The sequence below is a fragment of the Paenibacillus sp. Marseille-Q4541 genome, from assembly GCF_018310695.1.
Classification (GTDB): domain Bacteria; phylum Bacillota; class Bacilli; order Paenibacillales; family Paenibacillaceae; genus Paenibacillus.
The window spans coordinates 1-94,642 of the sequence record NZ_JAGXCY010000019.1; the positions used below are offsets into that span (position 1 = coordinate 1).

The following is a 94,642-nucleotide window of genomic DNA, read 5'->3' on the forward strand; positions in this document are numbered from 1 at the left end:
CTCCTAAATTGTTTAATACTAGTTAACACTAACTTCAAACTAGTAGAACATTCAACTATCCTGCCCGTTAGCTAAATAAGCTAAATAAATCAAAGTAATCATCGATATGTTTATTTGTCATCCTTATATATTACTAATGACTCAAAATACAATTTATCGTACCAATAACTGAATTCATCTGCTGATAAATTAGAAAACTTTGTATCTTTCAGATCTTTTTCATAGAAATCATCGTTTCTCCACAATCGAATTCCAAGTTCAGTGTAATCATATTGACAACCTTCCACATATAATTCGTTTTGAGCGTAAGAACATATTGGGTTTAAACGAGGTATTAATTCTTCAACTTTCGTTTGAAATAAATATATATCATACTCCTCTAGCATAGGTCTTATGAATCTATCATTAGCTACTTCGAGTTCATTTAGTTTCCCGTCATCATCATAGTTCAAATGAATAAAGGAATCTGAATAAGGTAGATACTTAAAAATTTTACTGACCTCTTCAAATGTCATACCTAAATTAATGGGACCGAAGGATTCTCCTGGCTTAACTACTACTGTATACATTAACTCTCGCTCCTATTAGCATTCTAATATTTGGTCTTATCCATATTAACTACCTTATTTACAGTAATCAATGCTTAATGAAAAAAGCAGCCGATCGCATTGACCAGCTGCTCTTGTGTTATTCAACTAATGTTTCCCGATTTGTTTTTCCAAACAATAGATCAAGGATTTTTTCATCCGCTTTTCGATTTATCCCTTTATAGGGGTAACAGTGAATATGAATTGCAGGGTTAAAGTTAATTTCAATAATACTGTAATTGACATCCGTAGCTTCTTCCCTAATATCGTTAATCATCATATCAACACCGCAAATGGTTGCCCCTGCAGCCTTAGCAGAACGAATAGCAAGTGTTTTATAGCTATCTGGAATAACATCTGTGAAGTCAATACTGTCTCCACCTGTACTAATATTTGAATTTTCCCGTAGATAAATGGTCTCACCTGATTGAGGAATATCACTCCAGTCATTGGAATGATTTTTCAAAAACATCTCTTCTGCTTCACCTAGCTCAATTTTTTCAAGAGGAGTCCTATAACCATGACCTCTAAGAGGATCCTTATTTTTTTCATGAACTAACTGTTCTATTGTATGGACCCCATCTCCTACTACGTTAGCAGGAACTCGATGTAGTATCCCTACGACATCATCTCCCATAATAAGAAAACGATATTCTTTACCGGTAATGAATTCTTCCAATAGTACCGTCTGATCATATTCAAATGCTATTTCAAATGCCTTTTGATAATCCTCTTTAGAAAATTTGTTATTAAAGATGGTGATGCCCAAACCGAAATTTGTTGATTTAGGTTTTATTACAATGGGTTTATCATAGTAGATTTCATATCTAGACATCGCTTCATCAAGGCTTTGAAAGGCTTCACCCGTTGGAACTCGTATGCCTTGTTGCTTAAGAACTTCTTTCGTAACGATTTTATTTTCCATGATCAATACTGTACTGTAGGAATCTAATGATGTTTTCGTTGCCTGCTTAACATATTCTTTATGATCACCTTGTGAAAGTAATACAAAATTCTCTTGTCGATCGATCAATTGAAATCTTACTCCACGTTTAACCGCTGCCTTCAAAAGTAATTGTGTTGATAACTCTAGGTCCTCATATCCAGCAAATCGGTATCCATTATGAACACTATCCAGGGCATATTGTTTGGATTTATCCAAATGGTAATTTAGAAATGATGATTTTTGTATTTCAGACTTAACTATAGAGGCAAAGGTCAAATCTGAGTGCAGAATCTTTTGTTTTTCTCCATCCAGAATACGTAAGAAAACCTCATCGCTCGGGATCAAGAGTTGTACCATTTCTTGCATTTGATCAAGACAAGATAATGCAATCTCCTTCATCGTCATAGAGCCTTCTTCAAGAGTGTGTAAGTTTCCGTTTATGCCCTCCATGATCAATTGATCATGGTTTATGTCAGCCATCTTTTGATCCTCGATCCCTAGAGATTCATCCTCCTTAAGCAACATAAAAATGATAAACAAATGAATGAATTGCATCGTATCTTTGCTGATTCCAATTTTATAGAGCGGATTTAAATCAATAAAACGAAGCTCCAAATAGGCTATTCCATCATGTTTCATTTCCTCTAATGAATTTGCACTTTTAGCAGTTTTCACTCTAATAGGACTGTAAAATTCCTTTGCACTTAGTAATTCACCAGCCTCAATTAAATCATTTAAATCATGAATATATTCATCCATCGAATTAAAAGACACATATAAAGGTTTTTCATTTCGATAACCGCACTCACTATTTCGAAGTGAATTCATATTGCGGAAAGAATAGCCTCTATTATCATTTGAGTTTCCTAAAGCGACACATTCACCCATATAAGTCTTATCATACACGGGACTTGCACCAGTTAAATAGATGAGGAGCCAGCGATATCTCAATAAGTTGCGAGCCACCTTAAAATAGATAGCATCTTTAAAATCCTTATAGTTTTCATGATGATTTACTGCATCGTATAGTCTTCTTAAAAATCCTTCATCAAAGGAAAAATTATAATGGATTCCACTCAGTAATTGTCTTTTTCGACCATATTTTTCTGCTAATTGCATTCTATACTTGTCTTCGATTGGATCATTCATATTCGCAATGGGAATATCCCGGTCATCGGGCAAAATCGGGGGATTGCTGCTCGGCCACAAGTATTCCTCATTCAATTCTAGTGAAACAATATCTTGCAATGCCTCCATGAAACGATAAGTCTCATCAATTGATTTGAATGGTGGAGTTATCAATTCAATTTGGCTCTCTGAGAAGTCAGTTTGAATATATGGATTCTCCATTTTCGTACCAAAAGCTTGCGGATGTGGTGTCAACGCAAGTTTCCCCTCTTGATCTACCCTAACATTTTCTTTTTCTAAACCAAATTGACCTCGTAGAACAACTCTATTTAACTTATTGTCGTTCAGAAGTTGTATGAGTTGGCGATTCAACAAAACCATTCCTAAAACCATCCTTTGTTTACATGTTAACTTGCGGTTCATTCATTCTGCGTAAAGACCTCTTAAACCAGAAAACCAGAATAACGCCCTTAAAAACACTAGATAGGGCAATCGACATCCACACACCGTTTAAGCCGAATGGTTCTGATAATAGCAAGGCGAGTGGTATCCTAAGCGCGGTAAATAAAATACTAAATATCGGCGGAATGTGAGTCTTACCCATTCCATTAAAAGCACCTACCGTCATCAGTTCCATACACATGAACAATTGAGAATAACCGATGATACGCATATAGTTCGTACCTAGCTCTAAACTTGTCTCGTCAGATAGGAACAAAGAAAAGAGCTGCTGTGGGAATAATATAAATACAATTGATATGATAAAACCGAAGATTGCTGTTAACAGCAATGCATAATTATAGCCGTGTTTAATTCGATCTAACTGACGAGCTCCATAATTTTGACCAAAGAAGGCAGCGATTGCCCCTTGAAGACCACCGATCGTCATATAAGAAATGGACTCAATTTGAATCCCAACTTTTTGAACGGCAATTGCATCAGCCCCGAAGCGTACAATGATCTTTGCCATTATGATTGATATAATCGTAAATGTGACCCTTTGAATCGTAATAGGGAATCCCATTTGGATAACTTCTTTCATCTCACGTGTATCACGTAGGGTCAAACCAGACATGAATTCTGAATTTCTTGTTTGTAATATAAATAAACTTGTCACTACTATATTGGCAGCTAAGGTAGCAATTGCCGCTCCGGCTACTCCCCAACCGTCAAAGTTGCCCACGCCAAAGATTAAGAAAGGATCAAGGATAATATTAAAAATAAGACCAACTGAGAAAATGTAAAATGGCTTCTTACTATTTCCCATCGAGTTGATAATAGTAGCGAATAAGGTGTTGATAATTGAAAAAACAATCCCGATGATGGAAATCAATAAAAATTGTTTTGCCATCTGTTCAACATCTTCATTTCCAAGATCAAAGAAACCAATGAGCTTGTCCTTACTCAAAATAATAAAAACCATATACAGTAAACCCAATAAGATAGACATTGTAAATCCATTTTGTATATAGGATTTCGCCTTATCTTTCTGTCCTGCTCCCATACAATGTGAAACCTTGATCCCAGTTCCGATAGTAACCATTGTTGATAAAGCAATCGCTAAATTAATGAAGAAACTTGCCGTGCCAATCGCTGCAACAGGACCACTTCCTAACCTTCCAACCCAAATCATATCGACGAGACCATATGTTGTTGATATAAAATTGGTTGCGATAATGGGAAGCGTTAGTTTCATTAAGCTAGGCATAATGGGACCACGGGTCAAATCATTCGTGCCTTTCATATCTAGTTACTCCTCATAGCTTTTATATAAAAACCGACCACATGGGTTGGTTTAAATTACTTTTTTTCCTGAAAATAATAAGACTACAACCTAAAACTCCTTGAAATATTATACATTTCGGAATTAAGCCCATAACTTCTACTATAAAGCGCCGAGTTCTTGAGAGAGATTGTATCTGGTAATGTTTCAATCAATGTCATAAGATCTACTCTCTACTAATAAAGAAACCGAGAACTTTTTCTTCTCTGCATGGTATTAAAAACTTACTCGCCCGTTTTCGCAAACGTTTCGATTCGTTTCCCAATTTCATCACGGACATGTTGGAATACAGACCATTTTTCTTTGTCTGTTCCTCGTGCTTTTGCTGGATCATCAAATCCCCAATGTTCACGACGAACACTTGGAGGAGTAATCGGACATTTATCTGCTGCATCTCCACAAAGTGTAACCACCAGATCAGCAGAATTTAAAATGGCTGGATCAATAATATCCGATGTTTGATTCGAAATATCGATGTCCACCTCATTCATTGCCTTCACTGCATTCGGATTTAAGCCATGCGCTTCAATTCCTGCACTGTAAACGTTCCATTCTTCTCCAAGATACTTTTTAGCCCACCCTTCGGCCATTTGACTACGGCAAGAGTTTCCCGTGCACAAGAAATAGATCGTTTTTTTACTCATGTTAATTCTCTCCTTAAATATGTTCAGATTTTTATTTTTTATAAAATGAGGAGCCACAGGTACAATCCAAGCAGTGTTATAAACAGGGTCGGAATGGTGATAATAATCCCCGTTTTAAAGTAAGTTCCCCAAGGTATTTTGATACCTTTAGTCGAAAGTACATGCAGCCATAACAACGTTGCTAATGAACCGATTGGTGTAATTTTAGGTCCTAAATCGGATCCGATGACGTTGGCATAGATTAATGCCTCTTTGATCACCCCAGTAGCTTGAGTTCCATCAATAGCAAGAGCATTAATCATGACAGTTGGCATGTTATTCATTATGGATGAAAGAATAGCTGCAATAAATCCCATACCCATCGTTGCGATAAATAGTCCCTGCTCTGCCAAAGAGCCTATCGCATCTGCTAAGAGATCTGTCATACCTGCATTTCGGAGTCCATACACAACAACGTACATTCCGATCGAAAAGAATACGATGTTCCAAGGTGCACCTTTCACCACTTCTTTGGTCTTTACGACTGAACTCTTTCTTGCCAGCAGCAAGAAGGTAAGTGCAATGATCCCTGCAACAATAGATACCGGAATACCTACAAACTCACTTACAAAGTAGCCAATAACAAGTATGGCTAGGACGTACCATGACACTCTAAACATCGAAGGGTCTTTAATTGCTTCAGACGGAGCCTTAAGCTCAGAATCATCAAACCTTTTAGGGATGCTTCGCCGGAAAAACACATAGAGAACCAGGATACTTGCCACTAAAGCAAAGATATTCGGAATAATCATCCGACTAGCGTATTCGTTAAAACTAATGCCAAAGAAATCAGCGGTTACGATGTTTACCAGGTTACTTACAACCAGCGGAAGTGACGTCGTATCTGCAATAAAACCACTGGCAATAATGAATGGGAACACTTTTTTCTCGTCAAAATTCAGTGCACGAACCATGGCAAGAACGATAGGGGTAAGAATGAGTGCAGCACCGTCATTTGCAAAGAAGGCAGCAACTACAGCACCAAGTACACTAATGTACACAAACATTCGGATCCCATTTCCTTTTGCTGCTCGGGCCATATGTAGTGCAGCCCATTCAAATAATCCGATACGATCTAAAATCAGTGAAATTAAGATAATGGCCACAAACGCTAATGTCGCATTCCATACGATTTGAGTAACGTCCCAAACATCCTGGATACTAACGACCCCCGCTATTAAAGCAATAATTGCGCCAACACATGCGGACCATCCAATGGAAAGATTTTTAGGCTGCCAAATGACGAAAAGTACCGTAACTAAAAAGATGATACATGCTAAAATTGTCGAAACCACAACAATACCTCCAAGTTGTCTATCTACTAAATCTTGAGGATAAACTCAGTATGCTCTGAACTTATCCGTAAATCCTGACAGTGCATAGCTATAAGATTTATCATTTTTCATGAATCGACTTCTTTATTTCGAGATCTATATATAAGCATTCACTTATATATTGAGCCTACTATTTAAGGTCTCGGTCACGAACTCCTTCCTTTCCAGCTTTATTTATTTTTATAATACATAACATGATTTAATTAATCAAATTTTTTTGATGTATTGATAATACTCAGGTTTACATGTAAACTTTAATTATTCAAAAACAATTGATTTATTATTAAGGAGGATAGCTCATGATTAGAATAGAGGATTCCTTGATCGGTTACGAGGCCAAATTTAAAGCTTTAGCTGATCAGAAAAGACTTCTCATTATTAATGAGCTCTGCAATTATGATGAAGTTTGTGTTTGTGATCTGGTAGAAAAAATGGATATACCACAATCGAAACTTTCCTATCATCTTAAGATACTTCATGATGCCGAATTTATTATCAAAGAAACACGAGGTACATGGAGCTATTATCGCCTAAATGAAAGTGAGATCAACAAAATTTTGTCTCCGGATTTGTGTTGCATTTTCACAAAACCAAACACTCAATCTAAATGTTAGCCTAAGGAATCATGGAGATCTATTTTTGCTAGAATACATTCGTTCGTATATAAAAGAGATAATAAAAACAAAAAGCAGCCTTGAGTTTAATAATATACTCACTCAAAGCTGCTAAAACATATCTATTCATCTTTCCGTTATCTATTACCCTTATTATTCATATAAAGTTATTCAATTCCTATGTATCTCGTTATAAAGTAATTCCGTTTAGCAGAAGATGTGCCTTATACATATCAGTTGTACTTGGCATTTCTTCTTTTTGCGCCCAGCTTTCTGGAGACCATACTCCCCCTTGGATAAATGCTTTCGGACAGTGAATAAAACATTCTTCCACTTCCACAACAACGGAAAGTCCAGTCGTAGCCCCTTCCCATCCTTGACTCCGAATAAACTCTTCATTCTGAGTAATCACTGCTTTTCCATTAATTCGAAGCACTTCACTTAGACCAGGAATAATAAAGACCATGCCTACCTGAGGGTTCTGAATGATATTCAGCAGAGAATCTACTCTTTTATTCCCAGGACGATCCGGAAAAGCAAGGTGTTTGTCATCTAGCACTTTAACAAATCCAGCCTTCCCTCCTCGCGGGGATACATCCGTCAGTCTATCCGCATTCGAAGTGCCTAGAAAAAATAGGGAGGACATCTGTAAATACCTCTCAATATGTTCATCCACCACATTTACCGTTTTCTTAAGGATCGCTTCACGAGGTTCTTCAATCGTCACACGGAGTTGCTCTGATGAAGTAATCCTGTCTTTCATCCACATGTAATCTGTCATTACAATGCCCCTTTCATACTCTACATCTATTTTCAGTGTTTAATAATATTTTCATTATAGTGCTTCCTCTTCTCCCCTAGCAAACCAGCACCCGCTACTTCATCAAGTAATTGACAACTCATGGAATACTCTACTATATTATTCAGAATACATAAATTTCAATTCTCATTACTCGAAAGGAAGAAATCTGTCATGAGTTTACCTCTACCTCAGCTAACTTCGCCCCCTAGAGAGGATACCTTTATGCAGGGAGTCAAAGATTGCATCCCCACTTTACTCGGATATATGAGTATTGGATTTGCTTTTGGAATCGTAGGCATATCGTCTACTCTCAGTATTCTTGAAGTGGCTCTCCTATCCATTCTCGTCTATGCAGGATCAGCTCAATTTATTATATGTGCACTGCTCGTGACCAGCACGCCCGTTTCAGCTATTATATTCACCACTTTTATTGTCAACCTGAGGCACTTTCTACTGAGCCTCAGCGTCGCTCCTTACTTAACCCAATATTCGCTTTCACAAAATATAGGTTTTGGATCATTATTAACGGATGAGACATTTGGTGTAGCTGCGAGCCGCATTGCAAGTCAAGGCAAACTCAATAATCGTTGGATGAACGGGCTAAATATTACAGCGTATCTTTGCTGGATTGCAGCTTGCACTCTCGGAGCGGTGCTAGGTAAGTGGATTCAGAATCCGGAAGCGCTGGGACTTGATTTTGCCCTTGTGGCCATGTTTGCTGCCCTTCTCGTACTGCAGTTACAATCGGTAGAAAAGACGAAACTTACCCATCACCTGTCACTTGTTCTATACATGGTCATCGCGATGATTACTCTCACTTCCATACTTCCTTCTCATGTGGCCGTACTTGTCTCTACTATTGTAGTAGCTACCATTGGGGTGGTGACAGATCGATGACAACAAGCATGACGATGATTTGGCTTTTTCTAGGATGCATGCTCGTTACCTTGCTTCCACGCATCATTCCTTTTATTTTTGTTCGCAGTGTACGAATACCAGCGGTTGTTCTAAAATGGCTCTCCTACATTCCCGTCTGTATTCTGACAGCACTTGTCACCGAAAGTATGCTGGTTGAATCAGATCATGGCATTCGCTTGGATTGGACTGTGATGATCGTCCTCATTCCGACTGTACTTATTGCCATTCGAACCAAAAGTCTGTCTCTTACAGTCATTGTCGGTATTGCGGGTATGGCCATACTCCGATTATTTATGTAATACATAGTAAACGACCAGAGTCACTCGATTTAGACTCTGGTCGTTTTCCTTTCACAAGTCGTTAATAATCTAAAAAAACGATTTTCACGTTCTAATTATGTTCCTTCGCAGCCCATAATCCCGCTCTGCGGATAAGTTCTTGGTACGGCCCCACTTGAAAAGAAGGAAGATGATGCCCTGGCATCAAATAAACGATTCTTCCTTGTCCATGGGTATGCGCCCAGGCCGCGGGCCACTTTTGGCCATCATGTTCATATTCCGCCAAAATCACTGTTTCCAGGTGGAGAGCCAATTCAAATCGGTATGGTTCTTCTTCCATGCTAAAGGAGCTTAATCCATCTACGATGGGATGAGTTCCTTCATTGATCACAATCGGTAATGTAGTGTACTCCGGATGCCCCGTAAATTTACCGCCGATCAGACGGGCCAGTTTATCGTTTCGCTGCATGGAAATTCCATTGTGGATGACGAGGAACCCGCCACCATTTTTCACGTAGTCTTCAACAGCTGAAGCCTTTTCATCTGATATTTCTTCTTCACCGAACTCTGTATAAGAAATAAATAAGTTGTACTCTGCAAGGATGTTATTGTCCATTACTTCATATTGTTCCGTACACTCCATACTACCGTGATCCTTAAAAATAGTTTGAAGCTCTGTATCTACATGAGTAAAAGGGTGATATTTTGCATCTTTATAATTACCCAATGCAAGTGCTCGCATATTTTTTCACTCCAGTCCTTATTTTGATAGAAAAACGGAGTTTAAAAAAGTTACCAAGGCCATTCTACTCCATCTAAATCCAGAAAAACCGGCTGATTTCTATCGTAGGATTTATGATTCTTTATCAAATTCATCAATTTGGAAGCAGACTCATCCGGTGACACCAATGCCTCTTCACTTAGCGTACCGCTCATGTAGGACTTCAGCCATCCCGGATAATAAACCATAACCTGTCCACCTTCTTTACGAAGCTGCTGGTGAAGAATCGAAGATTGCATGTTCAGTGCAGATTTTGACATACAGTATCCGTACATATTCACTCTCTGATTTCGCGCAATGCTCCCCGCTTCGGAAGATACATTTACGATAAGCTTGTCTTGGCCTTGCAACAATAATTCCATAAAAGCATGACTTACGCGCAGTGGCCCAAGCGTGTTCACAGTATAAATACGGGACATGACTTCGAAGTCCATTTCATCTAGCACTGTTGCCTGATCTTTCGCATCTGTTATCCCAGCGTTATTAATAAGCAGATCCAGATGCGAGGTCATGGAAGTAACGACTGCAAGTGCAGCTGTTACGCTTTCGTCACTGCCAATATCCAAAGGGACAATCGTGATTTTCTCACCATATTCTTTTTTAGCCTCATCCAGGCTGCCCCAGTCTTCCATATATCGTCCTGCAAAAACCGAATATCCTTCTTGCAAAAGGGTTATCGTCATACTATAACCAAGACCGCGATCGGCACCAGTAACAAACGCTACTTTCCCCATATTTCAGCTCCTCACTTTACGTAGTCAATGTATAAATAGAAAATAAAACCACCTAATATGTATACGTTTTCATTTGAATTAAATTATACTTCCGTTTATAGGAAATGCCAATTGGTTATTGCAAACGCAAAAAAACCGCTTATTTGCGGTTCAAGGATTTTTAGAAATTGTGAAATTGAGATATCTGCTATTTCTTGTCACTTACATGCGTATCAATTCTCTCCAACACCTCTGGATCGTTCCATCCCCATTCCATGGCGAGAATTTTGATCTCACGAGGAAGAGTAGTAATATGAAATGCAAGTTGTTCTTTCCCTACACATTTACCATGTGCTTGTAGACAATCATCCATGATCCAAAATGGATTATTCGCTATTCCATTCATCGACCTCATCCTTCCCTGTAAGACAATGTTCTTAGATTCAGTATACGGTCCTATTGTTCTCACAGTGTTAAAAATTATGCCTAGATTCAAATTCTGAAATAAAAAATGTCTTGTTACAATTGTGGAAACCATGTGTAAAATAAAAATAACGTTTTTATCAGGAGGTTAATGAAATGTTGCATAAAATAGAGATGAACACATCAAAAAGAGATGAAATGAGAGATATTACGCGGGACGTACAATCGTATGTGCGTCAAAGCGGGGTCTCAAACGGACTTGCTGTCATTTATACTCCGCATACAACAGCTGGAATCACGATCAATGAGAATGCTGATCCAGATGTAAAACACGATGTACTGATGAGACTTGATGAAGTATACCCTTGGGAACATCCGAAGTATCGACATGCCGAAGGGAATACAGCCTCTCATCTAAAAGCAATCACAACCGGTACATCACAAAATGTAATTATCCAAGAAGGTAAGCTTCTTCTAGGAAGGTGGCAAGGTATATACTTTTGTGAGTTTGACGGACCTCGAACTCGGGAGTGTTATATCAAGATCATCGAAGGTTAATATAAGTAACGGCTATAAGACAATCTTATAGCCGTTATGCATGTTAATTTTGATCTTTTCTGCCGCCGATATGAACACATGCTTACTTTGCTCCCCAGGAAAAATTCCAGCAAGCTAGTAAGACTTGTTCCGGGCTACATATATGAAAAAAAGCCTGGTTTCTTTCGAAACCAAACTTTTTTCAAGCCCAATTCGGGTTACATTATTATCAATCTGAGTATAGCTGCCCATTAAATGTCTCTGGCCCTACACGGATCGTTCCGAGTAAGTTGGACGATACAAAAGCAGAGTATGTCAGCTGTGGTGTGATAGGAGGATTAAAGTCAGTTGCTGTAAAATTAATGATTTGTGCTGCTAGTAAACTTAAATCAAATGTAGAAGTTGCGGAATATACAACAGGATCTGTCGATGCTGTTCCTCTCACAATTCTGATCGTAATGCCTGCAAGGGCAAGCGGAATTTGTACAGCGATCGTTCCACTAAATACAACTCTAGGATTTGCACCTACCCCCGCCGTTTGCAGTCCGATTTGTCCAAACAACTGGGGGGTATTAATGAAAAGAATAGGAATCGCTATGGAGTTCGATGTCGATGCGTTCTGTGATGTTCTGGAATCTATAAATTCACTCACAATCAATCTACCTCCTGTCGACTTGTGATAGATTATTATATGCGTGGATTCCTATATTGGTAATAAACGGATACACTAATAATCTAGTACATTCGCATAGCCGATTCTATTTCCGTACCACTCGTCTTTCGTAAAGAAATTTGAAGATAACGTTTTACTATTCGCACTGAACACTACGGATTCAGCGATCATCTCCATTAAAATATCAATTAACGTCTCTGACATTTCGCCAAGCAATTGTAAAACCATTGGATACAGTTCATCATGGTCACTTCTGAACCTTGCCATCAATTCTGTATATTCAGTACAAGCTACGTAAGGAATTTCTGATATGTATCTGCCCATCGTAACAAAAGGAATGCCTTGATTCCGCAATAGTTTTATCAAGTCCTTGTTCGTTCCTATGGGCGCATGTCCCATAATGATGCCGTCTACCTTTCTTTCCTGAAACAAGTGCAAAATTCGTTCCTGCTTTGATTCCTCTTCTTTATCCGATCCGATAAATAGAGTGTAGCCTTGCTCCATTAGGGAGTCTTGGATGAAATCAGCTAGTGTCCCCCAGCCTTTCATTCCAAGCTGCGGAACGATCAGACCAATGGTTCTGGATTGTTTAATGATCATGGATCTTGCAGCCATATCAGGTTTAAATTGCAACCTCTCAACAGCCTGCTCGATTTTCAGTCTCGTTTCATATTTGACTTTGTCTTTGCCGTTGATAACTCTTGATACGGTAGCAATCGAAACATCCGCTGCCTTCGCAACATCTTTTATCGTTATTTTCATACCTTCTCCTCATTATCTATACTGCTATTCTCCATTCCATGACTGCCGTGTCCTTCTGCCGGACTTTCTTACGATTTGGATTATACTGACATCATATATTCCATCACTAAATATGGCAATTGAAGCATTTCGCCAATTCGATATCCCTTAATCTAGAGATACTGCTACATGAAAGACTATCAAATATAAACACTCCGAATGATTGTGTATGATTATAAAATAGACATTCCTTATTAATCCTACTTTTCATTGACAACAAAGAAAATGTTGTTAATAATAAAGAAAAAACAACAAGAAAGGCTATACAACCTCTATGATAAAAGCCATCATTTTTGATTTGGATAATACCCTTTATTGGGACGAGCGATCGAACGATGAAGCTTTGGAAGCCACTTGCCACGTTGCATCGAATAACGTGTCGACGATCTCTGCCCATAAACTTAAACATGACGTCATCCGTGAAGCTGAACAGCAATTCAAGGCTTCTCTTTTCTTTGATTTCGCTCACTCACTTGAAATTACTGCACTAGAAACGCTTTGGGCCCGATTCGACGTAGAAAATAATTCAATGTTTGACATGATGCGGACACAGGCTCCGATTTATCGATTTAACGTATGGAATGCAGCATTACAAAGCTCTGGTCATGTTGATCCCGATTTAGCTTCACTTCTTGCCACACGGTACCTCCAAGAGCGCAGAGAACGGGCTTTCATTTATGAGGATCTGTTTGAGACGCTGACCCTCCTTCGGTCTAAGTACCGACTTCTTCTTCTAACGAATGGGACTCCGGATCTTCAGCAAGAGAAAATCGACAGTGTTCCGGAACTTGCCTCCTTCTTTGAACATATCGTCATTTCCGGCGATTTTGGCGTAGGTAAGCCCTCCGAAGCTATATTCCACCATGCCATCGATCTACTAGCACTAGAATTAAGTGAAGTTGTGATGGTTGGAGATAACCTTTACACTGATATATTGGGGGCAAATCGTTCGGGTATTCCGAGTATTTGGATCAACCGCTCTAATAGCTCTAAACCCGAACATATCTTTCCAACACATGAAGTTATGTCATTAACTGAACTTTATCCTCTTATACTTTCATTGTCATAAAATCGAAAATGCAACAAAAACAAAGATTATGAACGTTCTTACATATAAAAATGCCGTTCCTCCATCCAAAGATGAAGGAACGGCATTTTTAGTAGCTTCTGTATTTTGCAAAATGCTCACGTACCTCTTATTTCATTCGTTGTTCCAGCTTAGACCTATTTTCATTAACTCGCTTGCCCAATCTTCTGGACAGCTGACATCCGACACAATAATATCGACTTCTTGGATCGGCATGATTTTGGAGAAGGCTTGAACCCCAATTTTCGAATGATCGGCAAGAACAATCGTTTGGCTTGCAGCCTTCGAAAACATTTTTGAAATATGGGATTCGTTTACATCATAGTCCGTTATCCCTGTTTTCAAAGAAACCCCACCTACTGACAGAAAAGCTTTATCCAGGTGGAATTGCTGTAGCATATTCTCGCACAGAGGTCCTGTAATGGAATTCTGGTCAGGGTTCAATTCACCACCTAGAAAAATAACTTTCCCAGAAAATCTCCCACTGCTTAACGCTTCCGACAAATGTACACCAACAGCCAATGAATTCGTTAATACGGTAATATTCTTTTTCCCCCGCATCAACTTCACCATTTCAATCATGGTTGTACCTACGTCTAATGCGATCGTATCCCCGTCTTGAATAAGAGAAGCAGCGAGTTCCCCGATTTTTTGTTTACCCTCAACATTAATCGTTTCCCTCTGTTCGAATGTAGGCTCACCGTTCTCGTAGGCAGAGCGGATAGCGCCACCGTACACTCTACGCAAATGGCCTTCGGTTTCCAAAAAGTCTAAATCACGTCGAATCGTCTCTCTCGTAACACCAAGTTCATCGGCAAGTGGGATCACTTTGACCTTACCATGTTGAATTAGGTATTGAAGGATCTGATCCTGTCGTTCTTTAGCTAATAATGACATCCATATTCCACCTGTCTTCATAAATAATAAACATTGATACATTTAAGTATATCTAGTTACTACAAGGTTTCAAGTAGGTTGTGGATAGCTTGGGCCGCTTCTGCTCGGGTAACCAATCCTTTTGGCGAGAAGTTCCCATTCGTCTGCCCTTTCAGCAAATGAAGTGCGGTTGCCTGGCCAACAGAAGCTTGAACCCAAGAACTTATCTTATGGCTGTCCTTATACTCTGTTGTTCCCATTACGATATTGTCCTTGTGGGTAAGTTTCCAAGCACGTACAAGCATGACAGCCAATTGTTCACGTGTAACATTTCCATCCGGCATAAATGCATCAGGCGATTCGCCTTCATTTTCATCTTTTCTTTTCGTTTGGAACGATGTTTAGTGACAAACGCAACGATTGCCTCCGGAAAAATGTTTTGTAAAAAGAGACGTTCATGGAATCTGCTGCTTGCTCCATCTCTTTATCCAGCTGCCTGAGTGCCGTCGTTGCCGACAAGAAGCTAACCGAAAAGAAATGAACGATATTAGCCAATACCAGAATCGTCATTGTATTATAGATAAAGTGGAGCGGATTACTCTGTAAATTAAAGAAGAAGATGAATGCCAAACCGACTACAATACCAGGCAACGCCAGTGGAATCATAGACAAGAAGTAGAGGAGCTGCCGAAGTGGTGCGAACAGTCTGATTTTCTCCGTCATATAGGCGATAAAGAAAATGACCGCCGTGCCAATAATGGCTGTGAAGAATGACATAGTTACACTGCTCAGGAAAGGATTCAGTCCCGCACCTGCAACGTTGCAACGCAAGAATAGAGACTAATAGCGTATTAGCCCATTTTTTCATTTCGATCTCCCTCTCTTATGTACGTATTATTCTTTATCACTTTACCGCCTAATTGTTAACTCATATCAAATTTTAATGAGTTTTTCTTGCTTTATGTTAAATGTTCTTTGTTTTTCTTTTCTTCTCTTTTTTAACGATTTTGATAACTGTTGTCTGATGTAATAGCTTTTTCCCTCACTAGGGAAGTATTCTGCAAGTATTTCAACTAAAGAAGAAAAGTCCAAGCGATAGATCCGCTTGGACTCTGAAGATAAAAATTTTTAGACAAACATCACACCAATAGAATGTGAAGATAATATGTAGAAATCTAAAACTCTAGCTCGATCTATCTAGAGTTTTAATATTTGTTTACTTACGTGAACTAAAAAAAACGGTTGCCGATAGAATTCAGCAACCGTTTTTTTGTTAGGAGATCCCTTTTACCTTGTGCTTGGACTTAAGAAGCTCTGCTAGCAGCCCTTCCATCTCCTTATCAGGTAGTGTCTCCGCAAGCACATTTTGAAACGTGAATGAAGCTTTATCCACTTTTTCTTGCCCAATAGCTGTTAGTGCCGTATAGACACTTCTGCGATCTTCCTCACATGCATGCCTAGCTAGTGCACCGCAACCCTTTGCCTCAAAACGTGCTACGAGTCTCGACATAGCCGATTGACTAAGCCCTACCATCGATTCAAGTTGTTGCAATCGCAGCTTCTTCATTGGCGCTTCCGAAAGAAACAAGAGCATATAGTATTCGTTTAAAGACAAAGCATGTTTTTCCTGCAAATGTTGCTCAATTGTGTTTTCTATATTCGTGATGATGTGAGTCAAAGACAGCCAGTTAGATATCAGGTCATTCATACGATTTGATTCCATATAGTAAATTCCCTTCAGGATAATAAATGAATCAAGAAACGATGACAATAATCACTAACCGTATTATAACAAACATCTCGAATTAACACGAATTGTAATGAGACGATATACACTAAGCATCGTTTATCATGGTGAAATTAATTCATTCCTTATTTCAGTTGAAAACCTCTGCTGTATTGTTCTGGAATTTTCGTTTCTTTTCTTAATTGTTCTGCTGCCGTCAGAGTCCAGTATGGGTTTTTAAGCATGCCGCGTCCAACTGCAACAAGGTCTGCATCTTCGTTACCAACGACTGCATTGGCTAGTGCAGCATCATCTAGTCTACCTACCGCAATAACGGGTACACCCACATTTTGTTTAATGGCTCGTGCTAAAGGAACCTGATAAGCAACGTGCGTTCCTGGACGTCCAGCAGCTGCTATTTGGCCTTCCCCGCCAGCACTTACATGGATAACATCAACCCCAGCTTCTTTGTACGCTTTGCTGAATTCAATGCTATCTTCGATACCATAGCCACCTTCTACAAATTCGGTAGCGGAAATGCGCATAAGGAGCGGCATGTTTTCTGGCATTTCGCTTTTCGCAGCACGAATAACTTCGATAGCGAATTTCGTCCGGTCCTGTCCATATTCATCCGTTCTTTTATTCGTAAGAGGAGACTGGAATTGGTGAATAAGGTATCCGTGAGCTCCATGAAGTTCAATAGTATCAAATCCAGCTTGAACTGCACGTCTTACCGCAAGACGGAATTTTTCTACCATCCCTTTCACTTCTTCCGTGGTCAGCTCTCTTGGTGTCTTAGAGTTCTCGTCGAAAGCAATGGGAGAAGGAGCTACAGGAACATCTGCATCTTCGGCTTTACGTCCTGCATGAGCGATTTGGATTCCGATCTTGGAACCATGGCGATGTACATCCTCCACGATTTTGGCAAGTGCAGGAACCTGATCGTCTGACCATAGTCCAAGGTCGTAATCTGTAATTCTTCCATCTGGCTCTACATCCGTCATTTCTACAATAATCAGTCCAGTACCTCCAACAGCACGACTCACATAGTGAGTGTGATGCCAATCGTTAGCGATTCCATCTTTTTTAGTAACCGAATATTGACACATCGGCGGCATAACCACACGATTTTTAAGATCCAAGCCTTTAATCTGATAAGTACTAAACAAATCCAACATGATCTTCTCTCCTTTTTATCTGCATATAGATTAAGTTGCGTATGAACATAAATATTCATTCATTTATTTAATGCATGCACATGCATGTATATTACAATATCTCTTTTTTTCTGTCAACTACTTTAGCCATCTCACTCTTCCTAAATAAACGAATAGCCTCCACAAGAATCAGGGATATAAAAAAAGCTGCTAACTTTTCACCTCTTAGGTTTCGTTAGCAACTTTTGGTACTACCCAGGTTCTACTTCTCTTTACAAAATCGACAGCCAAAGATATAAGCCAAGCAAAGTAATGAATAAGGTAGGAATCGTAATGAGAATTCCCGTTTTAAAATAGGTTCCCCATGTGATACGAATCCCTTTCGCAGAAAGAACGTGCAGCCACAGTAACGTTGCAAGGGAACCAATCGGCGTTATTTTGGGACCAAGATCCGATCCGATGACATTGGCATAGATCAGGGCTTCTTTTACAGAACCCGTCACTTCTGCCGCATCGATAGCAAGTGCGTTAATCATAACGGTGGGTAAATTATTCATAATAGAAGAAAGGATTGCGGCGATAAATCCCATTCCCATCGTTGCTGCAAAAAGCCCTTTTTCGGCAATCACTTCTATCGACTCTGCTAAAAGATGAGTTAGTCCTGCGTTTCTCAGTCCGTAAACGACGACATACATACCGATGGAGAAGAACACGATATTCCACGGAGCGCCTTTAACAACCTCTTTCGTAGGAACTGCCTCGCTTTTTCTTGCAGCGATTAGGAACAGAAGGGCAATCACAATGGCGATAAACGAGACCGGAACACCAATAAACTCACTCGCGAAATAACCGACAAAAAGAAGAGCCAGCACATACCATGAGATTCGAAACAGTTTATGATCTGCGATGGCTTCAGATGGATTTCTAAGATGCGAGGAATCATAGTGCTTTGGAAAGCTTTTACGGAAAAATAAATACAGGATCCCGATACTTGCGCCAAGCGAGAAAAGATTGGGTATGATCATTCGACTCGCATATTCGGCAAAACCTATTCCAAAGTAATCAGCAGATACAATATTAACGAGGTTGCTAACAACAAGTGGAAGTGACGTAGTGTCCGCAATAAAACCGCTCGCGATAATAAAAGGAAAGATCTTTTTCTCATCGAAATGTAATGCACGAACCATAGCAAGAACGATAGGGGTCAGTATAAGGGCCGCTCCATCGTTCGCAAAAAAAGCAGCGACCATCGCACCGAGCAAACTGATGTAAATAAACATTCGAATTCCGTTACCACCTGCGGCTCGTGCCATATGTAAGGCAGCCCATTCAAAGAATCCGACTCGGTCCAGAACTAGAGAAATCAAGATAATGGCAATAAAAGCTAACGTCGCATTCCATACGATCTGTGTTACTTCCCAAACATCATGAAAATCGACCGCCCCTACGAGTAAAGCGAGTACCGCCCCACCGCATGCAGACCAACCAATTGATAAATTTCGTGGTTGCCATATGACAAATATAAGCGTCACAATAAAAATAATACAAGGTAAAATTATCGAATCCACTTCAATACCTCCACTTACGAATCCTGCTGCATTATATGCACAGGGTACCTCGGAACGAACATCATCACATAATCATATACTTATATAAAAGTGAAAAATATACTTACTTTGGGCTACAGTCAGAAGTCATGCTTCCCTTACCCGACTCACGAAGCAATGATCTTCCACTCGGAAGTTGCGCAAGCACAGCAGAAATATAAGGCTTATCCTCGATGAATAGCGAATAATAAATCCACTGACCACGTCTTTCCTCCCTTACAATTTCGAGCGATTTCAACTTCCGCAGATGCTGACTTATGGCTGGTTGTGACATCTCAAAAATATCAACGAATTCACATACACACCATTCCCGTTCTTGCATCAGCAATAACATCAATAATCTAGTTTTATCACCCAGCAATTTCATCCGATCAGCAACCAGAGCTAATTCCTGCATGTCCATATTTTCATCTCCTTCTTTCATTACTCATTTCTTAACGTCAATAAACATAACTAGGGTCGCAATAATGAACCCATCATATACAATTATTTCTATGAAGACAACTGAACAAGGAATAGCAAATTAAATTAAATTACGCATTACTCTCAATTCAAAATTCCCTTCTTCTTCTCATCTACATATTCGAATGGATCGCCCAAGTTGAAAATATACTTACAGTAAGTGAACCTGTCAGTTAATATTCGAATACTTATACAAAAAGAAATGTACTCTACGTTACTTCTTCGGGATCAGAATCGGAAAATCATTTATGACTTGAGGAGGTTTCATGGCTATGGCAAATTCCAAAATTCCTGTATCCATCCTGACGGTACCGTTTGATCTTGGAGCCAGTCAGCGGGGAACGAAACAAGGACCGAAAGCCATTCTGGATGCCGGACTTGTAAACAAATTAAATGCACTTCATATACATCACACTGTGAATGAGCTTCAAATCCCCCCATCTATGCAGGAAAAAACAGACTTTCCCAAATTAAAGAATCTGAATGAGAACATGTCAGTCCACTCTAAACTTGCTGATGAAGTGTATCATCTTACGACTAACGGAGGATTCCCACTAATTCTCGGCGGTGACCACAGTATAGCCATCGGAACCGTTAGTGGACTTAGAAAACAACACAGCAATCTGGGTATCATCTGGATGGACGCTCATTCCGACCTAAATACGCCAGATACCACACCTTCCGGAAATATTCATGGAATGTCTCTAGCCGTCAGTTTAGGTATGGGTGACCCGAGACTTACTTCTATTGGGGGGAAGAAATCGACGATTAACCCCAAAAATGTCGTCATTGTCGGGGCCAGATCACTTGATCAAGGAGAACGAGACCTCATTCGCAAAGAAGGAATTACTTGTTATACAATGCATGACATTGACAGGCTTGGTATGGCGCGAGTGATGGAGGAAGCGATTCGTATCTCTTCATCAGGTACCGACGGCGTACATCTTTCCTTTGATATTGATAGTATTGAACCACAGATTGCCCCAGGAACAGGTACTCCCGTACCGGGCGGGCTCAGCTATCGTGAAGCACACCTAGCTATGGAAATGCTGCATGAGTCAAACATTCTTACCTCCGCCGAAATGGTGGAAAACAACCCCCTCTTTGACGAGGACAATAAATCTTCTCATCTTATCGTTGGACTTATTGGATCATTACTTGGAGAACGCATCCTCTAAAAAAAAGAACAGCCCTCTTAGAATTACTGGGAGGACTGTTCTTACTGTATTACTATATTATGCTGGATTTGTACCTTTCGTTTTCTTCGACTTCGGATTAGGAAGCGAAGACATCGAGACATCTTCTTTAACATTGTCAATCGGATACATCTTACGGAACAACAGCGTCTGGAAGATAAGGAAGGTTCCTCCCGCCATCCAGTATAGTGGAATGGCTGCTGGTGCACTCATAGAGAAGAATGCCATCATAATCGGTGAAATATAACCCATGATAGCCATTTGCTTCCTCTGCTCGACAGGCAACCCTTGCATAGAAATCCGAGATTGAAGCAAGTAGATCGCAGCTACGAGAAGTGCGAGTACGATGTCGGGTTCCCCAAGTTTAAACCATAGAAAAGAGTGGCTACTCATGTCCGGCATCAGACGAATTGCTGTATATACTCCCGATAAAATCGGAAGTTGAATTAATATGGGCAGACAGCCGATATTAAGTGGATTAAACTTATGCTTTTTGTAAAGTTCCATCATTTCTTGCTGCATTTTTTGCTGACTAGCTGAATCTTTCTTATTCTCATAACGCTTCTTCAGCTCATCAAGCTCTGGCTGCATCACCTTCATCACACGTTTCATGTTCTGCTGTGATTTGGTTTGACGCATCATCAGCGGGAACAACAAGAGTCTAACGATGAGTGTAAGTGCAATGATGGCCAGGCCATAACTACCGTTAAACCACCCAGCCAGATGCTGCGTTACAAATGAAATTGGAAATACAACATAGTGATTAAAGAACCCAGGTGTCGTACTACTAATCTCATGAACATTGGAACTGCATCCTGAGAGTAGAAACACCACAAGTATACTTGCTAGTAAACCATAAATCCGTACCGTCCGTTTTTGAATAGAAAGGAATCCTTTTGAATGTCCCATATATATCCTCCTCGTTGATTGTGTTTAGCGTTCTTCAATAACGAGGAATGATAATCATCAGAATCATCATCAGGTGATATTTTGTATCTTCGCAGCATAAGGATAACCGATCTCACATGAAGTTCGGTAACAGAACGCATCGGTTCAGGTACATACTCTGGCCAGACCGGTTCCCCTTGCACGCCCAATTTAGTGAGCTCAAATGACAAATGCAATAAAGAAACATAAGTAACAGCAAAAATTAAGCCTATAGATACTAAATAGGGGATAAAATCATGAAGCTCCTGAAGCTCGAACCATATCAAAAGGATTCACCTCCTTCAACTACTATCATTATATCCTTTTTGAAGAACAATAGTGGTGTCAATTTCGCTAATTTTGTAATAATTGATATATAAATTTTGGAATATAAAATAAAAAGCACAGAATCTCTGCTCCTTCGTCAGGAATTCTCTGCTTTTTTTGTATTTATATCTTTATTATTGTTGTCTCTATCTATTTTCCAACTACACTCGAAAGATCAAATAGAAAATCTCTATCTTAGTCATTCTATGTCCGTATCTAAATGCTATTGAATTCTCTCTGACTCTAGACGTGCATCATGCGAAGGAATTGTTGTGTTTCTTCTGTTCCTTGATTCTCTTCATTGTCAAGAAGTCCTTGTTCAGCCCAGCATGCTTTGCAAGCTTCTTCTGTCGTACAGAATGCTGCATCTTCACAGGTGTAACAGTACATGAGCAAATTACGAGTTGTTTGATCTGTTTCGATAACTTTCATGTCTCTCATCTCCTTGTTTTATCTCTTGAGTTCACTTTAACACAGGACTTCACATAAGTTTGTGATTATTTTCACATATGAAAATAATACCTTGTCCCCTCTCGTTTTATCATGGAAAACAGACCTTCAACAGGATAAACGTTGCTGAAAGTCTGTGGCTATTTTAACCTTATTAATTCGGTGATATCTGTATTGTTTTACTAAAAGCAGCCCCTGTCATTGGCGCAACATCGAAAGTGAGCGTATTTCCTTTCCGCTCTCTGAACCTGATTTGGTCGCCATAATAAGGAACATCATTCATTTCAGCATATTCCTGATCAGCTTCACTTAGTAACTTTTTATAGAGAAGCGTACGCTCCCCTGTCTTGCGATCTATATAGGTTAACAAACCTGTTTGATTCGGACGAATGAGTAAGTACTCTTTATCAACCACTTCAACGGAGTAGGTTTCATCTTCGCCTCCAAGTTTTTTTAAATCGTAAGTCTCCCGTATTTTACCTGTACCATCTTCAAGTATGCGTAGCATTTCCCCATCCGTAAGGACAATCTCTTTCTTGTCCACAGAGAGTACTGCATTATCTTCAAAACGTTTGAAATAACTTACATGTGATTGCCGAATGACTGCTCCATTTTTAATGACAACCGTAAAATTTTTCTTATTCACCATAGGTTCCCCGTAAATATCAGAGATATTCAGAATAATGAGACCTTGATCTGTTTTCGAAAATTGATAAACAGGTTGACTATAGGTCTTTTCTTTAAAATCATATAGCTGCTTTTTCGTTCCTTTCGCATTGGTTACAAAAAGCTGGCCTTCTTGATCTAGTTCGTATTTTAGCCCGCTATAGACACTTGGATCGTTCCCAGAATAAATCCCAGTTGCTGATAGCTTCTTTGTCGAAACATCATATTTTAGTCCATCTCCATGTAAGGCAGTAATGAGAAAAGAGGCTGGCACGTAAATTTCTTCCCCGTTTTTAAAAGGGGCTGCAGTCAATACCGTACCCTTACCGTTAAGAGTTGCCTGTTTACTGTTTAATCTGACTGCAAATCTCATTATTGGGCTTACGAGAGTTATTTTCTTGCCCGATTTATCCCAGGTTGTTGCTATTTTCAGCTCCTTACTAATTTTTTGAAGTGGTAAATAGGATATCCCCTTCTTGATCACTGCTTTTCCCTCTATGGCACCACCTGAATCCAATATAAGCTCATAAGACGGACTTGATGCAGCTTCTCCATGCAGTGGCTGGGATGTCAGCAACAATGCCGCTACGATAACTGCAGCACCTATTTTCAGATTGTATACTCTTTTCATCTCATGCTTGTCTCCCTTCGTTTATCCATATTCACCTTGAATCACGTTATATATAAACGTTGTTATATGAACAAATGTTGCTAATTTTTGTATATTAATCTGCTATATAACAAACAAATCTGTATCAAAATGATACAGATTAAATTTGAACCTTTGCTATGAATGTAGCTCTATTCGTTTATATCGATATGAAATTCGAACAAGGAATCACACTTTTCCTTCCCATTCTTCGAAAAACTGATCCAAGTATTGTTCCATAAACAAGTGTCTTTTTTCTGCAAGCTTCATCCCATACCTTGTGTTCATTAAGTCTTTGAGCTTTAACAGTTTTTCATAGAAATGATTAATGGCCGTGTTTTTACCTGTACGGTATTGTTCCTTCGTCATTTCCTCTCTTGGCTTCACTTCTGGATCGTAGATAAGGTGACCTTTGGAACCTGCATAGACAAAAGCTCGAGCAACAGAAATGGCACCAATGGCATCTAGCCGATCTGCGTCTTGGACCACTTTACCTTCAAGAGTGCGCATAGGCGGATTATGGCCGCCGTTATATGACATATTTCCGATAATCTCAAGTACATGAGCTTTATTTTCTTCCGAAACATCATGTTCCGTAAGCCAGGACTCTACCTTGGACATCCCTGCTTCTTTGGAAGTATTCAGTTTCTCATCAGCTATATCATGCAGGTATGCGGCAATCTTGCAAATAAAAAGATCCGCGCCTTCAGCAATAGCAATCTTCTCAGCAGTCTGAACGACTCGGTAAATATGCCAATAATCATGACCGGTTCCTTCTCCGCCAAGCTCTTGCTTTACATAATCTTCCGCCGAATCTAGCGTAACTTGTTCCTGCTCGGTAAGCATTCTATCATTCATATTTAAAAATCTCCTGCTCTAATTTATTGGGCTGCTGATATGCCTGAAATATGATGGGAAAGCGCTTTTTCGGCCTTATACTCGCTATAATTAAACGATGGCCATGCCCTTTCCTGCTGTGTAAGTTCCAGGTATCTGTCTTTCAAATGATGATTCATTCGGGGATACTCTTCACTGAATTCAATAAGAACAGGAATTGCATCTACCGATAGTGAAGTTATAAAATTTTCATCCAGTTCCCCCGTGAGATGATACCTCTCCATATTTTTTTCGGCAATATAGGAGTCCATCCCTGCATAGTTAACCATTACATAAGCAACAAGCCCAAGTATAATATAACATTTTGCAAGTGGTATACGCTTAACCTGAATCCAGATTCCAGCGATGACCATCAGCACGCCCAAGAAGATCATAAAGGCATGAACTAGAAAACGAATGTAGGTAAAACCGTAAGCTTCTTCATACAAATTCAGTCTGGAGTATGCAGAGTAAAGGATGATCAGTGAGCATAACACCAGAATATATAACATGAGATGATTGATTCTTCTTAATAAACGACTGCTATCTCCCGTATGCAACAGAACGGTCATCAGTATGGTGAAATTCAGCAAGGCAACAATCATCAGTTCGGCAAACCCTTTTCGTGCATAATCTGCATAGGTCATTCCCTCAGGCAATGCTCCTTCCCATGCTCCGAACAGATAGGAAAACTGTAATACAACAAAGATGACGTATACGATATTAATGAGTATAAGAACAGTAGCTGCAATCACTGGATCAAGTTTTAAACTCAGCACACCAAAATTGTCATCTTCGGATTTCTTCTCATTTGGTTGTTCAGAAGCCCCTATCATTGGGAGCTTACTCTCGTCTTCTTTCTTCTCTGCTACCGGATGCACAAAGCCAGATACATAACCGAAGAACAACAATGTAAATATAAATATCCACGTCAGTCGAAAAAATCCTTCACTGTACGTAATCTGATCCAACCAATTGGGAATCGCATTCAGAAAAGATTCAAACATGCCGTCAGCAGAAGAAAGTAGCGTAATCACAAAAACAAGCAGCGGAGCAGCAATTGCAATTCCTATGAATACTTTGCGAACCGTTTTCCTTGTTCCCTCATTCATTTTTTCAGAGACAGAAGAAGTCGCACTTGCAAAAGCGGTTGGAAAATGTCTGAACGTTCTCGGAATGAGATGGAGCAGTGTGTCCCCAATAATTCCGGTCTGAAACCAGCCCCTTGTATGATGGCCCATCCATACCGTTAGATGAACAGCAATCAGAATGGGTAGAATGATAAAGTTAAGTAAATGGAAAAAGATATTATCAAAAAGAACATACGTAAAGGATAACATGACAATGACAAGGGATAGTAAACCATTAAATTTGGTATAACTTGCAAGACGATCTCCTGCAAACATTAACATAAAGCCATAAAAGAACATCACAAAAATCGGTACTGAAATACCTGGTATATGTCCAAAAAATAAATACTGATGCAAGATTGCCAGCATACTAGCCGCAAAAAGCGTCACCAAACTTCTTGCAGGTGACTTCCAGATGGGTAAAACAAGATTCATACCTAACAACCTCCGGGTGAAATGGTTTCTATTCCTAATATTAGATGTTAAAATAAGAAAATAAATAGAAAAATTAACTTTAATAATTTCGTATTTTAACAAGGAGTTGTTTTGATATTGAAATTGCATTCCCAATTTTTACGACTGCACGGGTATTACGGAGCTGAACCTTCCGTGCAGATTACACTAGATGAACTCGCCCTAACACTAGAATGTACTCACAGGAATGCGTTAAATATTATTCGTAAAATGGAAGCCCATGGATGGATAGAATGGCACGCCCAAAGGGGCAGAGGCAAACGATCAGAGTTATTTTTCCGGGTCGATCCCGAAGAAATTGCTGCACTTACCATGATTAAAGCGATCGATCGCCATGAGATGAAGAAGGTCATGGACGATATTAAGAATTATACGAACTCAACTCGATTGCCTGAACGTTTGCAGGGATGGCTCATGGGTTATTTTGGACATCACTCGAAACTGGATGGAGACAATGAACCGTGGGATATTCTGCGCCTTCCATTGCGTCAGCAAATTCACCAGCTTGACCCGCTTCGGATTAATCTACTCGCCGAATCGTTTGTATCAAGTCATGTATTTGATAGTCTACTCACTTTGAATGTAGAGACAGGTGAAATTTCACCGCATTTGGCACATGAATATGAAGTTAGCGAGGATCGTAAAGTGTGGACCTTCTATTTACGTAAAGACGTGAAATTCCACCATGGAAAAACACTTCATGCACAGGATGTTATTTATACGTTTGAACGACTGAAGAGTTATAATCAGCCTTTGCTTTATCATTTTGTCATTCAGTCTATTGCTTCGGTGACAGCGAGATCCAGTACTTGTATCCAATTCACTTTGCATCAAGCAAATGAGTATTTCCCTTCATTTTTGTGTACTACGCGCGCAGCGATTGTTCCTTCAGATTTGGATCTGGATCATCAGGACCAATTAGGTGGTACTGGGCAGATCAGTGGGACGGGGCCGTTTCGTGTAACAGAGCACAATGAAAGCATGTGCATCCTTGAAGCCTTCCCAGACTATTTCAAAACAAGACCACACCTTGATGTGGTAGAAATCATCCAGATTCCTTGGAATTTACCGGATCAGGATTCGTCCTCTCCTGAAGGTTCAGATCCACTGTTCCCCATTCTGCTTGGTGGGAGTTCCGCTAGTAAACAAGGTCGTACACAAGCTATGAGCCGTACTCTTGTACGCAAGCTAGTTACTTGCAATACTGAAAAAGAAGGACCTCTGCAAGATTTGAAGATCCGCAAGAAAATACTTTCGAGCATAAAATTATCTGAACCTGACTATGTAACAAAATCAATACCTATTGAGCAGGCACCTTTGGTTGAGAACCACATTCACCTTGTATTAGCCACCATACCTCAGTATCGCAAGGATGCAGCTGTAATAGCTGCTCAGCTTGAAGCAGACGGATATCGCTGCAGGGTAAAAATCGTACCTGTGGAACAGTTTAAAGGACCTGTACGGATGGAAGCCGATCTTATCCTCTTCTCTCTTCTACTCGATCAAGATGAATCACTTAGAAGACATGATTTATATTTGACTCTGTCTTCTCATGTAGAACCTGCACTTCAGGTTATGATTCGCAAGCAATTAACAGAAATAGAATACACGAAGGAACGCAGTGAACGTTTAACCAAATTAATAGAACTGGAACATCTGCTGATGGAAGAAAGTATTCTTCATGTTCTATATGACAAGCCGTTCGAAACAACTGTTCTACCCAGTGTTCGCGGAGTACGTCTAGGGAGTCAAGGATGGATCGATCTTCGGCATATCTGGTTTCCTAGTTCTGTCCTCTAACAAAAAAACTTCCCCCTCACAGACAGATCTAACGTCTTAGGATGGGGGGAAGTTTTTTTTATCTATTCTAATGATGATAGCAGCGAACGGGATTGTGAAATTGAATCACTTCACTGAGATATAGATATCAACTTGGCCATTCGTCATGTCAATCGCCCGGGCGTCGTACAGTTCAAAATCGGATTGGAAAGCTCGCTCATTATGTTTAGACCACTCCCATATCTCTTGCCATGCTTCAACTACAACTTCATGAACCGGTCCCTTACGAGTGGTGAACACAATATAATTAGACTCAGGGATAATAAACTCCCCTAACTCAGAAGGAGCTCCACTGTCTTCCGTTATTTCTGTACCCAGGGCAATCGTATAGGTTCCGGTCTCATCCGATTCATACTGTGTATATAAAGCAAGCACCGAAGAATTTTTCTTGCCAGGTATGAGTTCCAATATTTGATTCTCATAAAAGTTCGACCACAGTGATGGAATCACTCCTTCTCCTTTCAGTTCGAGTTGATTGTTTGTTCTAGCTGGAGTACCTACAAAACGAAATTGTTGATGACGAATTACTTCACTCTTACTAATGAATGTAGACATTTACCCTAGCGCCTCCTAGACCTTGATTACGTATGTAATTTCTTTGTTTGGAAAATACAACCTCGCATCTTTCTAGTATAGAACAAATGTTCGCTTTATTCAATTAGTAATTGATCAATTCACCTCTTCTAGAAGAGGGATTTACCTTCCAAATAATCTCCGGTACTCGGAAGGAGTAACTCCTTCATGTTCTAGAAACCTTCGATTAAAATAACTCGCACTTGGATAACCCGTTTCGGCTGCTATTTGTCCGATTGTTCGTTCCGTATGTTCAAGCAATGCCTGCTTGGCCATTTGGATTCGGCACTGGGTTACAAAGTCCATAGGCGTCATTTGCATCGCTTTTTTAAACAATTTGCAAAAATAATGGACGCTGACTCCTGCCTCCTCAGCCCAGTGTTCCAGAATGAAGGGACTTGCTGCTTCTTTCTGGATTTTAGGCAGCAACTTTGTTATCCGATCTGCGGATCGCCCTGTTCTACTCCCTGTATGTGCCTCTGCCTGATGGACAAATTCTGTAATTACGGCATAGGTTAAAGTGGACAACACCGTAGGATTTAACATTTTATTATTTTCCGCTTCGCTGAGAAGTTCAAGGTGTGCTTTCTTCCATGCTTCCGGCTGACGCAGTGTCCAAATCCGGTGATCTTGAAACCCGCGTTCCAGCATATATTCCGTTAGGCTGCTGCCATAAAAATGAACCCATCTAATATCCCAAGGTTCACTCGTACTACTATAATATCGCTGTTCTTGAAGAGGGAAATATAAAAAAGCGTCCCCCTCTTCGAGTTCGTATACAGCGCCCTCCATCTCCACATAACCTTTCCCAGCGGCAACAAAGTGAATGTTAAAGTTATTAAGGGCTCCTTTTTCCCGCTCAACGGAATGTTTCGGCGTATTACTGAACATGCCGACAGACTCTGGATAACAAAAAAAACGCTGATCCGTTATCGTAACGAGGTGGCTTTGACGTTGCATCCACGCGTCCTCCTATGATGACAATATTGTGTTAACAAACCACAAAATATTATCATTTTAAATTTGAATGGAATTCAATACAATGACAATATCATGATAATATCATATCAGAAGGTAGGGAAGAACATGAGTCAATCTTTACGTTGGGGCGTTCTTGGAACAGCCAGCATTGCAAAGAGGTCTGTTATTCCGGGAATCCGGGGATCTAAGCGAAATGAGGTTGTAGCCATAGCAAGCCGTGATCAGCAAAAAGCGGATCAAGCAGCCAAAGAATTACATATTGATTCTGCCTATGGAAGTTATGAATCACTGCTTGCAAGCAGTGAAATTGATGCAATCTATATTCCACTGCCCAATCATCTTCACCTGGAATGGACTCTACGCGCGGCGGAAGCCGGTAAACATATTTTGTGCGAAAAACCGATTGCACTGACTGCAGCAGAAACGGAAAAAATGGTGGAGGCGTGTCAAAAAGCAGGCGTTCATCTTGCCGAAGCATTCATGTATCGTCATCATCCAAGATATCAAATGATTCAAGATGTTATCGAGTCGGGTGAGATCGGTGAACTGCGCGGAATACATGCTAACTTCACCTTTAATAGCGCAGGCAGCACCGAAAACATTCGCTACCATAAAGATTGGGGTGGTGGTTCTCTTTACGATGTGGGATGTTATCCGATCAGCGTGGCAAGGCTCCTCACAGGTCTAGAACCGGAAGCGGTTACAACGCAGGCTATCTTCTCAGAGAAGCACGGCGGAGTCGATATGATGACCTCTGGATTTATTGAATTTCCAAATTCCATCTCTCTCATCTTTGACTGCGGCATGTGGGCTGCCTTCCGTAATCAAATGGAAGTACTCGGCACGGATGGGGTACTGAAAGTCCCTTCTGCTTTTGTTAGTGACCCGGACGGAGATTCTTCCTTCTATGTGGAAGGCAAACTGGGGAATAGAAGAGTAGAAGTACCTAATGTAAATCATTATTCACTCATGGCTGATGATTTTGCAGCTGTCGTGCTGGATGGTGAAAAACCTAAATTTGCTCCACAAGATGCTATTCAGAATATGAAAGTACTTGAGTCTGCCCTTCGCTCTGCCCGTAATCGGGAACGAATCGAACTATAAGGAGGAAAATGAAAATGGAAAAAATAACGATTGAAGGATCAAGTAAACCCGTATCTCGTCTCATTAAAGGTACTGATTATTTCCGCCATGATAACTATGATCAAGTCGTGACCAACTTGAACGCCTTTCTTGCGATCGGTGGAAACACCATCGATACAGCTCATATTTATTGCGGAGGACAAAGCGAGGAAGTCATTGGGAAATACCTGAAAGAAATGAATAATCGCGATCAGATCGTTATTTTCACCAAAGGCGCTCATCCCGATCATACAGGAGCAAGAGTTAATAAAGCCGCAATTGATCATGACTTGTCCGTAAGTCTAGAACGACTTGGTACAGATCATATCGAGCTATACGGCCTTCACCGTGATGACCCTTCCGTGCCCGTCGAACATATTATCGATGCACTCAATGAACATATCGAAGCTGGCCGAATCGGAGCAGCTGGCGCTTCGAACTGGACTTGGGAACGGATTCAAGAAGCGAATAACTATGCAAAGTCGAATGGGCTGAGAGGGTTTACCTTCAGCAGTCCTAATCTTAGTCTCGCCAAAGCGAAGGAAGCCTTCTGGCCAGGATGTATTTCTGTTGATGAAGCGACAAGTGAGTTTCATGAACAAAGCCAGATTCCGATTCTATCCTGGTCTTCTCAGGCTCGCGGATTTTTCACAGGTCGCTTCACACCTGAAATTACCGATAACGAAGATTTGGTTCGGGTGTTCTATAGTGACGAAAACTGGGAACGTCTGCACCGGGCAGAAGAACTTGCTAAGACCAAAGGTGTGACTACGATCCAGATTGCACTAGCCTATGTGCTTAATCAAGCTTACCCTACATGTGCGCTTATCGGTGCTCAGAATCCTGCTGAACTCAAGTCTTGCGAAGAAGGGGCTGAGATTAAGCTAACCCGGGATGAAGTGCAGTGGCTTGATCTTTCAGCAAAGTCTATTCACAAATAAAAGAAATGACAGAAGATCCTTCACTGGGGTGAAGGGTCTTCTGTCATTTCGCTAGTATTTTTAGTGAGCAAGGCTTCCCCTCTTCGCTGCAGAATACGAACAATACGTGCCCGGTTATATCGGAGTGACAGAATACAAGGCGCATTCGCTGCGATTGCATATCCCATCATAACCCAAGCAACGACGGGCAAATTCCATAGAAAAAATAAAGGGACTGGCCATATGGATACGTAATGACACCATTCCCCTCTCCACGCCTCCAGCTGGTATTTCCGAAGATAATCGGTGTCATTTTGCTGTATATGACTTTTCCTGAAATCCTGTCCTAGAAAAGCAGCTCCATCTGGTAAGTGGTTTTTCCAGCGTTTAATATGCAGGATACGATCATAAAATATAAGCTCTCTTTTGGAAGCTGTATATTGGAGACCTTCAAACCACCGATCAGGTAATCTACTAAAAAAGTAAGAAATGCTCAGATGGATCAATAACCACATCATAATATTAACACTGACGGTAACGAATATAGACCATTCCCAGATAGGCATTCGCCTACTCCTCTCTCATTCTTATATTTATCGATGAATCGAATAAATGTTAAATCTATTACATTTCATCTTCCGTTTGACGATGCAGCTCAATCTCTCTGCCCTTCCACTTCACCTTTTTGTTCACGAACGTCATGAGTAATGACCCTGCAAACAAGAAAAGAAAAAACAGCAAAGGTAGCGGATAAAAGGCCCAGCTCCACCACCGAAAATTACCTACTCTACGTAGTAAAACGGCTAGCTGCAGAGAATAAAGAACGTAAATGACGGCTCCAGCTACCAACGTTCCTGCACTCAAAGAATGTATGAAATAAGTACACACCGTAGTCAGTCCCATAATCCAGATAATCACAGGTAATAGTCTAGTAAGGCGAGTAGCGGCGGCTCCTGATGCCATACTTTTACTCCACCCTTTCCACAACGAGTTCCACCCGGAAGGATACATTCGGAAAAATACGGCTGATGTCCCGATATAATTACGAACCAGGTATCCCGACTTCGCAAAGCAAATCCCTAATGCATGATGGTCCAGAATTTCACCTTTTACCCGTTCGTGTCCCCCGCTCTCTTTATATGATTCTCTGCTGCAAACGATGCAAGGACCAAATGCTCCTGTCCCATCGATGCCACTACCCACGGATGCCGAAACGATTACATTAAAGAATGCAGACCATTGCTCGTATGAGCATCTCATCAGATGGTAAGGCTGCACGGAGAGCAGTCCATCGGTATAACGAGACATTACGATTTCAAGTCCCTTCGGACTAAGAGTTATATCCGCGTCTAAAAAAACGAAAACATCCCCTTTAGCCAATTCCGCTCCTTTGGCACAGGCATGACTTTTACCGAGCCATCCTGAAGGTAATGCCCCCGGATCTACTACTTTTGCCTGAAACGATGCAGCCACTTCGGCTGTGCGATCCGTTGATCCATCATTTACGACGATGATCTCAACAGGTTGAAAAGTTTGTTGCTTTAACGAACGGAGTAAAGCAGCAATGTTATGTTCCTCGTTTCGAGCTGGAATGATGATACTAACCGAAGTCAATATCTTCGAATCTTCTTTCCTTGGACTACTACGCTTTAACGAGTATGACAAAGGCTTCATTCCACTCAGTAATATCCATCCGGAAATCCATCCAGCAATGATCCACACGTATGTCATTCTAATGTCCTCTATTCTAAGGAAAAGCCCTGAAATTAGTTTAATCTCTGAAAAATTCGGCAAGGCTGAGACTTGATATCGGGTAATAGCAACATTATGAACCTGAGCCGATGTGATTTATACAAAAAAACATACAAATCAAGTCTCACGTATAGCCAATAATCAATCAGTTACTTGATATTTTAGAAAGGGTGCAATCGTTTATGAGCAAAAAAGTAATCGTCATTGGAGGCGGTCTTGGCGGATTATCATGTGCCATGCGTCTTGCTGCAGATGGTCACGATGTAGAAGTCCTTGAAAAAAATGAACGTGCCGGCGGGAAACTGAATATACGTTCGGGACAAGGTTATTCTTTTGACACGGGGCCTTCCATCCTCACCATGCCTTGGGTACTTGAACAACTGTTTGAAAGTACGGGGAGACGACTCGAAGATTATATGACACTTGTTCGTGTGGAACCCCAATGGAGAACTTTTTTTGAAGATGGTGTGTCCATTGATGTGACCAGTGATCTTCCAAAAATGATATCCATCATTCGTGAAATTTCAGAGGAAGATGCAAAAGGATTTTTAAAATACTTGCAATACTGTCAGAAGCTCTATGACCTAAACCGAAACAGCATTTACAGTAAAAGTTTATCTGGACTCGATGAGCTTCGCGCAATGCATACAATTAAAGAACTGCTGGCTATGGATCCGCTTCGTACGATGTCGCAGAGCACATCAAAATACTTAAAAGACAAACACTTGCGCCAGCTGTTCAACTTTTTCATCATGTATATTGGTTCCTCTCCCTATCATGCACCGGCCGTTCTTTCACAGCTTGTCTATGTACAGCTCGGACTCGGCATTTATTATGTAAAAGGCGGAATGTACAACATTGCAAAAGGGATGCTGCGCGCACTCGAAGAACAAGGAGTCCGTGTGCGGACCAATGCGAAGGTCTCACGTATTAACACCAAAGGTCAAACAGCCACAGGCGTAACACTGGAAGACGGTACAATCATTGAAGCAGATCTTGTTGTATCTAATCTGGAAGCGATTCCTACCTACCATTCGTTACTTAAGGATCAGAATGGAGCCGTAGGTACAGCCAAAAAACTGAACAAATATGCTCCAACGGTTTCAGGACTTGTCCTCCTGCTGGGAGTAGATAAGACCTATGAACAACTGCTACATCACAATTTCTTCTTCTCTCGTGACCCGGAAAAAGAATTCCATGATATGTTTAACAAAGGGATTCCGTCAGATGATCCGACCGTATATATCGGTGTATCCAGTAAGTCGGACGAAACACAGGCTCCGCAAGGTAAGGAGAATCTATTCGTGCTTACCCATGTGCCGCCACTCAAGCCGGGCAAGAGCTGGGAGTCCTATAAAGACGATTACCGTGAACTTGTGCTTGGCAAGCTGGAACGGATGGGGCTTACCGATATTCGTGAGCATATCGAATATGAATACACGTTTATTCCTGACGATCTTCAGCAACTATACGGCGCAAACGGGGGTTCCATCTATGGAGTCACGACAGACCGCAAAATGAATGGCGGCTTTAAAATCCCGAGTAAAAGCGAGCTTATAAACAATCTTTATTTTGTGGGAGGATCGACGCATCCAGGAGGTGGTGTTCCAATGGTTACATTGTCCGGGCAGCTCACCGCCGATCTCATCAAAGAAAACAGCAAGAAAGCTGTGAAATCTAGCAAAGTAAAAAAATCAGTATAAGCTTATCTCCTTAGCATGTAGCAATAATGGCATGGTTCCTCTCAAAATAGGACTGTGCCTTTTTTTATGATGAAATCCACAGGTGGTTCCTATAAATAAAAAAATGGGGATGTGCGGAGCAATCTATACCCGCCCAGCATATGGTGAGAAATAACAACACCCCGAAGTGGAGGACAACAGCATGAAAAAAGACCCCGTTTTGCAGTCACCGAATCTAAATTTGAGCGCTGATTCAAATAAAAAGGTCAATTATAAACGTGATGCTCATAATTATATCACTCAGGTTTTTGAAGAGCAGTTGCCCGCTATCAAAACCGGATTATTCAATGTTCATATGAACAAAGGTTTTATTATCCAGCCACACTGGCATACCAATGTAAATGAACTTGTGTTTGTCATCAGCGGAGAGGTCGTCACTTCCGTCTTTGACCCGTTTACCCAGAAACTCATGTCCTACCGCTTAAAACCAGGGCAAGTATCCATGTTACCACTCGGGTGGTTTCACTGGATTGTAGCCATGAAAGAAGATACTCATGTTCTTACCATCTTTGATGAAGCAACTCCAGATATCGTGTATGGTTCTGATTTCCTTCGTTTTACGCCAAAAGAGATTATGAACCTCGCTTATTGCGTGGATGAGGAGAAATATGCTGCCGCAGTAGCACCCATTCAGGAATCTATTATTCTAGGTCCTCCTCCAGGATGTAAGAAACGGAATGAATCCGCTACTGTTTCGTCAGAAACGCTTTCTTCTACCATTCCTGCACAGCAATTCTACGTACCTCAAGGAGTCAGTCCATCTCCTCAAGGATATTCTACGGATGGATATGAGTGGAACCAAGCCCATCCGTTTAACTACTATTATTCGCAACGATCCTTTGATCCTAACAAATCGTATTAATAAGTAAATAAAAAACTGCCCCGTTGTCATATCTCGTTTGATATGCAGAAACGGGGCTTTTTTATGAATTACATATCTACTTCAAAGGGGAATATTTAATTATAATCGTGTTATCTATAGAACTAATGGTGGATCCTAATGTTTAATAGGGTTTAGATCTGGTATGATCAGGACAAGAATTACACCTAAGGAGCTGACAAATGATATGAAACAAAACAAATATGATGATCCTTCCTTTTTTGAACAATACAGCCAAATGTCTCGCTCAAAGCATGGATTAGATGCAGCAGGAGAATGGTCCATTTTGAAAGCAATGTTGCCGAACTTACAAGATGCTGATGTCCTTGACCTTGGATGCGGGTATGGTTGGCACTGCCGGTATGCAAGAGAACATGGAGCCAAATCTGTGATAGGGATCGATATTTCGGATCGAATGCTGGATAAGGCAAAAGAGATGACGAAAGATTCTGCAATTCGTTACGAACGTGTCGCGATTGAGGATGCAACCTTTGATGCAGGACAGTTTGACGTTGTTCTGAGTTCCCTTGCACTTCACTACATAGAAGACTTCAGCAGTGCTGCGCAAAAAATAAACGAGTTCCTCGCACCAAATGGACACTTTGTTTTTTCTGTAGAGCATCCTATGTTCACCTCCTTGCCTGCTCAAGATTGGCATTATAATACGGAAGGTGAAAAACTGCACTGGCCGATTGATCGATATCATGAAGAAGGATTACGCGAAGCAAATTTTCTAGGTCATGAGGTTGAGAAATATCACCGGACTCTATCCACCTATGTGAATACACTCATTGCCTCAGGTTTTGAAATTACTAATATGTCTGAGCTTAAACCTACAGAACAAATGCTTCAGGATAATCCGGCTTATTATGAAGAAATAAGACGCCCTATGTTTCTGCTCATGTCTGCTGTGAAAAAATCATAATTCGTTATTCAAAAATTGTATAAAAAGAAAGCAGGTGTTGTGATCACCTGCTTTCTTTTTTAAGTTAGAGAAAAACGCCAGTTAAGAATTTTTTTAGTTAAATCCAGAAGATGCCGAAGGATCATACTTTAGCGATACGGAATGTGAACGCCCTGCAGTTCCTTTCGTATCCACACGCACTTTTAAAAACGGCGCGGTTTGGAGCACTGTAACGGAAGGATCTCTTTGTATTTCACCTGTTATTTTTCTGTCGATACTCATAATAACCGCATCTTGCTGCTGTGTTGGATCCGATACTGCAAGTGTCAGCTCCCCATTTTTCTCTTCCCACATCACAGATGCTGGCTGTTCCGTACGAATCATCGCGGAAGCTCCTGCTTGCCAGAATTGGTAAGCCCGGATCCCCAGTTTTTTCTCGTACACAGCATGAACGATGTTATTGTGCGCTATAATTTCGACATCCGGTTGTCTGCTATAGTCGGCAGTTTCCTCTGAGCTTTTGTTAGGCAGCAATACATAAGAATAACTCGCCCCACTTGGCATATTTCCATGGTCAAAAGCTAGACTTACGTAATTACGAGTAATTGATGATGTACTCCCCCCAGCATTCACCTGACTCCACGAACCTGTTCTCGCTTCACGTTTGCCAACAATAGTAGATGTATCTGGAAAGTAAAAACCGGTATCATTGCCTGTTATATTTCCTTGAAGGTGAGCCCAGCTTACCTTATTCAAAGATTCACTCCAACCTAATGCAGATGATTTCTTCACTCCATTGACAATAAGGGTACCCGCTCCTGCTTCACTGATCTGACGATTTTCCACAATCGTTTCTACTTTTCGGTTATCTGTACTCTTAATATCACTGCCTAGTGCTACAATCTCATCATCAAACATAAACCATGATTTTCTTCCCTCAAGGGTGCTGCCTGTACTTTTCGATAGTGAAAATTCCATGCCGTTAGATCCGTACAAATTATTCAGGGAAGTTCCTCCAACCCAGGTTTTTGTATTATAATAGGAAGCCCAGTCCTTAGGTGCAGGAGCATATCCGTCCGTAGTTGTGCCAGGAAGTCTATACATATCTACAGTTGGCCAGTACATATTACTGTACTGCGTAAGATCCTCATTATACAAGCTGGTCATACCGATCCCGGTATACCATCCCTTTTTATTTTCCCCATTTCCATATTCAAAGGCAGAAATTCGATTCGAAAACAGAGAGAGTCCAAAAGCAAAAGTTGGCCTAATCAGGACAGCTCTATCCATTCCAGCAAAGTTCTGGTGTTTCGTTATTGCTCCGCGTGGAACTACCGTAGAATCGCTCATCACATTCTTAATCAAGTTCATTTCGTATAATGGCATATTGGCATAATAATTAGAAAAGGAAAGATCTGTCTGTACCCATTCTTTCACCATACTTCGCATCTTCGACGCTTCTTGTACAGGTGCTCCTTCAGCAAGTCTTGCGATCGTCCGAATAATCGCTCGTCCCGTCAGATGGTCTGAGTCGTTTTCCCGAGAAATACTCCTTCCCTTCACCATGTCCATCATGGCCCCTTTATAGATAAGAGGTTCAAAGGAGTCACTCACCCAGCGATACACGTTACTTACATTCGGATCGTCTATGTCCCACTTCGAATCTTTAAGGAGGTATAACAAGTCAGCCATTCTACCAAGGAGGACAGAACCATAAGCCCCCGTATACGCGATATTTGCGTGCTGAACGAGCGAACCATCTTCGTAGATGCCGTCTCCTTTCGTAACATATTGAAATTCACCTGACATCGAGTTGCGCCCTTGTAATACTTTGAATTCATCTTTGCCAACCGCACCCCGAAGGACTACGACTAGCGCTTTATCCAGTAAATTAGCACCTGTCTCTGTCACACTTGCATTTTGGACTCTTTTCTTCGGATCAGGAACAAAGGTATCAATCACATTCAAGTAAGTGCTTCGCTGCTCTATAGAAAGTTCATCATATAGAAGCACTAAGATATCCATATAAGCTTGCGGTGAACCAATTTCGAAATCCCACCAGTTTCCGGTGATCGGTTTGCCCTCATTGTATTGGTACTTATGCATCCATGCCATTCCAGCTATCACTGCATCTTTCAGTCTCGGATCTTTATGAAGCGTGCTCGTCTCCATTTCATATACCAAGGACATTTCTCTCAGCCTGCCATAAGCGGTCGAAATGGTGGCTGAATTCGTGTTTGTCTGATTGATCAAGCCATCCCACAAACTGTTTGCCTGAATATCTGTATGAATGGTATCCAAATACCCCGTCCCTTGAGAATTCGAGACACGTTCGGACAATTGCTGGATATAAGCCGTTATGTCAGGGTCCGCTGTATTCATTCCGCTTCCACCCATTAATTTTTGATACCAGTGATTTCTTATTTCATCATAAGCTGCATTATTCTCGGGAGATTCTGGTAGTTGTACTAAGTTCAGCATGTCAAACCAAGCCGTCCCGGTTCCTGTTTCGAAAAATGGTTCTATCCGAACATACTTCGCATCTCCAGGGACGTTTAACAAGATTTCACGTAAACTCCATTCATTCGTTCCTTGCATTTTCACTGTAGCGGGTCCATCGCCTACCTTGATATCCTGAGTACTTCCGTTCACTCCTTTCAACTGTTTATAGTATTGTGTTCTCACGAAAACACCGCCCCCAGAGACAACATCCTTCGTCTTAATCCAGGCGCTTAATTGATACTTCCCCCCTCCGTTAACAGCTACATTTGTGGTCAGTCCAGTCCGTGCTGAAGCCTGATGATGAATTTGGACAGCTTTGTTTCCTGAATAATAGACATCCGTTGTCACAGATGCAAGCCCTTGTCCGCTCGCAAGCCAAACGCCCCAACCTTCTGGTTGAATGCCATTTTGCCATGTTCCTCCTGAAGAATTCACCTTTTCAAAATCTCCATTGGGAAGCAAATTCCCTTCTGCATTCACTTTCATTTTGTCGCCATTTGAATCCTGGAAAGGCTCCGTTTGAGGAAATTCAGCTGTTTCCGCCCTGACAGTAAGCGGTTCCAAATAAGGGGGTAACGACAACAACATACTCGTTGTTACGACAATCACCATGTTTCTGCGCAGCGTCTTGATCATGGACTCCTCCTTCATATGAAAGACAAAATGATTCACACATAGAATATAGTCGCCCCTTCCGCATGAACAGGCATATTTTTGACATATTGATGCATAATTTTGACCATTTGTAGCGTAAGCAGGGATGGATTGGTCTCCTATACAAAAACAGCAGATCAAGGATATCTTGATCTGCTGTTACCTTTGTATAACTATCTTTCGTTGCTATAGTTCTCTACCGTACACTTCCACTTCAAATAGTGAGAATCCATATTGCGTCGCACGTTTCTCACCGGTGATACGAACGTATCTACCCGTTCCATCAACTGCTAATTCCTCTGATCTGCCTTCACTGGCTTCCGTTCGATACACTTATGTAATTGGCGGTTCATTGCCTCCTCCAGTACCGAATACTTCAAATTCTATGATAGAGTAACCATAATTAGAGAGTGCTCTTTCCGTCCCCAACACCCGAACATAGCGCCCTATACCGTCCACGGTAAGCTCGTTAGTTCCACCGGTCGCATTATTCGTATGATAAATATCTGTCCAGTTCACTTCATCTTGTGAGACCTGGACCTGAAAAGCTTTGGCGTAAGCTCCCTCCCTAGAGTTGAAGGCACAACTGCTGCATGATAGAAAAAAACAGACTAACCTTGGGTGCAAGATTAGTCTGTTCTTCCTTCTGTCACAAATACATAAAAAGCAGGTCATGATCAGCCTGTTGTTGCTCCGTTCTCCGCAGGTTTGAATGAGTAACCGTTGATAGGTCTTGTGAGACCTAAATTATCACGCAATGTGTTACCTTCGTATTCCGTACGGAACAAGCCCCGCCGTTGTAACTCGGGTACCACCAGATCAACGAAGTCCTCAAGACCTCCTGGTAAATACGGTGGCATAATATTAAAACCATCCGCTGCTCCGTTCTCAAACCATTCCTGCAACTGATCAGCAATAGACTCTGGTGTCCCGAGAATTTCGCGATGTCCGCGTGCTCCGGCAATATGTTGATACAATTTCCGAATACTCAGTCCCTCACGATCTGCCAAACTTTTCAGCAGCTGGAACCGGCTTTTGCCCCCATTAATTTGTGCAAGTTCAGGCAGCTCCGGCAGCGGACCGTCCACCGGATACGGACTTAGATCGAAGCTAATAAGCCCAGATAACAGGGCAACACCGGCCTCCACAGGAATAAGTTCCTCAAAACGTGCTTTTTTCTCCTGTGCTTCTTCTTCCGTTCTTCCAATGATAGGGAAAACACCCGGCATTATTTTGAGATCAGCAGGTCTTCTACCGTATTTTGCAAGACGGCTCTTCACATCACTATAAAAAGTCTGTGCCTCTTCTAACGTTTGCCAAGCAGTGAAAATGACTTCGGCTGTACGTGCAGCTAGTTCCTTACCCGGTTCGGAAGCCCCCGCTTGGATGATCACAGGATATCCTTGCGGAGGACGCGCCACATTTAGGGGTCCCTGAACCGAGAACCATTTACCCTCATGATTCACCCTGTGAATCTTAGAGCGATCAGCAAACCTTGCCTCTTCCTTATTCGCAACCAGTGCATCATCTTCCCAGCTATCCCATAGCTGCTTGACCACGTCAACAAATTCCTCGGCACGCTCATAACGCAGTTCATGTAGAAGGTGCTTCTCACTACTAAAGTTGCGAGCTTCATCCTCTGTGTTAGAGGTAACTACGTTCCATGCCGACCGTCCCCCGCTTATATAATCCAGTGAAGCAAATTTACGGGCAACATGAAAGGGTTCATTATAGGTGGTTGAAACTGTGGCCGCCAGACCAATGTTCTCCGTATCTGCTGCAAGTGCAGACAACAGCGTCAATGGCTCGAGCCGCACCTGAACCGTTTGCTCTAGCGCCAGCGGGAATCGTTCATGCACTGCATATCCATCAGCGAGGAAAACCATATCAAATTTTCCTCGCTCCGCCGTTTTTGCCACTTGTCTGTAAAATCCATAATCCAATACTCCACTCGCGTTGCTATCTTCGTATCTCCAGGATGCCACATGATGTCCGGGAATCATCATAAATGCGCCAAGGCGCAGTTTGTCTGTACGTGCCATTAATCCTTCCTCCTCTTCATAATAACGTGCAATCGTATTAATTGGTCTTCCAACCTGAGAAACGTCTTTCAATCATCACTAGCCCCTGATTAATAGCAAGTCCAAGTGCTGATATTGTTAAAATACCGGCATACATCTCAGGAATTTGAAAATTGTACTGGGTATAATTAATGAAATAACCAAGCCCTGCTTTTGCCCCCACCATTTCAGCTGCAATGAGTACGAGAATTGAAGAAGCTCCTGCGAGTCGAATACCGGTAAAGATCGAAGGTAGTGAAGCTGGAAGAATAACTTTAAGGAATAACTTCAAGGAACCAAGTCCGAGCGAGCGCGCCGATTTCACAAGTAACGGATCGACATTTCGCACCCCGTTCACAGTGTTCAGAAGAATGGGCCAGGTACAAGCGAATAACACAATTGAGATCTTCGATGTTTCTCCAATGCCAAGGATCAGAATAAAAACAGGTAACAAAGCAAGCGCCGCTGTATTACGGAACAACTCTAGCACTGGACTTAGAATAACGGCAATCGGCTTGTAATAACCGATCGCGAGTCCAAGAGGAATGGACAAGCAGATCGCTAGCAACAGCCCGCTGACACTGCGTATAATGCTCGCCTGAAAGTTCTCAAGCAGCGCACCAGATAGAACGAGTTCCCACCACGCCGCAAGGACTTTAGATAATGGCGGTAAGAAGGTCGCATCTACTAAAGAAAGCCTTGGGGCGAGTTCCCATACGAAAGCGAGTACAACGATGGCAGCTGAGCCTCTGATACCGCTGAATACTACCGTCTTTACTCGGGTTAATGTCCCTTGCATCTTAACTTCCCTACTCATGATTTCTGGCCCCAACGTATCTTTGTCGGTAACAGTAACTCCTTCCGCAGGTGCAGAAGGATGTGCTACAGGTACAACAATCGATTTGTTCATGCTCATACACTGCAACTCCTTTCATATATTTGTTTTATAGTAAATTGACTGCTACTTACTTTTTGCCTTAGTGTTCTCTCCTGGAGCTCCCTTACTAAGGTCAAAAGCTTGTGATCGCTGTACTTCTTCTCTAAGCTCACTCCAAATCTCGTGCCTGAGCTTGCCGAATTCGGCCCCTGAGCGAATGTCCTCTTCCACGGTACGAGAACCGAGCGGTATATCAATAACTCGCTTGATGGTTCCGGGTCTAGCTGTCATCACCGCTACTCGTTGTCCCAGATATACTGCTTCGTCAATGCCATGCGTGATAAACACAATGGTCTTTCTTGTCTGTTCCCATATTCGAAGCAATTCGTCTTGCAGGGATTCCCTAGTCTGAGCATCCAGTGCTGCAAAAGGTTCATCCATTAGTAGTACCTCAGGATCAAAGGCAAGACTACGGGCAATGGCTACCCGCTGCTTCATCCCTCCAGAAAGTTCATGCGGATAACGATTTTCAAATCCGTTTAAGCCAACCAGCGACAGATAATGACGAGCTCGTTCCTTCCTTTCCTTCGAGCGGATCCCTTTCGCCTCGAGTCCAAACTCAATATTGTCTTGTGCGGTGCGCCAAGGGAATAATGCATACTGCTGAAATACAATACCTCGGTCTAGTCCAGGACCTGTAATTGGCTTCCCATCCAATAAAATCTGACCAGAGGTAGGCTTAGACAATCCAGCAAGCAAATCAAGCAAAGTCGACTTCCCGCAACCACTGGGACCAACAATTGCCATAAATTCTCCTGAACGTACCGCCAAATTTACGTGATCCACTGCAGTGAATTCCGACACTCTCTTCCCTTCCCGAATGGAGAAACGTTTGGTTACATCCTGAAAACTAATCTTGGAATCTACATTCGATTTTACGTTGTTAGGCGTAATGTATAGATTATTTTCACTCATAGCAGATACGCTCCTCTCTTTTATGACTTCCGTCTTACTTTTTATCTTCGTCCTTAAAAGGATTAAACTCATTCGTGTACAAATCTTCAATTTTTACGTTGCTTGCCTTCTCATCCCCACTCGTTTCCAGCCACTTCCTCCATATCTCGAATTCCTCTTCACGGATGGTTCCACCCTTACCAGCAATACTCGTGGACTTCCAGTACTTCAGATTGGATCCATCCTCCTGACGACCCCGTTTCTTTATAATCTCCTCATAGCGTTTAATGACGGTCTCTTTCGGCTGAGTACGAGCCCATTCAATCGCCTTGGCAGTCGCTTCCACAAATTTATTTACAGTGTTCGGATTTTCTTTAATGAATTGATTCGTAAAAACAATGGTGCCTGCGCTCTGAGCTCCGAACAGCTCGTAATCACTGAACAGCTGACGAACGCCGCCCCGATCTAGAGCTCGGTCTCTTAGAATTCCGCCTAAGACTGCCACATCTATTTGATTAGCACGTAGTGATTGTTCTGTATTTACTGGAGGCAAAGCGACAAGAGTCACCTGTTTGATTTCCTCCTCCGTCAATCCTCCCCTCTGCAAATATTCTTTCAGCACAAATTCCGCATGCGCGCCGAGTGTATTCATTCCGACTTTTTTGCCAATTAGATCCTTAGCACTTTTAATTGGACTTTCTTCCAGCACGTAATATCCGCTATAAGATAGCTCATCCATACCGTAATAGCTAATTACCGACTTAATCGGTGCACCGGCTGAGATAAGTTTAATGATTGCGCCATTAAAAGCTCCCCCAAAATCGGACTGTCCTGTAGCTGCTGTTTGTATATCCTGTGGTCCACTGGTCGTATTGCCAATCCATTTGAGCTTAATAGGAGCCAAGTATCCGAGATCCTCTGCAAGCTCGGGATAGGTAACTGCTCCCGTTGATCCTTGATAACGTAGCTCTAGAGTTTCTATTCCTCCTTCTTTATCTGAAGAGGCAGAAGCAGCTTTACTATCATGGCTGCAACCCGCTGTCAGCAGTGCTGCCGACATCACCGCAATGAGGACATGAAGCGCCCGGCCCCTCATATGCTTTCTCTTCCCTGCCGTTCGAGCGTTTATATACCCTTTGCTCTCAAACTGGACCATCTCTTTGTCCTCCCTTGTTATTCTATCTTTACATGTTGCTCTAACCTTTTTCCCACCGCATACAACAAAAAAAGACGCAAGCGGCAGAGGATATTTACCCTTTCTGCTGCAGTGCGTCTCCGGTTACTCCGGTCAACCTTACAATTCCCATATACTTACTATGATTTGTGATTTGAATCATAACAGAGTCTTCTTGTTTCGTCAATATAGTTTTTTTATTTTTTATCAGAACAATCTCTTGCCGGGAAACGTACAGCTTCTCGTTATTTCCATGCTGTATATCTGAAAAGGTCTCATGAATAAATTGGTATTCTCTGGCTCAACCTAATGCCATGTGTTTCTTACTCCAAATCCCTATCTTGTTAGGAGGTGCATTCATATAGACTGGATCTGGAAATCTATTCTCCTTGTTCTCATTGGCATGGTGCTGTTAAGAATCGCTGGACGCAAATCTATTTCCCAAATGAGTTTTGCCACGACCGTCATTATGATTTCGATCGGAACAACGATTGTACAGCCCATTGCGAACCATGAACTAGGAAAAGCGATAGGTTCAGCAACCTTATTCATCTTGACGCTGTTATTCGTAGAATGGATTCAAGTCAAATCCAATTTCTTAGAGAAGTTAATGAGTGGAAAGTCAGTCGTCATCATAGAAGATGGTCAAGTCATCGTTCAAAGTCTCAAAAAAATGAGATTCAGCGTGGACCAGTTAGAGATGCAGCTCAGAGAAAAAGGAATTGCAAACCTTTCCGATATTGAAACCGCAACAATAGAGGCAACCGGTCAGATCGGTTATGTACTCAAACGGAGGGCTCGTCCCCTTACCGTAGGCGATTTTGAAGATATGCTATTAGGAAAGCAGATTGTTTCCGAGCCGCATTCAAGTCCGTTATTTCAAGAAGTTAAAGAGAAAGAACATCAGGAACCTGTTCATACGGATCTCAAGTGAGATTTGTTTACAGCAGAAAGAAGCATCCTAACCACGTCCGCCGCAGTTATGATGCTCCTCAAATAAAATAATCTCAACTCCTTCATAGTTTACTGTAGTTCTTCTCTCAAACGAGTAATAAAACTTTGAATCGGTCCTGTAAAATGTTTAGATTCCGCTCGGACCCAGCCAAGCGATACGGGTTTCTGCTTCACATCAGCAAGCCCCAGAGTTACAATTCTCGAATTGGCATTTGTATATGACGCACGAAACGTAAAATCCACTCCGACAGTAATCGCTTGATGATGTTGAACTGCTGCTCGAATCGCATCCGTATTGTTGGACACAAATACGACATGCACCTTCCCGTAATTTTTTTGGAATTCCTCAATAAACCACTCCACATAATCATCTTGATATATGACTAACATCTCTGTCTTCAGCTGCTCAGCTGTAATAGAAGAAGCTGAAGCATAGGGAGAATTCACATCGACACCAGCAACAATTCTCCCTTCCAGTAAAGGTTCAAATACCAGGCCCTCCATCTTCGATTTCAGCTGTTCTGATTCAATGACTAGACCAATATCTAGCTTATCTTGTCTGATATCATTCAATATTTGAAGAGAGCCTTTCTCGGCAATCATCGTTTGTACTGCTGGATAATCTTGTTTAAAACGAATAAACGCAGAAGTCCACAACGCCATAGGTCCTGGAATCGAAGCGATTCGAATTTCCCCTTTAATATCACTAGTAAAATGAAATGCTTCGCTTTTTAGATCCTGTACTTTCCCCAGAATTTCATAGATACGCTGAAGCAACACTTTACCTTCTGCCGTTGGCACCGCTCCTGCCCTTGAACGATGAAACAAGGGAACACCAAGTTCCGCTTCCAAATGAGAAATCGCCTGACTAATTGTCGATAAAGTTACATGTTGATTTTGAGCAGCTTGGGTAAGCGAGCCCGTTTTGGTTACCTCCGCCACATAATTTAACTGTTCTATATTCAATTTTGGCGAGCTCCCTTTTAGTTCATTTTTTTTAAAGTTACCTTTATTATGATTAATTATTCTTAAATATACTATCGTGCTATCATGTGGATATGACATAAGTCACAACTTATAAGATATAACTTCCCTTCTTGTGACGAATATAAGGATATCATTATAGAAACAAATGACAACTTAGAAAAATGGAGGTAATTAGAATGAAACTTACAAATAAAGTCGCAGTTGTAACGGGCGGAGCAAGTGGTATTGGAGCTGCAACAGTAAAACTATTCGTAGAAGAAGGCGCTAGGGTCGTGATCGCGGATTTCTCTGATCAAGGTCAGTCTTTATCCGATGAACTAAACGCAAATGGATTTGATACACTTTTCGTAAAAACAGACGTAACGAATGAAGAGCAAGTCAAACATATGGTTGCAGCTACCGTCCAAAAATACGGTAAATTGGATGTGCTATTTGCGAATGCTGGTATTGCTCGCGATGGCAAAGCTCATACATTAACCGTAGAAGATTGGAAACATACGATTGATATCAACCTCTCCGGCGTATTCTTATCTGATAAATATGCCATCGAACAAATGCTCGCACAAGGAACGGGCGGTAGTATTGTTAACTGTGGTTCCATTCATAGTCACGTTGGTAAAGACTCTGTTACTGCGTATGCAGCTGCGAAAGGCGGAGTAAAACTGCTTACCCAAACACTGGGTATCACTTATGCCAAAGATGGTATCCGTGCGAACGCTGTATGCCCTGGATACATTGATACTCCGCTCATCAAAGGCCGTACACAAGAAATTACGGATCATCTCGTTTCTTTACATCCCATGGGCAGACTGGGTAAACCAGAAGAGGTTGCGAAAGCTGTTCTTTTCCTAGCTAGTGATGATGCTTCATTCGTAACAGGAACAAGTTTGCTTGTAGATGGCGGTTATACTGCACAGTAATAACATTCCTATCAAAAGCCCCAAAGTAAGGTTTCTGGAGCTTTCCTTCCGGGCTCCTAACTTGGGGGCTTTTGTTATTCCTTTGATTTCTGCCTATAAGTAGCAAGTAGAGCAATTCCGGGAACGATCCATATCGAAACAGCCGTCGTTACTATAGCCAGTAAAACTCCATAAAGCCCTGTCTGGACACTGAGACCAAAGGCTGAGGATAACAGAAACGCAGGCAAACTATATAATGTACGAACCGCCAGAATAGCTGCTGACTGATGCTGAACTTCCGTATATGGCAGTACTTTCAGATAATCAGAATTCGAAAAAATGTTCCATCTCGTAAATAACCAGTAAGCAATCATAAATAGAATAAGCACAAACATAATGCTTTTTATGTAAATAGGAGGAAGCCAGATCGCCGGTATCCCAATGAACGAAATCTGCGTGTACATAAGTAGTGTTTCTTTTTTTCTTAAAAATGCCTTAATCCCGGCATTGGCTAGTCTTTTTTCCGGTTTCCCCTTATATAACCGCTGTGATTTGGTGAACAGCCACGTTTTGCTGGTGCTTTTTGTAGGTTTCTCCGTCGCTTGCGACAACAATTTCTCCGTAAGCACCATCTTGGTTTTGTTATCTTCATGGACATCTCTCATAAAGGTCCCTGTCATACGAATTCTTTTTCCTATGAGCCATAGAAGAAAAATCATCAGCAAGAGAGTAAGCGGTATTCCAACTACAGATAAAAGAAAGGCACGGTTTCGTATCGTGATCATGATAAGAACGATTGCTAAAACTGTAGGTAGGAGTGATAGAAGCTTTCCTTTCCATCCACTATAGTTCACACCTATCATTCTTTCAGCCAATCCACTTACACAAGACAACACAGCAATAAAAATAAAAAATGTAACCCAAAAAGTAAAATCAAATTCAAAATTTCTCACCATAAATGGAAGGACGATCATGGATAATAAACATCCTTTACCCATGTTCGTAAGAAAACTTACGAGTACTCCCCGCAGCATAATTTGCTTCATCCATGTCTTTTGTTGCCTAAGAAACAACACATCCGCGTCCTCTAGAAAAAGTAGTAGTTTACCTGAGAACAAGATCCAGATCACAACAGCAAATACGGGAAGCGGAATCCACGCTGACCAATCGGGAAGGGGATCTGTCCAGAAGTCAATATATATCCCTCCTCCGATCAACAAGCCTGGAATGAGAATATATAGCATGACAATCCAGTCTACAACTGTAGCGAGTGCCTTTCTTTGCTGTTCGATATAAGTACGAAATCTACGCCAAAATATAATTCGCGGAGCTTTCTGCAGCATGACCTCTCTCCTTCCTCTTCCTACTTATGCCAAAAGAGTGAAACAGTCAAATAATGATGCATTCGGCTGTCTGGCAGCCAACCTTATCTCTTCAAGGGTACCTCTGGACGCAATTTCCCCCTTTGACATCAGTATAAAGGAATCACATATCCGCTCTGCGGTATCCAGCACATGGGTACACATAAGAATACCTGCACCACGTTTTCTTTCCATATCAAGCAGCTCAAGAAAATCCCTCGTCGCCCTTGGATCCAGCCCGATAAAAGGTTCATCTACGATATACACATCGGGTTTCGATAGAAATCCAATCATCAGCATCATCTTCTGTTTCATCCCTTTAGAAAAACCGCCTGGTAGTTTGTCTCTCACTGCAGTCATGTCGAACTGTTCCAGCAGCAAATGAGCCTGTTGCTCAAATGGCTGCTCTTCCATACCAAAAGCAGCAGCGGCTAGATCTAAATGTTCCCATAGTGTTAAATCTTCATAGTAAACCGGACTCTCAGGTACATAAGCATACCTTGGCGGGTCACCTGAAATCGTTACACTCGCTTTGCATTCTTTGAGCAAACCTAGAATGGCTTTGATGGTTGTACTTTTACCAGCTCCATTCGGACCAATTAGACCCAGTAGTTGTCCTGGCATAATTTCAAAAACAACATCCCGAATGGTAGCTGATCCCGATTCGTATCCCGCTTCCTCAATATGTACTTTAAGAACAGCCTCTTGATGTTCTAAATGGATGGGCATCGACATATTCCACTGCTCCTTTACGGATTCACTTTTAAAAAATATACGTATGAGCAGGCATGTCGTTGCAACGGATGCACTACATAGGGTCCGATACGGAGTCAGGCTCCTTTGTTAGGAAGGCACCGCCCATTAGAACAACTCCACTAACTACAAATACAGATAAGAGACCTGCTGAACTGCCAATGAGCCCAAAAACCACCGGAGCGATAAGTTGCGACAGCCGATTGGAAGCAAGCCGAAGACCAAGTATTTCTCCGGTCCGATTTTTAGGTGAAGCATTGTAAGTCGTTGTCATGGATAAGGGCTGCCCGCAGCCAAGTCCAAGTCCCATAGCAGCACTCAGAAGACAGTAAGCAAAAAAATGATCAACTACCGGCATCAGGGCAAATGAAATACCTGCCAGTATGATTGAACCAAACAGAACCTGTCCTCGTCCCATCCGGCGCGTGAGACTGGTGAGAAAAAGCCTTACTGCTGCCATTGAGAGTCCCTGTATCGCAATAATCCATCCAATTTCGGAAATCGTAAGCCCTACTTCTTCGCCAAGCAAAGGAAAGTAAGCGACAAAGATATCTCTGGAATAAAGAACTAACGCACTGGAAAGAAGTGCTTTGCGAAGTGAAACTTTTTTGAGCAATGACAAGGATGCGCCCAATTTCATCTCCTGTTTACCTTGAGATTGTTTACGAACATTAGGTATAAAAAAAGAAAATAGGATAGGCAAAACACCAATAAAAGAGGCATATCGAAATGCAGTAGAAAAAGATGCATGGTCTGCCAGATATCCACCGAGGACAGGACCAATAAATCCGCCAATGGCGACAAACATACTAAACATGCTGAAATAATGATCCCTGTTCTCACGAGTAGCGACATGTCCAAGCACGTTCTGTAGCGAGATGACGAGAAAGACATGTGACAGACCTACAATGATTTGGGACGCGTATAGTGCAGGTATCGAAGGAAAAAGTGCAGGAATGAGTACACCAACCGCCGTACCAAAAGACCCAAGAATAACAGGAATTCGATCTCCGATTCGGTCAGCGATTTTTCCTGCATGGATGGAGAAAATTAGCGGCAAAACAGCATAGACTGCCACCAAAAACCCTACTTGCTGCGTGTCTGCTCCCATGTTGGTTGAATAAAGGGTGATTAACGGTCTTGTCATATTGAGGACGACCTGGAATCCAAGAATGACGAATAGGATGATTCGGAGTATCATTGAGCGCACCTCTTTACGTTTTTAGCTTGATTTTTACATTCTGAAAACTACAATGAGAAAGAAAGCGTTTTTATTCAACTGCTGAAGGGGGCTTGTTGCTTTGCTTACACGTAGAAATCATGCACGCAAGGGACAGCCGATGAAGCTGAGGTCCAAAATTAACTTACTCGTTATTCTAAACATGCTGCTCGTTCTGTTGTTGTTGCTATCGGCCCTTTCCTATCTCATCATCGAACGTAAATTTGATGAGGCAAGTGACCATGCACTCTTTGTAGCAAGAACCGTAGCGGCACTCCCTGAGACAAAAGAAGCTCTGGAAAATAAGAACAGTGCAGTGATTGATCCACTTGCCAATCAAATGAAAGAAGCTTCTGGTGCCGAATTTGTTGTCGTTGCGGATACCCAGCTCATTCGATTAAGTCATCCGGACCCAGCAAAAATCGGCTACACATTAAAAGCAGACGATCTTCCTCTAGACAAGCTTGTGCTTCAGGGCCAAGAAATCGAAACTACCTCTAAAGGAAGTCTAGGACTATCTGTCCGTGGAAAAACTCCGGTTTGGGGGGACAAAGGAACCCCCATCGGTCTCGTCTCCGTCGGATTTCTCGTAAGCAGTATTTGGCAAGACATCCTCCCCGTTCTCATTGCAATGGGACTACTTGGTCTCCTTGCTTTATTTCTAGGTCTTGGAGGTGCCCATCTTCTGTCAGGTCATATCAAGAAACAAATATACGATATGGAACCTGGAGAAATCGCATTTCTTACAGAACAACAAGCGTCCATCCTAGACTCGACGAAAGAAGGAATTATCGCGATCAATAAAGAAGGCAGTATTATTACCTGTAACCGTGAAGCAAAAAAACTGATGGGTACACCGGATCATGTTCAGTTAAGCGGACAAAAGATTCAAGACACGCTTCCCGAATCAAGACTGATGGATGTCATTCATGACGGAGCCATTCACCGAGATGAGCCTATGATTATTGGTAATCATCTCATTATTACAAATCGGGTTCCTGTTGTGAGCGGTGGCCATATCATCGGGGCTGTAGCTACTTTTCGCGATAAGGTTGAGCTGGATCGCATCTCTAAAAATCTGGCTGATATCGACCAGTACATTGATGCCCTTCGAAGCCAAAGGCACGAATTTATGAATCAGCTGCATCTTATCTCAGGTCTTATTAAACTAAGAGAATACGATATGGTTGCCGAAATTATTGATGAAGTCAATGAAGAACAACAACATCTCATGGATTTTTTCCTGTCTAAAATCCCCGATGCTGCCGTAGTCGGCGTACTCATTGGGAAATTGCACCGCACTAAAGAAAAAGGAATCATGTTGATGGTCGATAATGGATCATCTATACCAGACCCTGTACCGTACCGTGATCTCGTGATCACGTTCCTCGGTAACGCAATTGAGAATGCACTCGAAGCCATCTCTTCCACCACTACAACAGATACCGGAATTATCACCGTGTCATTTACAGATCAACAGGGTGGGCTGATCATTGAAGTTCAAGATAATGGACCAGGCATTCCTCCGGATCTGCAGGACCACATATTTGAAGATGGTATAACAACAAAAGGCATGGGACGAGGTTTTGGTCTTGCTTTATTAGAAAGAAAAATGACTGATATATCAGGCAAGTTGGTCGTAGAAACCTCTCCAGCGGGTACAAAACTGACTGCATATTTGCCGTATGAAGGAGACGAATCATCATGAGTTCAGGTTGGAATCAGACACAGCTTTCGGTCCTTATCGTAGAAGATGATTTTCGAATTGCCCAGATGCATGGTAAATATGTGGAATTACATTCAGGATATACACTGGCAGGTATTGCTCATAACTATAAGGAAGCTGTTAACTTTCTCGAAAATAACACGCCTGATCTGCTCTTATTAGATGTGTATTTACCGGATCATTCCGGTATCGAACTACTGCGTACCATTCGCAGTAAGGGATTAAAAGCAGACACCATATTCATAACTGCATCGAAAGAGAGCGATATGATAGAAGAAGGTCTCAGGCTCGGTATTTTTGATTACTTAATTAAGCCGTTTGATCTTGACCACCTGCAAAATACACTTTCTAAATATGCGAAGTATAAATCAAGGTTGACCTCTTCAGCAGAGCTAAGTCAAGATATGGTTAATGATCTCATGAAACTTCGGGCACCCAAAGAGACGGCTTCTCCTGTCTTCCAAAAGGGAATTGGTGAGAAAACATTGGAACTGATACTGGATTGCATTCGGAGCAGCAACGATTTGAAAACGGCCGAAGATATATCTCTTCTCGCAGGTGTCAGCCTTTCTACCGTACGTAACTATTTAAAATACATGGTACAAGAAAACAAAATTGAAGAGTTTCAGCAGTATGGTACGATCGGACGTCCTCAGAAATTGTACCGGATCAAAAGTTAGCAAAGAAACGGCATCCATGAATATTCATCATGGCATGCCGTTTCTTTTATTTTAGCGGAATTCTCTTGGAGTACGGCGGGCTACCCCAGTTAAAATGGCCGTTTCAATGACGGCTTTCCGCACCTGTTTTACGACTTGTTCATTGAAGGTACTCGGAATAATGTATTGATCATTAAGTTCCGAATCCGAGATTACAGATGCGATCGCTCTTGCAGCAGCAAGCTTCATAGGTTCATTAATGACTCGGGCCCGGCAATCCAGTGCTCCTCGAAAGATGCCCGGGAATACGAGCACGTTATTGATTTGGTTAGGAAGATCACTTCTGCCCGTAGCAAATACTTTGACATGAGGCAAAGCCTCCACAGGATCGATCTCAGGAACTGGATTTGCCATGGCAAAGACAATGCTGTCTGGCGCCATTTTTTGTACATCTTCCGCATGAAGAATTCCTCCTCTGGAAACACCGATGAATACGTCTGCGTCTGGGAGTACATCTTTAAGAGTTCCTTCAACACCGCCTAGTTGAGGCTGGTCCGCAAGCCACTGCCACATCGGATATTCATAAGTCCCTCCCCTAACAATAGCTCCATGAATGTCCACCGGTACCAGGTGACGCACGCCGGCTCCAAGAAGCATTTTACATATGGATACCCCTGCTGCACCAATACCGTTTACGACGACTTTGATTCTATCCATTCGTTTCCCTACGACTTTTAGGGCATTTAGCAGCCCAGCGATTACAACGACAGCCGTACCGTGCTGATCATCATGAAAGATCGGAATATCCAGCTCTTCTGTTAATCTTCGTTCAATTTCAAAGCAACGGGGGGAACTAATATCTTCCAAATTAATACCACCAAACATCGGACTGATCACTTTAATCGTCCGAATGATCTCATCCGTATCCTTGGTATCAAGACATATCGGAAAAGCATCTACATCGGCAAGCTGTTTAAATAACATCGCTTTCCCTTCCATAACAGGTGCAGCCGCGTGAGGTCCAATATCCCCGAGCCCAAGGACAGCAGAGCCGTCCGTGACAACAGCTACCGTATTTCTTTTGATCGTGAGCGAATAAGCTTTCTGCTGATCTTCATGAATCGCAGTACATACTTTCGCAACGCCAGGCGTATAGACATGAGATAGATCATCCCTTGTTTTAATCGGTAGTTTCGGTGTAACCCCTATTTTCCCACCCAGATGCAGTAAAAACGTTCGGTCTGAGACATTGATAAGGCGGATCCCATCTACACTTTTCAAAGAATCTACAATTTGTTTTTCACCCGTTTCCGTTGCATCCACTGTAATATCACGAACAGATGTATCTTTACCTGGACGAATTACATCAATGGAAGTAATATCTCCTCCCGCTTTACTGATCGCTCCCGCCACCTCACCAAATGAAATTTTGGTATGGTCAAGTTCAACACGCACAATAATACTAGTGTGAGCCATGGTTACAAAACACTCCTTGTTTCTCTATTTTTATATTAGATTCAGCTATTCATTACCAGCCGATCACCCCGATAATGAGTGCAGTGATGAGCATAACAAGCGTTGATCCAATTGCCCATTTCAGTGTAAAACGCTGATGATCTCCGAAGTTTACGCCGGCAAGCCCTACGAGCAAATAAGTTGATGGTACGAGCGGGCTTAGCAAGTGGACTGGTTGTCCAAGTAAAGATGCGCGTCCCATCTCGACTGCATCGACTCCGTATGTGGCAGCTGCTTCTGTTACCAAAGGAAGAATCCCGAAATAATAAGCGTCATTGGACATAAAAAAGGTGAACGGCATACTTGCAATTGCGGTAATAACCGGCATATGTGGACCCATGGCGTCTGGGATAATAGCGACCAAAGTTTGTGCCATTGCATCGACCATTTGAGTGCCAGATAGTATACCTGTAAAAATCCCCGCTGCGAATACCATAGCCGCAACACTCAGTGCGTTCCCTGCATGGGAAGCAATTCGTTCTTGCTGTTCTTCAAGTGAGCGATAGTTAATAAGAAGCGCCAGTGAAAACGCTATCATGAATAGAATAGCCAACGGCATAAATCCAGAGACTAGACCTACTAATAACCCTACGGTAAGTGCTAAGTTAATCCAGATCAAACGAGGACGCTTATAACTCATTTCTTCTGTTGCGGCAGTTTCGCTTTCAAAAACGTCAAACGAACCCCCCTCACGATAAACATAAGTGCCATTTGCTGCGAGGCGTTTACGCTCTTTACGCCCAAGAATAAAAGCAACGAAAACGACCCAAGCTGAACCAACTACCATTCCTGGAATCATCGGGTTAAATAACTCGGCAGAATCCAAATGAAGGGCACTCATTGCTCTAGCAGTCGGACCTCCCCAAGGGGTAATATTCATAATTCCACCTGCCAGCATGGTCACTGCCGTTAGAATAAGTGGATTCATATTCAGCTTCTTATAGAGAGGGAGCATGGCTGCTATGACAATCATGTAGGTGGTCGAACCATCGCCATCAAGTGAAACGAGCAGAGCAAGAATCGCGCTTCCAATGACAATTTTGAGTGGATCCCCTTTTACTATTTTCAGGGTTTTATTCACCAGAGGGTCAAATAATCCGGCGTCGATCATAATTCCAAAATACAAAATTCCGAAAATCAGCATGACACCGGTCGGAGCAATATTTTTGACCCCATCCATCATCATCGTCCCTAGTTCAGGACCGAATCCACCAACCAAAGCAAAAAGAACAGGAATCAAAATGAGGGCAACTAAAGCAGATAGACGCTTTGACATAATTAGAAACATAAAGGTTGCAATCATAAGAAAACCAAGTAATGATAGCATCGTAGTCCTCCACTCTTCACTCAGGATGTAATTTTGGTAGCGCTTTTATTTCCAGATTATATGTGATATTGCTCACACCGGATATGATAAAAAGGTAAACATCTTATTTTACGTTTAAATCATTATTCACAATAAACACAACCAATCGAAAAAGGCGCATAAAAAAAGGACGATCACCACAACCGTGGCAACCATCCCTTAAATTCAAATTAAAATCATAATTTAGTTCAAATGTACGCGAATTACCGTTTCAGACAAAGCTGTAACAGAACCAGCAGTTTCCAAAGATTCTACACTCTTAATTGCATCTACTCCGTCTGGAATTAGAACCGGAGTAATTACCGGATATCCTGCAGCCTGAATAGCTGCGATATCAAATTCGATCAGAAGTTGACCTGCTTTAACTGTATCTCCTGTACTTACATGTGCCTTGAACCCTTCTCCTTTGAGAGAAACCGTGTTGACACCAATATGAATCAAGACTTGTGCTCCTGATGCATGTTCTAAAATGACCGCATGTTTACTTTTATCAATCAAATGAGCTACTTTTCCGTCAAAAGGAGCTACTACTTTACCCTCAGTCGGTTCGATCGCAACACCTTCGCCCATTGCTTTTTGTGCAAATGCAGGGTCTGGAACCTGATCTAGAGGAACGACTTTCCCTGTCAAAGGTGCAGTCACCTCAAGAACTTCTAGCTTCGGTTCTGTCTTGCCTTTTAGCCATTTAAACATAAAATCTCCTCCAGTGTTTCTATCCAAGTCTTTTTATATTGTGCAGTTCTATTATATATTACTCTAAACGTTAGCGCATCAATCGCTTTACTTAGAGAATATGTAACTTTACCATGATATCACATTTGTAATGGGATGTATTTTATAGAATCCGCTTGGTATCTTTGATCTTTATATTGATAAGTTATGACCAGGTCCCCTACTGGAATTCCAAAATCATAGGTTGCAGCCACAGTTGTCATGAGCTTTCCGTCTTTTAATTCATATCTCTGCACAGAGCCAAAACCAATTTTTTTATTAAACTCATCTTTGTTATATCCTGGATTTTCGATCGTTTGTGTGATTGGTTTTTGATTTCCTTTAATCTGAATTTGAATGTGCATCTGATCCTTATCCAATGTCATTTCCGATTTTATATTTTCATCCACGATCCTTTCAAGTGAATCCACCCTCACTTCTTTCCTTGAGGAAGGGTCAATCACTTTAACCTCTTGCATAAACAATCCCGTTCCATACCCCAATGTGTTGATGACAACCATTTCATTTTTGCCATCACCGGAGATGTCTTCTACATGGATTTCAGGTTTATAACGCCAATTCCACAATCCTTCCCATTCCGGATATGTACTCCACGTTCCTGCCAAGCGCAGCTTCATTCCTTTAACATAACCTGATTCTTCTACTTTTACGGGAACCAGTACGGTATCTGGTTCTCCCTTTGGACTCATTTTATAGTAATTTGTTGTTTTAAATTCTGCTGTGTTTTTATCTTCAGATAAAGTAAACGTTGCTCCCGATATTTCTTCCAGTAAAGATGCTGGGATAAGCATATTCCCATCCTTAAGCTGAGCTGGTACTTTAAGCTCAATCGTATCTTTATTGGTTAACACTTGATTACTTCCAGCGGAAACTAAATATTTATTCCCATTCTTGTTAACCGAAGCTCTCTTGTGAACATTATCCCAAGCGAGCTCAACGCTAGCTAGCTCATGGATTACTTTTAAAGGCAGTATGAATACTCCTTTCTCAATCTTGACGTTAGAAGAGACCCTCGTCTCTTGATCATCGATAAACACGACGGGGTTATATTTTTTAGCCACAGCTTTAGATAGCGGTATTACCGAGCCAGCAACAACGATTGAGATTAGCAAGACAGATGCGATGCGATTCCACAATTTCTTCATAAAAAAGAGACCCTCTTTCTGATTCCATTGTACTTTCTCTATATATTAAACACTTTTTGGTAAAAATAGTTACAAAATCCTATCTTTTTTTGGGGACTACGCTCATAAATGTAACCAATTTCATACTACTGGATAGCAAATTTTTAATATAATAGGTGCTAAATGGATTCTTTATCTTATCTTTGTGTGTGAATGGGGGGATATACTTATGGAACTTGCTCAACTCGCCTATTTTATTAAAGTTGCTGAACTGGAACATGTAACCCGGGCAGCAGAAGAATTACATATGGCACAACCAGCACTAACCAAAGCGATTCGACAGTTAGAAAGAGAACTGAATACGCCGTTATTTGATCGATTGGGGAAGTATATACGGTTAAATGAAAACGGAAGAGTCTTTTTGAAATATGCTACGGAAGCTTTACAGCTATTAGAGGATGGAAAAAAGCAGCTGCAAGATACCATGGAAGGAAAAAAAGGTACTGTGCAGCTGGCTTTGGATGTTCATGCTCAAGATGTGCCCGAGCTAATTATGGAATATAATAAAAAGTTCCCTGAGTTTAATGTATCTATCGTGCCCTATGTGGAATTAAATTTCCATTATGATTTATGTATGACGAGTATGCCAACATTACCACCTACTATGGAGCGTATTTCCTTATACAAAGAAGAACTTCTTCTAGCCCTGCCGGCTTCTCATCCACTGGCTGGCCATGAAGCTATTCAGCTACATGATGTGAGACACGAACCTTTTATTATGGCACCTGCTTCAGGCAGTTTGCGATTCGTTACAGACCGTTGTTTGACTATGGCCGGAATACAGGTCCCCGTCGTACTAGAAAGCGAAGATCCAACCCTGATTCTGGGTATGGTTGCTGCTGGACAGGCTCTTGCAATAGTTCCCTCCAGATCATGGGATCATCCATCTCCATATCCGGGAATTACTTTGCGCAGAATTGTGAATGCAGGAAGCACAAGAACCGTCACACTATGCTGGATGAAAGGTCACTATTTATCCTGCGCTGCAGAGAAGTTCAAAGAACTAGCAATCAACTATTATCAGTCCAAATGTGAATTAAATGATGGTATGAGACAGCCCGAGTATGCACATTAACACATGATACCGACTGTCAAAATGCTTATTCAAAGTCTTTCAATCTTATCTCCATACGCCTACTTCTCGTTTGCATTCCCATGGACTCATAGAATCGAATCGCTTCTGTATTAAATTCCAATACGCCTAGTTCTACAGATTCCGAGCCATTTTCCTTAGCATAATGAAAAATATATTCCAGCAGATGTCGGCCTGTTCCTAGTCCACGAAAGGCTTCATCTACACACAGATCGTCAACGGAGATGAATTTACGATTCCGATAAATGGAACGCTGCGGAGCAACATGGATTCGAATAATGGCATAAGCGATAATAGTACCCTCATGTTCGGCCACGAAGACTTTAGATTGAGGGTCCTGTAACAGCTTTTGATAATAATCAGACTTCAAAGGACAAGGATCGATGTTAAAAATATCCGGTCTTGTCTCCGCATGAATGGCCTGAATTTGGGCTACGAGCCGGGATATTTGATGATAATCCCCACTGGAAGCAATACGAATGGTGGATTCCATCATATTATATCCCCTTTATAATTCCATATTTGGTATGGATATTATAACAGATATCTTAGTCACCGCTATGTTTTGGATACACCAAGCAATACAGCAGAGATAATGATGAGTACGATGCCGATGGTAATAAATACGAGCTGTCGTTTTGACTTATGCTCTTTGAGAATAAAAATACCTCCAAGTGTAGCTACTACAACGCTCATTTGAGAAAGAGTAAAGCTTGTAGCTACCCCGACAGATGCTTGCGATATAAACAAAAACATATTCCCCGTTGCCCAGATTAAACCTGGCAATATATTTTTGAGTGCATACGTATTGAACGGTTTATGTTTTGCTGTAAGGACAAGACCACCGATCATCATACCAAAACCTTGCGGCAATAACACATCCCAACCATCAATTCCAAACAAACGAACAATAACGACATACACTAGATAACCGAACGTGGAAACAAGCAACGTAATGATTCCTTTTTTGAGGTTTCCTCCCCCGTCATCTTTGTCGTTCTTATCTTTAACAGAAGTGAAAATAACTCCGGTTACAATTAGCACTAATGCAATAATCCCTAAAGTAACAGATTTTCCTGAATCCCACTCTTTAAATATCAACGCCCCAAAGAGCGTAGTTGCTACTAGCTGCATTCCCGTAGAAATAGGTAACGCTTTGGAAACTCCCATTAAATCGACTGTTTTGAGCTGCCCACCTTGTCCCACAACCCAGAAAAATCCAGAAATAAGACCTATAATGATCGTTTTCATATCCAATTGAACCGGATCATACAAGTATATTCCTATAGAGAACAGGAGAGCTCCCATTGTAGTACCCAGCGTTTGGCTGTATGGCCCTCCGCCAATTTTGACATTAAACAAAACAAGACTTCCCCAAAAAATCGCGGGGAGTATAGCGTAAAAAATATCCACTTTCGTTATCCTTCTCTCTATATGATGTAAATGATGTCGATTATGTCCATGTGATGTAAGAGGAATAACGAGACATACTACGTAATATGTAAACCGAAATATTAATTTTGAATTATATATGATATTTATTTTGCTTTTTATCATTAATTATCCGTATTGCGAAGCAAAACAACTCCGTTTTCAACTTCATGAAGGACTGGATTCTCTCTTATTCAAAGAAAAGGCAGTCCCCCTCAACTACTCAAGATAATTTCATCCAATCCATGCTTAAAATGACGACACACATTACTAATAAAATGGCGGATGTCGAAACCCCAGACATCGATCCTTTTCCAAGTTTGAATTGCATAATGATCGCGGAAGCCATAATAATCGCTAGAAAAAAAGCACCCACGGCTCCAAGTAAAAAATTCCATGTCCCAATAAAGAGTAATACGGCTCCCAAAATCTCAATAATACCGAGCACATGACGAAACCATTCGGGTAATCCAAAGGATTTATATCTTGCATCGATTTCTTTGGAAGTAAACTTGCTAATTCCTAGCATAATAAATGCTACCCCTACCACAATTTGCAGTACCGTTGCCAACATATATACTATCCCCTCTAAAAGAATTGATTAGGACTAGTATCCATTGGCTCCGGTCATGTTATACGAAAAATGGCTTCAAAGTAAAACATCCCAGCGATGCTGGTTCTTTTCTAGCTTAGGATGAAGCGACACCGGTTGATCCACAAGGATTAATCTAATCTTGGTGATCCATTCGTCAAAAAACGGATAAGAAGCAAAGCAGTTCGCATATTCGCTTGGCAGCAAAAGAAAAAAGGGACCTTTGTACTTTTCCGTCAAATGCCGGAGTGCTGCTTCCATAGGTGTATATTTCTTTCGTTTTCCTTCCCAATTTTCAACCACGACGATACCTTCATTTTGCTCTCTTTTCCATTCATGTAAGCGATCTTCCCTTTTATAAAACGGAAGAACCGAATGATTCGCCATTCGTTTTACTGTCGCTTCATGCAAAGGATAGAGAACCAGCTTCGTGAATTTACGCGATTCTACAGTTGTTAATACCTGTGACAATTGTTTATCTGTTACTTTTTCAAAATCATCGTAATAAATCAGTGTCCCCTTATATGTTTCCTTAGGAGGTTCATAACCATAGGGCACAGCGTGTACTTCTCTCGCCATTAATGTCTTCCTCCAGTTATCCCGATTATTTATAGTCCGTTTTATAAGTAACCATATTACAAGTATCTATAATATATGTGAATCCTACTCACATTTCTGATGATTGGTTTTGTTCATGGTATAACCGGTACGTATTTGCCAAGCGAAACAGGATTCGAACAAACAGAAACATCAAGAATACTTGTATGATCGCGAGCACAAAGATACCAATCGCCCAATCTTCATTCATATTCATGATAAAGGGATACCAAAATAGCTGAAGAACCGATATTCCGATCAATGCTTTTCGTCTAGTCTTGAATGTAACTACAAGTGCTTCATCTTCGATTTGATGCCATATGGATAATTGGCCAAGTGCCCTGAACAGTAGAACGATCATAAGCAAATTCAGAATGGAGTACAATTGTCCGTAAATAAGGTAATGAAGAGGTACAACAGGAGACCACTGCATCATGCTGACATCGGGTATCCACACCGATATTATTGAACCAATGAATAATACAATAGTTATCCATTTCACTTTTTTGAACAATGAATGCTCCCATTCCAGTGCGGAGAGCGCAAAAAGAATAAGCAAATACCCAATCAGATCATTAAAAACATCAAAATTCATAATGTTAAAATCAAAAATAAGGAGTACAAATCCCCAGGCCATCCGTCGCAGCGCATTTTCACTGATTGTTGTTTTGGAGAGGTCTGTCATTGAGTTACACCTCCATTACGAACAAGGGTCTTGATGTCTTTCTCCGAATAATAAAGATTGTTATTGGTAGAAATAAACTGATTCACTTTGGTCCCATCCGATTTTCTAAATTGAATCATAACTGCTGCTTCCATATTAATAAATCCATCTTTCAGAATGTCTGGCTGAAAATATTCATACTTAAAACTTAATAAGTTCCCTTTCTTCTCATACCTTGGATACGTAAGACTGTCATAGGATTTACCATATAGTTTTAGCTCGAATAAGTGATCCAGTTTGTCTGGCAAAGATGATTCTACTTTTTCCATTGCTGCATTCTGCATCATTTCAACCTGGTATAATCCAGTACCGTCAGTAGAAGCACCAGACTGGCGCATATCAATCACCACATTGTTCGGAGCGGAATCATCTGCGCGAAATATTAGCTCTCCAATATTAACAAGCTCCGATGTACCATCATCATAATACACCTTAATATTACGGACTATCAGCTCCCTTTCCGGGTCCTTTAGTATTTTTTTATCCTGTTCCGTTATTTCGAAATATGTAGAATACATCGTTTGGTATTTGTATGAATCCCTTTCTTTTTTACCAGATCCGATTTTATTCAGTTGTTCAATCTCAATCTCATTCACTTTCTTACCTGGACCTTTGTTCTCTAGCCACGTAATTTCAAAAAAATTCGTTCCATTATAGATCGTTGTTGTCATATAATGTGCGGGAAATACAGGCTTTGCAAGCTGCATACTATTGTAATATAGAAGGTTCCCAGCCCAAAAAATCAGCAAGATCAGGAAAAGACCTGACCACATTAGTGTAGTTTTGTGCTTCTTAGATGTTTGGATCAGATTGTTTTTCTTTTTCAATTCGTACTTCCTTCCTAACTTTATGATGATTGGGGTTACATTATCCTCTGACATACTCCGCCGCCTTTGCCATCCGGTACAATACGCGAATAAATAAAATAAAGAGAATAGCCGAGATCAACAGAGGAAACATGATATAAACAATCGTATCTTCCCTGCTATTAAGAAAGAATGGATATAACAGCATCTCAAGCATCAGAGCACCAATAAGCCATATACTCCTTTTCCGCATGGACTGTTTAAGTAAACCCGAACGTATATAATACCATAAAGGGAGATCCCAAAGCCCGCGGTAAACGAAATACACCAGAATAATCAGAAAGAGATGTAATGCTTGATCATAAAGGTGTGTTCCAATAGGTATGGATTGAAAAGATTCAGCCGTGTTTGTTGAAGGCATGAATGATTTGGGTAGAGAAATGACACTTAGTAACAATGCAAGCCATGAACCTCTCCGAAAAGCGGATGAACTTGAGCTTAGTGCTACAGCCGCCCTGTAAATCAAAAAATAACCTATAAAATCTGCCAAAATATCAAAAGAATAGATCCCAATAACGATACGAAAATTAATCAATACAAAAATAAAGCCTAATCCCATTCGCCGCAGCGGTGTAGTGATCTTTGTGCGCAGTAGATACTTCAAATCATTCCCCACCTTCCCTGCGTACCAGTGTTCTTATCTGTTCTTCTGAGAACTGAACTTCCATCATGTATAAGTTTACTTTTTGTACTACGGTGGAATGATCCTCTAGCTTAAAATAAAGTAATACCTCCGGATTGAATACGGCCATAGATCCTATGCCTATCTCTGAAATGTCCAACTGATAAGTATCCGTAGCGGATCATCTGTACTCAGCTCCATTTCACGTAGATCCGTATAATTCACTTCATTTACCATCAAATGGAGAACCCGCCCCACCTCTTCGGACTGACCCAGTACTACGCGTTCAAGGATGGCAGGTTGAAGCATTCGCAAGGCCGTCTTTCCATCCCCACTCGTGGACCCACCGCTAAAAGTTTGTTTAACTAACGAACCTTTTACCGATTCATCCTCCTGATACAAGCGAATTTCCCCAATTGAAATCTTTTCAGATGTACCATGATGAGAAGCAGCCCAAAACCAATGGAAACTCTAAGTGGAGTGAACGCTTTTAGCCATTTCATAATATATATCGCCCCATTTCCAGTCCTTATTTTAACATTTTTTAGCAAATTAGGGTGAGAATGATTATTAACATTTTAATAAAATTCTGTTCAAACAAAAAAAGCTTGGCGAATAGCCAAGCTTTTGTATTTCCTGAATATGCATAGGTTAGTATAGAAAGTTCATCTATTCTCAAGAGGTACATGTTTCGTCCTTAAAAATGAGTTCTTTGTACATGTTTACTTGTTCAATCATATGCCCAATATTCCCTTCCCCTGCATACAGAGACATATCAAAAAAATCTTGATTCAAATCAGACCAGTATAACTCATTTTCTTCCCCTGAAATCATCACATCATGCTTCAATTGTCCAGCGTAAACTTCAACATAGCAATGTTGCAAATAATAGGTAAAATCCATCACATGATGTAAATTAATATCCTCTTTAGAGATGCTCGTTTCTTCGAACAATTCTCTATAAGCAGCTTCCATCCCATTTTCTCCAGTCTCAATTTTCCCGCCGACAAAATTACTTAATCCTATGTAAGGGTTCTTTACTCGTTTGCACATTAATAATTGGTCTCTATCTTTGTTATAAATCATAAGAACGTTATACCCTTGCATCCGATAGCCTCCTATTTTGTATTCTGACTTTCTTTACTAGTTAATTTAGCTTCTTCAAGAATCATGATATAACAACAAAATGACGTGTCAAATTGATGATCAATTTGCACGCCATTTTATAAATTTGTATACTTCACACCGCACCACGACCAGCGTATTAATATTACTTTCCTTTCACGGTTGCAGGCTTGCGAGCAAGTTCTATATTCTGTTCCGTGCTGTCAGCACCGCTTGCCGTGTGTCCAGCTACTCTTTTCACAAACAAAGCAACAACGAATCCGAGACAAGCAAGGATAAGGCCTACTGTAAATGCATCCATTACGCCTGCCGTCATAGCCGCATTCGTATCCGCAAGCTGAGGATTAGTAATTCCCGCAAGTGCCTTTTTCTCCCCGTTCTGCATTATGGAAATGAAGATAGCTGCACCAAGAGCACCCAACGTTTGCTGTAGGGTAGTGAGAACCGCTGTTCCATGAGGATATAGCTCTGCAGGAAGTGCATTAAGGCCATTGGTTTGTGCTGGCATCATAATCATGGCAATGGAGATCATCAAAAAGGTCTGTAGAATCATCACGAGCCAAGGAGACTCCAAAGACAGCTGCATGAAACCGAAGATCGTTATAATTAACATGATCATACCGGGAAGAAGAAGAATCCGGGGACCAAATTTATCAAACACTTTTCCCATCACGGGTGACATAAGCCCATTAAGTAGTCCTCCAGGTAGCATGACCATTCCCGTCATCAAAGCGCTATAAAGTAATACTTCCTGCAAATATAGCGGCAGTACCAACATCATGGCAAACATCGTCATCATCACAATGATGGATAGCACGACGGCTACAGAAAACATAGGGTAAATAAATACTTTCATATCCATGACAGGTGAAGAGAGCTTGATCTGCCTCCACACAAACAAAGCGAGAGATATCGCACTGATGGCAATAATGAAGGTAACGTAGTTCTGGATTGCTCCGCCGCCTCCTTCGCCCATACTCCCGAACCCAAATACCAGTCCGCCAAACCCCAAAGTGGAAAGAACAATAGAAAATACATCGAGCTTGGGTCTACTCGTACTTGTCACATTGCGTAATTTGATTATTCCGAAAATAAGGGTCACAGCAACAATCGGAGCGACCAGGATAAATAGCCAGCGCCAAGATAAATGTTGCAAAATAAATCCGGACAATGTCGGACCAATCGCTGGCGCAAACATGAGAACGAGTCCAATGAGTCCCATCGCGGCCCCTCTTCGTTCAATTGGAATGACGGCCAAAATAATATTCATCATCAGCGGTATTAATATTGCAGTACCCACCGCCTGGATTACTCTTCCTAGAAGAAGAATACCAAAACTTGAACTGATAGCCGCGAGAACGGTACCGATCAGAAATAGGGTCATCGCAGACAAATATAGTTGTCTTGTTGTAAATCGCTGAACAAGGAATGCGGAAACAGGGATAAGCACACCAATGACCAGCATGTAGCTTGTAGATAGCCACTGCGCTAGATGAGGTTCAATGTTTAGATCACCCATGATCTGAAACAGAGCTACATTCAGAAGGGTCTCATTCAGAATTGCAACGAAGGCACCTGATAATAGAACAGCAAGAAGTTGACCGGTTTTAGGAAAGGAAATACTCTTCTGCCCGTTGTTATCTGCTGATTCGTTAACTCCAGTAGTATTCAATTTCTCTCCTCCATCCTATCTATAAATATATGTAAATCCGGCGTTATCTCCTTCTGATTCCACCACAATCGTAAAGGAATAAAATGAACTTAAAAGAATTAGATCTGCGGACAATGAAGGGAATTCCAGTACATCACGTTATGAGGAACACCGAAGTTTGACTAGCGGATAGTTTATTATTTTCGCTTGAAAACACTTGTGATTTATCACACTTTTACAACATACCACAACCCTGTTTCATCCGCATCGGTCTTTCTTTCCTATATTTGTTTTTTACCTCTTTTATGTGTTGGCGATGATCTTTAATTTTTTGTGAACACCTTAATTTGTGACAAATGCTTTTCTCTCAATATGAACAAGGGATTCCGCTGTTAAGCCACCTCTAAACCTTGATCTTCATCATTCGGGATTGTGATTTTTGTCATACTCACATTACATATCTTGTAGGTATGATACACAAATAGATCTATATATAGTGTGCATTTCACTACTAAAACGTTAAAAACATACAAATACAAACAACACATAACAGAAAACGGAAATCGTGAAGGAGACAATCCATATGGCAAAATTAGAAGCATTCATTCCCACTCCAAAAAAACCGGACGAACTCACTTATATGATGGAGCAAATTATAGGCAGCAAAGATACTGACCTGCTAAGAGAAAATGCAAATATGAACGGAGACTCTTTCAGCGGTAAAATGAGTAAAATCGGTTCAGAAACAGCCAAGAAACACGTCATGAGCCATGTTCTACCTAAACAAGTTGCGCGGGCAATTGAGCAGGGAGAACTGTATGTACATGATCTAGATCAATACGCACTCGGGACAACCAACTGTATTTTTATTCCTTTTGATCGGCTCCTTGAACGCGGCTTTAATACGGGCAATGGATCTGTGCGAACACCCCAGTCCATTATGTCTGCAATGTCTCTCGTAGCGATCATTTTCCAATCCCAGCAGAACAGTCAATTTGGGGGCGTTTCTGCCAATAAAATCGATTGGGACCTTGCTCCATACGTGACTCGTTCTTTTAGAAAGCATTTTCGAAAAGGTCTGCAGTTGTTTGAGGAAACGTCGTCACTTGCTCAAGATCGTATTCATATGAGTAGTGAGGTGGCAAAAACGACTTGTCCCAAAGCTTTTGCCTTTGCAACTAATGAAACCATTCAAGAGACACATCAAGCTGCTGAATCCTTAATTCATAACCTGAATACGATGAGCAGCCGAGCCGGAGGTCAAATACCGTTCACTTCTCTCAACTATGGACTATGTACTTCTGTGGAAGGAAGACTTGTATCACATGCACTTCTTGATGCAACGATTGCAGGGCTTGGACATGGTGAAACCCCTGTTTTTCCACAGCATATTTTCCAGTGTAAACAAGGGATTAACCAGACTCCAGGTGAACCTAACTATGATCTATTTGAAAAAGCGTTGGAATGTTCTAGCCGTAGATTATATCCAAATTTCGTGAATGTCGATGCTACTTTTAATTTGCCATTTTATCGTGAAAATGACCCGGATACGATTATTGCTACCATGGGCTGCCGGACACGTACGATAGCAGATCGTTATGGCCGTAACCGCCAAAGCGGAAAAGGGAATTTATCATTTAATACAGTGAATCTCGTGAAACTAGGTATTGAACATGGAACGGTGTACAGAAAACGGACAGAACCTGATTTGCATGGATTTTATAAAAATTTACACCGGGTTATGGAGATTGCCCTTGAAGGTTTGCTGCATAGATATGCTATTCAGTCCATCCAACCAGCTAAGGCCTCGGACTTTATGATGCGGGAAGGCGTCTGGGAAGGGGGAGAACATCTTCAGCCCGATGAGCCGGTAGCTTCACTCCTGAAGCATGGAACACTCTCTATTGGATTTATAGGACTTGCTGAATGTATGAAAGCTTTGTATGGCAAACATCACGCTGAAGACGAGATTTCATATCAAGAAGCAGTTAAAATCATTGAAATGATGCGTGATTTCTGTGATGTAAAAAGTGACGAGTATGGGCTGAACATCACGCTGTTTGCAACACCTGCCGAAGGACTTTCCGGTAAATTTACAGCTATTGATCGGGAGCATTATGGAATGATTCCGGAAATAAATGATCGTGATTATTATACGAACTCTTTTCATGTTCCTGTCTACTATTCTCTTTCTGCTGCAAAAAAAATACAGCTGGAAGCACCTTTTCATAAGCTATGTAACGCCGGAGCGATCTCTTATGTAGAACTTGATGGGAATGCGAGAAACAATCAAGACGCATTCCGCCGTATCGTACAATATGCCTTGTCTCAAAATATCGGATATTTTTCTGTTAACCATCCCTTAGATCGTTGTCCGTCATGCGGCTATGAAGGTGTCATTGGTACGGAATGCCCAAGCTGTGGAATTAGCGAAAATGACATCCATTTTAGTCGTCTTCGTCGAGTAACTGGTTATTTAACTGGTGATTACACGGTACGATTCAATTCAGCTAAACAAGCCGAAGTAAGAGATCGGGTTAAGCATCTATGACGCCCTTCTCCATTTGCGGATATATTCCAGAATCGATTAATGAGGGTGCGGGTCTACGTGCGGTTGTTTTTATCAGCGGTTGTAAGCATGCCTGCCCCGGATGTTTTAACCCATCTTCTTGGAGTTTCAGAGCAGGGAAGCCATTCACTGATGAGGAGCAACAACGCATTATTCAGGAGATTGCAGATAACCCGTTACTGGACGGACTTACTCTTTGCGGGGGAGATCCTTTTTTCTCTGCTCGTGAATGCACTGCTTTCGTTCATAAGTACAAACAACGTTGTCCCGAAAAAACGCTATGGGCCTATACAGGGTTTGTCTATGAAGAGTTGATGGAGGATCAAGAGATGCGTACGCTTGCCGAACAATGTGATGTCATCATTGATGGCCCATTCAAACTGGATTTAAAAGATACAACGCTTCCCTATCGGGGAAGCCGTAATCAACGGATTATTGATGTAAAAGCGTCCTTAATCAACGATTCTGTCGTTACTTTATAAAAAAATAAAAACATCCGGTGAACATCTAGTCTCTTGCATGTCCCGGATGTTTTTTCTTTTTGTACCCACATTGAAAAGATAGATAAAAATTGATTGTCTTATGTGAATTTTTCATATGTTGTGATTTTTAGATAAGTAGTCATTTACCTCTTCGTTGCTCATTGTATTGTAGATTCCATCCAGAATCGTTCGCCATATGAAGTGGTTGTCTTGAAACATCTGAGGGACTTCCGGAATAAGAAGGGTACAAACATTCCGTAGATGATAATCTAGCGGCGTAATGTCAGACACCGGTGCGTGATTCACAACAAGTAGTCTATACTCACCCACTACAAGGTCATTTAAGACACTTACAAGTTCTTCGGTTTCATATGGCGTTGTTTCTGTGCGTAGAAAAAAGATTCGCTTACCGCTCTGCACCAGTTGCAAGAATCTGCGCGCTCTATAATCCAATTTTTCTCTCAATTTTGAATAGCTTTGTAAAATTTCCGGATCATTTTCTTCCAGTGGGAAGTCATGAACGGAATACAAATCATAGGCTGAATCCCGGATCACATAACATCCTGAATCGGAACTTGCTCCGTAATACTGAAGATTCTCTCTTTTCATCAGGTAACTGAATCGATCGCGAAGCATCGCACTTATACCCGATAAATGAGGGGAGATCATCCAGTCAATCACACCGGCTATGTTACGAATTCGACTATGATTAAGCTGACTCGCAGGCAAGCAGTTATGTCCGAGGCTAAACAGTACGTCATATCCCCCTTTTAATTCATCGAGTTCCATCACCTACTCCTCCTTGTAGCCAATATTTATCCTTATTAGATTAGAGTAAGCATAGTTACGCCTGTGCGATTGAACTTATATTATGAAAAATAGAAAAATAGGCCCCTCAATCTTAGAAACCGAGGGATGAATCCTTTGACTACCGTTTTGCTTTATTTATGGACCGGAGAAAGAATGGCTACAATTATTCCAGCGGTAAAGGTGACAAACTAAGCGACCTTTCGATTTGTTGATTCATTGTTCTATCGAAGCGGTAATGATACATAATTACGGAAATTAGGGTTCATACTAGCCAAATGGAAAGGGTGAATTGACATGAGTGAAGACAAAACAAATCGCGGAGCCGGTTTTGATTCCATACCTGAGCCGGATCCAAAGCATGTCCCCTTCGATTGGACCAACCAATCAGGATCCATGACGATTACCAACTTGACAGAAGATGTACTGGAGACAGACGATAAGAATGAGGATGAAGAAAAAAAGCGATAACCAGGAAGCGCAAAATATGTGGCTTTCATCAACTTATCGCCGCAGTTATTCTGCGCTTCAGAATCCACAAAAAAGAGAGAAGCCTACGAATGAATAGGTTTCTCTCTTTTTTGAGTTATGCAAATAGGATGCTTACCAAAAAACCATCAGGAAAGATCCCAAACTTCGTGGATTTTAGGAACGTCAGAGATGAGTTGTCTAGTATAGTCGTGTTGTGGATGAAGGATCACTTCTTCTGCCGGTCCCCGTTCCACCACTTTTCCTTGTTCCATAATGTACAGTGTATCACTCACATAATAGGCGAGCCCTACATCATGCGTTATGAAAATAATCGTCATTTTGTTCTCATCTCGCAGTTTTAAGAGCATGTCAAGTATTGTGGAACGTGAGCAAGCATCTACCATCGATGTTGGCTCATCTGCAATCAAAAGTTTGGGATGAAGCATAAAAATTCTTGCAATCATCAGCCGCTGCATCTGTCCCCCCGACAGCTCAAACGGATATTTATTGTATAGTTCTTCAAATTTTAAGTTTACGAAAGAACAAGCTTCTTTCATTCGCTCATTTTCCTCCGCTTTAGATAAGGTAACGCCTTGCAGTTTAAGACAATCTTGAAGCAATTTCTCTACTTTATAAAACTGATTAAAGGAAGAGAACGGATCTTGGAATATAGCTTGGATATCCTTCCAGTAGTTTTTACGATCTTTATGGCGGCGTAAAGTTCTCGGTTTTCCTCTGTATTCAATCTGTCCGCTCGTTTCTTTTAACAACCCCATCATCATTTTGGCAAGCGTCGTTTTCCCACTACCGCTTTCCCCTACAATTGATATAATTTCTCCTTCATGAAAGGTAAAATCCACCTGATCCACTGCTACAGTCTTCTGTTTGCCGTACCCAAAAACTTTAGTGACCTGCTCTCCGCGGAGCAGTACATTTCCTTTATTCATTTTTGTACCACTCCTTTAGTGTGTGGGAGTCAATGATACATCGGTAAACACGGTCCTCTTCTTCCCGAATGTTGATTTTGCCTTGCAGACACTCTTCATGTGCATATTCACATCGAGGTGCAAAACGGCAACCGACAGGAACTTTTTTGAGATTAGGCGGTGTTCCAGGGATCGCGGTCAACTTGTGCTCCTTCATCCCCGCTTCTGGTACAATAATAGAACCCATCAGCTTTTTCGTATAGGGATGTACGGGATTAAAAATCATCTCCTCTGCCGTTCCACGTTCCACAATCTCCCCTGCATACATGATCATGATGTCATCCGTCACATGATAAAGGAGCGGAAGTTCATGCGTGATAAAGACCAGGGATTCGATATACCCTTTCTCCAGCAAATGCTTCATCAGCCGTATGACCGCTTTTTGTGAGGTAACGTCAAGCGCTGACGTCGGTTCATCTGCAATGAGCACTTTGGGATTAAGAATGGTGGAAATCGCAATAACTGTCCGCTGCTTCATACCACCCGATAATTCACTAGGAAAAGAGTCTAGCACTTTCGGAGGTAAGCCAAGCGTATGGAATCGCTCTTCTGCCATTTTCCGTACTGATTCCCGCTTCAGTTCCGGTCTATGCTCCTTCATAATATCTTCAATAAATCGGATGATCTTAAGTGTCGGATTTAGAGCATTCATAGCTGCCTGTGGAATATAGGCAATCTCCCTGCCGAGCACTTGTTTACGAAGCTGTTCTTGGTTCAATTTCATAATATCGGTTCCATCTATCATAATTGACCCGCCTCCAAAATGAAGCGGAGCAAAGTAAAACCCCATCAGGCTAAGGGCCAAGGTAGATTTACCACAACCCGATTCGCCCGCAATACCTAGCGTTTTTCCTTTTTCTAGCTCAAAACTGACCCCGTCCACAGCATATACATGTTCTTTCAATCGGGTCCGGTAATAGGTTTTCAGGTTGTTTACCGTTAGGATCGGACTTGTCACCTCTACATCAGCTCCTGATCTTCGGATTAAATATTTCATCCATCCCCGTATTCATTAGATACAAGGAAAAAGTAATGACCGCGATGGCGACAGCCGCAGGAATAAACGCCCACCAAGCTCCTGCTACCGGGGCTTCAAATACAAGTGCCCAGTTCATAATTATGCCAAGCGAAATAGTGTTATAAGGTCCTAGTCCGAGCATCGATATCGATGCCTCTGATAGAATGCCAGATGCCGTCTGCAATACAAAGGCCATCACCACATAAGAAGCGATATATGGCAATATTTCAGAAATAATAATACGTGGTGTACTGTATCCTGAAATTTTTGCAATCCCTACATGATCCCGGTTACGAAGCGATGTCGTTTGGGCCCTAACGGCCCTTGCCGTCCAAGGCCAGCTCGTCATTCCGATAATGATCGCCGTTACCATCGAACTGCGTGAATCAATACTGACAGAAATAAGAATCAGAATGATAAATGACGGGATTACAATAAATATGTTCGTGAAAGAAGTGAGGATATTGTCCAGTACACCGCCAACGTAACCCGAGATCAGCCCCACAGCGAGACCAATGATGGTGGCAAACACACCTGCGATAAAACCAACAAGAAGTGAAGTTCGGATACCATAAATGAGCTCAAGGAACAAATCCCTGCCGAAATTATCGGAACCCAGCCATAGTTTTCCGTCCGGCGGCTGATAAGCCATTGCGATCATTTCAAGCGGATCGTTTTGATTAATGAGCGGATAGATCATGACAACAAGCAGCATGAGAATAAGCGTCCCTGCTCCAATCATAAATTTCGGTGATCTGAGCAATATTTGTACCGATGTGTTCATATTATTGGTCCTCCATTTGCGAGGCTTTAATTCTTGGATCAATGAATCCATAGACGAGATCAATCGTAAAATTGGCAAGCAGCACAGCAACTGCTATCAGCAGTGTACAGCCGGAGATGAGCGGATAATCAAGCTGACGAATAGCTGTAAACATCCACGTGCCGATCCCTGGATAGCTAAACACAATTTCACAGATCAGCGATCCCCCAACCATCGTGCCTATCGATAAGGCGAGCCCCGTAATTTGCGGTAACATTGCATTTCGGAAGACGTAACCTGCAATTTTGGAATCCCGAATACCAAGCAATTTTCCATATAAAACATAGTCCGAATTCAGTTCATAGATGGACATTTCCCGCATCCCAATTGCCTGACCGCCGATGGTTACCAGAACGATAGATAAAAACGGGAGAGTGTGATGCCGTATAACAGACCATATAAATTCAAAGCTCATTGTAGGAACGAGTTGATAATCATATCCCCCATGAAGCGGGAACCAGTTCAATGTCAAAGCAAAAACGTAGAGCATAATAATGGCAAGTGTGAAAAAAGGAATCGAGTTTACAAACAGTGCAACTGGAAAAATGACCTTATCAAAAACACCTTTGCGGTATGCGGCTACAGCGCCGAGTACATTCCCAACGATCCATCCAACAAGAATAGCTGGCAGCTGGAGACCCACGGTCCACGGAACCGCTGAAGCCAGAATATCCGTTACCGGCTTAGGATACATACCAAAAGAAGTTCCGAGGTTTCCTGTAAATAAGTTTTTCAGGTAGATAATGAACTGCTCCCCTAGCGGCTTGTCAATCCCGAATTCGATAGCAAACGTTTCGTATACTCGCTTTATGGTATCGCTATCTGTCATCCCCTGTGTCATCTCCGAAACAATCATACTCACCGGGTTTCCCTCGATTAAACGGGGCAGTAAAAAGTTGAGTCCAATAGCAATTACCAGGGTCAGTAAATACCACAGCGATTTTTTCGCAACATATTTCCCATAAGTATTCAAATCATCTCACCCCCTGAAATAGCTGCAAATACTTAGATTCATGGTAGAAAATAGACCTATACCTGGCTGCAGAAGCCTTCCAAGTATAGGTCTAGCTAACTAATCTTCGTTAATTGTGTATTTCATACAACGCCCGGATTCCTGCACCATCCATAACGATTTGAGGCGGAATGTTACTGCCGTCTCCTTCTGCAGGGAACCCTTTCCAAACCGACTCGTTCACGGTATGGAACACCCATGGACGATACATTAGCGGAATGGAAGGAATATCTTTTAGCCAAATCTCCGTAAGTTCTGTGTACAAAGCTTTGATTTCCGCTTCATCCGAAAGGGTTGGAATCTTCTCAATGATTTCATCTGCACGTTCATTTTTATAACGACCCCAGTTCCAGAAGGCCATCTCTCCCATAGGAGCCACACCTTCTGAATACATAATTGTCATGGCACGGCTCCATGGCTGACTTGGGCTTACTCCGCCGGCAGGCGTGTTCATAATAATATCGAATTTCCCAGTCTGCAGGTCATTTGTCCACACAGGTGCTTCCGGGAACTTGGTGCGAATTTCAATCCCGATTGCCTTGGAATTTTGGGCTACAATTTCGAGCGCAGCATTCCAGTCAGACCAGCCATATGGGCATTCAATTTCATAGGGTCCGAGACGTTGACCGTTCAGGACACGAATGCCATCTTTGCCTTTTTTGGCGCCGATTGAGTCTAGCAGCTTATTGGCTGCATCGACATCAGTAGTCCATTGCAGTGATTTGATCGCATCCTGATCCACGTATTTGGATTCAGCAGCTGTATTCAGCGTCAGTGAAGGTTCCATCGTAGCTGAGTAGCCGCTGATTGCTAGTTCCGAAATTTTGTTATAATCAATTGCCATCGCAATGGCGCGTCTTACATCCGCATTGTCGAGACCTTCCTTCGTTAAGTTAAAGAAGATGGAAGGCATGGAACCTGGCACGTAATAAGGCGCATCCTTTAAGAAGGTTTTGACCGGAGCTCCATCTTTCCACATATTCATGACTTGAGGGATAAACTGCTGTGATACATCGACTTGACCGCTCTTGAAAGCAAGGTCCCCTGCAGCATTGTCTTTGTAGATAACATGCGTAATATATTTAGGGGCAGGAAGCTTGCCGAACAATTTCTGTCCCCAATAATTATCATCACGAACGATCGTAATTTTCTGATCGTTATAAAAATACATTTTGTACGGGCCAGTACCTACTGGAGCATCATTTACTTCTTTACGAATGGTAGATAAATCTCCATTTGCCTTCTTTTCGATCTCATCCCAAATATGTTTTGGCAACATAGGGATCATCTCGATACTATCAAGTACGGCCAGTTTATTCGGATTGTCAGGATTCAGCGTAATCGTGACAGACTCCGGACTCGCTGCTTTCACTTCACTGATGTAAGTCCAGAAGTTACTCCAGTTAATATCGTATTTTTTGCCAAGTTCGTAGGTATACACTACGTCTTCTGACGTAAAAGGTGTGCCATCACTCCATTTGGCATCCGTATTCAAATCAATTTGCAACGTCTTCTCATCTGTCCACTCATACTTTGTACCAAGCAGCGGCTCAAGGTCACCATTCAGCTGATTAATCATAAACAGCGTCTCGTATACCAATTCTCTGGAATTTCCATAGTTAATCGGAAAAGCTGGATTTCCACTCAGCAAATTAAAGTTTGTGGGGGCTCCCCACTGCAAGCCATTAATATAGAGCGTTTCATTTCTTGGGGTCGCCTTCGCATCCGTTTGCGGTTCCGTTTCCTTGTCACCTGGAGGAACATTTTGTGTTACTTGCGGGTCACTCGTAGATGGTGGAGCAACACTTTGACATCCCCCGAGGATAAAGGCAGATGTCATAAGAAGTATTAATGTAGACTTGATCCCCTTCGTCAACTTCATGTTCTAACCTCCCATTCATGGATCTCCCTAAACCTATGTTGCGGAGAAACAAACAAGATACGGATGGAAGCGCTTTCTCAGGTGTCTACAGCAATTCTATGCCCTCTCTTTCATTCTAATTCCTCTCTTTTTTAGGTGTTGTCTAAGTTCAGAGCATAAAAAAACACCAGGTATCGTGTACCTGATGTTAGCAACAGATTTATCCCTTTTATAAACACTGCTTGAACTTTAGTTCACGACCTTCTTTTCTTCTACTAACGTTTTTAATCTTCCTGGATAGTCGGTAATGATTCCATCTATTCCTATTTCCAGTAGCTTTTGCATATCCACTACTTCGTTCACAGTCCATGCAAAAATTTGCACACCTTCCTGCTGAACCGAGTCGTAATCGCCCTCTTCCAGTTGTATGAAATAAGGATGTAATGAGTATGCATTCACCCCTGCGGCTTCTGGCAATTGCTTGGGACAAGCAAAATTCTGGGTATAGAGAAGTCCTGTCTTCACTTCAGGATTCAGACTTTCTAAAGTGCGCAAGCTGTCAAAATGGAAAGAAGATACGACAACGCGCTCAAACATGTCATAGTCTTCTAACAAAGCTAACAACTTTTCTTCAACCCCCTCTGAAATACCGCCCTTGATCTCGACATTAATTATGAGATGATCGGGAGCAAGATCGAATACTTCCTTTAGTGTAGGGATGACTTGTCCCTCATAAGAAGAATCGAACCATTGTCCAGCATCTAACATACGAAGTTCCGAGAAGGTCATATCCTTCACTTTACCTTCCCCGTTCGTTGTCCGATTGACGGTATCATCATGAATAACCATAATTTCTCCATCTTGAGAAAGATGAATATCCAGCTCGAAAGCATCACAGCCTTGTTCCAGTGCAAGTTCAAAAGCAGCGATCGTATTCTCAGGAGCTTCGCCTTTAGCTCCGCGGTGGGCAATAATTAGCGGCGACTTCATACAATCAGCACCTTTCTCTAAATGGAAATAAACGATAAACACAAGGTTTTCACTCATTACATAGTTCAGTATAAGGAGTTCTTCTTCCTCCTTCACCCGTTTTATGTTAATTCTATGTCAAGAAATAAAAATGAGTATTCATTAAAAAAGCCAAAGGTGAGTAAATCACCCTTGGCTTTTTCCGACTTTACTTTGTGGTAAGTTTCAGTGGCGCTGCAATTAGCTTGTCCACTTCTTTGCCTTGCACAACATCCGACGCTGCTTTCACTGCAAGCTCTCCTATTAACTTAGGCTGTTGAGCAACCGTTGCGGTGAGTCCTCCAGCATTAATAGATTTAATCGCATCATCGTTTCCGTCAAAACCGACGACAATGATATCTTTTCCTGAGCTCTGAATGGCTTCCATTGCACCCAGTGCCATTTCATCATTGTGAGCAAACACGGCTTTCACATCCGGATTACCTTGCAGCAGATTCTCCATAACGTTCAGTCCTTTCGTACGGTCGAAATCTGCTGCTTGCTTCGCAACCACGTTCAGCTTCTCGTCAGCGATGTTGTGGAATCCTTTCCCGCGTTCACGAGTAGCAGAAGCACCTGGTACTCCTTCGAGTTCAATGACTTTCGCATCTTCTCCAAGCTGATCAATAATATATTCTGCTGCCATTTCCCCGCCTTTTACGTTATCGGAAGCAACGAGCGCTTCTACTTCACCTTTGTCAGCAGAGCGGTCTAGTGTAACCACTGGAATGCCTAGTGAATTGGCTGTTTGTACGACATTGGAAATCGCTGCAGAATCAGTTGGGTTGATAAGTAGGGCACTTACACCTTGCTGGATAAGATCATCGACATCATTACTTTGTTTTGCTGAATCATTCTGCGCATCGACAACAATGACTTCAATTCCTTGTTTTGCCGCCTCAGCGACAACCCCATCTTTAAGGGACACAAAAAATGGATTATTCAGCGTCGAGATCGACAGCCCTATTTTCATCTCGCTAGTGTCTTGGCTTTTGTTAGGCTTAGCCCATTCAGGAGGCTGCATAGAGCAGCCTGTCATAATAAGCATGAGCATGGCGGTAAATATGAGCGTTAATTTTTTCATGAGTTATCTACTCCTCTTATGCGGTTTTCTTACGGTCGATGAGTACAGCGATGACGATAACGACACCTTTCACAACCATTTGATAGAATGAAGAAACACCTAGCAAGTTCAGACCATTGTTCAGCGTTCCGATAATGAGCGCACCAATCAGTGTTCCTACAATAAGTCCACGTCCGCCGGTAAGACTAGTTCCGCCAAGAACGACCGCCGCGATTGCATCGAGTTCGTAGGAAGTACCCGCTGTAGGCTGAGCCGAATCGAGTCTTGACGTTAGAATGGCACCTGCTAGCGCAGATAGCATCCCCGCGAGAGAATAAATCATGATTTTTACTTTATCTACTTTAATCCCGGATACGAGAGCTGCTTTTTCATTACCACCAATTGCATATGTCTTACGTCCAAAAGAAGTTTTATGGAGAATCACCCACAGAATTGCGAATGTAATCATCATTGTAATGGCTGGAACCGGAATTCCTAGGAAATAACCGCGACCAAACAGTTGAAACGCCATATTATCCCCAAGACCCGTAATCGGATTACCATTCGTATACACTAAGGTAAGTCCGCGGAAAATTGTCATCGTAGCAAGTGTGGCAATAAAGGGTGCCATTTTCCCTTTTGTAATCAAAAGTCCATTCATCATCCCCATTACGCCACCTAACAATACGCCGACAATAATGGCCAAAATGGGATCAAATCCAGACAACATCAAATTCGCTACAAATGCACTCGACAAAGCGAGTATGGAACCTACGGATAAGTCAATCCCACCTGTCAGAATAACAAACGTCATTCCGAAAGCGAGCAGTGCATTAATCGATACCTGTCTCAGTAGATTTAATATATTAAGCGGTTCCAAAAAACTCGGATTGAGTACAGATACAATGATAATTAATAAAATCAGTCCTAGAAACGGTCCCAGTTTTCCGCCAATTTGAGAGAGGGAGAACCCTTTTTTCACTCCGGCATCATTCGCTTTACTTGTCATGTTATTGTCCTCCTGTTGCTAACGTCATAATTTTCTCTTGCGTAGCTTCCTCATGGCTCAATTCACCGGTAATATGACCTTCATGTACTACCAAGATTCGATCACTCATACCAAGGACTTCAGGAAGTTCCGACGATACCATAATGATGGCTACTCCTCTGTCCGTCAGTTCGTTCATCAGCTCGTAAATTTCGCGTTTAGCGCCGACATCGACACCACGTGTTGGTTCATCCAGAATGAGTACATTAGGACCAATGCCCACCCATTTGGCAATTACTACTTTTTGCTGGTTCCCACCAGATAAATTTTTAGCTGCAGTTTCTGAAGATTCTGTTTTGATAAGTAGGCGCTTGATGAGCGTGTCTACAAATTCTTGTTCTTTTTTGCTGGAGATCACTCCGGCCCTGTTACTAAAACTGAATAAACTCGGAAGTACCATATTGTCTTTTATCGAAAAATCGAGAACAAGTCCCTCATCTTTACGATCTTCGGTAATAAAGCCAACCCCATGTTTCACTGCATCTTCTGGACGGCGGATCATTACCTTTTTCCCGCGAATCTGGATCTCACCACTCGTAAGGGAATCGAGTCCAAACAGTGCTCGCATGATTTCCGTACGCCCTGCTCCCATGAGTCCCGAGAATCCGACGATTTCACCAGAACGAACCGTAAAGCTTATATTTTCAAAAATGCCCTTGCGACTCATGTTTTTCGCTTCCAGAACCACTTCACCAGGCTTAGGATTCCGCACAGGATAACGTTCTGTAAGCTCCCGTCCTACCATCTTTTTGACTACTTCTTCAAAGCTTGTATCTGGAATATCCTTCGTATCTACTGTTTTTCCATCTCTCATCACGGTAATTCGATCGCAGATCGTAAAGATCTCTTCCATCCGATGCGAGATATATACGATTGATACGCCTTCTTTGCGAAGCGAATGAATGACTTCAAACAGCTTCTCGATCTCTCGTTCAGTTAGAGCTGCTGTCGGCTCATCCATAACAATTACCTTAGCATTCGTCATGAGAGCTTTTGCGATTTCAATCATTTGCTGCTGACCTACGGAGCATTGCCCTGCTTCCTGATCGATTGGGATTGTGACTGCCAGCTTTCTGAACTGCTCAATTGCAAGCGTTCTCATTTCTTTGGTTTGGAGTATACCGAAAGCATTTGTCATTTCTTTTCCGATAAAAAGGTTTTCCAGCACCGTCATATCTGGCCATACATTCAGTTCTTGATGTATAAAAGCGATGCCGTGCTGCTCAGCTTCCTTCGGCGAAGGAAAATATGTTTCTTTTCCATCAATGAGAATCGTACCTTGATTTCGCTCATGAAGACCGATCAGGATGTTCATCAGTGTAGATTTCCCTGCTCCGTTTTCACCCATTAGAGCATGAACTTCGCCTTCTCTAAGCTCAAAATCGACCCCACTTAACACCTGATTCGTTCCAAAAGCTTTATGAATATCATTCATTTGAATGTGCATGAGATTCTCTCCTTTATCCGAAATAGACCCCAGACTGTAAAATGCAATTTGCGTAGGGTTTGGCTTCACCAGTTCGGATGATCACTTTCGCCTCTTTCGTTCGTCTCTTGAACTGCTCATGGTCACAAAATTCGATTTTGGAAGCAGCAAATTTCTCATTCATATATTGATGTGTTTCCGCATTTCCATTTTTAATCTCATCTGCCATAATCACCTTTTCAATCTCCATATCCTCGGCGATGATATCGACTACCTCCTGAAAACTAGGTGTTCCAAGCTTAAGAGCAAGATCAATTTTAGGAACCCCTTCAGGTACAGGTAGCCCAATATCAGCGATGACGATTTGATCCGTGTGACCGAGATCGACGAGTATTTTAGCAATATGACTATTTAAAATGCCTTGTTTCTTCACTTTAATTTCGCCTCCACTTCTTGCCGTGTTGGCATTCCGCCTTGTGCTCCGAATTTCGTTACTGATATTGATGCAGCCAGGTTCGCAAAGGAAATGCTGTCTGTCATTGACTTTCCTTCTGCCAGCGCAACCGCGAAAGCCGCGTTAAAAGTATCCCCCGCTCCCGTTGTATCGACAGCTTCAACGACAAATGCTGGGACAACAACCTCTTCCTTGCCGTCATAATAACGGACTCCGTTTTTACCTTCGGTAACAACAAGTTTATTGGGATATTTCCGCAAAGAATCTTGCAGCTTCTCTCCCGCAAACATCATCTGTGCTTCGTGTTCATTCGGCGTAATATATGTTGCGTTTTCAATAACCGCTTGGCTTATAGCTCTTGCTGGTGCAGGATTAAGCAGAAGAGGTACACCTGCTTCCTTGCAAATCGAAGCTACATATTCAACGGTCTCTTCCGGAATTTCTTGCTGAATAAGCACAATATCTGACTTACGTATAACATTTGCAGCTTTATCAATATAATGAGGTGTCACTTCGTTATTAGCGGCTTTCACAACGATGATGCTGTTATCTCCTTCAGCCAAAATGATATGTGCTGTTCCACTTTCCATATCTGTAACCGGTTCCACATAGTCGACAAGTACTTGATTTTGTTTAAAATTGTTCAAAATGGCTTCACCATAGGTGTCATCTCCGATACGACCGATCATGAACACCTCGGCGCCCAGTCTTGCAGCAGCGACAGCCTGATTTGCTCCTTTGCCTCCAGGTACCGTTTTGAATGAATCCCCTAGTACAGTTTCTCCCGCACCAGGACGTTTACTTGAAGTTACCACGAGATCCATTGAAGAACTGCCTATCACCGTTACTTTGGGTTTCATGTTTGTATTCATGATTACTGCTCCACCTTTCTTGTCGTACCTCGTTCTATTAGTTCAACCGGGAACTGAGTATTCGTTTCCTTGGTTTGCTTACCTTCCACTAATTCAATAAGTAATCTACCTGCTGCTCTGCCCATTTCATAAGCCGGCTGCCTGATCGTTGATAGACCTGGTGATACCAGGCTGCTTACGGGAATGTCATCAAATCCCACAATCTGAATGTCATTCGGAATATGTTTGCCAAGTTTATACGCTTCATGCATGACAGCAAATGCGGCTAAATCGTTACTTGCGATCACTCCGTCGGTTGCCGGATAACGACGAAACAATGCTTCGGCAAGCTTGTCCACATGATGAAAAGAAAATGTAGACGTCTGAATAATGTTATAAGAAGCATTCGCTTGCTCTAACACTTCAACTGCACCGGAGAAACGATCTTGCGCTGGCTTCACATGAGCCGGTCCTTGCATAAGTGTTATTTCCTTACTGCCTCCAGCGAGTATCGCTTTCGCAGCGAGTCTGCCGCCTTGCCTTCCATCTGAGTAGATGGATGGCCGATCGTCAGAAGTCCGATCAAGGAATACAACGGGAATCCGAAGTGAGTCATATGTTTGTGTATCCGGATCATTCGTCGCCGTCACTACGCCGACCACATTATTTTGAGTAAAGGTCTGCATATATTCTTGTTCCTTATGTTCATCTTCATCGCTATTGCCAATAATGAGACGGAAGTCATTTTCTCTCATCTCATCCTCTACGCCTCTAGCGAGCTGTGGAAAATAAGGATTCGTAATATCCGGGATAAGTAACCCAACTAATTTGGATTTTCGTTTATATAAAGATCTTGCCACTTCATTAGGAGAATATTGCAAAGCAGCAATCGCTTCTTCTACTTTTTTACGTGTATCTTCATGCACATAACCTGCACTATTCAATACTCTAGATACCGTAGCCACCGATACACCTGCGTGCCGGGCCACATCTTTAATGGTTGCCATCCTTGTCACCTCGACTATGTGTAACCGGTTACATGAACAAGATATCACACTTTATTCGTCTCTGCAAGCCTCTTCATAAATTCAAGGGAGAATCTTATGATAATGCTCAACATGTGATAAAGTGATTGTATAGTTTGATCACAGGAAGTGGAGGAGTTTTATGGAAATACTCAGAAAAATAGCAGCCCTTCTTAAGGGAAACACATCACAGCCACATCTACAGACTAGTCCTCGAAATTCTGCTTCAAGCTCCTTGTTCACACGACCTGTTCCTATGAATTTAGGTATGCATTCAACTGTCCCTTCACTTCAAAGACTAGGGGATCGCCTAGAGGATGCATTGAAGACTTCCTACATGGAACAAGTACAGAAGAGGGTGATAGCTAAACACAGCTGTTCCCCGCAGAAATATGAGTGGATGCTGCAAGAGGTAAAACGATACTTTATCCTTTGCGCGGTCTATAAGAACGTTCCAATGTATAGTGATGAAGCAGATCTCATATGGCATGAGATGCTAATGTTCACGAGAGACTATGAACAATTCTGCGTGAACTTCACGGGTGAGTTCATTCATCATCAGCCTAATATCACAGAAACAACTACAGCCGACCGTGAAAAAGAAAGAGCGATGTATGATCTGCTTTACAGCCGATTTTTTATCATTCATCCAGAAAATGAGCAGCTTTGTCGTCCTTTCTTCCGTCACAAATTAAATCCTATCGGTGTAGATTCACATGGAGAACAGACATCCGGTTTTATGTCTGATACACCTAATCTGACTACAAACTTTTTTCTGACCGAGATAAAGAGTCGATTTCGTCATACGAATGATGCTGATATCCAGCACATTCAACATGAGCTAATCCAGACTTTGCCATCTCAAATACAGGAAGCAGAGAATAAATCAAATCTACTTTATTCAAATACGAATAATGCCAATAGTTACACTACCAGTAATACGGCAAGTAGACCCAATCAGCAGTCATCTCGGATCAGGCCAAACCAAGTCGCAGCAGACCCCATTCTATCCCTTTTGCTATTATCTGCTGCAGCGGATCACCTGTTTGTCCCTAACCCAGATGAAGTAATGCTGGAAGAACGAAAACAGCAGTCTGGCACGAATGACAGCGGAACTTATACAGACCCTCATTCAGATAAAGACGACCGTACTGATTCGCATCATCATGACAGTTCTTCTTCTCATTCTGATGGAGGCTCTTCTGGGACAGATTCCTCTGGTGGCCAATCCTCATGCAGCAGTTCAAGTTGCGGTTCTTCTTGTGGTGGAGGATGCAGCAGTTAATTACATACGAAAAAGCCGATCCAAAGCGACTTTGGAAACGGCTCTTTCGTATGAATCTGAATATCAAAATGTAAACAAAACCTCCTATATACTTACAATTATTAAAATGGTATTATTTTCAATAGATTGTAATTGTTTAGAGGTGAGGAGTGAACTATAATGCAGAATATTGGTTTTCCTGGAATGATTTTTCTTATTGCCGTTATTGTCTTCGTTATATGGTTACTAAGATCCCTTATTCATAAAAGAAAATAAGTACATATGAAAAGGACTGCTACCTTTATTGGTAACAGTCCTTTGGTTTCACTAAACTACACCTGTAGCGAAATCATGAGAATACGCTAGTAAACTTGCGATAATCAGTTCACCGTTATTTTTCCATAATACATATACATTCCGCAATTAAATGCATATGAACCAGGATCAAGATTGGAATCCACGGTATAGTAATTGTCGCCTTTCTCCAGATATTTCAGTATATCCAGATCTTTGGAGACAACATCCGTAATACAGGTTAGGTTTGTATCTTTTTTAAAATTAATTTTGGTGGGTACTCCTTTTTTTACCTCGATATTCTCTGGATAAAATCCATCGGATTTCACCTCTACAGTAATGACTTCATATCCTTCTAGATCTTCCTGAGCCTGCCCTTTTCCGTCAGCAGAAGGCATAATTTCTTTTCCACTGAAGAAAAACAATACTCCTGCCAAGATCACTACGGCAACCACTCCAACTGCAGCAAAAGGCCACCATTTCGGTAACTTCTTATTCATGTCGATCCGTCCCTCTCAAAAAGCAGCAATGATAAATCCTTACCTATTTCTATTATAAGGATAAATTAAAATTTCTATAAGAAAAATGACTCTTTAGAGCTACTTTACACCTATTTTGATCCACATAATCGTACTATTCTGTGACGATCTTTTGAAAAATCTCTAATTCATGTCCTTATATCCGCGAATGTGCGTCAATTGACGTCTAGATGTTCTTATTCATCATAACGGTTATAAGCTCGTTCCTAATCTCATTTTGAGTAGCTTTAATCACTTCTCCGCTCGCATTGATAAGATAAGTAATCGGTATTGATACAGGGTTGTCTTTATAGGAGCCATCCGCATGACTAGTACCCACTACCACACACTGGAGCTCCTTTGCGATTTGGCATGCAAGATGAACCCATTCATCGTATTGCTCGTGACTGAACATTCCCACACCTATGGGGTGAAAAAGAATGTCAATATCTTCGCTCCGAACTCCATCCATGCCTTGTAGTACGAGTTCATCACAAAGAATTACTCCTAGATGATACCCTTTAACTTGTACTGTCTGCTTTGCCGTGTATTTAGGACGATCAAGTAAGATCTGACCATCGTTACCGATGATAATCACCTGATCTTTGGGATTTTTATGAAACTTACGATAGCCAGTAATCAGTGTCACCTGATGGGATCTAGCAAGTTCCTTCGCTTTTTCCACGTTTTCATTCAAATACCCTTCCGGGAAAAAAACGAACTCTGCTTCCGGATGTTGCCGTAATGCTTCCTCGAGCTGAATAACATCTTTTTCAAGCTTAGGTTGACCAACCAAAATTTTCATATAGGACCCTCCGATCATTATTTATCCAGATAACGCTCATACATATACCATGAACAGAAGCGTACAAGAGGGACAAGCAGCACGACAACATTCAGAACCCATGCCGCAACACCGCCAATATTGTCTTTTGAAATAAACAAAAGAATAATACCAATAAGCAGGGCAAAGCCAGATGACCAGTTGGAGGCAGTACCATTAACCGGATGATCGCCCAAAACAATAGATTGGCATCCTTTTATAGCTTCTGAATAACAAGAGTTATGATAAGGATACAGTGATAAGAAAGATTGACTTACGACAAGATCATATCTGGATTCAATTTCAGCATTACAATGGACACAATAAACAGGACGCTTCGAAGTAGACAAAACGACGGACTCCTCTCTACATCAAACACAGTTTATAAAATTATACTATAAAATGGATATATCGTTATGTATCCCGATTTATTCACGCACAAAAAAGCACCTGTATAGCTGAGTTTGCCAACAGAATGCTCCTGTTCTAACTACATTAGAGATCGTTAATTACTTCACTCTCAGAACCTGACCCACAATAATCGTATATTTACTGTCAAGTTTGTTCCAGTCCTTAATCTGCTGAACCGTGCTACCATATTGAATGCTCAAGGCATATACTGTATCTCCACTAACGACAGTATGATAAGTGGCAGTCACTTTTTTAGTCAAATTAAAGTTTTTTACAAGCCCATTGACATGTCCACGAGCAACCTTGTCCAAATGAGAAGCCGATTTTAGTAGTGCTGCATCACTGCTCGTGTCGATAAATCCATTTTCCGTTAAGATGGCAGGCATATGAGATTCACGAAGCACATGGAAGTTTGCACTTTTACGGCCTCGATCCGTTAATGTTATTAATTTCATAATTTCATTGTGCATATTGGTTTGATAAGTTGTTGTTGGCGCGGTGGTTCCAGGGTAGACATAGTCTTCGTAACCGGTTCCTCCGCCAGCATTAATATGGATAGACAAAAAATAATCTGCTCCCCACGTATTGGCAGCATCCGTTCTCTGTGTCAGTGTTACTGTTTCATCCGACATGCGGCTCATCAAAATAGATACATCATTGTATTCAGTTAGCAAAATCGAACGGACGTTGGTAGCGATCGTAAGCGTCAGATCTTTTTCCTTAAGTCCATTTCCTAGCGCGCCCGTATCAGACCCTCCGTGCCCGGGATCAATAAATATTTTAACCATAATCTATCACCTCCCTCTTATTATATGATTTGATTGTTCCAGCGCTTGGACGAACATCCGAAGTGAATATACAAAAACTCTACCAATCCTAGGACTGATAGAGTTTTATTCATTACATTATTTTCTTTTGGGCGGTATCAATACATAAATAATAAATCCAATCACACATATAACAGGTATTAATGTAATCACGATATTCTCCCATAAAATATGCATTCCATCACCTCATTATATACAGGATCATCAAGGGAAATTATAGCATATCAACAATATAGGAGGACCTTCCAAGCTTTTTATACCCCATTTACACTTATGTAAGAAAATTAGATTTCAACCTGCTCCGCCGTTTTCAGATCATACATAGATACTTCTGTGTCAAGCAGGTAATCCGGTTTCTCTTGATTTCTGCTGTTTCGATGTCCCTCAATGTGCGCAGGGCTTTTCTCCCAGCTCTTCCATGCTTCTTCGGATTCCCAGCGAATCATCACCACAACTTCTTCGGTATCTTCACCTTTTTTGCGGTTTTTTTTCACCATAACGGATCGATCAATAAAACCTGGAATTTCAGACATAGGTCCGCCCGGTTTCCCAAAACGCTCAACGATCTTGTTACTGAAACCTTCTTTGACCGTAATTTTACGAAGCTGAATCAACATCTTGAACACCCTCTCTTTTTCATTACCTATACCTCCATACTAAACGATAATGATTATCAGTGTCAATGAGTTGATAAAATAGACCGTACTCATTCGTTCCAGTCTATTTCTCCCTCTTCGCGAAATTCAGTCATCTCGTCAGCCATGTTCTGTATGTCTTCCGAAAGAATAATGGTGATGCCGTAGCCATCTTCCTGCTGTTTTTTAATGGCCTTTTCTTTGATGAACTTGGGACTTCCCGGGCCAGCCTCTTCATCATAAACGAGAAGCAAATGATCTGTTTTACGAAAAAGTAAATCGTCTCTAGCTGCGAATTGCCAAGGTCCGATATAGGGCTGTTTACTAACAACACCATAATAATCTACATTCCTTTTGATATCCTCATAATATGATTTTTTATCATCCGACCAATTCGCTTCTGGATCAGCAAATGCTGCAATGATGGACAGCTTGAGCTGCGGATATTCCTTTTTCAGTTCAATGACAACTTCACATGCCCACAGATCAATTCCGATCTGGCCGGGTGTAATCACCCATTCAATCCCATCTTCAATTAACGGAATGAGCTTAGAACGAAGAGCCTGTTTGATGTAAGGAATACCCGGATGTTTTTGGTTGAAGATACCGAGCTCATTGGCCCGATATCCTGTTACTAATAAATTTTTCATAAAATAAAGCTAAATACCGCCTTTCTGCTATTCCTGATGTAACTATCGTACCACATTCTCCTATTAGGCTGCCTTTCTACCCATATATTAAACCGATTACGACTCGCTATCTTTCCTATTGCTTTCGTTACATCTTATTTACGATCAAAAGGTCCGTTTTTTTAGTATCGTAAGTATGCTCAATCGTTTCCTCAGAGATCACCTTCAGTTTAAGTAAGGCAGCAATTTTCGCACTATCGGCTTTCGAAATCAACTTCCATACGTCTGCATCAGGCAGCGCCTTATATAATTTGTCGTCATCATACTCTTTTTTGAATTGAGTCACGAGTTTAGCTGAATAATCGCCTGCATCGATGATGTTCAGCCCCTCCTCCTTCAGTTGAACGATAATCTCATCCCGAAGCTCAGTTAGTTCTTCTTCAATCGCTTTCTTACGTTGCTTCAGCTCAAAATAACGATGGAGTAATAATTCCATTACATATCACGCTCCTCTAAAGCTATATGTATGCTGAATCACAGTAAATGAGAGCTTATAGAACAAAATAGTAAGGACAAACCTTCCTGGTAAAAAATCGTTATACATAACTTTTGGGTTTGCAATCCCATTTTTGCTGTGCTAAGATAGCCGTAACTTTAGGAACGGAGGGATACCAGAATGATTAATTGGATTCGAGTAAGATTTACTTTTGCCCTTAATAACTAAATAGGCAAAGACTCTGTCTTTTGTGTGCGGACAGAGAACTCGGATTCGATCTATCTTAATTTGGTGTCCATTAATCAAACATAGTATAGAGCGATGAGGTCAGGACCCTAGATGCCTGCCCTCTTTTCGTTTACGTAAATATATCTTTCGGGATTCGGCCGTTAAACTGGCGGGTCTCTGTGAAATAGTGGTTTTCCCTCTCCATTTCTGTCGACTGGATTCGTACGATCTAGGCAAAGTATGGCTAGTAGGAGCAGACGCTTATTGAACAGAGCCGTGAGCTTGTGATACCGATCTCCAGAATATCTACGTATCCGTCTTATTCAGATCCAGCGACATAAAACGTACTTGTTTTATGTCCGCCGAGTTCTCATGCGTAACACAGGCAGCAGTCCGCCTGTGTTTTTTTATTACCAATCATGAGGAGGACGATCAAATGAAACAACCGATAAAAGAAAAAGCGATACTAGCAGGACTCGAACGCAAGGGTCAGGAGGATTTCAGTTATTCCATGGAGGAACTGGCCAATCTAGCTGACGCCTGTGATATTACCGTTGAAGCGGTAGTCACGCAAAAAGCAGAGCGAGTACACCCTTCTCTATATCTAGGTACGGGGAAAATTGAAGAACTAGCGAGACTCCTGGATATGTTAGAGGTAGACATTGTTATTTTTAATGATGAACTGTCCCCCTCTCAAGTCCGAAATCTAGAGAAAAGACTTGATGCCTCTGTACTTGACCGAACAACACTCATTCTGAATATATTTGCTGAACGGGCAAGGTCCAGAGAATCTCAGCTACAAGTGGAGCTCGCCAGACTTCAATATGTATTACCCCGCCTGTCCGGCATCAGTTCTTCTTCCGGAAGACAAAGAGGTGGTGTCGGTACGAAAAACAGAGGTTCTGGTGAAACAAAATTGGAACTATCCCAACGCCGCATTGAAGATAAGATTACAGAGCTTGGTCGTGAGCTCGAAGTTCTCGTCTCACAACGCGAAACTCAGCGTAGACGTCGCCAAAAAACGGAAATCCCGATCGTTAGCCTTGTAGGTTACACGAATACGGGAAAATCCAGTCTTATGAATGCACTGTTACAAAAACATAATGCGTCCACCGATAAAGCTGTTTTTGCGAAAGATATGCTGTTTGCTACACTACAGACGTCCGTCAGGAAGCTAGAACTTCCAGATCGAAAAAGTTTCCTTCTAACAGATACCGTCGGATTCGTGAGCAAGCTTCCACATCATCTAGTCAAGGCCTTCCGTTCTACACTGGAAGAGGTACTCGATTCAGACCTGCTTATCCATGTCGTAGATAGTGCCAATCCCGATGCGGAACAGCTCATTGAGGTCACGAATGCGACCCTTCGGGAGCTCGGAGCAGAAGAGATTCCGGTTATCTATGCCTATAATAAATCAGATCTTAGAACGTCACCGATGGAGTCACATGAGCTTCGTCAGCCTGCGGTCTTGATCTCTGCTAGAACAGGAGCAGGACTTGAGGAACTAGAACAAGCAATCCGTGATTCCGTATTCGGGCATTATGAAGAAGTTGAAGTCACCGTTCCTTATGGCGAGGATCACCTCATCTCGTATTTACATGAACATGCGTATGTAAAATCAACCCGTTATGAAGAGGACGGTACAAAGCTTACCGTAGAAGCTTCTCCAGTAGAGATTCAGAAATGGTCTCACTTGCTTGTTACTCCTAACTCTTAAAATCCTTTGTTTCTCACAGTTCACAAAAAACCTCCTGACCTTATCGGTAGGAGGTTTTTAAATATAAATAGGTTGTGATGTACATTCTCAGTATTGATTTATTTCACAGGGTAAGTCCAGAAGTATTCTGTCTCTAGACGTTTCTGAAATTGCTTGTCTTTAAGGAGTGAATCCCCGGACAGAATTCGAAACTGTGAGCTGTGGGCCTGAATAGATTGAACTTTATTCAGTTTGAAATTACGAATATCGTAAGATACGTCTGGTTCCCCAAGCGCTTCTTTATGATTGTTCGAGAAAGCAACACATAACACAGTTGGGCGTCTGTCTTTTTCTAATGCTTCCACAACCCGCACGACAGCCGCGCCTGTTGCATCATGGTCAGGATGGACGCTGTATCCTGGGTAGAAAGTAAAGATAATGGAAGGATTCAATTCCTCGATAAGTGCTGAAATGGAACCATCTAAGAGATTACGATCTTCAAATTCAATCGTTTTGTCATGGAAGCCTAGCATTCTGAGATCCTGAATGCCAATCGCACGACAGGATTGCTTGAGCTCTTCCTTGCGAATTTCAGGTAACGTAATTCGGTTAGCGATAGGCGGGTTACCCATATTACGGGCCATCTCACCTAAAGTTAGACATGCATAAGTAACCTGAGCTCCTTCTTCATTAATCAACTTGGCAAGCGTACCTGATATGCCAAAAGATTCATCATCGGGATGTGGTAGTACGACTAGAATACGATTCTGTTTCATATAGAACCCCTCTTTCTAAAACAATGTTCTGCTAAGCAGCAAGGATACAATCAAACGCCCTTCTGCATCATGACCTGCCAGCAAAACACGTCCTTCTTCATTTTCTTCCCAATGGGTAAGTCCTTCGGTATACACCCATCCATCATTGATCTTAAGACCAACACGGTAGTAAGTATCCCCTTCAATTGTACCTTTTGAATATCGAACGGGGATATTTTTGATAAAATTGGAAGCAGGATGCTTCGAGCTATCATTATGGGCAGCATAAGCTCCCATCGTAAGTTCCATGTGAAGATACAGATCTTCGTTTGCATATCGGTCCAGCTGTTCTTGCACCAATGCCTTATTAATTAACTGCATGATGATACCTCCGGTAACTTCTTCAAATCTATCATACCTTGCGTGGTATAATGGCTGGTTTCTGTCTTACATATGATGAAGCTTATATATAGCAGTATATCTTAAAAAACCGTGAAAACAAAATCATTCCTTATCTAATAGATTGGTTAATCGTTTCACATTCCTATAATTTGTATATATAGCATTAACTAAATGAAACACTTTCGTGATCCCATACGTATTATGCATGAAATCACCTAAATTTAAGGAGGCTTTACCTCTCATGTCCTTTTTTAACAAAATGCTAGCCAAAGTTGGCATCGGTTCCGCCGAGATCGACACTTTATTAGAGAAAGTATCTTATGTCCCAGGTGAAACCGTTAAGGGCGTCGTTCGTATTCAAGGCGGAAGCGTGGATCAGGAAATTGAAAGTATTTATATTCAGTTAATGACCCGTTATATTCGTGAGCAGGATGACCGAAAAGTAGAGTACAGCTACACTCTAGCAAAGTTCAACGTCTCAGAAGGCCTCCTGCTTCGTAGTGGAGAGAAACTGGAAATTCCATTTGTTTTCCCTCTCCCGCTTGAGACTCCTGTTACTTATAACCGGCAGCCTGTCTGGCTAAGCACAGGACTTGATATTGAAATGTCCATAGATCCAACAGATCATGATTCCATTGAAGTGCAGCCCCACTTCTATATGAGTGCGATTTTCGAAGCAGTTGAATATCTTGGATTCCGCTACAAAACATCTTCGTGTGAGCACGCTACAAAGCTTGGCCGAGGAGTTCCCTTCGTACAAGAATTTGAATATTATCCAAGCACTCAGTTTGCAGGCCGTGTAAAAGAATTAGAACTTATGATGAATCTGGATGAAGATGGCATTCATGTGCTTGTTGAAGTAGATAGACGAGCAAGAGGGCTTAATGGATTTTTTGAACAAGCTTTCAATCTTGATGAACGTCATGCCCGTCTTTACTTCGACCGTGCAGACATTGCTCAAGGAGCTAAGCATATTGCCCGGCAAATTGAACGTGTCATTGAAGAACAATCTCGTTAATGAACTCATCTCATAGATATAATAACGCTAGCGTCTACCACAGCGTGGTAACACTAGCGTTTTTTATGCTTAGAATAAATGAACACTACCGTTCATTACATAGAATTCAGTATTGATGATTTCAAAAGATACAAGTATAGT

At 41.6% G+C, this 94,642-nt stretch carries 97 protein-coding genes; 23 read left to right on the forward strand and 74 right to left on the reverse strand.

Going from position 1 to position 94,642, the window contains the following annotated elements:
• Positions 1–110: 110 nt before the first annotated feature.
• The 5 genes from KFT32_RS17340 to KFT32_RS17360 all read right to left on the reverse strand — a co-directional run bounded on the left by KFT32_RS17340 (position 111) and on the right by KFT32_RS17360 (position 6,422).
• Entirely contained in the window at positions 111–569 is a 459-nt protein-coding gene (locus KFT32_RS17340; RefSeq protein ID WP_211748502.1) for a hypothetical protein, read from the reverse strand.
• Positions 570–687: 118 nt separating this feature from the next.
• The gene (gshAB, locus tag KFT32_RS17345; protein ID WP_211748503.1) at positions 688–3,042 is read right to left on the reverse strand and encodes a bifunctional glutamate--cysteine ligase GshA/glutathione synthetase GshB; all 2,355 of its coding nucleotides are present in this window, start codon (positions 3,040–3,042) and stop codon (positions 688–690) included.
• A 19-nt stretch (positions 3,043–3,061) separates the two neighbouring features.
• Entirely contained in the window at positions 3,062–4,405 is a 1,344-nt protein-coding gene (locus KFT32_RS17350) for an MATE family efflux transporter (RefSeq protein ID WP_211748504.1), read from the reverse strand.
• 263 nt (positions 4,406–4,668) lie between these two features.
• The gene (arsC, locus tag KFT32_RS17355; protein WP_211748505.1) at positions 4,669–5,088 is read right to left on the reverse strand and encodes an arsenate reductase (thioredoxin); all 420 of its coding nucleotides are present in this window, start codon (positions 5,086–5,088) and stop codon (positions 4,669–4,671) included.
• 38 nt (positions 5,089–5,126) lie between these two features.
• Positions 5,127–6,422 carry an arsenic transporter gene (locus tag KFT32_RS17360; RefSeq protein ID WP_211748506.1) on the reverse strand — a complete coding sequence of 432 codons (1,296 nt, stop codon included), beginning with the start codon at positions 6,420–6,422 and terminating at the stop codon, positions 5,127–5,129.
• A 338-nt stretch (positions 6,423–6,760) separates the two neighbouring features.
• On the opposite strand from KFT32_RS17360, the gene KFT32_RS17365 reads away from it, so the two are divergent.
• Complete coding sequence (locus KFT32_RS17365) at positions 6,761–7,075, forward strand: ArsR/SmtB family transcription factor (protein ID WP_211748507.1); 315 nt, start codon at positions 6,761–6,763, stop codon at positions 7,073–7,075.
• A 190-nt stretch (positions 7,076–7,265) separates the two neighbouring features.
• On the opposite strand, the gene KFT32_RS17370 is transcribed toward KFT32_RS17365, so the two are convergent.
• Positions 7,266–7,856 carry an MSMEG_1061 family FMN-dependent PPOX-type flavoprotein gene (locus tag KFT32_RS17370; protein WP_249435953.1) on the reverse strand — a complete coding sequence of 197 codons (591 nt, stop codon included), beginning with the start codon at positions 7,854–7,856 and terminating at the stop codon, positions 7,266–7,268.
• A 192-nt stretch (positions 7,857–8,048) separates the two neighbouring features.
• On the opposite strand from KFT32_RS17370, the gene KFT32_RS17375 reads away from it, so the two are divergent.
• Both KFT32_RS17375 and KFT32_RS17380 read left to right on the forward strand, forming a co-directional pair.
• Positions 8,049–8,774: an AzlC family ABC transporter permease gene (locus KFT32_RS17375; protein ID WP_211748508.1), complete on the forward strand. Its 726-nt coding sequence runs from the start codon at positions 8,049–8,051 to the stop codon at positions 8,772–8,774.
• Positions 8,771–9,094: an AzlD domain-containing protein gene (locus tag KFT32_RS17380; protein WP_211748509.1), complete on the forward strand. Its 324-nt coding sequence runs from the start codon at positions 8,771–8,773 to the stop codon at positions 9,092–9,094. Before KFT32_RS17375 ends, KFT32_RS17380 begins: the two co-directional genes overlap by 4 nt.
• A 91-nt stretch (positions 9,095–9,185) precedes the next feature.
• Here KFT32_RS17380 and KFT32_RS17385 read toward each other — a convergent pair whose 3' ends face one another.
• From KFT32_RS17385 to KFT32_RS17395, 3 genes are all read right to left on the reverse strand, one after another.
• Positions 9,186–9,815 (reverse strand): ThuA domain-containing protein, encoded by a 630-nt coding sequence (locus KFT32_RS17385; protein WP_211748510.1) that lies wholly within the window; start codon positions 9,813–9,815, stop codon positions 9,186–9,188.
• A 50-nt stretch (positions 9,816–9,865) separates the two neighbouring features.
• A complete protein-coding gene (locus KFT32_RS17390; protein ID WP_211748511.1) occupies positions 9,866–10,588 on the reverse strand; it encodes an SDR family oxidoreductase in 723 nt (240 codons plus the stop codon).
• Between the two features lie 187 nt (positions 10,589–10,775).
• Positions 10,776–10,973, reverse strand: coding sequence for a hypothetical protein (locus KFT32_RS17395; protein WP_211748512.1), 198 nt, complete (start codon positions 10,971–10,973; stop codon positions 10,776–10,778).
• 173 nt (positions 10,974–11,146) lie between these two features.
• On the opposite strand from KFT32_RS17395, the gene KFT32_RS17400 reads away from it, so the two are divergent.
• Complete coding sequence (locus KFT32_RS17400; protein ID WP_211748513.1) at positions 11,147–11,548, forward strand: secondary thiamine-phosphate synthase enzyme YjbQ; 402 nt, start codon at positions 11,147–11,149, stop codon at positions 11,546–11,548.
• A gap of 208 nt (positions 11,549–11,756) precedes the next feature.
• Here KFT32_RS17400 and KFT32_RS17405 read toward each other — a convergent pair whose 3' ends face one another.
• Together KFT32_RS17405 and KFT32_RS17410 are read right to left on the reverse strand one after the other, a co-directional pair.
• Complete coding sequence (locus KFT32_RS17405; protein ID WP_211748514.1) at positions 11,757–12,179, reverse strand: hypothetical protein; 423 nt, start codon at positions 12,177–12,179, stop codon at positions 11,757–11,759.
• Positions 12,180–12,254: 75 nt separating this feature from the next.
• A complete protein-coding gene (locus KFT32_RS17410) occupies positions 12,255–12,962 on the reverse strand; it encodes a LacI family DNA-binding transcriptional regulator (protein WP_211748515.1) in 708 nt (235 codons plus the stop codon).
• 313 nt (positions 12,963–13,275) lie between these two features.
• Between KFT32_RS17410 and KFT32_RS17415 the strand changes: the two genes are divergently transcribed.
• The gene (locus KFT32_RS17415) at positions 13,276–14,070 is read left to right on the forward strand and encodes an HAD family hydrolase (RefSeq protein ID WP_211748516.1); all 795 of its coding nucleotides are present in this window, start codon (positions 13,276–13,278) and stop codon (positions 14,068–14,070) included.
• 132 nt (positions 14,071–14,202) lie between these two features.
• Here the strand turns inward: KFT32_RS17415 and KFT32_RS17420 are convergent, their stop codons facing one another.
• The 7 genes from KFT32_RS17420 to KFT32_RS17450 form a co-directional block, all read right to left on the reverse strand.
• Entirely contained in the window at positions 14,203–14,985 is a 783-nt protein-coding gene (locus tag KFT32_RS17420; RefSeq protein ID WP_211748517.1) for a DeoR/GlpR family DNA-binding transcription regulator, read from the reverse strand.
• Positions 14,986–15,044: 59 nt separating this feature from the next.
• A complete protein-coding gene (locus tag KFT32_RS17425) occupies positions 15,045–15,308 on the reverse strand; it encodes an S-layer homology domain-containing protein (protein WP_211748518.1) in 264 nt (87 codons plus the stop codon).
• 28 nt (positions 15,309–15,336) lie between these two features.
• On the reverse strand, positions 15,337–15,741 hold the full coding sequence (locus tag KFT32_RS17430; RefSeq protein ID WP_211748519.1) for an ABC transporter permease subunit: 405 nt from the start codon (positions 15,739–15,741) through the stop codon (positions 15,337–15,339).
• Between the two features lie 496 nt (positions 15,742–16,237).
• On the reverse strand, positions 16,238–16,687 hold the full coding sequence (locus KFT32_RS17435; RefSeq protein ID WP_211748520.1) for a MarR family winged helix-turn-helix transcriptional regulator: 450 nt from the start codon (positions 16,685–16,687) through the stop codon (positions 16,238–16,240).
• A gap of 149 nt (positions 16,688–16,836) precedes the next feature.
• Positions 16,837–17,868, reverse strand: a complete 1,032-nt coding sequence (locus KFT32_RS17440; RefSeq protein WP_211748521.1) for an NADH:flavin oxidoreductase/NADH oxidase — start codon at positions 17,866–17,868, stop codon at positions 16,837–16,839.
• Between the two features lie 251 nt (positions 17,869–18,119).
• Entirely contained in the window at positions 18,120–19,415 is a 1,296-nt protein-coding gene (locus KFT32_RS17445; RefSeq protein WP_349304923.1) for an arsenic transporter, read from the reverse strand.
• Between the two features lie 103 nt (positions 19,416–19,518).
• A complete protein-coding gene (locus KFT32_RS17450; protein WP_211748590.1) occupies positions 19,519–19,851 on the reverse strand; it encodes an ArsR/SmtB family transcription factor in 333 nt (110 codons plus the stop codon).
• 337 nt (positions 19,852–20,188) lie between these two features.
• Here KFT32_RS17450 and rocF point away from each other — a divergent pair, with 337 nt between their 5' ends.
• Entirely contained in the window at positions 20,189–21,094 is a 906-nt protein-coding gene (gene rocF, locus KFT32_RS17455; RefSeq protein WP_211748522.1) for an arginase, read from the forward strand.
• A gap of 57 nt (positions 21,095–21,151) precedes the next feature.
• On the opposite strand, the gene yidC is transcribed toward rocF, so the two are convergent.
• From yidC to KFT32_RS17485, 6 genes are all read right to left on the reverse strand, one after another.
• Complete coding sequence (gene yidC, locus KFT32_RS17460; protein WP_211748523.1) at positions 21,152–22,021, reverse strand: membrane protein insertase YidC; 870 nt, start codon at positions 22,019–22,021, stop codon at positions 21,152–21,154.
• Positions 21,958–22,326, reverse strand: coding sequence for a hypothetical protein (locus KFT32_RS17465; protein ID WP_211748524.1), 369 nt, complete (start codon positions 22,324–22,326; stop codon positions 21,958–21,960). The genes yidC and KFT32_RS17465 overlap by 64 nt, the downstream gene beginning before the upstream one ends.
• A 283-nt stretch (positions 22,327–22,609) precedes the next feature.
• Positions 22,610–22,798 (reverse strand): hypothetical protein, encoded by a 189-nt coding sequence (locus KFT32_RS17470; protein ID WP_211748525.1) that lies wholly within the window; start codon positions 22,796–22,798, stop codon positions 22,610–22,612.
• Between the two features lie 172 nt (positions 22,799–22,970).
• The gene (locus KFT32_RS17475; RefSeq protein ID WP_211748526.1) at positions 22,971–24,113 is read right to left on the reverse strand and encodes a stalk domain-containing protein; all 1,143 of its coding nucleotides are present in this window, start codon (positions 24,111–24,113) and stop codon (positions 22,971–22,973) included.
• Positions 24,114–24,320: 207 nt separating this feature from the next.
• Positions 24,321–24,989, reverse strand: coding sequence for an HD domain-containing protein (locus tag KFT32_RS17480; protein WP_249435954.1), 669 nt, complete (start codon positions 24,987–24,989; stop codon positions 24,321–24,323).
• Positions 24,990–25,012: 23 nt separating this feature from the next.
• The gene (locus KFT32_RS17485) at positions 25,013–26,572 is read right to left on the reverse strand and encodes a DUF4153 domain-containing protein (RefSeq protein ID WP_211748527.1); all 1,560 of its coding nucleotides are present in this window, start codon (positions 26,570–26,572) and stop codon (positions 25,013–25,015) included.
• Positions 26,573–26,689: 117 nt separating this feature from the next.
• Here KFT32_RS17485 and KFT32_RS17490 point away from each other — a divergent pair, with 117 nt between their 5' ends.
• Positions 26,690–28,411, forward strand: a complete 1,722-nt coding sequence (locus tag KFT32_RS17490; RefSeq protein ID WP_211748528.1) for an ABC transporter substrate-binding protein — start codon at positions 26,690–26,692, stop codon at positions 28,409–28,411.
• A 105-nt stretch (positions 28,412–28,516) separates the two neighbouring features.
• Here KFT32_RS17490 and KFT32_RS17495 read toward each other — a convergent pair whose 3' ends face one another.
• Positions 28,517–29,005, reverse strand: coding sequence for a GyrI-like domain-containing protein (locus KFT32_RS17495; RefSeq protein ID WP_249435955.1), 489 nt, complete (start codon positions 29,003–29,005; stop codon positions 28,517–28,519).
• A 141-nt stretch (positions 29,006–29,146) separates the two neighbouring features.
• Positions 29,147–29,983, reverse strand: a complete 837-nt coding sequence (locus KFT32_RS17500; protein WP_211748529.1) for an AraC family transcriptional regulator — start codon at positions 29,981–29,983, stop codon at positions 29,147–29,149.
• 126 nt (positions 29,984–30,109) lie between these two features.
• Here KFT32_RS17500 and KFT32_RS17505 point away from each other — a divergent pair, with 126 nt between their 5' ends.
• Positions 30,110–31,108 carry a Gfo/Idh/MocA family protein gene (locus KFT32_RS17505; protein WP_211748530.1) on the forward strand — a complete coding sequence of 333 codons (999 nt, stop codon included), beginning with the start codon at positions 30,110–30,112 and terminating at the stop codon, positions 31,106–31,108.
• Positions 31,109–31,122: 14 nt separating this feature from the next.
• Positions 31,123–32,067, forward strand: coding sequence for an aldo/keto reductase (locus tag KFT32_RS17510; RefSeq protein WP_211748531.1), 945 nt, complete (start codon positions 31,123–31,125; stop codon positions 32,065–32,067).
• A 20-nt stretch (positions 32,068–32,087) separates the two neighbouring features.
• Here the strand turns inward: KFT32_RS17510 and KFT32_RS17515 are convergent, their stop codons facing one another.
• The gene (locus KFT32_RS17515) at positions 32,088–32,612 is read right to left on the reverse strand and encodes a glycosyl-4,4'-diaponeurosporenoate acyltransferase CrtO family protein (protein ID WP_211748532.1); all 525 of its coding nucleotides are present in this window, start codon (positions 32,610–32,612) and stop codon (positions 32,088–32,090) included.
• Positions 32,613–32,670: 58 nt separating this feature from the next.
• The gene (locus tag KFT32_RS17520; protein WP_211748533.1) at positions 32,671–33,777 is read right to left on the reverse strand and encodes a glycosyltransferase family 2 protein; all 1,107 of its coding nucleotides are present in this window, start codon (positions 33,775–33,777) and stop codon (positions 32,671–32,673) included.
• A gap of 203 nt (positions 33,778–33,980) precedes the next feature.
• Between KFT32_RS17520 and KFT32_RS17525 the strand changes: the two genes are divergently transcribed.
• The 3 genes from KFT32_RS17525 to KFT32_RS17535 all read left to right on the forward strand — a co-directional run bounded on the left by KFT32_RS17525 (position 33,981) and on the right by KFT32_RS17535 (position 37,345).
• Entirely contained in the window at positions 33,981–35,501 is a 1,521-nt protein-coding gene (locus KFT32_RS17525; protein WP_211748534.1) for a phytoene desaturase family protein, read from the forward strand.
• 181 nt (positions 35,502–35,682) lie between these two features.
• On the forward strand, positions 35,683–36,402 hold the full coding sequence (locus KFT32_RS17530; protein ID WP_211748535.1) for a cupin domain-containing protein: 720 nt from the start codon (positions 35,683–35,685) through the stop codon (positions 36,400–36,402).
• Positions 36,403–36,607: 205 nt separating this feature from the next.
• A complete protein-coding gene (locus KFT32_RS17535) occupies positions 36,608–37,345 on the forward strand; it encodes a class I SAM-dependent methyltransferase (protein ID WP_211748536.1) in 738 nt (245 codons plus the stop codon).
• A 93-nt stretch (positions 37,346–37,438) separates the two neighbouring features.
• Here KFT32_RS17535 and KFT32_RS17540 read toward each other — a convergent pair whose 3' ends face one another.
• The 6 genes from KFT32_RS17540 to KFT32_RS17565 form a co-directional block, all read right to left on the reverse strand.
• Positions 37,439–40,462: a polysaccharide lyase 8 family protein gene (locus tag KFT32_RS17540; RefSeq protein ID WP_249435956.1), complete on the reverse strand. Its 3,024-nt coding sequence runs from the start codon at positions 40,460–40,462 to the stop codon at positions 37,439–37,441.
• A gap of 351 nt (positions 40,463–40,813) precedes the next feature.
• The gene (locus KFT32_RS17545) at positions 40,814–41,155 is read right to left on the reverse strand and encodes a discoidin domain-containing protein (protein ID WP_249435957.1); all 342 of its coding nucleotides are present in this window, start codon (positions 41,153–41,155) and stop codon (positions 40,814–40,816) included.
• Positions 41,156–41,157: 2 nt separating this feature from the next.
• Complete coding sequence (locus KFT32_RS17550) at positions 41,158–42,522, reverse strand: LLM class flavin-dependent oxidoreductase (protein ID WP_211748594.1); 1,365 nt, start codon at positions 42,520–42,522, stop codon at positions 41,158–41,160.
• 37 nt (positions 42,523–42,559) lie between these two features.
• Positions 42,560–43,339, reverse strand: a complete 780-nt coding sequence (locus tag KFT32_RS17555) for an ABC transporter permease (protein ID WP_249435962.1) — start codon at positions 43,337–43,339, stop codon at positions 42,560–42,562.
• Positions 43,340–43,501: 162 nt separating this feature from the next.
• Positions 43,502–44,392, reverse strand: a complete 891-nt coding sequence (locus KFT32_RS17560; protein ID WP_211748538.1) for an ABC transporter ATP-binding protein — start codon at positions 44,390–44,392, stop codon at positions 43,502–43,504.
• Positions 44,393–44,426: 34 nt separating this feature from the next.
• Complete coding sequence (locus tag KFT32_RS17565) at positions 44,427–45,467, reverse strand: ABC transporter substrate-binding protein (RefSeq protein WP_211748596.1); 1,041 nt, start codon at positions 45,465–45,467, stop codon at positions 44,427–44,429.
• Between the two features lie 481 nt (positions 45,468–45,948).
• On the opposite strand from KFT32_RS17565, the gene KFT32_RS17570 reads away from it, so the two are divergent.
• The gene (locus KFT32_RS17570) at positions 45,949–46,479 is read left to right on the forward strand and encodes a DUF421 domain-containing protein (RefSeq protein WP_249435958.1); all 531 of its coding nucleotides are present in this window, start codon (positions 45,949–45,951) and stop codon (positions 46,477–46,479) included.
• An 89-nt stretch (positions 46,480–46,568) separates the two neighbouring features.
• Here the strand turns inward: KFT32_RS17570 and KFT32_RS17575 are convergent, their stop codons facing one another.
• Positions 46,569–47,465: a LysR family transcriptional regulator gene (locus KFT32_RS17575; RefSeq protein WP_211748539.1), complete on the reverse strand. Its 897-nt coding sequence runs from the start codon at positions 47,463–47,465 to the stop codon at positions 46,569–46,571.
• A gap of 197 nt (positions 47,466–47,662) precedes the next feature.
• On the opposite strand from KFT32_RS17575, the gene KFT32_RS17580 reads away from it, so the two are divergent.
• Positions 47,663–48,406: an SDR family NAD(P)-dependent oxidoreductase gene (locus tag KFT32_RS17580; RefSeq protein WP_211748540.1), complete on the forward strand. Its 744-nt coding sequence runs from the start codon at positions 47,663–47,665 to the stop codon at positions 48,404–48,406.
• 74 nt (positions 48,407–48,480) lie between these two features.
• Here KFT32_RS17580 and KFT32_RS17585 read toward each other — a convergent pair whose 3' ends face one another.
• The 3 genes from KFT32_RS17585 to KFT32_RS17595 all read right to left on the reverse strand — a co-directional run bounded on the left by KFT32_RS17585 (position 48,481) and on the right by KFT32_RS17595 (position 51,700).
• The gene (locus KFT32_RS17585) at positions 48,481–49,728 is read right to left on the reverse strand and encodes an ABC transporter permease (RefSeq protein WP_211748541.1); all 1,248 of its coding nucleotides are present in this window, start codon (positions 49,726–49,728) and stop codon (positions 48,481–48,483) included.
• A gap of 24 nt (positions 49,729–49,752) precedes the next feature.
• Positions 49,753–50,481, reverse strand: coding sequence for an ABC transporter ATP-binding protein (locus KFT32_RS17590; protein WP_211748542.1), 729 nt, complete (start codon positions 50,479–50,481; stop codon positions 49,753–49,755).
• 73 nt (positions 50,482–50,554) lie between these two features.
• Complete coding sequence (locus tag KFT32_RS17595) at positions 50,555–51,700, reverse strand: MFS transporter (protein WP_211748543.1); 1,146 nt, start codon at positions 51,698–51,700, stop codon at positions 50,555–50,557.
• 100 nt (positions 51,701–51,800) lie between these two features.
• Between KFT32_RS17595 and KFT32_RS17600 the strand changes: the two genes are divergently transcribed.
• Together KFT32_RS17600 and KFT32_RS17605 are read left to right on the forward strand one after the other, a co-directional pair.
• On the forward strand, positions 51,801–53,426 hold the full coding sequence (locus KFT32_RS17600) for an ATP-binding protein (RefSeq protein ID WP_211748544.1): 1,626 nt from the start codon (positions 51,801–51,803) through the stop codon (positions 53,424–53,426).
• A complete protein-coding gene (locus KFT32_RS17605) occupies positions 53,423–54,124 on the forward strand; it encodes a response regulator (protein WP_211748545.1) in 702 nt (233 codons plus the stop codon). Before KFT32_RS17600 ends, KFT32_RS17605 begins: the two co-directional genes overlap by 4 nt.
• A 51-nt stretch (positions 54,125–54,175) precedes the next feature.
• Here KFT32_RS17605 and KFT32_RS17610 read toward each other — a convergent pair whose 3' ends face one another.
• The 4 genes from KFT32_RS17610 to KFT32_RS17625 all read right to left on the reverse strand — a co-directional run bounded on the left by KFT32_RS17610 (position 54,176) and on the right by KFT32_RS17625 (position 58,861).
• Positions 54,176–55,579 (reverse strand): NAD-dependent malic enzyme, encoded by a 1,404-nt coding sequence (locus KFT32_RS17610; protein WP_211748546.1) that lies wholly within the window; start codon positions 55,577–55,579, stop codon positions 54,176–54,178.
• A gap of 52 nt (positions 55,580–55,631) precedes the next feature.
• Positions 55,632–56,945, reverse strand: a complete 1,314-nt coding sequence (locus KFT32_RS17615; RefSeq protein ID WP_211748547.1) for a CitMHS family transporter — start codon at positions 56,943–56,945, stop codon at positions 55,632–55,634.
• Between the two features lie 222 nt (positions 56,946–57,167).
• A complete protein-coding gene (locus KFT32_RS17620) occupies positions 57,168–57,677 on the reverse strand; it encodes a PTS sugar transporter subunit IIA (protein ID WP_211748548.1) in 510 nt (169 codons plus the stop codon).
• 119 nt (positions 57,678–57,796) lie between these two features.
• On the reverse strand, positions 57,797–58,861 hold the full coding sequence (locus KFT32_RS17625) for a stalk domain-containing protein (protein WP_211748549.1): 1,065 nt from the start codon (positions 58,859–58,861) through the stop codon (positions 57,797–57,799).
• A gap of 208 nt (positions 58,862–59,069) precedes the next feature.
• Between KFT32_RS17625 and KFT32_RS17630 the strand changes: the two genes are divergently transcribed.
• On the forward strand, positions 59,070–59,975 hold the full coding sequence (locus KFT32_RS17630) for a LysR family transcriptional regulator (protein WP_211748550.1): 906 nt from the start codon (positions 59,070–59,072) through the stop codon (positions 59,973–59,975).
• 25 nt (positions 59,976–60,000) lie between these two features.
• On the opposite strand, the gene KFT32_RS17635 is transcribed toward KFT32_RS17630, so the two are convergent.
• The 10 genes from KFT32_RS17635 to KFT32_RS17680 all read right to left on the reverse strand — a co-directional run bounded on the left by KFT32_RS17635 (position 60,001) and on the right by KFT32_RS17680 (position 67,622).
• Positions 60,001–60,489 (reverse strand): GNAT family N-acetyltransferase, encoded by a 489-nt coding sequence (locus KFT32_RS17635; RefSeq protein WP_211748551.1) that lies wholly within the window; start codon positions 60,487–60,489, stop codon positions 60,001–60,003.
• Between the two features lie 62 nt (positions 60,490–60,551).
• Complete coding sequence (locus tag KFT32_RS17640; RefSeq protein ID WP_211748552.1) at positions 60,552–61,406, reverse strand: GRP family sugar transporter; 855 nt, start codon at positions 61,404–61,406, stop codon at positions 60,552–60,554.
• Positions 61,407–61,647: 241 nt separating this feature from the next.
• Positions 61,648–61,998 (reverse strand): DoxX family protein, encoded by a 351-nt coding sequence (locus tag KFT32_RS17645; protein WP_211748553.1) that lies wholly within the window; start codon positions 61,996–61,998, stop codon positions 61,648–61,650.
• Between the two features lie 75 nt (positions 61,999–62,073).
• On the reverse strand, positions 62,074–62,595 hold the full coding sequence (locus KFT32_RS17650; protein WP_211748554.1) for a hypothetical protein: 522 nt from the start codon (positions 62,593–62,595) through the stop codon (positions 62,074–62,076).
• Positions 62,596–62,683: 88 nt separating this feature from the next.
• Entirely contained in the window at positions 62,684–63,298 is a 615-nt protein-coding gene (locus KFT32_RS17655) for a hypothetical protein (protein ID WP_211748555.1), read from the reverse strand.
• Positions 63,295–64,218, reverse strand: coding sequence for a hypothetical protein (locus KFT32_RS17660; protein ID WP_211748556.1), 924 nt, complete (start codon positions 64,216–64,218; stop codon positions 63,295–63,297). Before KFT32_RS17660 ends, KFT32_RS17655 begins: the two co-directional genes overlap by 4 nt.
• A complete protein-coding gene (locus KFT32_RS17665) occupies positions 64,205–64,807 on the reverse strand; it encodes a hypothetical protein (protein ID WP_211748557.1) in 603 nt (200 codons plus the stop codon). The genes KFT32_RS17660 and KFT32_RS17665 overlap by 14 nt, the downstream gene beginning before the upstream one ends.
• A 159-nt stretch (positions 64,808–64,966) precedes the next feature.
• Positions 64,967–65,227 (reverse strand): hypothetical protein, encoded by a 261-nt coding sequence (locus tag KFT32_RS17670; RefSeq protein ID WP_211748558.1) that lies wholly within the window; start codon positions 65,225–65,227, stop codon positions 64,967–64,969.
• A 273-nt stretch (positions 65,228–65,500) separates the two neighbouring features.
• Complete coding sequence (locus KFT32_RS17675) at positions 65,501–65,932, reverse strand: NUDIX hydrolase (RefSeq protein ID WP_211748559.1); 432 nt, start codon at positions 65,930–65,932, stop codon at positions 65,501–65,503.
• A 163-nt stretch (positions 65,933–66,095) separates the two neighbouring features.
• Entirely contained in the window at positions 66,096–67,622 is a 1,527-nt protein-coding gene (locus KFT32_RS17680; protein WP_211748560.1) for an MDR family MFS transporter, read from the reverse strand.
• A gap of 619 nt (positions 67,623–68,241) precedes the next feature.
• On the opposite strand from KFT32_RS17680, the gene KFT32_RS17685 reads away from it, so the two are divergent.
• A complete protein-coding gene (locus KFT32_RS17685) occupies positions 68,242–70,152 on the forward strand; it encodes an anaerobic ribonucleoside triphosphate reductase (protein ID WP_481856349.1) in 1,911 nt (636 codons plus the stop codon).
• Positions 70,149–70,652, forward strand: a complete 504-nt coding sequence (gene nrdG, locus KFT32_RS17690) for an anaerobic ribonucleoside-triphosphate reductase activating protein (protein ID WP_211748562.1) — start codon at positions 70,149–70,151, stop codon at positions 70,650–70,652. The genes KFT32_RS17685 and nrdG overlap by 4 nt, the downstream gene beginning before the upstream one ends.
• A gap of 111 nt (positions 70,653–70,763) precedes the next feature.
• On the opposite strand, the gene KFT32_RS17695 is transcribed toward nrdG, so the two are convergent.
• The gene (locus tag KFT32_RS17695) at positions 70,764–71,441 is read right to left on the reverse strand and encodes a DUF1796 family putative cysteine peptidase (RefSeq protein ID WP_211748563.1); all 678 of its coding nucleotides are present in this window, start codon (positions 71,439–71,441) and stop codon (positions 70,764–70,766) included.
• A gap of 315 nt (positions 71,442–71,756) precedes the next feature.
• Here KFT32_RS17695 and KFT32_RS17700 point away from each other — a divergent pair, with 315 nt between their 5' ends.
• Positions 71,757–71,930, forward strand: a complete 174-nt coding sequence (locus tag KFT32_RS17700; protein ID WP_211748564.1) for a hypothetical protein — start codon at positions 71,757–71,759, stop codon at positions 71,928–71,930.
• A gap of 146 nt (positions 71,931–72,076) precedes the next feature.
• Here KFT32_RS17700 and KFT32_RS17705 read toward each other — a convergent pair whose 3' ends face one another.
• The 12 genes from KFT32_RS17705 to KFT32_RS17760 form a co-directional block, all read right to left on the reverse strand.
• Positions 72,077–72,877, reverse strand: coding sequence for an ABC transporter ATP-binding protein (locus KFT32_RS17705; RefSeq protein WP_211748565.1), 801 nt, complete (start codon positions 72,875–72,877; stop codon positions 72,077–72,079).
• Positions 72,870–73,913 carry an ABC transporter ATP-binding protein gene (locus tag KFT32_RS17710; RefSeq protein WP_249435960.1) on the reverse strand — a complete coding sequence of 348 codons (1,044 nt, stop codon included), beginning with the start codon at positions 73,911–73,913 and terminating at the stop codon, positions 72,870–72,872. The genes KFT32_RS17705 and KFT32_RS17710 overlap by 8 nt, the downstream gene beginning before the upstream one ends.
• Positions 73,882–74,718, reverse strand: a complete 837-nt coding sequence (locus tag KFT32_RS17715) for an ABC transporter permease (RefSeq protein WP_211748567.1) — start codon at positions 74,716–74,718, stop codon at positions 73,882–73,884. The genes KFT32_RS17710 and KFT32_RS17715 overlap by 32 nt, the downstream gene beginning before the upstream one ends.
• Position 74,719: 1 nt before the next feature.
• Complete coding sequence (locus KFT32_RS17720) at positions 74,720–75,730, reverse strand: ABC transporter permease (protein ID WP_211748568.1); 1,011 nt, start codon at positions 75,728–75,730, stop codon at positions 74,720–74,722.
• A gap of 109 nt (positions 75,731–75,839) precedes the next feature.
• The gene (locus KFT32_RS17725; protein ID WP_211748569.1) at positions 75,840–77,651 is read right to left on the reverse strand and encodes an ABC transporter substrate-binding protein; all 1,812 of its coding nucleotides are present in this window, start codon (positions 77,649–77,651) and stop codon (positions 75,840–75,842) included.
• Positions 77,652–77,879: 228 nt separating this feature from the next.
• Positions 77,880–78,620 carry a glycerophosphodiester phosphodiesterase gene (locus KFT32_RS17730; RefSeq protein ID WP_211748570.1) on the reverse strand — a complete coding sequence of 247 codons (741 nt, stop codon included), beginning with the start codon at positions 78,618–78,620 and terminating at the stop codon, positions 77,880–77,882.
• A 187-nt stretch (positions 78,621–78,807) separates the two neighbouring features.
• Positions 78,808–79,722 (reverse strand): ribose ABC transporter substrate-binding protein RbsB, encoded by a 915-nt coding sequence (gene rbsB / locus KFT32_RS17735; protein ID WP_211748571.1) that lies wholly within the window; start codon positions 79,720–79,722, stop codon positions 78,808–78,810.
• Positions 79,723–79,738: 16 nt separating this feature from the next.
• The gene (rbsC, locus tag KFT32_RS17740) at positions 79,739–80,710 is read right to left on the reverse strand and encodes an ABC transporter permease subunit (RefSeq protein WP_211748572.1); all 972 of its coding nucleotides are present in this window, start codon (positions 80,708–80,710) and stop codon (positions 79,739–79,741) included.
• Position 80,711: 1 nt separating this feature from the next.
• Entirely contained in the window at positions 80,712–82,196 is a 1,485-nt protein-coding gene (locus tag KFT32_RS17745; protein ID WP_211748573.1) for a sugar ABC transporter ATP-binding protein, read from the reverse strand.
• A gap of 13 nt (positions 82,197–82,209) precedes the next feature.
• Positions 82,210–82,608, reverse strand: coding sequence for a D-ribose pyranase (rbsD, locus tag KFT32_RS17750; protein WP_211748574.1), 399 nt, complete (start codon positions 82,606–82,608; stop codon positions 82,210–82,212).
• The gene (gene rbsK, locus KFT32_RS17755) at positions 82,605–83,501 is read right to left on the reverse strand and encodes a ribokinase (RefSeq protein WP_249435961.1); all 897 of its coding nucleotides are present in this window, start codon (positions 83,499–83,501) and stop codon (positions 82,605–82,607) included. Before rbsK ends, rbsD begins: the two co-directional genes overlap by 4 nt.
• Before the next feature lie 2 nt (positions 83,502–83,503).
• On the reverse strand, positions 83,504–84,487 hold the full coding sequence (locus KFT32_RS17760; RefSeq protein ID WP_211748575.1) for a LacI family DNA-binding transcriptional regulator: 984 nt from the start codon (positions 84,485–84,487) through the stop codon (positions 83,504–83,506).
• Positions 84,488–84,647: 160 nt separating this feature from the next.
• On the opposite strand from KFT32_RS17760, the gene KFT32_RS17765 reads away from it, so the two are divergent.
• On the forward strand, positions 84,648–85,790 hold the full coding sequence (locus tag KFT32_RS17765) for a glycine-rich domain-containing protein (protein ID WP_211748576.1): 1,143 nt from the start codon (positions 84,648–84,650) through the stop codon (positions 85,788–85,790).
• Between the two features lie 359 nt (positions 85,791–86,149).
• On the opposite strand, the gene KFT32_RS17770 is transcribed toward KFT32_RS17765, so the two are convergent.
• From KFT32_RS17770 to KFT32_RS17800, 7 genes are all read right to left on the reverse strand, one after another.
• Positions 86,150–86,563, reverse strand: a complete 414-nt coding sequence (locus tag KFT32_RS17770) for a cupredoxin domain-containing protein (RefSeq protein ID WP_211748577.1) — start codon at positions 86,561–86,563, stop codon at positions 86,150–86,152.
• 205 nt (positions 86,564–86,768) lie between these two features.
• Positions 86,769–87,386, reverse strand: coding sequence for a carbon-nitrogen hydrolase family protein (locus KFT32_RS17775; protein WP_211748578.1), 618 nt, complete (start codon positions 87,384–87,386; stop codon positions 86,769–86,771).
• A 17-nt stretch (positions 87,387–87,403) separates the two neighbouring features.
• On the reverse strand, positions 87,404–87,754 hold the full coding sequence (locus tag KFT32_RS17780) for a hypothetical protein (protein ID WP_211748579.1): 351 nt from the start codon (positions 87,752–87,754) through the stop codon (positions 87,404–87,406).
• Between the two features lie 159 nt (positions 87,755–87,913).
• Complete coding sequence (locus KFT32_RS17785) at positions 87,914–88,603, reverse strand: N-acetylmuramoyl-L-alanine amidase family protein (protein WP_211748580.1); 690 nt, start codon at positions 88,601–88,603, stop codon at positions 87,914–87,916.
• Between the two features lie 323 nt (positions 88,604–88,926).
• Positions 88,927–89,259: an antibiotic biosynthesis monooxygenase gene (locus KFT32_RS17790; protein ID WP_211748581.1), complete on the reverse strand. Its 333-nt coding sequence runs from the start codon at positions 89,257–89,259 to the stop codon at positions 88,927–88,929.
• A gap of 89 nt (positions 89,260–89,348) precedes the next feature.
• Positions 89,349–89,927 (reverse strand): SLOG family protein, encoded by a 579-nt coding sequence (locus tag KFT32_RS17795; RefSeq protein WP_211748582.1) that lies wholly within the window; start codon positions 89,925–89,927, stop codon positions 89,349–89,351.
• Between the two features lie 127 nt (positions 89,928–90,054).
• On the reverse strand, positions 90,055–90,402 hold the full coding sequence (locus tag KFT32_RS17800) for a hypothetical protein (protein WP_211748583.1): 348 nt from the start codon (positions 90,400–90,402) through the stop codon (positions 90,055–90,057).
• Between the two features lie 664 nt (positions 90,403–91,066).
• On the opposite strand from KFT32_RS17800, the gene hflX reads away from it, so the two are divergent.
• Positions 91,067–92,347 carry a GTPase HflX gene (gene hflX, locus KFT32_RS17805; RefSeq protein ID WP_211748584.1) on the forward strand — a complete coding sequence of 427 codons (1,281 nt, stop codon included), beginning with the start codon at positions 91,067–91,069 and terminating at the stop codon, positions 92,345–92,347.
• A 98-nt stretch (positions 92,348–92,445) separates the two neighbouring features.
• On the opposite strand, the gene bshB2 is transcribed toward hflX, so the two are convergent.
• Together bshB2 and KFT32_RS17815 are read right to left on the reverse strand one after the other, a co-directional pair.
• Entirely contained in the window at positions 92,446–93,102 is a 657-nt protein-coding gene (gene bshB2 / locus KFT32_RS17810) for a bacillithiol biosynthesis deacetylase BshB2 (RefSeq protein WP_211748585.1), read from the reverse strand.
• Positions 93,103–93,117: 15 nt separating this feature from the next.
• Positions 93,118–93,462 (reverse strand): YojF family protein, encoded by a 345-nt coding sequence (locus KFT32_RS17815; protein WP_211748586.1) that lies wholly within the window; start codon positions 93,460–93,462, stop codon positions 93,118–93,120.
• A gap of 262 nt (positions 93,463–93,724) precedes the next feature.
• Between KFT32_RS17815 and KFT32_RS17820 the strand changes: the two genes are divergently transcribed.
• Positions 93,725–94,501 (forward strand): sporulation protein, encoded by a 777-nt coding sequence (locus tag KFT32_RS17820; protein WP_211748587.1) that lies wholly within the window; start codon positions 93,725–93,727, stop codon positions 94,499–94,501.
• The last annotated feature ends 141 nt before the right edge of the window (positions 94,502–94,642 follow it).

Excerpts from the sequence above, each read along its gene's own strand:
- KFT32_RS17590 (WP_211748542.1), bottom strand. The coding sequence starts at position 50,481 with ATGTCGATGCCCATCCATTTAGAACATCAAGAGGCTGTTCTTAAAGTA.
- KFT32_RS17800 (WP_211748583.1), bottom strand. The coding sequence starts at position 90,402 with ATGGAATTATTACTCCATCGTTATTTTGAGCTGAAGCAACGTAAGAAA.
- KFT32_RS17695 (WP_211748563.1), bottom strand. The coding sequence starts at position 71,441 with ATGGAACTCGATGAATTAAAAGGGGGATATGACGTACTGTTTAGCCTC.
- rbsC (WP_211748572.1), bottom strand. The coding sequence starts at position 80,710 with ATGACAAGTAAAGCGAATGATGCCGGAGTGAAAAAAGGGTTCTCCCTC.
- rbsB (WP_211748571.1), bottom strand. The coding sequence starts at position 79,722 with ATGAAAAAATTAACGCTCATATTTACCGCCATGCTCATGCTTATTATG.
- KFT32_RS17715 (WP_211748567.1), bottom strand. The coding sequence starts at position 74,718 with ATGAACACATCGGTACAAATATTGCTCAGATCACCGAAATTTATGATT.
- KFT32_RS17650 (WP_211748554.1), bottom strand. The coding sequence starts at position 62,595 with ATGGCGAGAGAAGTACACGCTGTGCCCTATGGTTATGAACCTCCTAAG.
- KFT32_RS17370 (WP_249435953.1), bottom strand. The coding sequence starts at position 7,856 with ATGACAGATTACATGTGGATGAAAGACAGGATTACTTCATCAGAGCAA.
- KFT32_RS17495 (WP_249435955.1), bottom strand. The coding sequence starts at position 29,005 with ATGTCTACATTCATTAGTAAGAGTGAAGTAATTCGTCATCAACAATTT.
- KFT32_RS17770 (WP_211748577.1), bottom strand. The coding sequence starts at position 86,563 with ATGAATAAGAAGTTACCGAAATGGTGGCCTTTTGCTGCAGTTGGAGTG.
- KFT32_RS17745 (WP_211748573.1), bottom strand. The coding sequence starts at position 82,196 with ATGCACATTCAAATGAATGATATTCATAAAGCTTTTGGAACGAATCAG.
- KFT32_RS17565 (WP_211748596.1), bottom strand. The coding sequence starts at position 45,467 with ATGAGGGGCCGGGCGCTTCATGTCCTCATTGCGGTGATGTCGGCAGCA.
- KFT32_RS17760 (WP_211748575.1), bottom strand. The coding sequence starts at position 84,487 with ATGGCAACCATTAAAGATGTGGCCCGGCACGCAGGTGTATCGGTGGCT.
- KFT32_RS17525 (WP_211748534.1), top strand. The coding sequence starts at position 33,981 with ATGAGCAAAAAAGTAATCGTCATTGGAGGCGGTCTTGGCGGATTATCA.
- KFT32_RS17395 (WP_211748512.1), bottom strand. The coding sequence starts at position 10,973 with ATGAATGGAATAGCGAATAATCCATTTTGGATCATGGATGATTGTCTA.
- KFT32_RS17400 (WP_211748513.1), top strand. The coding sequence starts at position 11,147 with ATGTTGCATAAAATAGAGATGAACACATCAAAAAGAGATGAAATGAGA.
- KFT32_RS17710 (WP_249435960.1), bottom strand. The coding sequence starts at position 73,913 with ATGAAATATTTAATCCGAAGATCAGGAGCTGATGTAGAGGTGACAAGT.
- KFT32_RS17625 (WP_211748549.1), bottom strand. The coding sequence starts at position 58,861 with ATGAAGAAATTGTGGAATCGCATCGCATCTGTCTTGCTAATCTCAATC.
- KFT32_RS17545 (WP_249435957.1), bottom strand. The coding sequence starts at position 41,155 with ATGACCTGCTTTTTATGTATTTGTGACAGAAGGAAGAACAGACTAATC.
- KFT32_RS17620 (WP_211748548.1), bottom strand. The coding sequence starts at position 57,677 with ATGTTTAAATGGCTAAAAGGCAAGACAGAACCGAAGCTAGAAGTTCTT.
- KFT32_RS17365 (WP_211748507.1), top strand. The coding sequence starts at position 6,761 with ATGATTAGAATAGAGGATTCCTTGATCGGTTACGAGGCCAAATTTAAA.
- KFT32_RS17630 (WP_211748550.1), top strand. The coding sequence starts at position 59,070 with ATGGAACTTGCTCAACTCGCCTATTTTATTAAAGTTGCTGAACTGGAA.
- KFT32_RS17700 (WP_211748564.1), top strand. The coding sequence starts at position 71,757 with ATGAGTGAAGACAAAACAAATCGCGGAGCCGGTTTTGATTCCATACCT.
- KFT32_RS17435 (WP_211748520.1), bottom strand. The coding sequence starts at position 16,687 with ATGGAATCAAATCGTATGAATGACCTGATATCTAACTGGCTGTCTTTG.
- KFT32_RS17785 (WP_211748580.1), bottom strand. The coding sequence starts at position 88,603 with ATGGTTAAAATATTTATTGATCCCGGGCACGGAGGGTCTGATACGGGC.
- KFT32_RS17520 (WP_211748533.1), bottom strand. The coding sequence starts at position 33,777 with ATGACATACGTGTGGATCATTGCTGGATGGATTTCCGGATGGATATTA.
- KFT32_RS17775 (WP_211748578.1), bottom strand. The coding sequence starts at position 87,386 with ATGAAAATTTTGGTTGGTCAACCTAAGCTTGAAAAAGATGTTATTCAG.
- KFT32_RS17470 (WP_211748525.1), bottom strand. The coding sequence starts at position 22,798 with ATGAAAGTTATCGAAACAGATCAAACAACTCGTAATTTGCTCATGTAC.
- KFT32_RS17635 (WP_211748551.1), bottom strand. The coding sequence starts at position 60,489 with ATGATGGAATCCACCATTCGTATTGCTTCCAGTGGGGATTATCATCAA.
- arsC (WP_211748505.1), bottom strand. The coding sequence starts at position 5,088 with ATGAGTAAAAAAACGATCTATTTCTTGTGCACGGGAAACTCTTGCCGT.
- KFT32_RS17485 (WP_211748527.1), bottom strand. The coding sequence starts at position 26,572 with ATGAATCTTGTTTTACCCATCTGGAAGTCACCTGCAAGAAGTTTGGTG.
- KFT32_RS17660 (WP_211748556.1), bottom strand. The coding sequence starts at position 64,218 with ATGTCAGAGGATAATGTAACCCCAATCATCATAAAGTTAGGAAGGAAG.
- KFT32_RS17425 (WP_211748518.1), bottom strand. The coding sequence starts at position 15,308 with ATGCCGGATGGAAATGTTACACGTGAACAATTGGCTGTCATGCTTGTA.
- KFT32_RS17655 (WP_211748555.1), bottom strand. The coding sequence starts at position 63,298 with ATGACAGACCTCTCCAAAACAACAATCAGTGAAAATGCGCTGCGACGG.
- KFT32_RS17645 (WP_211748553.1), bottom strand. The coding sequence starts at position 61,998 with ATGTTGGCAACGGTACTGCAAATTGTGGTAGGGGTAGCATTTATTATG.
- KFT32_RS17420 (WP_211748517.1), bottom strand. The coding sequence starts at position 14,985 with ATGTCATTATTAGCTAAAGAACGACAGGATCAGATCCTTCAATACCTA.
- KFT32_RS17390 (WP_211748511.1), bottom strand. The coding sequence starts at position 10,588 with ATGGGGAAAGTAGCGTTTGTTACTGGTGCCGATCGCGGTCTTGGTTAT.
- KFT32_RS17410 (WP_211748515.1), bottom strand. The coding sequence starts at position 12,962 with ATGAAAATAACGATAAAAGATGTTGCGAAGGCAGCGGATGTTTCGATT.
- KFT32_RS17380 (WP_211748509.1), top strand. The coding sequence starts at position 8,771 with ATGACAACAAGCATGACGATGATTTGGCTTTTTCTAGGATGCATGCTC.
- KFT32_RS17725 (WP_211748569.1), bottom strand. The coding sequence starts at position 77,651 with ATGAAGTTGACGAAGGGGATCAAGTCTACATTAATACTTCTTATGACA.
- KFT32_RS17450 (WP_211748590.1), bottom strand. The coding sequence starts at position 19,851 with ATGCAGGAATTAGCTCTGGTTGCTGATCGGATGAAATTGCTGGGTGAT.
- gshAB (WP_211748503.1), bottom strand. The coding sequence starts at position 3,042 with ATGGTTTTGTTGAATCGCCAACTCATACAACTTCTGAACGACAATAAG.
- nrdG (WP_211748562.1), top strand. The coding sequence starts at position 70,149 with ATGACGCCCTTCTCCATTTGCGGATATATTCCAGAATCGATTAATGAG.
- KFT32_RS17505 (WP_211748530.1), top strand. The coding sequence starts at position 30,110 with ATGAGTCAATCTTTACGTTGGGGCGTTCTTGGAACAGCCAGCATTGCA.
- KFT32_RS17515 (WP_211748532.1), bottom strand. The coding sequence starts at position 32,612 with ATGCCTATCTGGGAATGGTCTATATTCGTTACCGTCAGTGTTAATATT.
- KFT32_RS17440 (WP_211748521.1), bottom strand. The coding sequence starts at position 17,868 with ATGTTGGATTTGTTTAGTACTTATCAGATTAAAGGCTTGGATCTTAAA.
- KFT32_RS17375 (WP_211748508.1), top strand. The coding sequence starts at position 8,049 with ATGAGTTTACCTCTACCTCAGCTAACTTCGCCCCCTAGAGAGGATACC.
- bshB2 (WP_211748585.1), bottom strand. The coding sequence starts at position 93,102 with ATGAAACAGAATCGTATTCTAGTCGTACTACCACATCCCGATGATGAA.
- KFT32_RS17585 (WP_211748541.1), bottom strand. The coding sequence starts at position 49,728 with ATGCTGCAGAAAGCTCCGCGAATTATATTTTGGCGTAGATTTCGTACT.
- KFT32_RS17685 (WP_481856349.1), top strand. The coding sequence starts at position 68,242 with ATGATGGAGCAAATTATAGGCAGCAAAGATACTGACCTGCTAAGAGAA.
- KFT32_RS17550 (WP_211748594.1), bottom strand. The coding sequence starts at position 42,522 with ATGGCACGTACAGACAAACTGCGCCTTGGCGCATTTATGATGATTCCC.
- KFT32_RS17500 (WP_211748529.1), bottom strand. The coding sequence starts at position 29,983 with ATGCAACGTCAAAGCCACCTCGTTACGATAACGGATCAGCGTTTTTTT.
- KFT32_RS17815 (WP_211748586.1), bottom strand. The coding sequence starts at position 93,462 with ATGCAGTTAATTAATAAGGCATTGGTGCAAGAACAGCTGGACCGATAT.
- hflX (WP_211748584.1), top strand. The coding sequence starts at position 91,067 with ATGAAACAACCGATAAAAGAAAAAGCGATACTAGCAGGACTCGAACGC.
- KFT32_RS17415 (WP_211748516.1), top strand. The coding sequence starts at position 13,276 with ATGATAAAAGCCATCATTTTTGATTTGGATAATACCCTTTATTGGGAC.
- rbsK (WP_249435961.1), bottom strand. The coding sequence starts at position 83,501 with ATGAATACAAACATGAAACCCAAAGTAACGGTGATAGGCAGTTCTTCA.
- KFT32_RS17820 (WP_211748587.1), top strand. The coding sequence starts at position 93,725 with ATGTCCTTTTTTAACAAAATGCTAGCCAAAGTTGGCATCGGTTCCGCC.
- KFT32_RS17765 (WP_211748576.1), top strand. The coding sequence starts at position 84,648 with ATGGAAATACTCAGAAAAATAGCAGCCCTTCTTAAGGGAAACACATCA.
- KFT32_RS17475 (WP_211748526.1), bottom strand. The coding sequence starts at position 24,113 with ATGAAAAGAGTATACAATCTGAAAATAGGTGCTGCAGTTATCGTAGCG.
- KFT32_RS17555 (WP_249435962.1), bottom strand. The coding sequence starts at position 43,339 with ATGCAAGGGACATTAACCCGAGTAAAGACGGTAGTATTCAGCGGTATC.
- KFT32_RS17385 (WP_211748510.1), bottom strand. The coding sequence starts at position 9,815 with ATGCGAGCACTTGCATTGGGTAATTATAAAGATGCAAAATATCACCCT.
- KFT32_RS17675 (WP_211748559.1), bottom strand. The coding sequence starts at position 65,932 with ATGCAAGGGTATAACGTTCTTATGATTTATAACAAAGATAGAGACCAA.
- KFT32_RS17535 (WP_211748536.1), top strand. The coding sequence starts at position 36,608 with ATGAAACAAAACAAATATGATGATCCTTCCTTTTTTGAACAATACAGC.
- KFT32_RS17340 (WP_211748502.1), bottom strand. The coding sequence starts at position 569 with ATGTATACAGTAGTAGTTAAGCCAGGAGAATCCTTCGGTCCCATTAAT.
- KFT32_RS17795 (WP_211748582.1), bottom strand. The coding sequence starts at position 89,927 with ATGAAAAATTTATTAGTAACAGGATATCGGGCCAATGAGCTCGGTATC.
- KFT32_RS17530 (WP_211748535.1), top strand. The coding sequence starts at position 35,683 with ATGAAAAAAGACCCCGTTTTGCAGTCACCGAATCTAAATTTGAGCGCT.
- KFT32_RS17730 (WP_211748570.1), bottom strand. The coding sequence starts at position 78,620 with ATGAAGTCGCCGCTAATTATTGCCCACCGCGGAGCTAAAGGCGAAGCT.
- KFT32_RS17430 (WP_211748519.1), bottom strand. The coding sequence starts at position 15,741 with ATGTCATTCTTCACAGCCATTATTGGCACGGCGGTCATTTTCTTTATC.
- KFT32_RS17705 (WP_211748565.1), bottom strand. The coding sequence starts at position 72,877 with ATGAATAAAGGAAATGTACTGCTCCGCGGAGAGCAGGTCACTAAAGTT.
- yidC (WP_211748523.1), bottom strand. The coding sequence starts at position 22,021 with ATGGGACATTCAAAAGGATTCCTTTCTATTCAAAAACGGACGGTACGG.
- KFT32_RS17615 (WP_211748547.1), bottom strand. The coding sequence starts at position 56,945 with ATGCTATCATTACTTGGTTTTCTTATGATTGCAACCTTTATGTTTCTA.
- KFT32_RS17350 (WP_211748504.1), bottom strand. The coding sequence starts at position 4,405 with ATGAAAGGCACGAATGATTTGACCCGTGGTCCCATTATGCCTAGCTTA.
- rocF (WP_211748522.1), top strand. The coding sequence starts at position 20,189 with ATGGCAAATTCCAAAATTCCTGTATCCATCCTGACGGTACCGTTTGAT.
- KFT32_RS17480 (WP_249435954.1), bottom strand. The coding sequence starts at position 24,989 with ATGAATGATAGAATGCTTACCGAGCAGGAACAAGTTACGCTAGATTCG.
- KFT32_RS17540 (WP_249435956.1), bottom strand. The coding sequence starts at position 40,462 with ATGATCAAGACGCTGCGCAGAAACATGGTGATTGTCGTAACAACGAGT.
- KFT32_RS17610 (WP_211748546.1), bottom strand. The coding sequence starts at position 55,579 with ATGGCTCACACTAGTATTATTGTGCGTGTTGAACTTGACCATACCAAA.
- KFT32_RS17595 (WP_211748543.1), bottom strand. The coding sequence starts at position 51,700 with ATGATACTCCGAATCATCCTATTCGTCATTCTTGGATTCCAGGTCGTC.
- KFT32_RS17510 (WP_211748531.1), top strand. The coding sequence starts at position 31,123 with ATGGAAAAAATAACGATTGAAGGATCAAGTAAACCCGTATCTCGTCTC.
- KFT32_RS17580 (WP_211748540.1), top strand. The coding sequence starts at position 47,663 with ATGAAACTTACAAATAAAGTCGCAGTTGTAACGGGCGGAGCAAGTGGT.
- KFT32_RS17560 (WP_211748538.1), bottom strand. The coding sequence starts at position 44,392 with ATGAGTGAAAATAATCTATACATTACGCCTAACAACGTAAAATCGAAT.
- KFT32_RS17570 (WP_249435958.1), top strand. The coding sequence starts at position 45,949 with ATGGTGCTGTTAAGAATCGCTGGACGCAAATCTATTTCCCAAATGAGT.
- KFT32_RS17605 (WP_211748545.1), top strand. The coding sequence starts at position 53,423 with ATGAGTTCAGGTTGGAATCAGACACAGCTTTCGGTCCTTATCGTAGAA.
- KFT32_RS17790 (WP_211748581.1), bottom strand. The coding sequence starts at position 89,259 with ATGTTGATTCAGCTTCGTAAAATTACGGTCAAAGAAGGTTTCAGTAAC.